General features: G+C 66.3%; 82 protein-coding genes (2 of these 82 running past the window's edge). 31 read left to right on the top strand and 51 right to left on the bottom strand.

The window, feature by feature from the left end; translation table 11 throughout:
- The 14 genes from NV348_RS16150 to mobF form a co-directional block, all read left to right on the top strand.
- On the top strand, positions 1 to 211 hold the final stretch of the coding sequence (locus NV348_RS16150; RefSeq protein ID WP_280184641.1) for a bifunctional DNA primase/polymerase. 647 nt of this gene lie to the left of the window's left edge; the window shows 211 of its 858 coding nt (coding positions 648-858); its start codon lies off the left edge, out of view; the stop codon is at positions 209 to 211.
- Positions 212 to 241: 30 nt separating this feature from the next.
- Positions 242 to 1,021 (top strand): hypothetical protein, encoded by a 780-nt coding sequence (locus NV348_RS16145; RefSeq protein WP_280184639.1) that lies wholly within the window; start codon positions 242 to 244, stop codon positions 1,019 to 1,021.
- Positions 1,018 to 1,452, top strand: a complete 435-nt coding sequence (locus tag NV348_RS16140) for a hypothetical protein (RefSeq protein WP_280184637.1) — start codon at positions 1,018 to 1,020, stop codon at positions 1,450 to 1,452. Before NV348_RS16145 ends, NV348_RS16140 begins: the two co-directional genes overlap by 4 nt.
- 113 nt (positions 1,453 to 1,565) lie before the next feature.
- Entirely contained in the window at positions 1,566 to 1,904 is a 339-nt protein-coding gene (locus NV348_RS16135) for a hypothetical protein (protein ID WP_280184636.1), read from the top strand.
- Between the two features lie 425 nt (positions 1,905 to 2,329).
- Complete coding sequence (locus NV348_RS16130) at positions 2,330 to 3,568, top strand: IS110 family RNA-guided transposase (protein WP_280188929.1); 1,239 nt, start codon at positions 2,330 to 2,332, stop codon at positions 3,566 to 3,568.
- Positions 3,569 to 3,599: 31 nt separating this feature from the next.
- Complete coding sequence (locus tag NV348_RS16125) at positions 3,600 to 4,490, top strand: DNA-processing protein DprA (protein WP_280187279.1); 891 nt, start codon at positions 3,600 to 3,602, stop codon at positions 4,488 to 4,490.
- A 94-nt stretch (positions 4,491 to 4,584) separates the two neighbouring features.
- The gene (locus NV348_RS16120; protein WP_280187281.1) at positions 4,585 to 5,112 is read left to right on the top strand and encodes a single-stranded DNA-binding protein; all 528 of its coding nucleotides are present in this window, start codon (positions 4,585 to 4,587) and stop codon (positions 5,110 to 5,112) included.
- Positions 5,113 to 5,628: 516 nt separating this feature from the next.
- The gene (locus NV348_RS16115) at positions 5,629 to 6,153 is read left to right on the top strand and encodes a hypothetical protein (RefSeq protein WP_447147628.1); all 525 of its coding nucleotides are present in this window, start codon (positions 5,629 to 5,631) and stop codon (positions 6,151 to 6,153) included.
- A gap of 19 nt (positions 6,154 to 6,172) precedes the next feature.
- Complete coding sequence (locus tag NV348_RS16110) at positions 6,173 to 6,583, top strand: hypothetical protein (RefSeq protein ID WP_280185552.1); 411 nt, start codon at positions 6,173 to 6,175, stop codon at positions 6,581 to 6,583.
- Between the two features lie 75 nt (positions 6,584 to 6,658).
- Entirely contained in the window at positions 6,659 to 7,045 is a 387-nt protein-coding gene (locus NV348_RS16105) for a hypothetical protein (RefSeq protein WP_280185553.1), read from the top strand.
- Positions 7,046 to 7,413: 368 nt separating this feature from the next.
- Positions 7,414 to 8,979: a hypothetical protein gene (locus NV348_RS16100; protein ID WP_280186845.1), complete on the top strand. Its 1,566-nt coding sequence runs from the start codon at positions 7,414 to 7,416 to the stop codon at positions 8,977 to 8,979.
- A 104-nt stretch (positions 8,980 to 9,083) separates the two neighbouring features.
- Entirely contained in the window at positions 9,084 to 9,500 is a 417-nt protein-coding gene (locus NV348_RS16095) for a hypothetical protein (RefSeq protein WP_280369202.1), read from the top strand.
- A 103-nt stretch (positions 9,501 to 9,603) separates the two neighbouring features.
- The gene (locus NV348_RS16090) at positions 9,604 to 10,014 is read left to right on the top strand and encodes a DUF4326 domain-containing protein (protein ID WP_280369198.1); all 411 of its coding nucleotides are present in this window, start codon (positions 9,604 to 9,606) and stop codon (positions 10,012 to 10,014) included.
- 311 nt (positions 10,015 to 10,325) lie between these two features.
- A complete protein-coding gene (gene mobF, locus NV348_RS16085; RefSeq protein WP_280248064.1) occupies positions 10,326 to 16,397 on the top strand; it encodes a MobF family relaxase in 6,072 nt (2,023 codons plus the stop codon).
- A gap of 144 nt (positions 16,398 to 16,541) precedes the next feature.
- On the opposite strand, the gene NV348_RS16080 is transcribed toward mobF, so the two are convergent.
- From NV348_RS16080 to NV348_RS16070, 3 genes are read right to left on the bottom strand one after another with little or no spacing between them, the layout of a single operon-like run.
- Positions 16,542 to 16,931: a hypothetical protein gene (locus NV348_RS16080; protein WP_280184783.1), complete on the bottom strand. Its 390-nt coding sequence runs from the start codon at positions 16,929 to 16,931 to the stop codon at positions 16,542 to 16,544.
- 57 nt (positions 16,932 to 16,988) lie between these two features.
- Positions 16,989 to 17,813 carry an SAM-dependent methyltransferase gene (locus tag NV348_RS16075; protein ID WP_280248065.1) on the bottom strand — a complete coding sequence of 275 codons (825 nt, stop codon included), beginning with the start codon at positions 17,811 to 17,813 and terminating at the stop codon, positions 16,989 to 16,991.
- A 37-nt stretch (positions 17,814 to 17,850) separates the two neighbouring features.
- Positions 17,851 to 18,744: a Scr1 family TA system antitoxin-like transcriptional regulator gene (locus NV348_RS16070; protein ID WP_280248066.1), complete on the bottom strand. Its 894-nt coding sequence runs from the start codon at positions 18,742 to 18,744 to the stop codon at positions 17,851 to 17,853.
- A gap of 230 nt (positions 18,745 to 18,974) precedes the next feature.
- On the opposite strand from NV348_RS16070, the gene NV348_RS16065 reads away from it, so the two are divergent.
- From NV348_RS16065 to NV348_RS16025, 9 genes are all read left to right on the top strand, one after another.
- Positions 18,975 to 20,456: an NsdA family TPR-like regulatory protein gene (locus NV348_RS16065; protein WP_280248067.1), complete on the top strand. Its 1,482-nt coding sequence runs from the start codon at positions 18,975 to 18,977 to the stop codon at positions 20,454 to 20,456.
- Between the two features lie 9 nt (positions 20,457 to 20,465).
- A complete protein-coding gene (locus NV348_RS16060) occupies positions 20,466 to 21,368 on the top strand; it encodes a phosphotransferase enzyme family protein (RefSeq protein WP_280248068.1) in 903 nt (300 codons plus the stop codon).
- A 547-nt stretch (positions 21,369 to 21,915) separates the two neighbouring features.
- Complete coding sequence (locus NV348_RS16055; RefSeq protein WP_447147627.1) at positions 21,916 to 22,728, top strand: hypothetical protein; 813 nt, start codon at positions 21,916 to 21,918, stop codon at positions 22,726 to 22,728.
- Positions 22,725 to 23,273, top strand: coding sequence for a hypothetical protein (locus NV348_RS16050; RefSeq protein ID WP_280184789.1), 549 nt, complete (start codon positions 22,725 to 22,727; stop codon positions 23,271 to 23,273). The genes NV348_RS16055 and NV348_RS16050 overlap by 4 nt, the downstream gene beginning before the upstream one ends.
- Entirely contained in the window at positions 23,270 to 23,863 is a 594-nt protein-coding gene (locus NV348_RS16045) for a hypothetical protein (RefSeq protein WP_280184790.1), read from the top strand. The genes NV348_RS16050 and NV348_RS16045 overlap by 4 nt, the downstream gene beginning before the upstream one ends.
- A gap of 279 nt (positions 23,864 to 24,142) precedes the next feature.
- Positions 24,143 to 24,337, top strand: coding sequence for a cold-shock protein (locus NV348_RS16040; RefSeq protein WP_280184792.1), 195 nt, complete (start codon positions 24,143 to 24,145; stop codon positions 24,335 to 24,337).
- Positions 24,334 to 24,945 carry a TetR/AcrR family transcriptional regulator gene (locus NV348_RS16035; RefSeq protein WP_280184793.1) on the top strand — a complete coding sequence of 204 codons (612 nt, stop codon included), beginning with the start codon at positions 24,334 to 24,336 and terminating at the stop codon, positions 24,943 to 24,945. The genes NV348_RS16040 and NV348_RS16035 overlap by 4 nt, the downstream gene beginning before the upstream one ends.
- A gap of 3 nt (positions 24,946 to 24,948) precedes the next feature.
- Positions 24,949 to 25,104 carry a hypothetical protein gene (locus NV348_RS16030; protein ID WP_447147626.1) on the top strand — a complete coding sequence of 52 codons (156 nt, stop codon included), beginning with the start codon at positions 24,949 to 24,951 and terminating at the stop codon, positions 25,102 to 25,104.
- A gap of 247 nt (positions 25,105 to 25,351) precedes the next feature.
- Complete coding sequence (locus NV348_RS16025; protein ID WP_447147625.1) at positions 25,352 to 25,531, top strand: hypothetical protein; 180 nt, start codon at positions 25,352 to 25,354, stop codon at positions 25,529 to 25,531.
- Between the two features lie 155 nt (positions 25,532 to 25,686).
- Here NV348_RS16025 and drmC read toward each other — a convergent pair whose 3' ends face one another.
- The 5 genes from drmC to drmD form a co-directional block, all read right to left on the bottom strand.
- Positions 25,687 to 26,403: a DISARM system phospholipase D-like protein DrmC gene (drmC, locus tag NV348_RS16020; RefSeq protein ID WP_280184796.1), complete on the bottom strand. Its 717-nt coding sequence runs from the start codon at positions 26,401 to 26,403 to the stop codon at positions 25,687 to 25,689.
- Between the two features lies 1 nt (position 26,404).
- Entirely contained in the window at positions 26,405 to 28,435 is a 2,031-nt protein-coding gene (gene drmB, locus NV348_RS16015; RefSeq protein ID WP_280184798.1) for a DrmB family protein, read from the bottom strand.
- Positions 28,432 to 32,112, bottom strand: coding sequence for a DISARM system helicase DrmA (drmA, locus tag NV348_RS16010; RefSeq protein ID WP_447147624.1), 3,681 nt, complete (start codon positions 32,110 to 32,112; stop codon positions 28,432 to 28,434). Before drmA ends, drmB begins: the two co-directional genes overlap by 4 nt.
- Positions 32,109 to 36,005, bottom strand: coding sequence for a DNA methyltransferase (locus NV348_RS16005; RefSeq protein ID WP_447151057.1), 3,897 nt, complete (start codon positions 36,003 to 36,005; stop codon positions 32,109 to 32,111). Before NV348_RS16005 ends, drmA begins: the two co-directional genes overlap by 4 nt.
- Before the next feature lie 125 nt (positions 36,006 to 36,130).
- Positions 36,131 to 39,304: a DISARM system SNF2-like helicase DrmD gene (gene drmD / locus NV348_RS16000; protein WP_280184801.1), complete on the bottom strand. Its 3,174-nt coding sequence runs from the start codon at positions 39,302 to 39,304 to the stop codon at positions 36,131 to 36,133.
- Between the two features lie 150 nt (positions 39,305 to 39,454).
- Here drmD and NV348_RS15995 point away from each other — a divergent pair, with 150 nt between their 5' ends.
- Together NV348_RS15995 and NV348_RS15990 are read left to right on the top strand one after the other, a co-directional pair.
- Positions 39,455 to 40,537, top strand: coding sequence for an XRE family transcriptional regulator (locus tag NV348_RS15995; RefSeq protein WP_280184802.1), 1,083 nt, complete (start codon positions 39,455 to 39,457; stop codon positions 40,535 to 40,537).
- Positions 40,534 to 41,073, top strand: a complete 540-nt coding sequence (locus NV348_RS15990) for a PIN domain-containing protein (protein ID WP_280184803.1) — start codon at positions 40,534 to 40,536, stop codon at positions 41,071 to 41,073. Before NV348_RS15995 ends, NV348_RS15990 begins: the two co-directional genes overlap by 4 nt.
- Positions 41,074 to 41,391: 318 nt before the next feature.
- Here the strand turns inward: NV348_RS15990 and NV348_RS15985 are convergent, their stop codons facing one another.
- From NV348_RS15985 to NV348_RS15970, 4 genes are read right to left on the bottom strand one after another with little or no spacing between them, the layout of a single operon-like run.
- Positions 41,392 to 41,805, bottom strand: a complete 414-nt coding sequence (locus tag NV348_RS15985) for a hypothetical protein (protein ID WP_280184804.1) — start codon at positions 41,803 to 41,805, stop codon at positions 41,392 to 41,394.
- 36 nt (positions 41,806 to 41,841) lie between these two features.
- Complete coding sequence (locus tag NV348_RS15980) at positions 41,842 to 42,009, bottom strand: hypothetical protein (protein ID WP_280184805.1); 168 nt, start codon at positions 42,007 to 42,009, stop codon at positions 41,842 to 41,844.
- Positions 41,999 to 42,322, bottom strand: coding sequence for a hypothetical protein (locus NV348_RS15975; RefSeq protein ID WP_280184806.1), 324 nt, complete (start codon positions 42,320 to 42,322; stop codon positions 41,999 to 42,001). The genes NV348_RS15980 and NV348_RS15975 overlap by 11 nt, the downstream gene beginning before the upstream one ends.
- Before the next feature lie 54 nt (positions 42,323 to 42,376).
- Positions 42,377 to 43,087, bottom strand: coding sequence for a GIY-YIG nuclease family protein (locus NV348_RS15970; protein WP_280184807.1), 711 nt, complete (start codon positions 43,085 to 43,087; stop codon positions 42,377 to 42,379).
- An 893-nt stretch (positions 43,088 to 43,980) separates the two neighbouring features.
- Between NV348_RS15970 and NV348_RS15965 the strand changes: the two genes are divergently transcribed.
- Entirely contained in the window at positions 43,981 to 44,220 is a 240-nt protein-coding gene (locus tag NV348_RS15965) for a hypothetical protein (RefSeq protein ID WP_280184809.1), read from the top strand.
- Positions 44,221 to 44,548: 328 nt separating this feature from the next.
- On the top strand, positions 44,549 to 46,330 hold the full coding sequence (locus tag NV348_RS15960; protein ID WP_447147623.1) for a hypothetical protein: 1,782 nt from the start codon (positions 44,549 to 44,551) through the stop codon (positions 46,328 to 46,330).
- 295 nt (positions 46,331 to 46,625) lie between these two features.
- On the opposite strand, the gene NV348_RS15955 is transcribed toward NV348_RS15960, so the two are convergent.
- The 29 genes from NV348_RS15955 to NV348_RS15815 form a co-directional block, all read right to left on the bottom strand.
- Positions 46,626 to 48,191 (bottom strand): flavin-containing monooxygenase, encoded by a 1,566-nt coding sequence (locus tag NV348_RS15955; protein ID WP_280184811.1) that lies wholly within the window; start codon positions 48,189 to 48,191, stop codon positions 46,626 to 46,628.
- A 492-nt stretch (positions 48,192 to 48,683) separates the two neighbouring features.
- A complete protein-coding gene (locus NV348_RS15950) occupies positions 48,684 to 49,349 on the bottom strand; it encodes a GNAT family N-acetyltransferase (protein ID WP_280184812.1) in 666 nt (221 codons plus the stop codon).
- Positions 49,350 to 49,381: 32 nt separating this feature from the next.
- Positions 49,382 to 50,239: an MBL fold metallo-hydrolase gene (locus tag NV348_RS15945; protein WP_280184813.1), complete on the bottom strand. Its 858-nt coding sequence runs from the start codon at positions 50,237 to 50,239 to the stop codon at positions 49,382 to 49,384.
- Positions 50,240 to 50,405: 166 nt separating this feature from the next.
- On the bottom strand, positions 50,406 to 51,329 hold the full coding sequence (locus NV348_RS15940) for a hypothetical protein (RefSeq protein ID WP_447147622.1): 924 nt from the start codon (positions 51,327 to 51,329) through the stop codon (positions 50,406 to 50,408).
- Positions 51,326 to 52,231: a hypothetical protein gene (locus NV348_RS15935; RefSeq protein WP_280248072.1), complete on the bottom strand. Its 906-nt coding sequence runs from the start codon at positions 52,229 to 52,231 to the stop codon at positions 51,326 to 51,328. Before NV348_RS15935 ends, NV348_RS15940 begins: the two co-directional genes overlap by 4 nt.
- Positions 52,228 to 53,133 carry a DUF4913 domain-containing protein gene (locus NV348_RS15930; RefSeq protein ID WP_280248073.1) on the bottom strand — a complete coding sequence of 302 codons (906 nt, stop codon included), beginning with the start codon at positions 53,131 to 53,133 and terminating at the stop codon, positions 52,228 to 52,230. The genes NV348_RS15935 and NV348_RS15930 overlap by 4 nt, the downstream gene beginning before the upstream one ends.
- Positions 53,130 to 55,001 (bottom strand): type IV secretory system conjugative DNA transfer family protein, encoded by a 1,872-nt coding sequence (locus NV348_RS15925; protein ID WP_447147621.1) that lies wholly within the window; start codon positions 54,999 to 55,001, stop codon positions 53,130 to 53,132. Before NV348_RS15925 ends, NV348_RS15930 begins: the two co-directional genes overlap by 4 nt.
- 49 nt (positions 55,002 to 55,050) lie before the next feature.
- On the bottom strand, positions 55,051 to 56,049 hold the full coding sequence (locus NV348_RS15920; protein WP_280248076.1) for a hypothetical protein: 999 nt from the start codon (positions 56,047 to 56,049) through the stop codon (positions 55,051 to 55,053).
- A gap of 182 nt (positions 56,050 to 56,231) precedes the next feature.
- Positions 56,232 to 57,212, bottom strand: coding sequence for a hypothetical protein (locus tag NV348_RS15915; RefSeq protein ID WP_280248077.1), 981 nt, complete (start codon positions 57,210 to 57,212; stop codon positions 56,232 to 56,234).
- On the bottom strand, positions 57,209 to 58,138 hold the full coding sequence (locus tag NV348_RS15910; RefSeq protein WP_280185892.1) for a hypothetical protein: 930 nt from the start codon (positions 58,136 to 58,138) through the stop codon (positions 57,209 to 57,211). Before NV348_RS15910 ends, NV348_RS15915 begins: the two co-directional genes overlap by 4 nt.
- 64 nt (positions 58,139 to 58,202) lie before the next feature.
- On the bottom strand, positions 58,203 to 59,084 hold the full coding sequence (locus NV348_RS15905; RefSeq protein WP_280185891.1) for a hypothetical protein: 882 nt from the start codon (positions 59,082 to 59,084) through the stop codon (positions 58,203 to 58,205).
- 19 nt (positions 59,085 to 59,103) lie between these two features.
- Positions 59,104 to 60,171 (bottom strand): hypothetical protein, encoded by a 1,068-nt coding sequence (locus NV348_RS15900; RefSeq protein ID WP_447147620.1) that lies wholly within the window; start codon positions 60,169 to 60,171, stop codon positions 59,104 to 59,106.
- A complete protein-coding gene (locus NV348_RS15895; protein WP_280189190.1) occupies positions 60,168 to 60,710 on the bottom strand; it encodes a hypothetical protein in 543 nt (180 codons plus the stop codon). The genes NV348_RS15900 and NV348_RS15895 overlap by 4 nt, the downstream gene beginning before the upstream one ends.
- Positions 60,707 to 61,390, bottom strand: a complete 684-nt coding sequence (locus tag NV348_RS15890) for a hypothetical protein (RefSeq protein WP_280245797.1) — start codon at positions 61,388 to 61,390, stop codon at positions 60,707 to 60,709. Before NV348_RS15890 ends, NV348_RS15895 begins: the two co-directional genes overlap by 4 nt.
- 166 nt (positions 61,391 to 61,556) lie before the next feature.
- Positions 61,557 to 62,669 carry a C40 family peptidase gene (locus NV348_RS15885; RefSeq protein ID WP_447147619.1) on the bottom strand — a complete coding sequence of 371 codons (1,113 nt, stop codon included), beginning with the start codon at positions 62,667 to 62,669 and terminating at the stop codon, positions 61,557 to 61,559.
- A gap of 6 nt (positions 62,670 to 62,675) precedes the next feature.
- Positions 62,676 to 64,379, bottom strand: a complete 1,704-nt coding sequence (locus NV348_RS15880; RefSeq protein ID WP_280246583.1) for a putative type IV secretion/conjugal transfer ATPase — start codon at positions 64,377 to 64,379, stop codon at positions 62,676 to 62,678.
- Entirely contained in the window at positions 64,376 to 65,848 is a 1,473-nt protein-coding gene (locus tag NV348_RS15875; RefSeq protein WP_280186303.1) for an SCO6880 family protein, read from the bottom strand. The genes NV348_RS15880 and NV348_RS15875 overlap by 4 nt, the downstream gene beginning before the upstream one ends.
- Positions 65,845 to 67,293: a DUF2207 domain-containing protein gene (locus NV348_RS15870; RefSeq protein ID WP_280186302.1), complete on the bottom strand. Its 1,449-nt coding sequence runs from the start codon at positions 67,291 to 67,293 to the stop codon at positions 65,845 to 65,847. The genes NV348_RS15875 and NV348_RS15870 overlap by 4 nt, the downstream gene beginning before the upstream one ends.
- Positions 67,290 to 68,072: a DUF8175 domain-containg protein gene (locus NV348_RS15865; protein ID WP_280246582.1), complete on the bottom strand. Its 783-nt coding sequence runs from the start codon at positions 68,070 to 68,072 to the stop codon at positions 67,290 to 67,292. Before NV348_RS15865 ends, NV348_RS15870 begins: the two co-directional genes overlap by 4 nt.
- A 16-nt stretch (positions 68,073 to 68,088) precedes the next feature.
- On the bottom strand, positions 68,089 to 68,757 hold the full coding sequence (locus NV348_RS15860; RefSeq protein ID WP_280246581.1) for a DUF8175 domain-containg protein: 669 nt from the start codon (positions 68,755 to 68,757) through the stop codon (positions 68,089 to 68,091).
- A gap of 5 nt (positions 68,758 to 68,762) precedes the next feature.
- Entirely contained in the window at positions 68,763 to 69,059 is a 297-nt protein-coding gene (locus NV348_RS15855) for a hypothetical protein (protein ID WP_280186299.1), read from the bottom strand.
- A complete protein-coding gene (locus NV348_RS15850; protein WP_280186298.1) occupies positions 69,059 to 69,358 on the bottom strand; it encodes a hypothetical protein in 300 nt (99 codons plus the stop codon). Before NV348_RS15850 ends, NV348_RS15855 begins: the two co-directional genes overlap by 1 nt.
- Positions 69,355 to 70,014: a hypothetical protein gene (locus NV348_RS15845; protein ID WP_280246580.1), complete on the bottom strand. Its 660-nt coding sequence runs from the start codon at positions 70,012 to 70,014 to the stop codon at positions 69,355 to 69,357. The genes NV348_RS15850 and NV348_RS15845 overlap by 4 nt, the downstream gene beginning before the upstream one ends.
- 2 nt (positions 70,015 to 70,016) lie before the next feature.
- Complete coding sequence (locus NV348_RS15840; protein ID WP_280246579.1) at positions 70,017 to 70,730, bottom strand: DUF8176 domain-containing protein; 714 nt, start codon at positions 70,728 to 70,730, stop codon at positions 70,017 to 70,019.
- Positions 70,731 to 70,866: 136 nt separating this feature from the next.
- Positions 70,867 to 72,366 carry a cutinase family protein gene (locus tag NV348_RS15835; protein ID WP_447147618.1) on the bottom strand — a complete coding sequence of 500 codons (1,500 nt, stop codon included), beginning with the start codon at positions 72,364 to 72,366 and terminating at the stop codon, positions 70,867 to 70,869.
- 68 nt (positions 72,367 to 72,434) lie between these two features.
- Positions 72,435 to 73,577, bottom strand: coding sequence for a lipase family protein (locus tag NV348_RS15830; RefSeq protein WP_447147617.1), 1,143 nt, complete (start codon positions 73,575 to 73,577; stop codon positions 72,435 to 72,437).
- Between the two features lie 2 nt (positions 73,578 to 73,579).
- The gene (locus NV348_RS15825) at positions 73,580 to 74,806 is read right to left on the bottom strand and encodes a cutinase family protein (protein ID WP_280246576.1); all 1,227 of its coding nucleotides are present in this window, start codon (positions 74,804 to 74,806) and stop codon (positions 73,580 to 73,582) included.
- Positions 74,803 to 75,615 carry a hypothetical protein gene (locus NV348_RS15820; protein WP_280246575.1) on the bottom strand — a complete coding sequence of 271 codons (813 nt, stop codon included), beginning with the start codon at positions 75,613 to 75,615 and terminating at the stop codon, positions 74,803 to 74,805. The genes NV348_RS15825 and NV348_RS15820 overlap by 4 nt, the downstream gene beginning before the upstream one ends.
- 274 nt (positions 75,616 to 75,889) lie before the next feature.
- Positions 75,890 to 76,129: a hypothetical protein gene (locus NV348_RS15815; RefSeq protein ID WP_043738540.1), complete on the bottom strand. Its 240-nt coding sequence runs from the start codon at positions 76,127 to 76,129 to the stop codon at positions 75,890 to 75,892.
- 286 nt (positions 76,130 to 76,415) lie between these two features.
- Here NV348_RS15815 and NV348_RS15810 point away from each other — a divergent pair, with 286 nt between their 5' ends.
- Both NV348_RS15810 and NV348_RS15805 read left to right on the top strand, forming a co-directional pair.
- Positions 76,416 to 77,234 carry a helix-turn-helix transcriptional regulator gene (locus NV348_RS15810; RefSeq protein WP_280189654.1) on the top strand — a complete coding sequence of 273 codons (819 nt, stop codon included), beginning with the start codon at positions 76,416 to 76,418 and terminating at the stop codon, positions 77,232 to 77,234.
- Between the two features lie 780 nt (positions 77,235 to 78,014).
- Positions 78,015 to 79,085, top strand: coding sequence for a phosphotransferase (locus NV348_RS15805; RefSeq protein WP_280189653.1), 1,071 nt, complete (start codon positions 78,015 to 78,017; stop codon positions 79,083 to 79,085).
- A 548-nt stretch (positions 79,086 to 79,633) separates the two neighbouring features.
- Here the strand turns inward: NV348_RS15805 and NV348_RS15800 are convergent.
- From NV348_RS15800 to NV348_RS15790, 3 genes are all read right to left on the bottom strand, one after another.
- On the bottom strand, positions 79,634 to 85,894 hold the full coding sequence (locus NV348_RS15800) for a non-ribosomal peptide synthetase (RefSeq protein ID WP_280189652.1): 6,261 nt from the start codon (positions 85,892 to 85,894) through the stop codon (positions 79,634 to 79,636).
- Positions 85,891 to 86,865 carry a TauD/TfdA family dioxygenase gene (locus tag NV348_RS15795; protein WP_447147616.1) on the bottom strand — a complete coding sequence of 325 codons (975 nt, stop codon included), beginning with the start codon at positions 86,863 to 86,865 and terminating at the stop codon, positions 85,891 to 85,893. Before NV348_RS15795 ends, NV348_RS15800 begins: the two co-directional genes overlap by 4 nt.
- 120 nt (positions 86,866 to 86,985) lie before the next feature.
- Positions 86,986 to 87,828: a TrmH family RNA methyltransferase gene (locus NV348_RS15790; RefSeq protein ID WP_280189650.1), complete on the bottom strand. Its 843-nt coding sequence runs from the start codon at positions 87,826 to 87,828 to the stop codon at positions 86,986 to 86,988.
- Here NV348_RS15790 and NV348_RS36500 point away from each other — a divergent pair.
- Together NV348_RS36500 and NV348_RS15785 are read left to right on the top strand one after the other, a co-directional pair.
- Positions 87,757 to 88,173, top strand: coding sequence for a DUF8805 domain-containing protein (locus NV348_RS36500; protein WP_495885071.1), 417 nt, complete (start codon positions 87,757 to 87,759; stop codon positions 88,171 to 88,173). The genes NV348_RS15790 and NV348_RS36500 overlap by 72 nt on opposite strands.
- Positions 88,116 to 88,934 carry an alpha/beta hydrolase family protein gene (locus tag NV348_RS15785; protein WP_495885070.1) on the top strand — a complete coding sequence of 273 codons (819 nt, stop codon included), beginning with the start codon at positions 88,116 to 88,118 and terminating at the stop codon, positions 88,932 to 88,934. The genes NV348_RS36500 and NV348_RS15785 overlap by 58 nt, the downstream gene beginning before the upstream one ends.
- 12 nt (positions 88,935 to 88,946) lie before the next feature.
- On the opposite strand, the gene NV348_RS15780 is transcribed toward NV348_RS15785, so the two are convergent.
- The 7 genes from NV348_RS15780 to NV348_RS15750 all read right to left on the bottom strand — a co-directional run.
- Complete coding sequence (locus NV348_RS15780; RefSeq protein ID WP_447147614.1) at positions 88,947 to 96,860, bottom strand: non-ribosomal peptide synthetase; 7,914 nt, start codon at positions 96,858 to 96,860, stop codon at positions 88,947 to 88,949.
- A complete protein-coding gene (locus NV348_RS15775; RefSeq protein WP_447151056.1) occupies positions 96,857 to 99,031 on the bottom strand; it encodes a non-ribosomal peptide synthetase in 2,175 nt (724 codons plus the stop codon). Before NV348_RS15775 ends, NV348_RS15780 begins: the two co-directional genes overlap by 4 nt.
- 17 nt (positions 99,032 to 99,048) lie before the next feature.
- Positions 99,049 to 100,284, bottom strand: a complete 1,236-nt coding sequence (locus NV348_RS15770; protein WP_447147613.1) for a condensation domain-containing protein — start codon at positions 100,282 to 100,284, stop codon at positions 99,049 to 99,051.
- Positions 100,285 to 100,286: 2 nt separating this feature from the next.
- The gene (locus NV348_RS15765; RefSeq protein WP_280244266.1) at positions 100,287 to 107,984 is read right to left on the bottom strand and encodes a hybrid non-ribosomal peptide synthetase/type I polyketide synthase; all 7,698 of its coding nucleotides are present in this window, start codon (positions 107,982 to 107,984) and stop codon (positions 100,287 to 100,289) included.
- A 47-nt stretch (positions 107,985 to 108,031) separates the two neighbouring features.
- Positions 108,032 to 113,350: a non-ribosomal peptide synthetase gene (locus NV348_RS15760; protein ID WP_280185004.1), complete on the bottom strand. Its 5,319-nt coding sequence runs from the start codon at positions 113,348 to 113,350 to the stop codon at positions 108,032 to 108,034.
- Between the two features lie 173 nt (positions 113,351 to 113,523).
- Positions 113,524 to 114,687 (bottom strand): threonine synthase, encoded by a 1,164-nt coding sequence (locus NV348_RS15755; protein WP_447147612.1) that lies wholly within the window; start codon positions 114,685 to 114,687, stop codon positions 113,524 to 113,526.
- A gap of 3 nt (positions 114,688 to 114,690) precedes the next feature.
- On the bottom strand, positions 114,691 to 115,343 hold the 3' portion of the coding sequence (locus NV348_RS15750; protein ID WP_280185029.1) for a hypothetical protein. 412 nt of this gene lie beyond the right edge of the window; 653 of the gene's 1,065 nt are visible here — the last part of the coding sequence; its start codon lies off the right edge, out of view — the gene reads right to left on this strand; the stop codon is at positions 114,691 to 114,693.

The raw sequence follows: 115,343 nt of genomic DNA, 5'->3' as shown, positions 1-115,343 counted from the left end.
TCTGCGCAACCACACCCTGTTCCGGTCCGCGCTCGTGCTCGGGCGGCTGGTGGCCGCCGACGAGATCAGCGACCACCAAGCCCACGCCGTGCTCGCCGACGCCGCCGCCGTGCACGTCGGGATCGAGGGCTTCACCCGCGGCGAGGCCGACCGCACCATCGCCAACGGCTTGCGCTACTCCCGCTCGCGCCCCCGCTACCTGCGCCGATAACCCCCGACCGCGACTGGAAGGACAGACATCATGCCGGAACCGAACGTGGAAGTCCTGGTGGTGCGCGACCCGTCGGCCGAGACCTGGGTGTCGGTGTTCATCGACGGCGTCGCCACGGACTGCCGGTCGGTGGTGATCGACGCCGGTCACGGCTGGGACTGGGACGACTGGCGCGACTTCCGCGACGCCACCCTCGCCGAGACCAGCAGCCCTGCCTGCCGCGCCGAGTTGATCGACGCCTTCGACGACCCGCCCGGCGGGGAATACGTCCTCGGCCGCGACCACACGCACTGGCTCGACGGCCTCGACCCCGAAGACCGCCTCCCCGCCCGCTACCGGCTCACCGGCCCCCGCGCGGTCACGCTCACCCTGCCCACCGGCACCGGCACCGGCACCGGCATCGACGCGATCGCGCTGAGGTATCTGCGTGAGCATCTGCCCGAGGGGCAGCGCCTGATCCGCTACGACCGCACCCCAGCGGCCAGCACGGTCGCGTCGTGGGTGGAGACCAGCTGGGACGCGGTGCTGACGGCGGTGATCGCCGACACCAGCACCGGCGAGGTCACCGCCCACCAACTGCTCTACCGCCTCGCCCGCACCAGCACCGGAGACGGGGACCGAATGCGGGTCGAACTCTCCCACCGCCACGAGATCGAGGGCAGCGACTACTACCGCGGCCTGGACCCGCGACTGCTCACCGGACTCACCCCCGCCACCCGCAGCCGCGCACGGGTCTGGCGCTGCCTGGTCCAACAGTCCGCCCGACCACCGGCCACCGACCCCACCCGGAAGGACACCCCGCCCCGATGACCGTTGTCTCGCTGTGGTTCCCCCGCACCGACGTGCTCGACCTCGCCGAACACGCCATGGCCGCGACCGAGCACTCCCTGCCGCCCTTCGACGAATCCGCCGTGGCCTCGCCGTCGCTGATCTGGGTCAAGGACGACGGCATCTACCTGGTCAGCAACGGCCTTCCCCGCCAGGCACCGACCGACACCGATCCCCCGGACAACAAGATGCACGTCGTCTACGCCCACGGCCACGGCGACGGCACCCACTGGCATCAGGGCCCGCCCCTGGGTGACGACTTCGTCGAATACCTGCCGCTGAACAAACCGTTCGCCGAGCCCGGACCCTTCCTGATCGACATGCTGCGCGACCCCGCCACCGCCGCCTGGTTCGTCATCACCGTCGACCCGGACATCTTCTCCGTCGATTTCACCGACATCGCCCCCTTCTGAGACCGGCACGTCGGGATACGACAAGAGCGGGCGGCACCGGCCCGTGCCGCCCGCTCGTAGCGGTTCGCCTGCTTCGCCACCGCCTTTCGACCATCGGAGCCTGGAGTACCCGCATGCCCGATCCGACCTCGAATCCATCGACCTCCGACCTCGTCCCACACTCGCCCGCACCCGACCCTGCCGACGTCGAGTCCCGTGCGGGGCTCCGTCTCCAGTTCTGTCACGGCGACGACGACCTCACCGCGCACCCAGCCGCCGACGGGGACGTCAGCGAGGTGCGGCTCTGGGACGGCGAGGTCTGTCTGATCGCAGTCACCCGTGACCACGTCGGGTGGGGCTACAGCGCAGGCGATGTCGGGCACCGGATCCCCGATGAGCACCTGCACGCCCGCTTCGCCGACTGGCACCAGGCCGTGCACACCCTCACCGGCTTCGCCGTCACACCCGAATGAGACGCGGCCACACCTGAATCCGGTGCGCCGGCCCCCTGGGTTCCTGCCCATTCCAATTCCGCCACTGTCGAGGAGTACTGCCATGCACACGATCGCCCCGGTCTCGTATACGCGGTTGCGGGCGTGGGCGATCCTGGCCCGCGCCGCTCTCACCCCGACCGCCTACCCGGACGTGGTCACTCCTGTACCTCTTGTCTTGCGGACGCGAAGAGAGCGTCTGTGGTAGGGATGGGACGGGAGCCGGGGTGACGGCCCGATGTGGTCGCCCTTGGAGGGCTTGCATGACACTGCCGCCCCCGGCTCCTCGGAATCGGCCGACCGACAACAGAGGGATGCGTCCGGCAGCGCCGGTGAGTGACCACTCGGCAGCCGGTTCCACGCCCGTCGCGTCCCTGCTCGGGATCGGGTGGTGAAAGGCGTTCGTGTTGTCTTTGGTCGAAGCGTTGTTCTTCGTCGGGATCGATTGGGCGGCAAAGGTTCACGCGGTGTGCGTGCTGGACTCGACGGGCCGGAAGGTAGCGGCGTTCACCGTCGAGCACACAGCCGCCGGGTTCGCCGCGCTGGCCGCGAAGCTGGACAGGCTCGCCGATGATCCATCCGGGGTGCCGATCGCGATCGAACGCCCGGACGGCCGGCTGGTCGACGCCTTGCTGGAAGCGGGGCATCCTGTGGTGCCGGTCAAACCGAACGCGATCAAAACCTGGCGCGACGGTGAGGTGATCTCGGGCGCGAAGTCCGATGCCGGTGACGCCGAAGTGATCGCCGAATACCTGCGGCTGCGTGCCAGGAAACTGCGTCCCGCAACGCCTTACAGCGACGAGACCAAGGCATTGCGCACCGTCTCGCGCACCCGTTCGGACCTGGTCGAAGCCCGGGTGGCCGCCGGCAACCAGCTGGCGGCGCTGCTGGACGCGCACTGGCCCGGCGCGAAGGAGATCTTCGCTGACCTCACCAGCCCGATCAGCCTGGCGTTCCTCACCCGCTACCCGACCCCGGCCGCTGCCGCGCACCTGGGTGTGAAACGGATGGCCGCTTTCTGCGTCAAACACGGCTACTGCGGCCGCCGCAGCCCACAGGCCCTGCTCGACAGGCTCCGGGCAGCTCCGGCCGGGGTCACCGGTCCCGCGCTTACCGAGGCGTTGCGTGACGCGGTCATCGCCCACGTCACCGTCCTGACCGCGCTCGGCACCGCGATCAAGGATCTCGATCGGTCGGTCGCCGCGCACCTGGCCGAACACCCCGACGGTGAGGTGTTCGCGTCGTTCCCCCGCGCCGGGACCGTCAACGCCGCCCAGATCCTCGCCGAATGGGGCGACGCCCGCGCCGCATTCACCAGCCCGGAAGCCGTCGCCGCGCTCGCCGGGCTGGTGCCGGTCACCAAAGCCTCGGGCAAACACCGGGCGGTGCATTTCCGGTGGGCCTGCAACAAACGCCTGCGGGTGGCGATCACCACCTTCGCCGACAACTCCCGCCACCAAAACCCGTGGGCGGCAGAGGTCTACCGGCGAGCCCGCGCCTCCGGCAAGGACCACCCCCACGCCGTGCGCGTCCTGGCTCGCGCCTGGGTGCGCGTCATCTGGCGCTGCTGGCAGACCAACACACCCTACGACCCGGCACGCCACAACGGCGCGCAACCACACCTGCACACCGCCACAGCGGCCTGATTCCAAACCTTGGGTTGACACAGAGGGTGTCATGGCCACCCGGGCGGTCGCGCCCGGTATCGAGGACGCCGCCGACCAGATCGGCGCGCTCTCGGCCGGACCCGGTTTCAGGGGCTCGCTGGCCGAACTGGCCGACCGTGATCTCGACCGCGCCGAGCGGGCCGGGGCGTGGCTGCTCACCCGCGACGATCCCGCCTGGACCGGACTGGGATTCGACGACCTCGACGCCCGCGACAGCCAGTTCGTCGAGGCACCGGTAGCGGTCTGGGTGCGCGGCACCATCGAGGCGGTGTCGGTGCTGACCCGTGTCGGTGTCGTCGGGTCGCGGGCGGTCTCCCCGCGCGGTGTCGCCGTCACCGGCGAGATCGCGGGCGCGCTGGCCGCACGCGGTGTGCGCATGGTCAGCGGCGGCGCCTATGGCGTCGATGTGCTCGCCCACCGGGCGGCCCTCGAGCACGGGGTGCCGACCACGCTGGTGTCCGCAGCCGGGATCGACCGCGTCTATCCCGCCGCGCACCTCGAGGTGTTCGACGCGGTCGCCGAGACCGGCGCGATCGTGTCGGAATACCCACCCCGTGAGGGGATCGACCGGTCGCGGTTGCTCGCCCGTAATCGATTGGTCGCGGCGATGTCGCGGCAGCTGGTGATTCCCGAGGCCGGGGTGCGTTCGGGGACCCTGTCGACCGCGCGGTGGGCGCGGCGGCTGCACCGCGGCGTGCTGGCCGTGCCCGCCGCCCCCGGCGCAGCCGCGCGGGGCTGTGACCTGCTGATCGGCGAGGGCCACGCCCACCCCGTGCGCTCGGTCACCGACGTGCTCACTGCGCTCGCCGAAACCGCCGACCCCGAACCCCGACACCCGCACAGCGGCATACCGCGCCTCGGTTCCGGCCGCGACCAGATCGGGGACGCGTCCGTGCGCTGATCGCGCGCGGGCCGGTCGCGGTGGGTTCCCGGCGCTCATCTGCGCGCGAATTCATCTGTCCCTGTTGATTATCGACACTTCGAGGAGAATCGCTATGGCCGGAGACACCGTCATCACCGTGATAGGGAATCTGACTGCTGATCCAGAACTCAAGTTCACCCCCGGGGGTGCTGCGGTCGCGAATTTCACCGTCGCCTCCACTCCGCGGTATTTCGACCGCAACGCCAACCAGTGGAAGGACGCCGAGGCGCTGTTCCTGCGGTGCAACATCTGGCGCGAGGCCGCGGAGAACGTCGCGGAGTCGCTGACCCGCGGAGCCCGCGTGATCGTCAGTGGACGATTGAAGCAGCGCTCCTACCAGACCCGCGAGGGCGAGAAACGCACCGTCGTGGAACTCGAGGTCGACGAGATCGGTCCCTCGCTGCGCTACGCCACCGCCAAAGTGAACAAGCGAAAGCCCAACCACGCCAACACGAACGATAGCAGTGATCGCTCCCGCGAGCTCGTCGGGGCGGCCACCGGCGCACGCAGCGGCGACGACGATCCCTGGGCCACCACCGGCAGCGGATTCGGCGGAGGGTTCGGTAGCGGATTCGGTGGCAGCGAGGAGCCCGGGTTCTAGAAACCCGCACCCGCGTGAGGCCAACTTCCGTGCCCCGATGGCGAACGCCGTGAGCGGGTTGGCGTGAGTGGTGGATGCACCCGCCACCCTGGCCGGGTGCATCCACCGTCGCATCGATGTCGGTGCGCCCGCTGGTGCTGGCGGGGTGATCGGGGGCCGTTCGCGCCTCCTGTGTGCCCCCCGCCCGCGCCCGCTGGTCCGCTGCCGAAAGGTCGGTCACCACATGAGATATCCCGAGAACCCGAACTACGTGCGCGACCCGGGTGACTGGGAGCCGACTCGCTGGTACACCGTGCTCGGCTCCAACGGGCAGTTGTGGTGCGAGTCCAGCGATTCGCGACGAGGCCGTCGCGGCCATGCGCCCCAGGGATCGGCTCCTGCGCACCTGGCAGCGGATCTGCCACGAGTCGCAGATGCGCGAAGAACACCCCTGAACCGACCACCCCTCTCGACAGGGTGGATCCACCCGAATTCGCGTGCGTCCACCGCTGTCCACACCCACCAGGAGATCCCCCGATGAGCGAGTCAGCCCCTACCGAAACGACCCCGGTCACCGCGTCGGCATCAACGGCGTCGGCGTTGATCGCCCTCGCCGAGCACGCGCCCACGCGGGCGCGCGCCGCGATGGCGGCGGCGCTGGCCGAGCTGGCGCCCGAGGACTGGGCGTGGCTGGGGCTGATCCACCGCGGTCACGCCCAGTCCCCGACCGCGGCCCTGTCCCGGGTCCTCGCCTTGGCCGCGGCCCGACACGGCACCGCCGACACCCGGGCTCTCGGTCACCGGGCGCGCCCGGTGACCGGTGTCGAGGTGGTCGAAGTCCCGGCCGAGGTCGAGATCGGGGAGTGGGCGCGTCGTCCAGTCCGCGAGGACTGCTACGACCTGCGCCTGCACGCCGAGCCGAGCCCGGCCACCGAGGCGATGCGCACCACCAAGGAGGCGATCGCGGCCCGCGCCCGCCGCCGACCGGCCCGCCACCCCGAGGCCGGGACCGTCACCGCGCCGGTCCCCGGGTCCGGTGTACACGCCCGGTTGGTGGCCTGACCGGGCAGGAGGGGTTGCCGTGAGCGTCGACCCGCGTGAGGCGGCCACGATCCAGATCCGGTTCCTGCGCCACCTCCTCGATCGCCTCGATGTCCTCGCCGACCAGGCCAGTCCGTGGGAAGGGATCCGTCGCCTGCGCGGGGTCATCGCCGCACGCCTGGCCGTCGTCACCGACACCGAACCGGCCGACACCGAAGCGGACGACGCAGACGGCGCGCGTGGTCGGCGCGCGTTGCTCGCGGTCGAGTTGCACCGGCTACGCCGCACCGCGACCGCGGCCACGATCACGACCCGCGGCGGGCATCACCACCGTGTCCACGTCTTGGGGGTCGGTCACCGCCACGCCGTCGTCCGCACTCACACCGACCTCGGCCTCGCCGCGGTGCTGGTGCCGCTGCGGTTCATCGACTCGGTGACCGCACGGCACTGACCTTCCCCGGCCACGACCGACACCCGGGCCCTCGAGCCGTGAGCGCATCCCGGTGGCGACAGACAGGAGGCGCACATGCCCATCGACACTCCGAATTCTCCCGCGCCCGAACACATCGCGACACCGCTGCTGGCTGCCCACGGCCCCGAGGTCGAGTTCCTGACCGGGATCGGCGGTGATCCCCGCGTCGTGGACACCGGCGGGATCCCGATGTTCGCGTTCGTGGCCATCGAGGCCGAGGCCGGGCCGATCATCGACCCGTCCGGCACCCTCTACGTCCTGATCACCAGCATCGACGCCGGACTCGCCGACCATCGCGGCGACATCACTAGTTGGACCGTCGTCATCTACGACGCCACCGACTCCCACGACGAGCCAATCAGCGGCGCCGAGAACGCCTCCAGTTTCACCGCCGCCTGGCGACAGGCGTGGGCGGGCGTCGACCGCCCCGACCACTCCTGACGCCCCGCGCTGGTCGCGTGAGCGAGCAGAGTGGCGGTTGGTGAGGGCTGGGCGGCTGGCCGTCTGCCCCGCCTGTCTGAGTGCTACCAGGGCGTGAGCCCGCCACGGCTGCGGGCCCGCGCCCGGCCGTCACCGAATTCGCCCGGCGCGCCGCCTGTCTGGACTCCGGCGGGCTCCTAATCATGCGCAGCGAATTCGACGCCGTCCTTTCGGCGCGTTCCCTCCGCCGCGTCGGACTCCCACCCTGGTCGATCGCACTCAGGCGGGTCAGACGACCAGCCGCCCAGCCCCGTGCCGGGGTTACGTACGCGTCGTGCGTGCGTCCGGCACGGGGCCGAGCTGTTTCTACGACAGAACAGGACCCAGTGATGACCGCAACGTTGAACGCACCCGTTACCGACACTGTCACCGAGACCGTCACACCGTTCACCGCGGCGCTCGGTGAAATCGAATACCTGCTCGACACCGATCCCGACGCCGCGCGCGAACGGTTCACCGACGTACTGGGGCTGGCTTCCCCGGCCGAGCGCGAACTGCTCGAGCACGCCGCAGCGCGCATGGAACGCTCCCCCTGGAAGACCGCGGCCCGCCAGCTCGGATGGATGGCCAAGAGCCGACCCGAGCTGCGCACCATGATCATCGACCACACCGCCGACGGCGACCCCGGCCTGTACCGGCCCGAACTCCCCGCCCAGTCCGAGGTGGGAATCGAGGCCGCCGAATGGGTACGCCGCTCCATCCGCGACCGCCGCTCCCGCGACCGCTACACCGCCACCCCGAGTGCGGCGACCGACGCCGCCCGCTACCAGCCCGAGAAGATCGCCGCGCGCCGTGCCCGCATCCCCGCCCCAATCACCGGGCTGGTGAGCCTGCGCCACCGCGCGCGCGACCTCGCGATCGCCGAACGCCGCCAGCGGGAATACGCGGGCTATGCCGCACGCCGGTTGTACGCCATCGACACCGCCGTCGACACCGACCGCACCCCGCCGGTGCCCGAGCCCCGGAAGAGGGCCGGGCAGGTGTGGGCGCATGTGCAGGCCGAACTCTGGGACCGCTCCTACTTCCTGCACGTCGCCCAGTGCTACACCGAAGCCGACCGGCACCTGCTCGCCCCCGAGCTGCCCGAACGCCACATCGCGCCCGCCCTGCGTCACTCCGGAATCGAGGACGCGACGCGGGATTTCCTGCGCGAGCACGACACCGAACCCGAACCCTGGTCCCGCATCCGGCGGGCGCGGGCACGGCGCACCCGCCCGCAGTTCCCGCCGCGGATCACGACCGCCGACCAGTCCCGCTTCGCCGTCCGTCGTACCGGGCTGGCGGTGCCCAGCGACCGTGACGAGTATCTGCCCTACAGCGAACTCGACGTGCGTGAGTCCACCTGGCAGGGCTCGGGCCTGGACTACGACCTCGCGGCGATGACCCCGTATCTGGGGTGGCCGTGCGTGGGCTGCTGGATCGACCGGCCCGCCGCCGACCGCCGCCCCTTCCACACCCGGCACGGGATCGTGGTCAGCGACGACGGGCTCTGCGATGTCTGCCGCGCCGACGGCCACCCCGCCATCCCCGCGCTGTCGGCCGGGTTCGGGATGCGGACCTTCGTCGAATCCCGCTGCGCCCACATCGCCGACGCCCACCCCGAACAGGTACGGACCTTGCTGGACCGGGTACGCGCCGCCGCGGCGAACACCGGGCCGACCTGGAGGCTGATCACCCGCTGGATGGCGATGAACCTCGAACAGCCCGAACGCACCCGCACCGCCGCGCGTCGGCCGCGCCGAGGCGGGTCCGCGCTCGGGGCCGGGCAGCGGATCGGGCGCTGCGACGCCTGCGCCCGATCCGGTGTCGTGCACGCCGACAACTACTGCACCGACTGCCGCATCGCCCTCGGGCTCGTGCCCGCCGCCACCCGCCGCACGTCCGCGGTGGCCTGACCCACCCCGTTCGATTCTCGCTCGCCCTTGTTCGCCGGTCCGCCGCGGTGTCGACCCCTGCGGCGGGCCGGTCCACCATCCCCGATCCGACAGGAGCCTTACCCGTGCATCGACTTCCGCCCCTCGCCCGGCGCGCCCTCACGGCGCTGCGCGATGCCGTGTCCGTACCCGCACCCCACCCGGGCGAGGTCCGGGTGCGGGTCTACCTCAACACCGACCCGACCGCCCTCCTGACCGGATACGAGCCCGACGCGCCCGTCACGCTGGCCTACGCCTACCTGCTGCGTGCCGACCCGGCCGCCGACACCGACGCGGTTCTGCTCGAACGTGTCTTCGCCGCGTTCAACGACCACCCCGAACACGACGACGACCAGATCCACACCGACACCTGGTACGCGAAAGGCAAACACGGCGTCACGGGACTGCGGTCGCTCTCGGTCGGCGACCTCGTCGGACTCGACGACCGTCACTACGCCTGCGCGTCGAACGGGTGGTCGCCCGTTCCCGCCCCGCCCGTCTGATCCACCTCGCCATCCGCGCGGCTCGGTTCGATCACCCGAACCGAGCCGCGCGGGCTGGAGCGGTCCGAGCCGGGCAGATCACCCGAACCCGAGGAAGGCCACCATGGCGCACTACATCGATCCCGCACAGCTGGGCATCACCGAACTCCAACAGCTCCTCGCCGCCAGCACACCGGTCGTCGTGTCGATGCGCACCGAGACCGGTCACGCGCACCTGATCGACTGGGCTCGACGCCACGACCTGTTCGTCCGCATCGACCGGGCCAGCGACTGGGGAAACCCCTACATCATCGGCAGCCACGGCAACCGCGACAACGTCATCACCGCCCACGCCCACCACATCGCCACACGCCTCGACCTCCTCGCGCGCCTGCGACGCGGCGAACTCGCCGGACGGGTCCTGGGCTGCTGGTGCGCGCCACTGCACTGCCACGGCGACACCCTCACCGCCCTCACCCTGGACCCCGACCTGCACCCGCTCGACGCCCTGCACCTGTGGCGGCCACCCGACTGAACACCCGGACCCGACCACCGACCACCCTCTGCGGCTACCACGCCACACCCCCTCTCTCCCCCATCCACCCGCGCACCACCTTCACTTTCCCGCTGCTCCCCATATCCGCACACCACCGCCAACCGCACCCACCTCCACTCACATCCCCACTTCTCCCCTTCCATTTGTTAAGCACACCTCTTGCATCCAGGACCCTCCCCCAGCCTATTTTGGTAACGATCCGGTCTCGTACTGGGCTTTTTCGTAAACAGCCGAAATCTGCATAACCTGGATCGCTCGACTTTCGTCGGGCGGGGGCGCTCGATGGATTTATGACCGCGACGATCCATAAAGTCGTCGCAGGCAATGGCTACCAGTATTACCTGCGAAATATAGCCGCGAACGATATCAACTCCCGCGGCCGATCCCCGTTGTCCGATTATTACTCCGCCCACGGCGAGTCTCCTGGCGTGTGGAGCGGTACCGGTTTGGCCTCGCTCGGGATCGATATCGGCGCGGAAGTGACCGAGTCTCAGATGAAGTCCCTGTTCGGACTGGGTCGCCATCCCGACGCGGAATCGATCGAGGAGACGGTCTTCCACCACGCTTCGGCGGCCGGTTCGACACCGAAACAAGCCAGCGATGCGGCCGATAAGGCGTCGCGGTTGGGTAGTCCTTTTCGCGTTTACGCACCGAATTCCGATTTTCGTAAACGGTGCGCGAAGGCGTATGTCGAACACAATATCGCGCACGGAAGACCGGCCGACGCTCCACTTTCGGAAGCGGATCGCAGGCGAATCCGCACACATGTCGCGTTCGATATGTTCAGCGACGAGTACCAACGGCCACCACTGAACGCGCGTGAGTTGTCGGGATGGATCGCGAAAAACTCACGCCCACCTGCCACAGCAGTCGCGGGTTTCGACATCACTTTTTCTCCGGTGAAGTCGGTGTCGGCGTTGTGGGCAGTCGCACCGCTATCGGTGTCGGCGAAGATCGAGGCCGCCCACCGCGCCGCGGTGGCGGATGCGTTGCGGTGGTTGGAGCGCCACGGCATCTACACCCGACTCGGTCGCAACGGCGTCCGCCAGGTCGACGTCGAGGGCATCGTCGCCGCGTGCTTTTTCCACAGGGATTCGCGTGCCGGTGACCCTGATCTGCACACACACGTGTTGATAGCCAACCGGGTCCGCACCGCCGACGGTCGCTGGCGGACCTTGGACGGTGCCGCGCTGTACCGGGTGGTGGTCACGGTCAGCGAGATCTACAACACCCGCCTCGAGCACCACTGCGAGCGGCTGGTGGGTGTGGAGTTCGCCGAGCGGGCCGGGACCGACCCGGGCAAGCGCCCGATCCGCGAGATCGTCGGCATCCCGCTGCGGTTGCTCGAGGCGTGGTCGCGGCGCGAAACCGCGATCCGTTCCCGCGTCGGGGAGCTGGCGGCGGTGTTCCAACGCGAGCACGGTCGCGAGCCGACCCCGATCGAGATCCGTGATCTGGCCCAGCAGGCGACCCTGGAAACCCGGCCCGCGAAACACCTGTTGCGGTCCTTCGCCCAGCAGCGGCGCAGTTGGCGCGAAGAGGCCGTCGCGCTGCTCGGCGGCCGAGACGCGGTCGCCGCGATAGTGTCGGCGGCACTGAATCCGGTGCGCTCGCCGCGGATCACCGCCACCAGGGAGTGGATCGCGCGCACCGCGGACCGGGTCCTCGAGACCGTCGCCGAGCAGCGCTCCGCCTGGCGCGCGGCGAACGTACGCGCTGAAATCGAACGCCAGATCCGCGGCAAGATCCCCGGCAGCCAGTGGGAACACGTCAGCGAGGCCGTACTGGATGCGGCCCTGGATCCGGCGCGTTCGATTCCGATGGGCGACCCGGATATCGCCGACGAGCCCGAACTGGCCACCATCCCGGACGTGTTGCGCCGCCGCGACAACTCCAGCAGCTACACCCCCGCCGGCGCCCAGATCTACACCTCCACCCGGATTCTGGCCGCCGAGGACGCCCTCATCGCGTTGTCGGTGCAGCCCGGTGCCCGCGTCGTGGACCCCGCGGTGGTGGCCGCGGCGATCCGTGGATACGACGCCGCCAACCCGGATCGGGTGCTCAACGCCGGGCAGCGCAGCGTGATCGAAGGCTTCGCCGGCTCCGGTATGCGCGTGCACACCGCCAACGCGCCCGCCGGAACCGGCAAGACCACCGGCATGGCCGTGCTCACCACCGCCTGGAATACCAGCGGCGGAACGGTGCTCGGGCTCGCGCCCACCGCCAACGCCGCCGCGGTCCTGGGCGAATCGATCGGCGCGCGCTGCGAAACCGTCGACAAACTCCTCGCCGTGATCGACCTGCACACACCGCACCCGAACAGCCCCGCCAACGAACGGGAACATCCCCCGCCGCTGCCGCAATGGGTCCTCGACATCGGCACCGACACGCTCGTGATCGTCGACGAGCACGTCAAGATCGGCACCCTCAAACGCCTGAAACTGCTGCGCTTCCTCGCCGATCGCGGCGCGACGATCCGCTGTCTGGGCGATGACCACCAGCTTCCCGCGATAGAGGCCGGTGGCGTCGACGCCGACATGGCGACAGCGGCACCCGAGCACACGCTCACCCTCACCCACGTCGTGCGGTTCGCCTCCAACGCCGAGGCGTCGGCGAGTTTGATGCTGCGCCAAGGCGACCCGGCAGCGCTGGGCTGGTATCTGGACAACGGCCGAATCCACGGCGGGCACACCGGCGCGACCCACGACGACGCCTACACCGCATGGGCCGCCGACCACGCCGCCGGGCGTAGCGCGATCATGTTGGCCGCCAACCACGACACCGTGACCGCGCTCAACGAGCGTGCCCGGGCCGACAGACTTCTGCGCAAGGGTGGTCTCGACGGCCCCGAAGTGGTGCTCGCCGACAGCACCGCCGCCTCGGTCGGTGACACGATCCGCACCCGTCAGAACGCGCCGAAGCTGCGTATCGGTGTGCGGGATTGGGTGCGCAACGGCTACGCCTGGACGGTCACCGCTGTGCATTCCGACGGCAGTGTCACCGCCCGACACCACAGCAAAACCGGGGCGATTGTGCGGTTGCCGGCCGACTACGTCGCACACAATGTGCGTCTCGGGTATGCGGCGACGATCGATTCCGCGCAAGGAATCACCACCACCGCGTGTCATGTCGCGCTCACCGGCGGCGAGACCCGACAGCAGTTCTACGTCGCGATGACCCGCGGCGTGCACGCCAACCACGCCTACATCCCTTCCGCGCTCAGCGGTGACGAAGGCTCGTTCTACAGCGAGGACGCGGTCTTCCCACGCACCGCGGTCGAGAATCTCGTGCGGATCCTGGGTCGTGACGGGGCTCAGAAGTCCGCGCACACCCACCTGCGTGACGCGCTCGACCCGCACCGGCGTATCGGTCGCGCGCTCGATATCTACCTCGATGCCCTCGGTCTCGCCGCCGAACACGCCCTCGGCGAACCCGCACTCGCACGCCTCGATGCCGCCGCCGAACTGCTGCACCCGGGGCTCACCGACGCCCCCGCCTACCCGACACTGCGCCAGCATTTAGCGACCCTCGCCCGCACCTGTGCCGACCCGGTCACCGCCTTGCGCGAGGCGATCGAGGAACGTGAACTCGACACCGCCGCCGATCCCGCCGCAGTCCTGGACTGGCGCCTGGACCCGAGCGGTGCGCACTCGACCGGGACCGGGCCGCTGCCGTGGACACCCGCGTTACCGCCGGAACTCGACACCAGCGCCACCCAGGTCCACGCTCGCGCACGTGTCCTGGGCGAACTCGCCGCACAGATCCGGGCCGCGACCGCGCCATGGACACCGTTGACCGCGCCTGTCTGGGCGCGACCCCTGCTCGGCGCCGACCCGAGCTTGTTGGCCGAACTCGCCATCTGGCGGGCGAGTTTGCACGTCGAGGACACCGATATCCGCCCGACCGGTCCGCGCCGCTACCCGGTGCGTGAACGCGACCACCAAGACGTCCTCGACGCCCGCGTCGTCGCCGCGCTCGGCGATCCGGCACGCCCGGTCAACCGGTGGGCCGAGACCGTGCGCGAGATCGAAGCCCGCATTGTCGAGGACCCGTATTGGCCCGTGATCGCCGAACGCATCGATCTCGCCACCCGCGCCGGCATCGACATCACCGAGCGACTTCACACCGCCGCTGATCTGAGGCCGTTGCCCGATGAGATGCCCGCCGCCGCGCTGTGGGCGCGTCTGGAACTCGACGCCTCCGCACTCGACGCCCGCGACCACAACCTGCGCCCGAACTGGATCACCGACCTAGCCGACGTTCTCGGCGCCGACACCGCCGACCGGGTCGTCGACGACCCCGCTTGGCCGCGCGTCGTGGCCGCGGTCGACCGCGCCACCGCCACGCAATGGAGGCCGCGCCAGCTCCTGGCCACCGCCTACGAACTGCTGCTCGCCGCCACCCCCGACAACGAGGGCACCGGCCTGCGCCCCGACCAGATCGCCGCCGCTCTCGCCTGGCGCATCGACGCACTCCTGCACCACACACCCACCACCAAACCCACCGAAAGCACCCCACCCATGAGCGAAAACACCACCACCCCACCAACCCCCGCATCGACGGCCCGCGAGCATCCACCCGATCATCTCGAACCCGACAGTCACCACGCAAACCGCGCCCCGGTTCCGGCACCGGTGCCGTCTACTCCGGCGAACATCACCGCCTCCGGTTTCGATCCGGAGCTCGCGGCCATCGCGCAGCTGTATCGCGAAGGCCGAATCCGCGCGGCCGTGCACCGATTCCGGCAATTCGCCGACCACCTCGATGACGAGCAGCGTTGGGTGATCGGCGCGGTCACCGACACTCTCTACCGCTACGCCTACCCCGTCGCCACCGCCCGCCTGCGCCAAGCCGGGCAACAGTTTCCGCAACATCGGGCGCTCATCGACGCCTGCACCCCGGCCATCGACCCCGGCGTCCACGACGACCGACCCGACCGCGAGCCACCCTCACCGGTATTCGACCGCGCTCGCCGTCATCGAGCAGCCCGCGACCACGACACCCGAGTCGACCGTGACCTCGTCCGCGACCCGCTGCCCGACCCGCAGGTCCGTGCCCGCCGCCATGAGCAGGACTACCACGACGCCCGCGCCGGAATGGACGATCAGCCCTGGGCGCGCCCGGACGCGCACGAGGTCCGCGGTCTCACCGACGACCCCGCGCTACCCGACTCACACCTACCTCCCCTACCGCGGCGCGCGGCGCCGACGCCTCGCGAGGCCGACCTCGCCGTCCGTAGCTACCGCCGTGACGAAGCCAAAGATCCCACCCCGGCCGCGTATTCGCTCGACTACGACAAAGCCGCCACCCCACGTGCCCGCGGCCTGGAATGCGTCACGTGCAGCATCGAACGCCGCCTGCGCGACGCGACACCGATACCGCCGCGCCACTCCGACGACGGGGTCTGCGGAGAATGCCGCGACAACGGCGAAACCGGTATCCCCGACCACGACCCGAGCCGACACATGATCGCGCGCGCCGACCACCTCGCGGCCACCAAACCCCTTCCCGCCGTGCACGCCATCCTGCGCCGGGACTGGAAAGCCGTCACCGATCTCGACCGCCGCGCCCAGATCGAAGCCTGGATCCGCGCCCACCCCGCGCCGATCGGCGACGTCGAGCACCAGCAGCCGGTCGCCGATCCACTCTTCGCGCTCACCGACGCTCAACTCGCCGACCGGTTGAGCGAACTTCACCAGCAGCTCGCACTCACCGACACCTACGCCGCTGCCTACGCTCCAGCATCCCCCGAACAATCCGAGGGCGTCGATATCGATGAACTGCTTCTGCGTCACCGCGACGCGCAAACCGCTATCCGCGCAGCACTCCATGCCGAGCACCGTCTACACGATGCGACCCGCGCGCTGCACGCCACCCGTTCCGAACTCGCGACCCACCGCCAACGCCTCGACACCACACCTACCTACAAACGCCACGTCCGTCACGTCCTGCGTACCCGCATCGATGAACTCGTCCGCCAGCAAGGCGACCACGAACGCGCCCGCACCCGCGCCCGCAGCGACGCTCGAGAAGCCCACCGCGACGCAGTCAACCACGCCGGAACGCCCGACAAATGGGACGACGTCTTGAACACGAGCCCCGACGACATCACCACCCGCAACAGCCACACTCGCCGCGGGGAAGCCGCCGTCGACGCGACCGCCGACCGGTTCGCCGCCGATACCCGCAGCGAGATCGACCGCGTCCACGCCGAGCAACAACGCCGAGCCGATCTCACACCGGCACAGGCACGTCGCGAACAGGCGATACGCCTCGCCGACGAGCTCCACACCCCCCTCGACCACACCGAGCTGGACCAGCCCGATGTCAGCGGCTCGCCGGAGCCCGACGTCGGATTGTGAGATCGGCTTTCGGACGGGTTGTTCTGCCCGCTGTTGCTTCGGACAGCTTGCCTCCGGACATCCGGCAGCCCTGTCGTGGTTCGGCGACGGTGAGGAGCGGCACCGCCGGGCAGTCGAACAAGATCGGAGGGCTACAAGGGGTTGCTACGTAGTAGACCGGCGTTCGAACTCGCGATTTCGCACCGCTGTGGCGAAGGCGCGGTATTCGTGGTGGTCGAAGTACAGTCTGGCCGTTCCGGCGCTTCCCGCATGCCCGTCAGTGGCGCTGAAAACGTAGCCGTTGCCGCTTGTTCGGGTGATCGTGAGCGCGTGACGCACCGGCTGGCCTGTCCTGATGGCTTGTTGGATCGCCTCGAATTGGTCGTGGTCCAAGGTCAGGCACTGGTCGAGGGGGACTTCGTGGTCGCCGTTGTGGGCGAGTTTGTCGTCCCAGAGGATGGTGCGGGTGGCGTCTCGGTAGATCATGACGCATGCCTGTTGGGGTGAGCTGGCGGCAGCCTTGCGGAATTGACTTACGGTCGGTGTCGGCAGCATGGGCCTTTCCTTTCGAGCGCGCGGGACCGTGTTTTCCGGTTTCCGCACCGGTCCACGCTACGGGAGGGTGGCGGTAGCGGCGAAGTTGCAGCGGCGTGCGTCGTCTTCGGTGTCGGTGGGGGTGTCGGGGTGCCAGTCGGTGGCGTAGGTGATTCCGGGTTCGGTGAGTGTCCATCCGTCGAAGAAGCTCGCGAACTGTTGTCGGGTTCTGAGGGTGACGGGGGTACTCGCATCGGCGAATACCGACGCACCGGCAGCGACCTGGGTCCTGATTTCGGGTCCTGCGTCTTCGAGGGAGACATGGGTCATCGCGAGGTGGCTACCGGGCGGCATCGCGTCGCGGAGTTCGGCGAGGAGTGCGGCGGGGTCGTCTTCGTCGGTGATCCAGGGCAGCACGGATATCAGGAGCAGCCCGATGGGCTGGGTGAAGTCGAGCAGTCTGCGGGTGCCGGGGTGTTCGAGGATGCGTGCCGGGTGGCGCAGGTCGGCGTCGATCATGGCGGTGGTGTCGAGGAGCTGGTGTCGGGTGAGAAGTTCGCGGGCGCGGTTGATGGCTTCTTCGTCGTTGTCGACGTAGACGACGTGGGGGTCGGGGATGAGTTCGCGGGCGACTTCGTGGGTGTTGCCACCGGCGGGTAGTCCTGATCCGATGTCGAGGAATTGCCGGATGCCGTTGCCGACCATGTGCCGGACCGCGCGGGCGAGGAAGGCGCGGTTGTGTCGGGCCCACTTGGGGTAGAAGGGGATCGCGGTATAGAGCTGTTCGATGAAGGGCAGGTCGGCTTCGTAGATGACCTCGCCGGTGATCATGTGCAGGTAGATGCGTGCCGAGCTCGGCTTGGCGGTGTCGAGGTGGCGAGGTTCGAAGTCGGGTGCGGACATCGACAGGTTCCTGTTCGATTGTGGTCGCGGGGGTCGGCTATCGCGTGACGGTGGGTCGGTTGCGCAGTCCGCGCAGCAGGTGGTGCATGAATTGCCGTGAATCGGCGGGGCTCAGCGCGGTCATGGTGAGGCGGGTGAAGATCTTGTCGCGGATCGCGACGGCGGGTTTGTCGTCGATGTAGCGGATCTCGCCTTGCGCTTCGACCACGGCCATCTCCAGATCACCGGCGGCGCCGGGCGAGGGGACACGGACCAGGATGTAGCGGTCTTCCATACCGGCGCCGGGGGCTTGGTGGGTGAAGGGCATGACCTGGAGCTGGATGTTGGGTCGCCCGGATAGTTCGATGAGGTGGCTGATCTGGTCGACCATCACCTGGTCGTTGCCGTAGGTGCGGCGAAGGCAGGATTCGGACAGGATCGCGTGGAACTCCGGTGCCTTGCGGGTGAACAGGATCTGCTGGCGCGCGGTTCGTGCTTCGACGTAGTCGTCGACGGTAATGGCGTCGGGGTCGTGGTCGTCGGGCTGGAACGGTTGGTGCAGCGCGCGGATGTAGTCGGGATGCTGGAGCAGACCGGGGATGATCTCGGCGGCCGTTTCGCGCAGGCGATCTGCCACGGCTTCGAGATCGACCAGCAGTCGCAGGTCCTCGATGTAGGCACGCCGATATCCCGAGGTCCAGTACCCGCGGCGATGGTTGTCCTCGCGCAGGTCGAGCAGGATCTGGAGATAGTTCTCATCGCCGATCCCCAATTCGGTGACCAGCTTCTTCAGCGCTTCGGCGGTGAGATTGCCGGTTCCCGCGATCGCGGCGGCGATGCGCGACTGGCCGACACCGACGATCCGGCCGGCGTCGGCCTGCGTGACACGCGACCGCCGCAGCAGGTCATCGATTTCCCGTCCGAGCAGCACTTTCCTCGCGGTCCTCGCCATGCACTCCCACCGTATCCCACAGCTCGATCGGACTCTTTCCACCCGTAATACTGATTATCAGGTTAGATTATCAGTCAAGATAATCTGTCCGAGGCACGAGAGCACTCCGTTAGTCGATGTTCGGTTGGGCGTCGACGCGCGAGGGAGATGTGGGACGCCGAACCGGCGCGCGCGGCGTCAGGGTTCAGCAGGTGGTGTCCGAAGGTAAGGGGTAGCCGGTGGAGCCGTCGATGTTGCGCGATCCCACCGCCGAGTTCGCGGCCGGCGCTGAGGCGAGCGACCGATCCTGGGGCGAACGCCTGCGGTCGTTTCGGCTCGATCACCTCCAGATCAGCCGCAAGGACTTCGCCGAGCTCATCAACGCGCGCGCCCGCGGCGAGCGTGTCAACGTCGCGTGTTCCGAGCGTCATGTCGCACGGTGGGAAGACTGCGACGTCCGGACCCCGAGCGCACCGTATCGACGTCTACTGGTGGCAATCGGCGCACCTGTCCCTGACCACGACCAGAGATCTGCACGCGCGCGACCCGCCACCGATGCCGTGCCCGTGCAGGCACCGATGTCATCGTCTGTCGGGTCAGGCGTATCCGAGCTGCGACGCGCGCCGGAAGCAACGTTGTTGGAGGCCGTCGCCGCCGCGGTCGTCGGATCCTCTTCCGCGCTGGTCCCGTGGCTTCCGCGACTCGACGAGGCAGAGGCGACCGATCAGGTCGGCCGCGGGCGGGCCATGGATGCCGATGGTGTGCGGTCGGCCACGGCACGTTTGCGGTCGCTCGATCAACAACGCGGCGGCTTCGCGATCACCGGCTCTGCTACGGCGTTGTTGGGTTCCATACCGGATCTGCGGAAGCTATGTCGCGACGAGACTGCCGATCAGGCGATTCTGGTTGCCTCGGCCGATCTGGTTGCCTCGGCCGACCTGGCCCGATTGATCGGCTGGGCGTTTCACGATGCCGGAGATCAGTATCGCGCGCGCCAATTCGCCACCCTGGCTCTGGTCTTCGCGCGTCGGGCGGGCGCGGACAGTCTGACTGCGTCGATCCTGTACGTGCTGGGCCGCATCAGTGTGATCGAACGCGATCCGCGCACCGCACTGCGCATGTTCCAGCTCGGGCAACTTCCCGCGCGAGACGCCGCCGACAGCGGCGAATCGGCTCGCCTGTACGCCAACGAGGCGTGGGCACACGCCATGCTGGGCGATCAGAACCGCATGAACTTCGCCTTGGCATACGCCGAAGACGAGATCAACCGCGTCGGCGACATCGTCGCGCCATGGACTCGCGTGTTCTTCACACCGGGCGAATTCACCGGCATCCAGGCCGTGATCTACAACGAATACGCCACCACCGCGCCCCGCGCCGTCGCCGACCGCTATTGCCTCGCCGCCCTCGACAGTGCCCGCGCCTCCCTGCAAGCCTCCGCGCCCGGGCGGCCCGCCCGCAGCATCCTGTTCGACAACATCACCGCCGCCACCGCCTGCTTCCGACTCGGTGAGATCGACACCGGCCTGTCCTTCGCCACCGCCGCCGTCGAGATGGCCGAACGGATCACCAGCGCCAGGGTCGCGGACCGGCTGGAGAACATGGTCCGCTGCGCCACCACCGCGACACCACGCAGCGACGTCCGGGACTTGTCCCACGCGGTCAAAGCGAGCCTGCTGGCGATCCCCCGCGCGTCACATCACCCGACCACGGGCCGTGCCACGAGCGCATAGGCTGGGGGTGTGGCGACCGATATCGCGGCCGAGCGTGCCGCCGAGTTGCATCGCATCGTCGAGCTGGCCTGCGCCCGAATCGGTTTGAACTCCCACGGGGCAGAACTGATCAAATACACCGTCAACGCCGTTTACCGGCTCCCACGCGAACGCGTTGTCCTTCGCGTCGCTTCCGACCGGGTCGGAGTTTCGCGGGGACAGCGCGTGGTCACCATGGCCCGCTGGTTGCAGGCCCGAAACGCCCCGATCGCGGCCCTGCTCGACGGTGAACAACCGCTGAAGGTCGAAGGCGATTACACGGTGACGTTCTGGCACGAACTCGGCCGGCGAACAGACTGGGCCGCTGCCGATCTGGCATCGCCGCTGCATCGACTGCACGCCCTCGACCTCGACCACACCGTCCTGCCGACCTGGGACCCGTTCACCACCGCACGCGATCGGCTCGCACACGCCGGCACCGCTGTCCTCGCCCCCGCCGACGCCCGGTGGCTGCGCGAGCAATGGGACCGAGCCGAACAAGAATTCCGGCGCGTCCAGGACCAGCTGCCAACCGGCATCATCCATGGCGATCCCCACACCGGCAACCTACTGCACCGAGACGATGACACCGTCGTGCTCTGCGACCTTGACGAGGCCGGGATCGGTCCCCTCGCATACGATCTCGTTCCCCAAGCGGTCGGAGCAACACGGTTCCACCGCCACGACTTCTACCGCGAGTTCGTCCACGCATACGGCAGCGACGTCCGCGACGATCCGGCGTGGCCGATCCTGTCTCGTATCCGCGAGCTGATCATGGTCACCAGCGTCCTGCCCGATCTCCAGCACCGCCCCAGCGTCGCCGCCCAACACGCCCACCGCCTGGCCACACTCAAGACAGACCGGCACGACATCCCTTGGGACCTCTACACCTAGATCCCCGCGTGGCGGCAAACCGGCCTTCGACCGACAGGACCGGAGGGCAGTCGCATCGACGATCCTCGACAGCTTGTGCCTGGAGTCATCGGACCGGCTGTCCGAATCTGTCATGTGAATGTCGGCGAACTTGCCCGATTCTGCCCTGCGCGATGTCATGGTGGCAGTCCTCTGGCGACGATTAACTCTGTCTATGACAGCAGATGACGTACTCCGCGCCCCGCCACGTCGGCGCCGGACCGGATCGACACGATAAGTCGCCACGCGCCGCCTGGACGGCAGCCACATCAGCGCTGCGGAACCCGACGTTCCCCAGAACTGCTTTCCCTGATCACTCGTTGTCAGGAACCGCCCACGTCATCGTCGGCGACACGCAGGCTCATCTCGTGCCTGCCCGAAGACCCTTCGGGTCGCCACTGGTCATCGGTCACTACCGCCCTTCACCTCTTCGAGGAGAACCAGCCAAAAGGGGTCACAGGAAATGTGGATTGGATACGCCCGTTCGGACCTGCTGTCCAGACACGGCGCCGATGCTTTCGATCGATCCGTGCACGACTTCGCCGCGCGCAACGGGTTCGGGGACGGCCGCGTGTTCTTCGAACCGCTCGCACCGGAGACCCTGATCGGTGACCTGCTCACCGAGATCGACCGTACCGTGCCGGTGTTGAACCGCCTCGAGTCGCTGGCACGGTCGCGACGGGTGGACCTCGGACGGCTCCTGGCACCGGGTCACCGCCGAGCCGATCTGCTCTGGTCGATCCTGTCGCGAATTCCGGAAGCGACCGACGTCTGGTTCCTGGTGCCCTCCCGACAACACCTGTCCGATCTCTACCCGTCAGGACGGACGGCACTGTCCCACCTCACCGCCCTGCCCACGCTCACCCTGCACTATCTCGACGGAACCGCGCACCGACCGGCTCCGGTATCGCGTCCGGTCCCCGAGCACGACGCGGACCACGAACAGGTCGTGGTCGAGTCTCGGATCGGCGCGATCCCGGCCGCGGCGCAACTGGACGCCGCCGAAGCGCTGACCCGTAACGGGTGGCCCGAGGTGATCGAACGCGTCGACGCGGTCTATGTCGCCCTCATCGGCGACCGCCACCACCCGGCCACCCGGACGCTGTGGCTCGAACCCACCCCGATCCCCGACACGGTGATCCGCACGTTGGTCGACACCCTGACCGGGGCGCTGGCCATCGAACTCGACGAACCGTATCCGCGAAGCGATGAGCCCTCCCACGACTTGGTCGTCTTGTGCGAGCGTGTGCAGCGCTTCCCCAGCGGCGCACACACCATCACTCGCTGCACCCTTCCGGCCCGCGTGAGCACGACCGGCGAGTCGGCGGTGAGTCAGCGATGAGCACCACAACACCTATCACCGGCCCGCTGTCGATGACGGAACACTATGCCGGACAGGGTGATCGCGGCGGGGCGGTCGACAACCTGCTGGAGGCTCGTGAACTTCACCTCGCGGTGGCCGGACGCCGTGTCGAGGGCTGTTCGTCGCTGATCGGGTGGGCGCGGGAGCTGGCCGACATTCACGCGAGCTTGCTGAGCGCGGCGGTGTCCCCGGATCGGCGTCCGGCCGGGTTCGACGAGATCGCGACCCGCGACCACATGACCGCGGTCATGGCGGCGATCGACGAGTGGGCGATATTCCGCCTGCCCCGACCTGTCAACGCCGCCCACCACACCCATCCTCTGGGCGAAGTGATCAGCCACTACGCCAATGTCTTCGCCCAGTCCCAGTGGATCCTGCGCCACACCACCAACACCGAACACCACCACGAAGCCGCCCTGCGGATGGCCCAAACCCACCAGGGCTACGCCGATCTGGTCACCGCGATCCGTACCCGACGCGTCCAACTACCGCTGGGCTGGCGAGCAATCCAGGGGCTCCGATGAACCGCACACGACCCGGCACCGGGCACCAATCAGACCCACGGACGCCACGGGCCGCCGGCAAAGGCTCGTCCTGGTTCGGAGCGATCCCGTCCGCGCACGTGCTGTTCCGCGCCTGGAACACACCAGGATTCGCCGCCGCCGACTACCCGTTCCCCACTCTGGTCGGTATCGCGGTGCAGATGCTCGATGCCCATCACCACTACCGGGCCGCCTTCGGCCAGCTACTGCGGCTGCCGCCCGGCCACGACGACAGCGTCGACATCGACGTTCTTACCGACGCCCTGCATACCGCCCACCGACGACTCGGCCGATTGATCGACCGGATCGATGACCATCTCGCCCATACCCTCGCCCCGCCGGTACACCGGGCGGCGACCTGTCATCGCAACGGTCTCGGCGCCGAGGTATCTCAACTGTGCCGATGCTGGATCACCGCGATCGACCCCTCTGTCCCGGTCGAGACCGGTCCGAGAGCACACCAGTCCCTGGTCGGTCAGGCCGTGGTCTACGACCTCTTCGCCGCCGACGTCGCCGCAGGACGGGTCCATCTACCCACCCGTGTCCCACAACCGGCCGATGCACGGCACTGACCACGCCCCACACCACAACCACCCTGCCGAAACGCCACACGCGATCCCACGGCGAGGTCGTCCGCCACGCCGCGCAGATCCACGCCCAATCCCGGTCCGTACTACGCCAGGCCAGCAGCGCCGAACACCGGCAGGAAGCGGCACTGTGCATGGCACAAGTCCAGGAAGGCCACGCCGACCCGGTCACCGCGACCCACGAACGCCGCGCGCAGCTGGCACTGGGCTGGCGCGGAATCGATGCCGACCGTCCATCGAATCACCAAGAGAGGTAGGAAAAACGTGAAGTTCGGGACCGTGAAATGGTTCAACCACGAGAAGGGTTTCGGGTTCATCACACCCGACTCCGGCCCGGACCTGTTCGTCCGTCAAGCCGATGTCCACGGCCACGACGCGCTGCACCGGGATCAACGCGTCACCTTCGATGCCATCGACAGCCCGAAAGGCCCTGCCGCGCAGAACGTGCGGTCCCTGTGACCGCCCCGGCAACGGCGCGTCGCGGGCAACGGACTCGGCGCCGACTGCTGCTGACCGCACGACGACTGTTCCTCGCCCACGGCTACGGGCCTGTCCACATCACCGACATCGCCGACGCCACCGGGTGTACCACCGGTGCGCTGGGCAAGCACTACCCCTACAAACATCTGATCGGTCACGAGGTCGCCGAGAGGCTGACCGCCTTGGCCGTACACCGCATCCGCGATGCTCACCCGAGAGACCGCAGCCACCTGGTCACGACGCTGACGAAGTGGGCGCGCACCGTGACCAGCCACCCCGAATGGATCTGGTTCGAACTCGACCTCGCCACCACCGGCCCGGAACACCGCGCACAGCACCACGACCGCAGACACCGAATCCACGCGGCACTGACCGAACTGCTCACCACGACCATCGAACCCTGCCCTGGCATCGATCTCCCGACCACTGCCGCATCACTGCTCGCCGCCCTGGTCGGGCTCGCCATCGGCCCGCCCGACGACGCCACCTCCGACCACCAGCGGATCCGAACGCACATCGAACTCGTACTGCCTGCCCCCAACGACCGCACATTCCCCGGCGTGACCACCCCCATCCAGGAGAGCTGACCCATGCCCGATCCCAGCCTACCCCCCCCCGACTGCGGCGACCCCGCCCCCGTCCGCACCACCACCGGTCACGAGATCGCGCTCACGACTCCCGCCGACGAGGACCCCGATGTCATCACCGTTGTGCGGGACGCACTCGCGGCGGTGCGCGATGACTGAGCCCGCCGCAACGACGAGCGATCCTCGACCCCACCCGAGCGGCCCGGCGCGAGCCCGAACCGAGAAAGAGCACAGGTGAATCCTCCCGGCGTGTCCGGTGACTCTTCCCCCGCCGCAACGTCGTCACCAAACTGGCACACTCCTACGGACTCGACCCCTGGCAGCAACGCCACCTCCACGAACTGTGGGAACCCTCCGCCCCCTGACATCCGCCGGCGAGCTGCGCCACCGCCTCACCAGTCTGGATGTGCGAGCCCACCTCGACCACCTCGATACCCACGAGATCCTCGCCGTCTACATCGATCCCCTCGCCACCGTGCTGCACGGTAACCGGACATTCCAACGCACGGTGCCCGGCCTCGCCGACGCCGACAACAACCTCGCCCTGTGGATGTTCACCCCGCCCCAGCGTGGGCATGCAGCCTGAAACGCGCGGTTCAGCCGTTCGAAGTCAACGTAGTCTGCGGGACTTCATGGTGGGACAGCGATTTGCGCCCATTCGAACCGATGGTCCAAAGGGAATGTGGATTCGGACGCTCCCACCCTGAACGCTGAACCCGCCAATTCGTCTGTGGGCGGTTGTCACTGGACGACAACCTGCTCGTACAACAGGTCCTCGACGGCTCGCATCTGGAGTTCCACGGTTTCGGTGAGGATTGGATTATCCACGACCAGACCGAATTCGACATTGTCGCGTTCGGCGCTATACGACATGTTGGCGCTGGTGACGATGAGGAATCGGTGGTCGACGGTGATGAACTTGGCGTGGTTTCGCACCCATTTGTGGTCGTGTCGCTTGGTTCGGTAAACCAGTCCGGGCATGAGGTGGCGGGCGATCTCGGAGGTCGTTGGGGAGTCTGCCCGTGACGGGGTGTCGGCCGCTCGGGTGTCGACGTAGACCTTGACGTGCACGGCGGAGCGATGTGCGGCGCGCCGCAATGCATCCCACAGGCCCGAGGTTCGTTGGAAGTTGTAGGTGGAGCAGATCACCGATGATCGTGCGTCGTCGATGTTCTCGACGATCGAGGTCGTCAACCGGCCCTGTTCGGCCAGCGGACCGGGGAGTGTCCACAGTGGGCTCAGGGTACGCACTGTGGAGCGGGCCCCTTCGATGCCGCGCAGCACTTCGACGCGCGCGGGGTCGCTGATGCGTCGCAGCAGGAGTGCGGCGTCGTTGCGACGCTCAGGTGTGATCGAGACGAGGGCTTGGCGAATTGTTTCCCCGGCGGCAAGGCGGTCCGCAATATCACGGGCTTCGGTTCGGCTGAGGTAGCGACCGAGTTCGCCCGCAGCGGGCATCTCATTCGGGTAGGGCGAAGAACCCAAGGCTGTTCCCAGGGAGATCGATCAGGAATCTGCGGTCCAGGAACCGGTTGGCACGTTCACAGGAGGTTTCCGAGGCCATGATGCAGCAGTGGCAGGCGGCGCCGTGCAGGAAGTCCTCGGGTTCGCGAGGGGCGCGTTTCGCGCACATCGGGTCGGAGGGGCAGCGGGTAGCGCGGCGCAGTGCGTTGTTGACGATCTTTTCCAGTAGTGCCGGATGACTTTGCTGCACGAGTCCGCCGAGTGTGCCGTCGCTGTCGGAGGCGGTGGTGCAGATCAGCAGGCCTGCCGCGGCCGGTCTGCCGTCGGCGGCGCGCCAGGCGTAGAGGCGTTCGCTGAGACTGGCCGCGTTATAGCCGCAGCGCATGGCGAGTTCGCGGATGAGGATGTGGGCCAGGCCGTGGACGAGCCAGTAGCGGGGTGGTTGGAACCGCTTTTGATGCCCACCCTTTGTGTCGGCGGTGTCGGAGGTGCGGTTGGCGAAGTTGCGTTCGTGTGCTTCGGTGTGCGCCTTCCAGATACTGCTGGTGTAGACCTTGTGTTCCCAGTCCGCGACCGCCTGCTCATCGAGTTGCAGGAAGATACCCTCGCCGAGGTCTTCGGTGGCGACGGTCCATTTCGGCTTGTCTGTGCGTGTCAGCTTCACCAGTCGGTCGTCGATGTCGCCGATGCGGTCGATCTCGTCCACGCGGGTGAATCCGATGAGGGCGTTGACTTTTCGGAGGGATTCGACGGCCAGGACTCTGCTGATCTGCGGTGGTAGGGCGTTGCCGCGATCGCGCCGCGATAGGGTGAGCCCGCTGACCTCGTCGCGCCGGCCGTCGGCGTACCGGTCCTGGCACAGGTAGTGCCATTCGGGGACCAGTAGCTCGATGGGATCCCAATCGCGTGATTGCGGCTCAGGTGCCGCGGGTTGCGCGGGCTGGGCTGCGAGTTCGACGAGGGCGGTGAATTGGTCGTCTGGCAGCGTTGCGAGTGTGTACATCTCTTTGCCCAGCAGGGCTCCGCGCAGTGTGTCTGGCTTGTCGCGGAATTGGTGCAGCAGCGGGCCTAGCGCCGCACGCACCTGCTGGGCGAGATCTTCGTGGTCTTCCGGCGTCGCGGCGGGCATGACGATGGTGGACTGGGTGACCGGGAACCAGAGGTTTGAGGCACCGATGAGCATGACGCGTGTGTCGCTGCCGCAGGGGAAGAATGCGTCGAGGTGGGGGTGACGGCCCCGGCAGCGGGGAAGTTTCGCGCGTCCTGCGTTGCCCTGCGCCTCGTTCATGCCGCGCTTGGCGCCGCAGGCGGTGCACTCGATGGTGGCCGACGCCGTCTGGCCCGCGGTGCGGCTGGACATCTTGAGGCGTGGGGTGCTCTCGATGGTCTCTTCACAATTGTGGCCGCGGTGCACCCACAGGTAGTAGGGGAACTCGTCGAGATGGCCGTTGGCGCAGACGAGCAGGTAGCGGGCGGCGATGGCAGTGCGGTTGCGGGCCTTGGCTTTCCCACGGCGGCCTCGGCAGGCGCCGTGGGTGAATTCGGCGAAGTCGGGGCGATAGGGGTGGGTGTTCTTGTACTCGAAATAGCTCAGCGGCCCCAACAGATCGCACCCGGTGCACCGGAGCCACTGCGGGAAGACACGAGCTGGCACCCCGAGGTCGGTGCCTTCGGCCGACATGACTTGCCGTTTCGCCTGCCATGGGTGACGCCGCAGCTCGATATGATGCGACCTCATCAGTCGGGCCACGGCCGCCCGGAGTTTGGGTGCGTGGATGACCGGTGCGTTGTCGCGGCGGTCGTAGATGCGATCCCAGTCGTTGTAACCGCACGGCATGATGTTGAAGTTCGGTAGATCCACGATCGACCCCGGCCCCCATGTGTAGAGCAGTGAGGACGGGCGTGCGGAGCCCACCTTGGCGCGATTGTATTTGGCGCCGCGCTGGCGCTCGGCATCTTGGTCGCCGAGTGGGTTCACGGTGACCGATGGGTCATGGATCATCGCCGTGGAATCGACGGTGGTCATTGTGCGTCCTCCGTTGCGGCGTCAGGCATCTCCCACTTCGGTGCGTTGGCCGGAACGGGATAGATGAGGTTCTGGGGTATGGGGCTGACCAGTAGGTTGATCTCGGGCTGGACCTCGCGCATGGAGTTGGCGACGACGAACGGTGGAGCCTCCCGCAGATGGGCGAAGTCCTTGCCGTTCTCCGGGCTGATCACCAGGGGCGCCTTGTTCGGTTTGCCGCCGGTTTTCTCATAGACCAGACTCTGCATGCGGCTGGTCACGTCGGCCTGTCGTTTGATCCACAGGTCACGGCGTGCGCGCAGATGCTGTCGCGCCGACTCAAGGGCGTTCTCGTTTCCCTGGACGGCTCGCTCCATCCGGACTACCAGCGCCTCGATCAGCTCATCGATGAACTTCAGCTCGGCGTCGATGCGGGCGGCCCCGGTTTCTTCGGACAATCCGCCCCGCTTGTCGGCCTGCAGGACGCGGGCGGCGCTCACCAGGACCCCGTCCATGCCGCGAGCCAGAGACGTCGGCGAGTAGGGGGTCACCGACAACGCCTCGACCTTGGCGTAGAAGGTGTCGTGGTAGTGGCGGAACTGTTCGAAGTGGGCCAGATCGCGGGGCCGTGCCCAGTTGCTCAGGGTTACAACCAGGCCGGGTTTGGTGGGTTCGCGTCCTACTCGGGAGGATGCCTGAATGTATTCGGCGGTGTTCTTGGGTTGGCCGATCACCATCATCAATCCCAGTCGTGTGACATCAACCCCGACCTGCAGCATCGAGGTCGCGAGCACGGCATCGAACGGTGCGCGTGGACGTTTGCCGCCCTTCGCGCCGGTCGCGTCGATGGTGGGGTCGAACGGGATGGCCATTTCGTCGAGGACGCGGGTGACATCTGCGCCCGCCATTCGGGAGGTGAGTTCGGTGAGGTGGAGCTCGCCGATGGTGCCATACCGTCTGGGCAGACTCCGGGACCACGGGTGGCCGAGCCCGAGCGCGTTCTGCACGTCGTCGGCGAGATACCGCGCCATACCTGCCAATTCGCGAGTCGCGCTGAAATAGGACACCAGCGTCATGTACGGATCGGCACAAGCACCGGCCCGGTCGAGGAGGAGCTGACCTGCGGCCAATAAAACTTCCGACACCCGGATCTCGGCGGTCGCCAAACGCACACCGGTGGTGGAGATGCCGACATAACGGCGACCGGGATACTCGTCCGACAGCGGAACTTCCTTGGAGAAGAACGTGCGCGCCGCGTCGAGCACCTGCGGAGGAAAGATGGTCACGTCCCGGCCATAGAGCCGCTTGACCTGTTCAGCGGCGTTACGGGCGGTCGCGGTGGAGGCGACCACGAGCGGCTGCACCGCGCGGCCATCCGGGACCTGCCAGGAGCAGGCCACATCGATGACCGCTTCGAACAACCCGACGGTTGTGCCCAACGCGCCGGTGATCAGATGCAGCTCATCCTGGATGATCAGATCCGGTGGCCGCAAGCGTGGTGTTGGGCGGCGACCCTGACCGGTGCCGGGGTGAGTGTTGCCATCCTTGAGTCCGCAGCCGTCATAGTCGGGATGAACATAGCCGTGCAGACCGCAGCGCTGGGACACATAGCCGAATAGGGCTGCGGCTTCCCCTTCGCGCGCAAGTCGTGCGAACTTGTCGACCGTCGCGATGACGAAAGCCGGTGCCAGCCGATAAATTTCCTCGTCGACCGTCAACACCGGCAGGCCTTCGTCGACCGAACCCGCCTGGGCGAACGGGCAATCGCCGAGGTCGTCGCCGCAGAACACCCGGATGCGCCGCGTAGCGTCGTGCCCCTCGACGTCACGGCCGCCGTCGATCGGCGTGCCACACCACGGGCAGCGTTGGATCTGCAACACCGTCAACCGGTGTCCTCGGCCCTCCCGGACACGTTTGAGCTCGTTGACGGCGTCGGTATACCGCTTGGGGCTGACATCGGTGCCGACCCACAGCCCGATCCGGAATGGTTCGTCCCCCCATGTCTCGGTATCGGCGATGCGAGCCAACTCCGCAGCGCACACCAGGGTCGTGGCACGCTGGAACTGTTGTGAGGTGAGCAGCCGCAGCGTGTAGCGCATGAGGACCGCCACCCCGGCGCCGCCGTCGAGCGGGCCGTTTGGGGTCTCGAGAAGCCCTTGCCTGCGACGGATCGCGAACGTGTAGGCGGCCAGGCCGAGATACGCCTCGGTCTTACCACCGCCGGTCGGGAAGAACAACAGCTGCGCCTTGGCCAGCCGACTCGATCTACCCTCGGCCGCTGGATCGGTCAGCATCGGCAGTTGCATGAGGATGAACGCCAACTGGAAGGTGCGCCACTTGTGTGCACTTTCGCCTTTTGCCAGCACCGCCTCACGTGCATCGGCGATGGACTCCCGCGGATCTCGGGCCCGCCGGGCGGCGACCTGCGACTGGATGCGCTGCTCGGCCATGACGGCGTTCATGAACCGGAAACATCGCAACGCCTCCTCGTCGGTGAGTAGATGTTCCAAGCCCGCTGCCAACTGCCTTTGCACCTGCCAGGCTTCTTCGATCGCGGCGTATGCCTCCTCATGCAGATGCGCCGGAAGCGTCTTGGTGACACGCTGGTGTTCGGTGTCGAGCCAGTGCGCGTATCCGGCGACGATCGGTTCGAGTCCGGCTCGCAGTCCTGCGGGCTCCGCCGTGGCCAGGCGCGTCATGTCCAGCAGAGCGGCGTCGATTTCCTCAGCTGTGGTTTGCGGTGTCTGCACGGTCGGTAGCCAGGTGGTTCGTACCGCGGTGGCGCGACGTGCTCCCTCCGCGACATCCCACTCGACCGAACACGTTCTGCCGACCGCGAATTCGAGCCGGTCGCGGTACTGCAAGTCCAGTCGCCGCACCTCATCGTCCGGCTCGTCGTAGTGCTCGTCCTGCTCCAGGTCGCTGGCGGGCAGGAAAACCGCGCGATCATCGGCCGCAGCTTCCAGCTTCGTCTGGTACAGCCACGCGTCGGTGGGGATTCGGAAGGAGATCTCCAGGTCGTTGCACAACGCGACCTCGATGATTCGACGGCCGCGCCGCAGGTCGTCGTGGTGGTCTACTCGCAGAATGACCGCGTCGCGCAGCGAATACTCGGCAGTCTTACGCGGCACCAGATCGGCGATGTGGATAGTCGTGGAAATCGCGATCGGGGAGCGTTGATAGCGGCGAGACCGACGAACCGTGCCGTCCTCGGCCACCTCCCGTGGTAGCGCCTCGTAGCGGCCCCATGTAGCGGTCACTGTGAACGATTCCAGGTCGAGCGGAATCTGAAATCGCATCCCCATGGACGCCGGAATCATCAGCCCTTTGCGCTGGGGAGCATCCTCGGCCTCGATCGAATCCTCGTCCGCGTCCATCGAGCTGTCATCGACCGCGGTCACCGGCACGCCACTGCTTGCTCGGGCGTCGCGGGCGTCGCCGACGTCGGTCAACAGTTCGCCGGTGTCGGCGTCCACCGGATCGTCATCCCAGCCGCCGGTGATCCTCGCCGGCGCGATACGCCCGATCAAATAAGCCGCGTCCGGCGCACCCTCGAGAATCTCATGGTCGCCGTTGGCCAGCCCCAACAGCTCCCGCGAGAGCACGTCGACGATATTTTCCCGCGCTGTCAGCGAGGTGCCGTCGGGCTCGAACTTCAGCTTGTACGGCGGCGGAGGAGTATTCGTCGGCGCGCTCATTCGTCGTCCTCCATGTCCTCGTCGCCCGATATATCCGGTGCATCACCCTGCAGGGCCGCCCGCCGCTGATTCTCCTCCAGCAACCGATCCAAAATCTCGACACGCGCCGTGGGCGACACGGTCCACCGTCGCATCTGACGGTACGTGTGGAAGCCATGATCCAAAGCGATATTGCCCCAGTCGTAGGCCGCCATCACCGCTTCATCCAGCTCAACATGGATCTCCCGCAGCCGAGCGACGTCAAGATCCGAGTCGGGGGTTTCGGGGTCGTTGACAAGGTTGTACAGCTTGGTCAGACCGAGGTCTCGGCGCAGCATGATCTCGCGGCGCTCCCTGTCGAGGGTCCGGCCGATCTCCGCCAGACGAGCCGTCGGGGTGGGGCGGGGGAAGGTCTCGAACACGTCGGAGGGGGAGTAGTTGATGTCGGTCCGCATCGTGGAGCTGTATTTCACTACCCAGATCAAGTGGACACTCGACGACAGCACCGCCAGGTCGTCGAATCGGTCCGTAGCGAACACGGCGAGTTTGTGGCTCGGAACTTGTCGAGCCGATACACGCATGGGCATAACAGTCTTGCTCACAAGCGTGATCGCAATCACCTCGTCCAAATCAGTCACGGCTGCGCGCATTCCTTTCGCCAACTCCGCGAACTGCCACCACCGTTGACGGCGGACAGCGCGCTTGTTAGTCGCCCGCTGGGGCTTGACTTTCTGCTCTACTCGGGCATACGGCAGCGGGTACCGCCGTGCGCAGGTCTCGCACCGGTCGTTGAAGTCGATGACCCATCGCGATGCAGAGGTGTCGGGCCGCGAGTTGAGGTCCTCGCCGCCGAGGTAGGGAAACAGCACCTCAACGTTCTTGGAATCTGCTTCGATCCACTCGGCGGCTTCGTCGAAATCGAGAACGAACCCCATCCCGAGCACGATGCACCCTTGGAAAGCTATGCCGCGGTTCTCTTTCAACCGACTGGGCACGCCGTCGACCCGCCCGGCAGGTTCGAGAAGGGTGGAGATGCGCTGGCATGCGGTGCCGTCGGCGTCGCGGGGGACGGTATCCGCCACGCGGTCCTTGGTACCCCAGACGGCCGCGAATTCCAGATTGGCGCTGGCCGACGGCCACGCGCGGCTCTGAATGGCACGGGTGATGGTGATCCCATCCGCTACCAAAGTGTCCAGGCCGACCTCGCGGGTATCGCCCTGGGCGACAGAGTTTGTGGCGATAAGACCGAGATTGCCTTTGCGGCCGAGCAGCGATTCGGCACGCAGCAGGAAGTAGGCGACGAGGTCGGCGCTGCCGCGGCGGCCTCCGGCGAGGGCGTGAACGAACCAGTCGCGGACGTTGGTGCCCATCGCGCCGGTGAGCTTCTGGCCACCCAGGAACGGCGGGTTGCCGACGATGGCGTCGAACCATCCGTGCTCGGCGACATCGGGGACCGCGAGGATCCAGTGCAGGGGCTTCCACCGTGTGTAGTCGGTGGCCACGGTGGGAGTCAGTCCGACTGTCAGAATGCGGTCGAGCCGGGTGCCGTCACCGGGGCTGCCGTCGGGAGGGAAGGCTTGGCCCACAGCGATACCCAGTTCGAGGTATGCCTCGGTAAGTGCTCGGCCAGGCTTGCCACCAACTGCGAGTCCGGCGGCGACGACGCCGTCAGCGATGGTCGCCAGTTCGGCGGTGAGCCGCTGGGTCCGCTCGAGCTGGCGTCGTTTCGCCGTCGCCGACCGCTGTGGGTCGCTCTCGTCGATCTCGCTGGCCAGGTTCTCGCGCAGGGTGGCAACCTTGTGCAGGGTTGCTTCGATATCGCTTTCGCTGAAGTTCAGCTGCTCGTCGTCGGGGAAGATGCGCTGGTGTTGGAGCTGTTCGATTCGGGTCAGCCCCAGCAGCGAATTCCCGTGGAAGATCTTGTCGTCGACGAACGAGAACGGCAGTTTCGGGTCGAGCGAGACCAACCACAGCGATAGCTTGCACATCTCGACAGCCAGCTCGTTGATGTCGGCCCCATACAAGCATTTGGCGACGATGTGCCGGATGGCCTTGGTGTGCAGCGTGTTCGGGTTGCCCAGGTCGGTGCCTTCCCGGTGCCACGCCTCCACGAGGCGGTCGGCGAGGTAGCGGGCCGCGGCGACAAGGAAGGCGCCGGAGCCGCAGGCGATGTCGGCGATCTTGAGGTCGAGGATCTCGTCGGAGCTGATCGGCGTCCACTGCGCTTGGTCGACGGTCTGGTGCGGTCCGGGAGAGTAGACGAGGGGTTCAAGGGCGTGGCGAACGACCTCCTCGGCCAAGGACTTCGGTGTGTAGTGCGCGCCTGCGGAAGCACGGGACGCTGTCTCGACGACCAGCACACCGCCGGGATGCACGACGAACGGCCGACCACGCAGGTCACGTCGGATGATGCCGATGAACGGCCGCAGTCGCTCCTGCAACGCGGGGGCGGTGGTCACCGATCTCAGGGCGTGATCGACGTCGGCGACCTCGGCGTCCAGGGCGTTGGCCAGCTTGGATGGTGTCGGGCACGCTGCGGCGGGTTGATGGGCCTTTACCCACGTGATGATCGCCGTCGCGAGTGTCGGTGAGGTCGGGTTGGCCGTCGCGAGGGTCTCGATGGTGGCCAGTGGAATCTCGGGTTCAGCGCCGTCCTTACCGAGCAGACCGACGGTGACTTCGTCGACGCCGGTGCTCGAGTAGCCGAGAAGTCCTTCGTAGATGTAGCCGATTTGTTCGACGTCGATCTCGCGGAACGAAATGCGGCTGGGGATGCCTTTCACCACGGCGACTTGAACGGCTTGCAGTACGGCCAACATGACTCGATCGCTGACCGTAATCAGCAGACCACGTTCGTCGCGGGCGGCCAGGAACAGGTAACGATCGCCGTCGAACAATGAGCCACCGTATGGCGGGATGCGCATATCCTCGAACGATGCCCCGTGATACAGGGCATGTGATGTGGCGAGCAGACGGTGCCAGGTGAGGTAGGTGGTATCGAGTGCTTCCACGTTTTCATTGCGGGATCGGTCCTTGAGGATGTCGAATTGTTCGCTCATCCCGTAGCTTTCGGCGAAAAGTTCACTGGTGGGCAACAGCCCGCGCTCCTCGGCGAACAGCAGGAACACCAGGCGCATCATCACGGTGACGGCGGCGTCGTAGACCATTGCCCGGTTGGTGGGCAGCGCGTCGGGACGGTTGTCGAGCGAGGCGGCGAGCGCGGACTCGGACATGGCCTGTACCAGCAGTTCGACCGCATGGCGGACCTGGGTGCCCAGGGCCTCGGTGATCTCCTCGGCCGATTTCACCGACTCTTCGAACAGCTTCGGGAGCCTGGTGTCGGGTTGCCCTGCGATGAGGCGTCTGCGGTCCAGGACGGCGAAGAAGGCGTTGCGGGTGGACGGTTCCTCGATCCAGGTGTGGGCGTCGACGATGCCGGAGGCGACCGAGGCGTTGGGGCGCGCGCACACCAAACCCCACCAGCGGCCGTCGGTGACGACGCCGATACTGATCCCGGACTCCTGCAGCAGTCGGGTGAGGCGGTCGATCGGCGTAGCCGCCCAGCCATCGTCGGGTGTAGCACGCAGAGAGTCGATCGGGTCCACCACCAGTACTAGCGCCCCCAGCACGCCGCGGTGCGCGAGCACGCCGTGGGCAGACACCGTGACGGAGCGGTCGGGGGAACGCGCAGGGAGGATCTCGACGAAGTCGGGTCCGGACAGATCGGTGATGTAGGTGGCGTTCCACCCGATCACCTCGCGCAAGACTGTGTCGACCCAGGTGTCGCGCTCAGTGCGGTACAACTCGAGAGCGGCGTGGTCGTCACGATGGGTGTCCCAGTGTTCCCAGGCTTTCTGGAATGCCGGCGTGGCCTCGGCGAGGACGGCCTTGCAGTCGAGTGACACCGGGGGCATCCCCTGTTGCCACACCCGCGACAAGGTGGGAACCGACAGGAAGGGGCCTTCGGTGTCGACGAGTTCCAGCCATGCGCGATGAAGTTCGGCGGCCGAGGGTGCAGCGGTGCGGCGGATTCGGGTAGTCATCGCAGGGCTCCTGCAGCAGCGTCGGCGGGTGTCAGGGCGAATACGACAGCTGCGGCCGACACGTGCGGTTTGATGTCTGTGTAGCGCTCACCGATGGTGTTGATCTCGCGGCGCTCCTCATCCGCGAGCCCGGCCAAGCGCTCGCGCATCGTCGCCACATCGTTGAGGCGTTGCCGATGCTGGGCGCGTACGACCTCGGGCATGTCGAGGGTCCATGATTCTTCTTCGGCATTGATGTCGTGCTGCAAGCGGTCGATCGACTCGGTGAGGGTGCGACGAAATCCGGCGAAGATTCGTTGTGCGCGAGTGATGTCGTCGTCGCGGCGCGTGACAAGCGCGTCGGCGACACGTTTTTCGTGTCGCTCGGCCCGTTCGTGCATTCGATCGCGCAGGCGGGTCCGCATGGCCGAGCCCTCCGCGTTCCAGAGCCTGGCCAGCTCCGCCCGCACGGATTCGTCTGCGAGCGAAAGAGTTTCGGCGTCGAAGGTGTTGTCGAGTAGTTCCTCGACTCGTTCGTCGGCCATCGCGCTGCCGCGAAGACGAATACCGGCGAGGAACACCTGCTCATGCAGTCGCAGCCCGCCCCGCCCCACGAGCACCAGGCGGGAAACCACCACGACACATGACTGGGGAATGTCGGGCACGACCATCGCCGTCACCCGGTGCATCGGGGATTCGACGCTGAACAATGCACCGCGCAGGATCCGAGCTGAGCGTTGCAGCACGGCATGTCCGAGATGGATGTGTACGAGGTCCTTGCGGCCCTTGGCTGCATCCTCGTCGAACGTGATGGGCCGCAGTTCCCCAGGTGTAAGCGGTGCTTCGATACCTCGCAGCGCAGGCTGCCAGTCGGGGCTCAACGGCGGCAACAAGTACACCGCCGCGCTGGTGTCTTGGTCACTGTATTCGATCAGCGGTGGCTGTTTGGTGTAGTCCAGCGCTGCGTCGACGACCCGCCGGGCATTGGCTGGAGTGAGGTGCATCCTGGCTTTGAGTTCGGGGTAGCGTTCGGTCAACTCCGTGAGTCGGGTGCTGAGTTTGCGTTCGCCGGCCAGTGCCTTGGTGATGGCCTCTTCACCACTGTTGCGACTGACCCGCGAGCGTCGAACAGTGCTGGGGCTGTAGCGCTGCTGGATTTCCTCGGACACCAGTTGGTTGACCTTGCCGAGGTCCCGGCGCGCGTTGCCGACCTTCTCCGCGATCCGCCGCATGAAATCCAGCTCCGAGTCGTAGGTCTTGGATGCGGAGTCCGGGGCGAACTGGTAGATGGTGGGGGTTTCATGTTGGCCGTAGCGGTCGATGCGGCCGATGCGCTGTTCCAGGCGGGAGGGATTGAACGGGATGTCGTAGTTGACCAGCCGGTGGCAGTAGTCCTGCAGATCGATGCCTTCACCAGCGGAGTCCGTGGCCAGTAGAACCCGAATCGGGTTGGTACGGGGGTCGGAGGTGAACTTAACCCGGATGATCTCGCGTTCGTCGGCCGGAGTGCTGCCTTGGATGACGGCGAGTCGTGTCTTGTCGTAACCGCGTTGCTCGAACACCGCACGCATCCAGTTCAGGGTCGCAGCGTATTCAGTGAAGACGACAATACGTTCGTTTGCCCAGGTATTCCCGTCCGGTCGGCAGACGGAGTCCACGAACGTGATCAGCGCGGTCAGTTTCGAATCGGGCCGATGCTCGAAGCTCTCGCCCCAGGCGACGAGGTCGGCGATCTGAGCGGGTGTGGCCGCCACGAGCGGGTCCGACGCCTTGCTCTTGCGCAGTGCGGCGAACTCCGGCTGATCCTGCTCGCCCTCCTCCTCGTCGTCCTGCTCGAGACTCATGACCTGCTGGAAGTACTCGTGGTCGTCCTCGGCGATCTCGGGCAGCCTCCCGGCGGGCTCGGACTTGTCATAGAGCGCCAATGTTTGTGCGAACGACCACGGGCTGGACAGAAATCGCTTTTTCAGCAGCATCGCGACGATGTCGCCGGAACGTCCCTTACGGCCATTGCGGCGAGCGCTTTCGGTCAGAATCCGTTCCAGCAGCTCGAATTTGTCTTGCTCGACGTCGCCCGGGGTGAACGGCAGCGGCTCCAGCTTGCGTGCTTTGAAGCCGAGCTCGGTGATGTCGGTCTTTAGCCGGCGCACGATGATCTCGCGCAACGCGGCTTCGTCGAGAGTCGCACCACGGACGAACCGGCGGCTGTCGATCATCTCCAGCAATGCGGTGAACGACTCGGAATAACCGTTGTGCGGAGTCGCCGACAGGAACAACCGGTGTTCGCACCGCTGGGCTAATGCGCGAGTGGCGACGGTTCGCTGGCTGTCCACAGCGTATCCACGTCGCCCCCCGAAACCGGTGGGACTGGCTGGCGCGACGTGGTGCGCCTCATCGACAACCAGAACATCGAAGGCGTAGCGCCGCGAGGTGGAAGTGTCGCGAACGTCGGCATACAGCTCCCGCAGCAGGCGCTGGGCTCGCAGCGACGACAGCCACGCCATGCTCACGATCACGCGGGGGTGGAGCCGGAAAGGGTTCGCATTCAGGCCGTGGCTCCGGCGTGCCGAGGCCATGAGATCTCGGTTGACGATCACGAAGTCAAGACCGAACTTGTCGCGCATCTCATCGCGCCACTTCAGTTGCAGGCTCGGTGGACACACCACGACAACCGTGCGTGCCCGGTGCCGCAGCAGCAACTCCTGGATGACCAGTCCCGCCTCGATCGTCTTTCCCAAGCCGACATCGTCGGCCAGCAGCAGATTGGTCCGGGCCGACTGCAAGGCGCGGCTGAGTGGTTCCAGCTGGTAGGCCTCGATTGCGGCGCCACTACGAAACGGTGCCTGATAGGTTCTCGCATCCGCCGATGTCACTGCGCCCCACCGGACTGCGTCGACGAACGCGGCCAGGATATTCGGGTCGTCGAAATCCGACGGGGTCAGCGTCTCCGGCAACCCATGGTCGGGCTCGATGCCGTGACCGATCTCGAGTTCCCATACGACCGCCAGCTCCTCACCGAGGCGATCCTCCTCCAGCGACTGGAGTCGCACCACATGAGTCAGGCCCGCCACACCCTCATCGGCGGGGCTGCGAGGCAAGCCCTGGGTCTCTACGTTGGTGACTGCCCAGGTCGAGCCGCGTACCTTCACCACCCGGCCGGGTGACGGAACCTCCGGCATCACCATCGTCATGAGCCCGCGCCCTCCCGCTGTTCGTGTGAACACTCCCGGTTATCCGGCAAAGGACATACTCTCGCATGGTTGCGATTTTCGCAATCGGCGGGCATGTTGGATGCGTTGCCGGATGTTGCGATTTTCGCAATGGATGGGTACGTTCGAGTCGTGCCCGACATTCCCAGCCGTGTACGTGAGCTGATCAGTACTCGCGGGTTGAACCAGCGCGACTTCGCTGCGGGCATCGGTATGGACGATTCCAAGCTGTCGAAATCGCTCGGCGGAGTGCGGCGCTTCTCGTCGCTCGATCTGGCGCGTATCGCGGAGGCCTACGATGTGACCGTCGACTGGCTGGTCACCGGGGAGGAGCCAGCGCTGGCAGTCGCCGCCCGGACTGCCGGTGGGACCGCGACCGTCGCCGTCGAGATCGCCGAGCGCTACGCCCGAATGCGGACCGACATCGCCGCCTTCGGATACCGGCAGCCCTGGAATTGGTCGACGTCGAACCTGGCGGATTCTTCCGACGGACGACTGCTGGCTCGGGCCGCTCGCGAGGCGGTTGATGCTGTCGACACAGCCGATGACCTGCCCACGAGGGTGGAGCAGGCATTCGGGATCGACGTGACAGTGGCCGATCTGGGCGCCCAGTTCGACGGGCTCGCTGTTTCCTCGCCCGAGGTGAAGCTCATCGTTCTGGCCGTCACCCATGTCCCGGCCCGCCAGCGGTTCACGCTAGCGCACGAACTGGGACACATCCTGGCCGGAGACGACCAGGTCCTCCATCTCGACGAGGACGTATTCGCCCGAACACACGCCAGGGAACCCAGTGAGATGCGAGCCAACGCGTTCGCGGCCGAATTCCTTATGCCCCAGCATCTTCTGCGGAGTAAAGTCGACGCGGGGATGACCATGGAGGGCTTCGCGGAGTTGGCAACCGTACTGTTCGTCACTCCGTCGGCGTTGGCCTACCAACTGCACAGATTGCGACTCATCGACGCCGGCACGTGCGACCAGTGGAAGACGATCACAGCTGCGAAAGCGGCCCAGATGAGCGGCCGCAGTGACGAATTCGCCCTCCGCAGCGCCGAATCCGCGACAACACGCTTCCCCGGCCTGCTGATACGCGACACATACGCGGCCTACCAGAGCGGAGCAACGACGTTGCGCCCCTACGCCGAGTTGCTGGGGGCCGATATCGACGTCCTACGGGAATCACTGGAAGCCAAAGAGGGGGACGGGTCTAGACGGTGAGCAACTACGTCTTCCCGGATAACACGGTACTGTGCAACTTCGCGTCTATTGACCGATTGGACCTGCTGCGGGCAGTGCTGGATGGCGACGGACGATGGAGCGAAGCCGTCGCCTACGAGGCCAGTCGCTCCGTCCCCTATATTCCTGGGCTCGCCGGGCTGCAAGATGCGGATTGGCTCGGTGAACCCATCGAAATCACCGATGAGGACGAGATCCGGCGGGTTGAAACGATCCGCCGCGGGGTGTTCGGCGGCCGGGAAAACAACCCTCTTCGCCATCTCGGCGAATCCCAAACCTGCTTCTTGATCAAGGAATCGGGTCGGTTCGATGGCTCATGGTGGGTCTCGGATGACCGAGAGGCCGTCCGGTACGCCCGGAGGCAGGGAATCGTGACCTGTGAGACCGCCGACCTGATGAGCATTGCAGTCACCAAAGGCAATCTCGCCGACACCGACGCGTTGCCGCTGCTGCACGCAATGGCGGCGACCGGTCGTCGCTTGAAGATCCCGGACACCCTCGCAGCGCTGCACAGATAAGACGCCTTCCTGGGCACCGCCATCCAAACAATTAGGATCGATCGACCCGAAAACTGCGTCAGTCGCCCTCTTATGAGGCGTGGCGGCACCGAAGACGAGCGTTGTGACGCACCGGCCAGCGGTTGCATCTGGCCGGAGGTAGCTGGAAGTCGCACCTGCGCCCTGCGGTTGCTGGCTGACCGTCACCGCTTGTCATCAATCCCGCCATTTAATGGCCGACGTCGACCAACGATGCTCGCACTCGCCAACGCTAGTAATCGGTATCACAGCCGTAGGGGGCGGGATTTCAGTGTATCCGCAGCTCAGAGGCTCACTGACTCAACGACACCCAACGCCGCCAACTCTTGACAACGACACCCATCGCACGCTGTTTCGATGCGAGTACATGGAGTTACCCATGCACGCGCAATCGCAGTCCATCCCTGTCGCGTCCAGACAGGACTGGGTGCAGCGCGACAGCTTCGTCATGTCCCGAGCGACCACGACATGGCCGTAGCGGTCGACTGCGGCGATGACCAGGCGGCTCAGGCAGCTGCGGGGCAGGTACCACCGGTCGTCGTCCAGGAGTGGGGAGCGGATACGCACAGACTCGTGCAGCCACCGCCGATTACCCTTCCGCGAAGGGATCTTCGCGACAACCTCACCATCGAGGGGCAGCCACATCAGCGCCACGCCCGGCGCGGTGATCACACGGCCGTCGTCGATACGTACCTCGGGCATCCGGTCCTGCATCAGATGACGGTGGCATATGGGGCCGACATGAAGCATTCAGTTCTGTTCGGCTGCCTGGCGCAGCAACTCGGGCGCGTTGGCCTCGTTCATGCCCGGCGGAGCCTCGGCGGCGGGCACGCCTTCCCAGGTCTGGTACGGATTGTTCATCAAGGCTTCGACCTGCTCGGGTTCGGCCCCGGGTAGCGGGACCCGGTCACTGCCCACCGCTGAGCTGTTCGCGCAATTGCTGCTCGGCCTGCTCGAGCAGTGCCCGGACGTGGCCGTAGGCGGCCAGGTAGTCGACGGTGGCCGGTTCGGTGCCCGTGCCAGCTCGGGTATGGGCCGCATGCTCGGCATGTTCGACGATTTCCCGTTCGGCCTCGCCTTCGAGCACGTGCACCGCGTCCTCCGCGCGGGCGGCGTCGGTCAGCAGCTTGGAGCGGCACGCCGCGACGATCCATTCCGACAGATTCCCCCCGCCGGCATCCTGGATCCGAGCCAGCAGCGCGTCATCGATGGAAATCGTTGCGGTCGCCATGCCCGACAAGGATAGGCCGACCGCCGCGCACACGGGCCCTGAACCGGACCCCGCTTACTCGGTTATTTTGAATTTCCTTGTGTGCCGGATCTCCTGGAAACTGTCGTAGTCGTCCCCGCGTCCCAGTGCCTTGAGCAATGCCTTGAACTTCTCGGCGTTCAACTTCGGCTCCAGCGACTTTTCGAACAGTTCCGGCTCCCTGGCTTGGACCAGACCGGGATTGATGCGGCGGCTCTTGACGGCCGTTTCCCAGGTCGCCACTCCGTCGATACCGGCATGGGTACCGATGGCGAGTTTGAGTTCGGTCTCCACTCGTTCCCGCTCGGCCGCAGCCTGCTCGTACTTTTGCTTGAGCCGCTGCTCCTGGTCGTGCAGCTCGATCCACTGATTCCGCAGCGCCTCGGCGGCGGGGTCGCGTGACAACAGGGTGAGTTCGGGTTCGATGTCTTCGAGTTGTTCGATCTGCCGCAGTTTGGGCAGTTCCTCGGCGAGCCAGACCCGGCAGCGTGCGAACAGTTCGGTCGCTTGGTCTTCGGTGAGGTGGTAGATCTCCGATCCGCCTTCTACGCTGCGCTGCTCGGCCCAGGTGTCCTTGACATACTTCTCAAGGGCCTTGTACTCGTCAGTCTCGATGGCGTCGAACAGCATCAGCGGCTGCGCGCAGTTGGTCTGCAACGTGGATCTGCGCTTGTCTGGCGTCGCGGTGGTCTGGCCAATCTTGAACAGGTCTTCGGTGCCGTGACGGAACCCGTAGACGTACCCCATGATCATCCCCTGCCTTGAGTGAAATGTGTTCTCGCCCTGTCGAGAACACAGACGAGCGCCATCCTCTCAGGGACTACCGACATGTTTCGCCCCCGCCGAGACCGCACCTCACCGATTTCGGCCGGAGTTGTCACTAGTCCGCGCGGAAATCTCCTGGGGGACTACGGCATCGGATCATCCCAACGAATGCCGACACCGCGTGACGAAAGTCGTTGCACGGCATCGTCGGCAGCGGTTTCTCCAGCCTCAGTAGTCTCCTTGCAGTGGGTAACACGGCCGGGCGGTGTGCGCGGTCATCGGCGGAACCTCCAGCGCCTCGGTCACAGACGTGACATCCGGACCGCTGGTGGAATCGTGCCTGTGCGGATGGTGGACGCCGGCCATGTACCAGAATCCGTACCCCACCAACGCCAGCGCGGCAACGGCAAGCAGCGCTGACCTCACAGGCGCGCGACCACGGTCGGGCTGGGTCGAGCAGCCGGCAGGGGAAACGGCGGACGTTGCCCGGCGGGGCGGGGACCACCGGCGGCCGGTAGCCGATCGGGGTGTAGCTGGGCCGCCAGGCGTTGTAGTGATCCTCATAGGAGGACCGCGTTCCGGTCGACGCCGACGGCTCGACCGCGGTACCCAGGTCGGGAGTCCACGACGTTGTTGGTGCGAAAGGATCCTCATCCGGTGCGAACGGATAGTCGTCATCCGAAGTCGAATCGGTCGACGTGGTAACAGTGGCGGGGAAGCCTTCCGAGGCCAAAGCTGCCCGGTCGGCGGCCGGGTCGTTGACGCCCAGAGCGTCGAGCATCGCCAACCCGCGCGACAGTCCACACCGATGCGCGGAACCTCCCGCGCTGGAACCACGCGAACAACTCGTGTTGCCGGTCGCCCAGCAACACGGCATGAACCGCTCCAGGCGTCGGCGATGTTGGGGCGAGACCCGCCCGCGGCCACGAGCACGGCGTATCTGGACCCGTGACCGGATTTTCTGGGCGGAGAAGGAAGCGCGCAAGGCCGCGCGGGCTCGGCTGCGCGGTGGCCACAGCGTGATCGCCCATTCGCCGGAGCTGCCCGACGACGCGGAATTCTTCGCCGCGCACGAGTCCGGAGGCGACCTCACCGGCCTCGCCCACAAACCCTGACTCCACGGAACTGCCCGCTTGAGCGGCTGAGCGCAGGCCCATGCTGGACAGTGGTGGCAGGCGCTGGAACAATCCGGCACGACGATCGCAGACCGACTGCTGCACACAGGTGCTGGCGTGCCCGCTCGACCGTCGTCGACTGGACCGCCCGGACGCGCGGATCGGATCTGCTGTGGCTACGCCAAATGATCCGCTGTGCTCGGTGACCCGATAAGCTCTGCTGGGTGGCGCACCAGTTCTCCGCCGACCCCTTCGTGACGCGATCCCGTTCGGCCGCGCGAACGAGTCCCGATCGCGGCCGATGAGCCCGGTCACCCTTCCTTCCGACGTGCTCGATCGTGATGACTTCGAGCGTAACCAGATTCCGATTCCCGCCGCGTTGGATCAGGCCACCGTCGAGCTGGTTGCGGCCAGGTCGGGTAAATGGCATGCCCGCAACGGATGTCAGTACGGGCGTGAGGGAGCCATCCAGCAGATCCCGCTGCTCGGACTCCGGTGGGCCGAGGTGTGCCGCAACTGCGCGAATGTCGCCAGATCCGTCGACCCCGTACACGCGAGCACCCTCCGAGCCGTCGCCGAAGTGAGCGCGATGCGCCGACACATCGACTCGCTCACCCGCATGCTCGCCGATCCCGACGCCACCTTCGAATGGCTCGACTACGCGAAATGGCGTGCCCGATGCCCGATGTCGACAGAATCGATAGCGGGATTGATCGACCAGATCCGGGGCGTTCGAGGCTACTCGCGCACGATCGCCGCCATCAACAGCGCGGCCCTCGACTACTCGCGCCGACACGATGAGCTGCTCGCGCAATTGGCCGAGCGGCTCGGCTCCGATGCCGAGGACGGGCTGCTCGATCGGGCGGTCGACATCGTGGACACCGACTCACCCGCACGCGCCGAAAGCGATCTGCTTGCGGCCATCACCGGTACCGCCGATTCCGGTATCAGGGTCTACGGCCGGAAGGATCGGTCCTTCGACGCGTGGGTGTCGGTCGCTGGTCTCTGGCTCGCCGCGCACCGGCAGGGCCACTCCGATCCCGCCATGATCACCGCGAATGCCACCGGGTATGTCGCCGAACACCTGTCACAGGTGAAGGACCTGACCCGGTTACCGGCCGATCCCACGGTTGCGGTCCATCCGGCTGACACACCGCAGAGCTGGGCGGATCGGGTCTTTTCCACGTTGCGGGACCGGACCGTCACCGCCTGGGTGGACCGCGCGGAAATGGCCCTGCATGGGCTGCGCGGAGTCCATCGCCGCGACCACAGCACCGAACCCGAACGCGCCCTGTTGGTAGCCGGATGGCCTTTGCACGTCGCATCCCGCGCACGACTGGCCTATCTGACCCAATACCCGCAGCTGCTGCCGCCCATGCCGATCGAGCTCCGATACGGCAGCAGATTGTCCGACGACTACGACGATCGCGACCGGACCACCGTGGCAGTGCTGCGGGTACCCGACCACGCCGCCGAACAGGCGCATGCTATTTCTTCCCACATCCGCTCGACACCGCTGATCGACGACGTCGACCCCGTCACTGCGGCTCGTCAACTGCTGCGCGAAGTCGGAGTCGCGATCCATCCGGCCGACCTGGCTCACTCGCCCCGACCGTCATCGCGTGTCGAGGCCGAACGCCGCCGCCTGGTCACCGCGCTCAACGACGCCCAGTTCCAGTACCACTCCCGCCCCTTCGCCCTGAACAGCCGTGAGCTTCCCGCACACCTCCACGGCGACGACCGTAGCTGGACCACCTGGGAGGCACGAGCGGCGTTCAACCATGCCGGCTCGATATTTATCCCAGGTGTCGATGACCTCGACCTGTTCGCGTTGGCCTTCTCCCGCACCAGCGCCCACAACACCGCCGACGTGCAGGTCCGACTCGAAATCGCCGCCGCGAAACCCCCGACAGTCCATTCGCGGTGGGGCCTGCGCCCCGAGATCGAGCATCCACCCACCGAATACACCGCGGGACTGATCGATATTCCCGCAGCCCTGTACGGGATCACCGGCGACCACAGCGCCGTGCTCCTGGAGATCAGTCCATGCCGTGAACCCGTCGCGGTACCACTGAACTGCATCGCTGTCATCCAGAGCGTTCGCCGATAGAACCACCGTCGAAGGATCAGCCCGGCGTGTTCGGTTCCTCAGTCCATCGGCCATTCGTCTTGGGCCTATCGACGCGCCGACCCGCTGTCGAGTCCTCACCGGCGTGGCGTCGAATCGGTGGTTCGCTGCCGTACGGGACGGTGTGAGCGTAACGTCGCGAGGGGTCAGCACACGCTGATCGTCGTCCGAGTGCCGCCGGATCCCCTCCCCAGCGGCACCTCGGTCGGCGTCGCTCGTGGAACGTCGGAGTTCGGGTCAGTGAGAAGACCGTGTCGATCCCGTCGACTCGGTTCGCTCACTGTGCGAGCTCACCCGCGAATGCCATCGTCGGAGGCTGGTGGGCAATCGTTGTGAAGCAGTGTGTCGGCGGGTTCCGTCGCAACTTCTTGCGGTATTGACCTACGGTCGCGGGCCAGGGATTGGTGACCGCGCCGTTGGCGTGTTTGTACCAGCTCTGCGGGCTGCGCGGCCACACGGTTGTCTGGAGGGCCCGGTCCATCCATTCCTGGTAGGCCGACATCGCCTCGGAGTCGACTTCTATTGCCATGTCACCGCTTTCGGCACGCAGCCGCAGACACGCCAGGATGTAGTCGATTTGGAGTTGTTTCATCGCCGGGTTGCTGCCCGCGGCGGTGAAGGAGTTGGGTCCGGCGATCAGGAACAGGTTCGGAAATCCCGGCACCGCCATGCCGTAAAAGGCGCTCGCCCCCTCGGCCCACTGCTCGTGCAGCAGTCGCCCGCCACGCCCGGATACCGTAACGTCGGCCAGAAATTGCGGCGCGTGGAAGCCGGTGGCGTAGATGATGGTGTCAGCGTCGTGGTGTGTCCCGTCGCTTGTGATGAGTCCGCGGGTGTCGAGTTCGCAGATCGGTGTGGTGATCAGCTCGACGTTCGGTCTGCGCAGGCTCGGGTAGAAGCCGTTGTCGAGCACGATCCGTGTGCCGCCCAGAGGGTAGTTCGGTGTCAGTTTCGCGCGCATCACCGCGTCGGATATGTGGTGTCGTAGATAGCGGCGCGCGATCGCTTCGGCAGGGCGGGCGGTCCAGCCGCGGCGCATGATCGGCGCCAGCAGGTTGTCAGCGCTGTGGTGCAGCAGCCGACGGTAGGCGTGATGTGCGCCCGGGACCGCCAGCAGCGCGGTGGTGACGGGCCCGAACGCGGGACCGGGTTTGGGCAGCACCCAGTGCGGTGTGCGCTGGAAGACTCGGACCCGGGCTGCGGTGTCGGCGAGACTGGGCAGGATCTGGGCAGCGCTGGAACCGGTGCCGATGACCGCGACGCTGCGACCGGTCAGGGGATGGTCGTGGTTCCAGCGCGCGGTGTGGAACGTGGTGCCGCCGAATTCTATGTGTCCTGGCAGGGTGGGGATGTGAGGGCGGTGCAGTTGACCGAGAGCGAAGACCACGGTTTCGGTGAGGATCGTCTGTCCGGAGTCGGTGACCAATTCCCAGAAGCCTGTGTCGTCGAGATAGGTGGCGGCCGTGATCCCGATACCCGATCGCAGGTGCGGTGTGAGTCCTTCGTCGGCGACGATGCGGTGCAGGTAGTTCAGGATCGCGCGCTGATCGGGATAGCGGATATGGCGATCTCGGTAGGGCGCGATCGGCAGCGAGTACAGGTGGGCCGGGACATCACAGTTGCATCCGGGGTAGGTGTTATCGCGCCATACTCCTCCGATGTCGCCGGATCGCTCGAAGACCGCGAACCGGGTGATGCCCGTTCGCCGCAGTGCCGCGGCCATGCCGATCCCTCCGAATCCGGCGCCGATGACCGCGACCTGAAGCACTGCCGGGTTCGCGGCGGAACGATGCCGGTGCGTATTCGCCTGCGCCAGGTCGTGCGCTGTCGGTTCGGATGTCATGAGCGATCGCCGATCGTCAGATGGCACAGCGACTCGTAGTGCGCTCTCGGGGCGATGACGGCCGGTAGATCGGTACGCGGGTGTAGGTGGATGTCGAGGAGGTGGTGTCTGGCCAGCCGTGGCAGAGGGTTTCCGGCCACGCGCCGCCAGCGTGCGATTTCGTGCGCCTCACGGCGGGTGATGGCGTGGCGTATTCGACTGCGGGTGTGGTCGAACGAGTGCTGGTGAGCATGGCATTCCTTTGGTCTGTGCCGGGGACGGGTTGTGCGGGCGTCGAACGACAAGAAGCTGAGATCGTTTGGGTTCCTCAGCTGGGGTCGGTTACCTGTCGTTGGAGGGTTCAGCTCTGCGACGCTGCGGCCTGGTCCGGGATTTCGATGACCTGGACGCCGTTGAGAAGGCGGCCGATCGGTTCCGACTGGCCGACGACGCGGTTGCGCGGGGCGGATCTCTCGTGTGCCCGGCAATCGCGCCGTCGCGCCGCGTGCGAGTTCAGCGGAGGTTGTGGGTGAAGAACCGGTCTTCGCTGGAGGTGTTGATGGTCAGGTCGATTCCGGCGAGTTTGCCGAAATCGATGGCGGCGCCGGGGGTGTGGACGGTGAGTCCACAGCCGTGATAGAAGCTCAACAACCGCGGTGTGTTGGGGAACTGTCCGTAGAGCACGTGGGCTTTCAGGGCTCGCGAGGATCGGATGGCGCTGTTCACCAGGGCTGCTCCCGCGCCGGTTCGTCGATGCTGTTCATCGACGGCCAAGACCTGGATCTCGCTGGTGCGCAGCAGCGCGAGGAGTAGGTGGTCGGGGCTGGTGGCGATGACGCGGGTGAGCAGCCATAGGGTGGGCCCGCTGAGGATGCCTCCGGCCAGTTGGCCGTCGACCACGGCGACCGAGGCACTGGTGCGGGTGGCAGCGGCGGCGGGCACGCCGTGGCTGTCGAGGGTCCGGCGCAGTGTGGCTCGGGTGGTGACGAGGTCGCTGCCGAGCAGTCCGTCCTGGTGGAACCCGAGCAGGTGCTCGACCAGGAAGTCCGGATCCCCGACGCCGCTCATCGCGGCCCAGCGTACGAACTGGTGCAGTTCGGCTTCGCTGTCGATATCGCGCACGGCGATGCGGGGATCCGGTCGGTCGGTGTTGACGGTGGTGGGTCGGTATTGGGTCATGGTGTCGTCTTTCATCGGTGTGGTGGCGGGCGCTATTCGGGCTGCCAGTGGTTGGTGTGCTCGTGGGTGACGAGGCGGCCGAACTGGATGTCGGCGAAATGCATGCCGAACCCGCGGGTGTGCGGCTCGGCGAGTTCACGCAGAAGCCGGGCGGCGGAGTCCCGCGACTGTGCGTGGTCGTCGTCAATGGCGGTGGTCAGGTGCGGGTGGGTGATCTGGACGGGGGTGGTGAGGGCGTCGCCGAACACGATCAGCCGCTCGCCGAGGCTGCTGAGTAGGTAGCTGGTGTGGCCGAGGCTGTGTCCCGGTGTGGGCAGGGCACGCACGCCGGGGAAGAACTCACTGTCGGGGACGGGACGGATCTGGGTGGCGAAGGTGGCCAGTACTTCCGGGGGTGTGCCGTCGGCGTTGGCGAGGTCGCGCATGTCCCATTCGGTGGTGCTGACCAGTACCGGGATTCCGGCGAAGACGTTGATGGTGGTGTCGGTATGGGCTTGCCACAGCCAGCCGATGTGGTCCATGTGCAGGTGGGTGAGAGCGACGAGTTCGATGTCGTTGACCGATTTCCCGGCGGCGGCGAGGCTGTCTATCAGTTGCCCGCCGCGCAGTTGTCCTACCGGGGTGGGCACGGCCAGCGGCCCGAATCCGGCGTCGATGAGCATGGCGCGGTTGCCGTATTCGATGAGCAGCGCGCCCACGCTGGCCACGAGGTAGCCGTCGGGATCGAGCAAGGCGGTGAACTGACGCCACACGTGTTCGTCGGCGTCGGGCAGCCAGCGCCGGGCATCCAGCAGCGCCACGCCGTCGGGCAGGTAGGTGACGCGAAGGTGGCCGAAGACTTGGCGGCGAAGTCCGGCCGGTCGGGTGAGTCGATCGTTGGTGACGGACACGGTGGGTTCTCCTTCTGATGTTCGAGACCTGTTGTCTCGGTGCGGGATCGGCCGACTGCGTCGTCGGCGGTTGTGGCGGTTGTCGGGGCCGGGCGGGTCGTGTCTGCCGCGCGGGCGGGTCACGTCTGCTCCTGTGCTGGTTGCGGGCGCGCCGATGTCGGACACATCACGGGTCGGGTCCGGACTCCGTCGCGACCTGGTGGTCGGCGAACTGGTCCACGACGGGGTCGTGGTCGCGTTCTCGCTCGGTGCCCTGGTCGGGGTCGGGGTCGGTGTCGGGGTCGGCTGCGGCGACCGCGGCGGCGATGTCGTCGGCGGGGTCGGTGGGCAGCGTGCTGGACAGACCGGTCCGGGCCTGTTCGAGCCAGTCCGTGGGAGCGGGAAACGCGGCGTTGGTGGTGTCGCGTTCGGGCGCCTTGGTGAGCTTTCGGCGCGCGGTGTCGCCGAAGGCGGCGCCCGTGTAGGCGTGCCACAGGGTGTCGAGGTCGTCGAGGGTGAGATCCCGGTAGATGCTCAGGCGCTGGTCGAGGCCAGCGGAGGCGGCATCGGTGACGCGTTCGCGCTGGGATGTGGGCATACCGATCGCTGCGGCGGTGACGACGGCGCGCTGCCAGACCGTGTGCATGTTGCGACGGAACTGGTGTTCGGCGACCGAGTTCGGGTCGATGCTGATCTGGTGGTGGGTCAGCAGGTGCTGGCGCACCGCGGAGACCGCGGCCATGTCGGCGAGCAGATGGATATCGGAGGCGACCCGGTTGCGGTTTCCGCGCGCAAGTATCGAGGGCGAAGGCGGGGGCAGGATCTGTGCCGGTGTCCAGGGCTGTCGGGAGAATCCGAGTCGCCGGGCGAGGTCCACCCATTCGGTGGGGACACCGTTGCCCCGGACCGTGATTTCGAGCAGGCCCCGCTCGCGGTCGGCCTGATCGATCTGTTGTTGCCGGCCCAGCCGCTCGGTGACCGACGCCCCTGCGGTGTTCTGGAGATGGTGCAGGCGGGCGCTTTCGGCGGCGAGCTCGTGGATGCGCCGCAGTCCCTGCGCGTGGTCGGCGGGGATATCGCGCACCCGCACAGGCATCGCGACCCCGCTCACCACGGACTCCCCTCCGCGCTCAGGAATACCGGTTCCGCACCGGCGTGTTCGGAAACCCACGGTTGCTCGGGGGACGGTGCGTCGCTGAACAGCACCTCGGTGCTCGGCGATTGCTGGTCGGGTTCGGGGATCGCCGCGTCCAGCGCCGCGCGAAGCTCGGTGTCGCGCGCGGGAACGAACTGCGCGTGGACTGGCCCCAATTCGTCGGCGATCGCGGTCCGCAGGGCCGCGGGGGCGGGCAGCGCGGGGCTGGTGTCGACGGCGATCCTGGCGTCGGTGGCCAGGGCGGTGGCTTGCCCGGCCCAGGCGCGGGTGTCGGTGTCGACGGCGGCGTGCCAGCGGTGCCGGATCTGTTCGGCGGGCAGTCCGTCGAGCGTGGCGGCGGCCGAGCGTGCCCAGTCGTCGAGTTCGCCCCACAACTGGGTTCCTTGCTCGGCGGTCAGTCCCAGCAGATTCGCGACACCGGCGGTGCGCATGTGCAGGGCCGTCAGGTTGGTGCGCAGGCTCGCCGACGCCCCGCCTGGGTCGTGGGCGTGCAGCTGCCGGTTCGCGGCATCGAGTGCTTCCCATTCCTGGATCCGGGCCACATCCCCGGTGAGATCGCCGAGGATCCGGTCCCAGTCTGTCGGGCCGGGAGTGGCCAGATACAGATCCGCGCGCCATCCGATCCCGCGCTCGCCGCGCGCCTGGGCCTGGTCGAGCCACTCGCTCGGTACTCCGCCAGCGGTGGCGGCGGCGATCAGGTCCGCGCGCCCGATGGCGTGGTGCTGGTAGGTGCCGAACCACTCCTGCGTCGGTGAGCCGTCGAATCCTTCGGCCTCGGTGAGCATGGCGGCGATGGCGCGACTGCGGTTCTGGACGGCCTTGAGCACCCGTGTCTGGACTCGGGTGGGCGTGATCACGACAGCTCCTCCTCGTCCTCGCCCGGGGCGAGGGCTCGGAAATCTGGCCCGAATCCCAGCCGTTCGATCGCGCGCCGGGCGCCGGGCGCGCCGAACCAGTTACGGGGGACGCGGCTGGCGGCCAGTCCGGGCAGCTCGACGTGGTCGCTGGGTGTGCAGCGGTGCAGCGGCCCGTTGGCGGCGTCGAGGACCAGGCGCATGGTCGGATCGATCTGACGGGTGAACAGCGACGACATCGCCGTCTTGTCGGTGGAGATGACCGCGGCCTCGAACGCCGCGTGCAGCAGCGCGAACCGGACCGAGACGCTGTGGTGTTCCCACCAGCGGGTGCACCAGGTGTAGGTGCCCTCGCGGTGCTGGGCGGCGATGCGTACCGAGGTCACCGGTAGCAGCCACTGCTGCACCCAGAGCCCGTAGTTGGTGAACCGCGGTGGCGGCTTCTTCTTCTCGGAGTCGGTGCCCTTCGTCGAGCCGGTACCGGTCTCGGTGGGTGCGGCTTGTTCCGCGCGGTCGGTGGGCGGGATGCGTTCGGGGGGAATGGGTTCGAATGGCAGCGAGGGTGTCTTGACGTGGTCGGTCGGGGTGCAGCGGTGCAGGGGTCCTTTGGCGGCGTCGAGTATGACCCGGAAATGGGGGTCGACGTGGCCGGTGACGAATCCGCTGGCGCCGGGGCCACGGGAGGCTTCGAACGCCGCGTGCAAGAAGGCGACACGGACCGCGACGGGGCGGTGTGCCCACCATTGCCCACACCAGGTGTAGGTGTTCTCGCGTTGGCCACCGGAGATCCGGACGCTGATCAAGGGCAGCAGCCATTTCTCGGCGAAGGCGACGAAGTGGGGATAGGAGGGTTTGCGGGCCTGCGCCGGTTTAGCGGCTGGTGCCGTCGGGTTCGTGGCGTTCATGACCGCTGCCCTTCGGCGTCCGGACCGTCGTCTGCGTCGTCGGGTTTCTCGGGTACGACGAGGGCGACGGGCTGGCTGTCGGTGGCGAATTGCTTCAGCGATCGGTGGATCAGCGGTGCGTATTCGGTGTCCTGCCACCAGGTTTTGGATACGAGGACCGGTCCGTGTCCGGGCAGCCGGACCAAGGCGCGGTCTTTGGGGAGCGCGGCGAGCTGGGAGACCTCGAGGATGGGTTCGGCGCGCCACGACAGCGTGCGGTTGGTGCCGCCTTGGCCTCGGCTGCGGGAGCGGTCGGCGACATCGTGCTGTCCAGCCATCTGCGACCAGTGCTGGAGATAGTCCACCGCGGCGATGCCACCGCCATAGACCTCGATCGACTGGGCGCGCATCGTCTTGAGCCCGTTGACGCCCCACAGGTCTTCGCCCTGCTCGAGAACTTGCAGGATGGTCATCAAGATGATCCCGCAGCCCCCCGCGTAGGTGTAGTAGGACGGGAGTTCGCTGATGCGGGCGCAGTTGGCGGCCTCATCGAGCACACCGAGCAGCGGCACCGCCAGCCGCCCGTCAGGACGCGCGCGCGCGGCGCTCAGCGCGGCCTCGATGATCTGCCCGACCAACGCCGAGGTCAGCGGTGTCGCCCCGTCCGGTCCGGCCATCGACAGCGCGTACACGGTGTCGGTGGATTCGACGAAATCGACCGGCTTGAACTCCGGCAACTCGTGCGTGCGGGGCTGGGCCGCCTTCTCGATCACGACACCCGCTTTGCCTTCACGCACCCGCAGATGAGTGCGTGAAGGCGGGGTCACCATCCGCGCGTAATCGGCATCGGCCAAGACGTTCAAGAACCTTCTGGCCATGTCGTAGAGCCCGTCCCTTTGGCGCGAGTAGAGGGCCTGGGACTCGCGGATACGCTCGGCCGGGCGGCGCTGGCCGTGGGCATCCAGGATCAGCGCCGGTGTAGGGTCCTGGTCCTTGCCCAGCCATTCCGCCACGTGCAGCAGATCCCCGCCCGCGCGGGCGGCGGCGAGTATGTAGAGGGCGAGTAGTTCTTGGGCGCCGCCATCGAAATAGCTGTCCACCTTGGCATTCGCGGCTTGAGCGGCGGTTCCCGAGGCGGCGGACACGAAGAATCCCGCCAGTTTGCGTGCCGCCGGTAGGCCGGTGACCTGGGTCAGCAGGTTCACCCAGAATCCGCAGGTCGGTGTTCCGGTGACCCCTTGCAGGTCCGAAAGCCAGATATCGCCCGCCTCTTGCCGTCCGGCGAGGGTGTGGCGGTAGAGATCGGGTTTGTTCGAGGTGGCCAGGCACGGCCCCCACGCCGCGAGGACCGCCGGGATCGCCCAGGCCATGGTCTTGCCGGTGCGGGTACCCGCCGCGATCGTCACCCCCAACTCGGCGGGCACGAACAGCTCGACCCCGCCGACGACCGTTCGGCCCAGGGGCGGGCCTTTGAGTTCTTGGACGTCCTCGGGGGCGTCGGCCAGCAACCGCCGGTTGGCCGCGGCGTTGTCGCGGGCGCGTGCGATACGGATCTGGTTCGGGCGCTGCATGGTTCGTGCGGCGCTGTCGATCTCGTGCGGTGTGCGCAGCAGCAGCCATCCGGCAGCGAGCAAGCCTGTCTCAAGGCCGTAGAGTGCGACGGCCACGAGCGTGGCCTGCCACGGCCAGCTCGCTTCGCCGATCGCGACGGCCAGCAGCGCGGCGACCGGGTTGCCGGTGACCGGCATTCCGGCCCACCACCGGCCCAGCGACAGCGCCGCCCAGGCGGTGAGCGACACCGCGACCGCCGCAACGAACAGCAGCAGGATCGTGGTCTCTTCCCCGATCCCGCTCTTGGTCCGTCGACGGGTCTCCCGTGTCGAGATCATGTGCGCGCTCCTCGATTGTGTTCCGATATCTGTTGGTGGACAGCGGTTTTCACAGGGTCACCTCGATGTCTCGGGACGGGTCGGGCTCGGTGTCGACGCCGGTGTCTGACTCCGCGCTCGGTGTGTCGACTGGGTCGGCGGAAATGGCGGCCGAGACTGCCGCGTCGATGCGGTCGGCGGCGGTCGCATCGGGTTCGGTAGTGGTGTGGGCGTAGGTGCCGTCGCGTCCGGCGAGGTAGGCGAGGTCGATCTGGTCTTGAGTGGCCCCGGCCCGTGCCGCCTCCGCGCGGGCGTCGCGGGTCTGGGCCAGCAGCTCGTCCAGGCGCTCGATGAGGTCCTGGTCGTGGCTGGGCACGCCGGCGAAGCGGGTGCTGGTGCGGGTGTGCTCGGCCGACAGGTCCTGGACCCGCCGCAGTGCCGCTTGCCGCTCCACGCTGCGTTGGTCTGCGCCGGTATCGAGGTCGCCCTGGCGTTCTTCGGCGTCGAGCAGCTCGTCGGTGGAAGCGATGAGCGCGTCGACTTCCTTCAGCGAGATATCGGGTCCACGTCCGCCGAGTGCGCGGTCCACTCGGCTCGTCGGGCGCAGCTCGATCACTTTCGCCCGGTCCTGGGGGCGTGAGCGTGCGCTGTCCTGTACCGATCCGGTGATGCCGGGTTCGATGCGTCCGGTCAGGATCGCGGTCTGGCGCAGGGTGCGCCAGGTCAGGTCGTCGACGAGCTGATCACCTGTGGCATGTGCTTGTGCGAGGCGGTCGTAGGCGGCGCGCGTGGTTTCCGGCCGGGCCTGCCAGGCGGCGGTGCTGGCGTCCAATTGCGTCCACAACGCGCGCGCTTCGGCGTCGCCGGGATCCGTCCACCGCTTGGACAGCATCTGGGCCTGGGCGGTGAGTTCGGCGATCTGATCGGGTGTTTCGCCGTACGGGGCGATTTCGCGCAGGTAGTGGTAGCGGGCGAAATCGGCGCGCAGTTGGGCTTCACGCTCATCGGCGGTGTCGTGGTAGTAGCCGGGATCGGTGGGCGATCCGGGGTGCGAGTCGGGCCAGCTCATCAGCGCCTGCCCGCGGTGTGGTCACGGTGTCGCGGTGTTCGGTGGTGTGGTGCTTGCGGGATGGACATCGGCAGCCTCCGAAACAGAGAGGAGGAAGAATCGGTGTCCCCGGTGGCGGGTTCGATGTCGCGGCCAGTACCCGTGACCGACGGCATCGACGAAACGCAGGGTCTGTCAGGTGGTCAGGGGTCGGTGCCGTAGTCGTGGCGATATCCGCCGTCACTGTCCGGATCCGGTCCGGGGTCGACGGCGAGGCCGGTGTCCTCGGCCGGCAGCTCGTCGTCCACGGCAGCGGAGATGGCGCCGAGCGCGGTGGTGGTGTCGGCGGCGACGTCGGTGTCGGCTAACGCGGCGTTGATGAATTCGGCGCGCAGTGTCGCGGCGGCGGCGGCGATCATCTGTTGCGGTGTCGGGGGCAGCGTGTGCGCGCCGACGATTGGGGTGCCTGTGGCGGGGTCGGTCGGAACGTAGGGCGGTACCGACAGTTCGGTGCTGGGTTTGGTGTAGGAGTGCCATGCTCGGGCCACACTGAGTTCGTCGCGGATTTCCAGCCGTACGGCGTGATCGCGCCGGTAGGGTTCGGCAGCGTCGCCCCACAACATGTCGGCCTCGTCCTCGGTGATCTGCGCGGCGTGTGCCAGCGCGACCACCCGTTCGTGACGTAGCTCCATGTTCTGGGCGAACTGCTTTTCCGACATCGGGTTCTTGCCGTAGCTCCAGCGGCCGGTAGCGACGCGGTCGTCACGTTCGGCCGCCAACGCGGCCATCCGCTCCAAATGCCACAGGTCCAGCCCTAGCATGCCGACGAAGAATCCTTGGGCGGCGTTGTCGCGCCAGGGCATCGAATCCAATCTCGACAGGGCATCCACACGGGGCCGGGCACTGTTCTCGCCGAGAGCGACCGCGTCGTCGATCCATTCCTGCCGCACACCCGCCGAGAGCGCGGTCTGCTCGACGCGCTCTCGTTCGGCGGACAGAGCGTCGAGGTGTTGCCGCCAAGCCGATTCGGCGTCACCGCCGGAATCCAGCGGTTCGAACCCTTCCCAGCCGGCACCGAGGATTCGGGTGTGCTCGCCGGTGAGCAGCCGGATCTGGGAGAGCAGCTGGGCTTGCCACTGCACGACCGATTCGCGGGATCCTGGCGCCGGGGGCGGAGTCGTCATGATCGCCACCCGCTCACAGCTCGACCCCGCCGGTCGGCCCGTTCTCCGGCGGGTGATCGGGTGGTTCGAGCCACCGATCCGTGCTCGCCGTCACCTCGCTGCGAGTCGTGGACAGTGCGCGGGTGATCGCGTCCCCCGGAGCCTCGGCGACACCGGTCACCGCCGCCCGCGCGCCCGAGCAGCGCCTGCGGCGTCGGCGGTCGCGCCCGGTCGGCGACCATCGACCGTGCGGCGTCGGCGGTCATGTTCTCGACGCTGCGGTGCACGTCCCAGGCGATTCCCGCCCAGGCGTGCACGCGCCAAGCCTGTTCGAGTTCGGTGTCGTCGTAGCCGTCGACGCTGAACTCGACCAGCCGCGACCAGCCGAGTTCGTCTCGTCCCCAGAGTTGATCGCGTTCGGCCTGGGTCAGTTCGGCGAGCGCCGCGACGGAGTCGACGCGTTCCCATAGCAGGTCCATGTTGATCAGGTACTGCTGGTGACCGGCGCTGTCAGTCGGGTTGCCGACCTCGCGTTCTTCGCGCGCGATGGCGATGGCAGCCATGTGTTCCAACGTCCAGATGTCCTCGGCGATCGTCGCGATCATCTGCGCGCGGACCGGGTCGTCGCCGTGGCGGGTTGTCGGTGGGTCGGTCACCGCCTCGCCCCACCGTCGGCCCGCCTTGCCGTTTTCCACCGCCGCGGTGATCGCCGTGGGCGGGATTCCGGAGGTGTCGGTGCGCACGATCAGTTCCCGCTGTTCGGCCTTGAGGTCGCGCAGGTGCGCTTGCCAGGATTGGATCGCGATGTCACGGCGTCCGAAGCCGGGGCCGTATTCGGGATATCCCCGATACAGCAACCGCGCGTGCTCGGCGCCACGCTCCTGGATCCGCGCGAGCAGCCCGGCTTTCCAGCCCGCCAAGTCCCCGAGATCATCGGTTCGACTCATCTGCCTTCTCCTTCCTATTCGGGCTTGTGGCACAACGGTTTCGGTTGCACCTCTGTAGCTGCCGTCATGGTTCGGCTCCGTCGCTCGGATCGGGATAGGACGGCAGGGCAATCTGTTCGCCCGCCGAGGTGGAGTCCGGATCGGCGAGGGCCGCGCCGGGCTCGGGTGAGGGCTCTACCGCGGTGGCGATCGCGGCGGCCGTGCGGGCGATGGCGGGGTCGGGAATGTAGCGTTCGTCGAGCAGGGCGAGGGCTTCGGTGGCCTCGGTGACCATGTCGTCGGGCGAGGTCGGCATCGCCGCGTGGGCGTCGGCGGCGGTGATCCCGGCGGCTTGCAGCACGACCACCGGGATGGTCGTTGCGGTGAAATCAGCGGTGACGATCCGGTTCCAGTCCTGTGCCAACGACTTCAAGTCGGTGTCGCGGAGTCGCTCGGCGACCGCGGTGGACCAGTGGCGCTCGCCGCGGGCCCAGACCTGGTGTCGTTCTTCGGTCGTCAACCCCAGGGCGTGGGAGATCGCGCCCAGACGCTGCCAGGTCATGCCCATGATCCGGCGGAAGCGAGCGGTCACCTCGGCGTCGACGCCGCGGTGGGTGAAGACCGCGCCGATACCGGCCATGTCCTGCAAGCCGCGAACGTCTCGGCCCAGCGCGGTGATCAGCTGTGAGCGTTCGACGCGCCCGGATCCGAGCATCTGCCGGCCCGGCTGCCACCGTTCGCCGCGTTGCCCGGAGGCGCGAGCGTAGTCGATCCACGCGTGCGGTACCCCGATTCCGAGGGCGACCTGTTCGAGTTGGTCCAGGCAGCGCTGCCCGATTCCCCACTGTTCGTCGGTGGCGGCGGGTTCGCCGGTCTCGGCCGGGCGCGGGCGGTGGCGCTCGTTGTCCAACGCCAGGTTCTGGATGCCCTTGAGCAGGTGGGCCTGGAGCGCGGTCGGGCTGTCCATCACCGACTCCTCGACCCGGTCACAGCTCCCACTCCGGTTCCGGACCGAACTGCTCGGTCGTGGGATCGATGCCCGGCGCGTCCTCGGGCAGCGGTTCCTCACCGGTGCCGCCACCGACCGCGGCGTCCACGGCGTCGGCGACCACCGATGCCATCGGCAGATCCGGCTCGAGCGCGGGATCGATCAGTTCGTCGACCGCGTGTGCGAGGCGGGTCTCGGCGGTCAGGTCCTCGGTCAGTCGCTGCCACGCATCCGGTGCCACCGACCCCGGGTACTCGGGTTCGGTGGATGCGGTGGGGTCGGTGACACCCAGGTCGTCGCCGCCGGGCTGGTCGGGCTCGATGTCGAAGAATTCGACATCGATCACGGCGTCGGCATCGGCAGCCGGGAGGGAAGGAGCGTCGATGACCTCGGTGACGTTGTGGCCGGTGTCCTCGGCGAAGCGCTGGTCGTATGCATCGGCGTCGCGCTCGTGTTCCTCGGACAGGTCCCGGTTGGCGTCGGCGGCGGCGAACGCCGCCGTCGACGCCGCAGCCTCACCGTCGGTGCCTTTGCCGGTGAGGGTGTCGGTGAAACCGGCTGCGCGCTTACGGATTCCGATCAGCAGTTTCTTGTATTCGACGTCGAGGCTGTGGAGTTCGTCGGCGCGGGCCTCGCGCCGGTCGTACGCCGTGGTCTTCTTGTCGTGGATCTGCTGGTTGTGGGTGTGCTCTTGATCGCCGGCCTTGTTGCGGCGGGCCAGGTCGCTGTCGGCGCGTTCGATGCGTCGCCGAGTTTCGGTTTGTGCGAGGGTGTGGGCTTCCTGGTTGTGCGTGGTGCGACCTTTGATTTCGGTGATGCGAGCTTCGTTGACCCGCCAGTCGGATGTCGATTTGTCGATCGCGGCGGCGACCCGCACGTTGTGCTCGCGGATCGAGCGCAGCTCGCGCTGATCGGCTTGTTCGACGCGCTGCAGGTGTTCGGTGCGGGATCGACTATCGGTGCCACGTCCGCGCATCAACGCCGCGGTGGTATGTGCGGTTTGCAGGGCTTGGACGAAGCCCTGACGCATCTGCTGGCCGCCCTCCTCGACCGGATCCCCGCTCACTGGGTCACCTGCAATCCGGACAGAAGCCACGGCATCTCGACGCTGTCGCGGGTCGCGGTGGCATACACCGCGAAGGCGGACGGATCCGACACGGGCGCGTCGATGTCGATGGTCACGACCCGTGCCACCTGGGTAGCGGTGTCGGGTGGGTGGTCATCGGCCAGTACTCGCGCGGTGGTCGCGACCCGCACACGGTCGGTGCGCCACTGCTGCCAGACGGCGGTGGTGACCGGCGCCCAGACCAGCGCGCTGGATGCGGCGCGGGCGGCGAACCGGTCCTCGAGCAACGCTCGTGCCGAGGCCAGCGCCGCGGTGGGGTCGGCCTGCTCACTGGGCCGGTAGCCGAAGATCGCGCCGAGCGCGGCGGTGAGTACCTGCTCGGCATCGCAGGGATCGACCTGATCGAACGGTGCGGTGAAACCTTTTGCGTAGCAGTTGTTCTGGGTAGTCGTAGAGCTGGCGGGAATTTGTGCGGCACATCCTGTCGCGCAGATCGCGACGGTGGCGATCCATGCCGCCGTTGTGCGTCGGCCGCTCATGACTGGTCCGGGTCGTGGTCGGGGTCGGTCAGCGACAGCAGGTCGCTGCCGCGCCATTCGACGCGGGGGGCGCTCGAGGCGCGTGCTGCTGGATTGCGGACGGGATCGGTGACGATCTCGAGCAACAGATTCGCGGCGAGGGCGGCGCGGTAGAGCCCGGCCAGATCGAGCCCGTGGCTGCGTGCGACGGTCAGGCGCAGGGCGGCGGCGTCGACATCCCACCGGCGGCACGTCTGCCCGGCGACCCGGATCGCCTGGCGTGCGGCGGATTCGGCGGCCTGCGCCGCGCTCTTGACCGTCGCGTCCGGCGGGTGGCGGTCGCGCCAGACGATCTCTCCGCCCGAGCGGATGACGGTGAAATGAGCACGGGTGCCCGCGCACCACAGCGCCAGTCGCGGACCGTGGACCGCGCGGACCGCGAAGATCGGGTCGGCGCCCTTCTGCGCGCTGTTCAGCGCGCGCACGGCCTCGTAGTCGACCCCGGCCATCGAGCGCAGAACGCGGACGAATCGCTGAAATCCGGCCGGATCGTCGAGTCCGTGCTCGAGCGCGAAGCGCTCCAGGTCCAGGGCGCGGGTGGTGCGGCGAAGCAGCGCGGTGTTGGTGGTGACCAGTAATTCGATATCGCGCATCGTCGTTCCCGCACCGGCGGCGGGGCGGTCTGTGGGGTTCTCACTCACGGTTCGACCTCCGTGTGTCGTTGTCTACGTGCTGTTTCCGGTTCTGCGGGGCGTCGGCAGATGGGGCGGTGATCGCGGCCGGGGTATGGGTTCTCGCGGCATGCTGTGGGCCGTGCACCGGTGCGCAACGGGATCGACGCAAGATCCGGTGAGAAGACGCAATCGGTCATGACAACCCGGTCGATACGCGACTTTCGTAGCGGCGCACGTCCATTCGCTCCTCGGCAAATCCGCTGAGAAGAGTGGTGGTCACCGTCTGCCCGGATTGGGGAGCGTGCAGGAGCTGGTCGCGTCCCTGATCGTCGGGCCCCAGATAGATCCCGACGTGATGGGAATCCGAGTCCCCTCGGGAGGTGAAGAAGATCAAATCGCCGGGCTGTCGTTGCGCGAACGGCACGACGACCGCGCTGGGATGGTCCTGCTGGGCCTGGGTGTAATGCGGGAGCCGGATCCGGCCGCCGGAAGCGTGGTAGATCGCATACAGGGTCAGTCCCGAGCAGTCCAGGCCACCGCCTGTCGGGCCGTTGATATCGCCGCCGCCCCACACATACGGCGTGCCGATCCAGCGGGAGGCGTGCTCGATCACCGCGCGCCCGAACGCGCTGGCCTCGGCGGGACTCAACACCGCCGCTGCCCCCGAACCACAGCCCGTTTGCGCCGCACCCGCCGGGGCGGGTGCTGCTGTGCCGGGGTCGATGTCGGCGAAACGCTGATACAGCTCGCGCGCGAGCTCGATCTGTCCGGCGTAGGCGTTGGGCACCGAGCGTTCGATGTGCTGGGCCAACTCCGCGGGCGACAGCTGTTGTGCCAGTCGCCCTGATTGTTCGGCGCGGTCGTAGAACCAATTGATCTGGTAACTCGGGAGCATCAGCTTCGCGATGCCGACCGATCCCCACACGCTGGCCCGGAGTTGATGCGGGCCGACCGAGTCGTGGTCGTGGCCCAGCCCGTCGTTGGGATAGGTCAGCGATTCCGGCACCGACGGATTCGCCAGATTCCGGAACCCAGACTCCGTGGCTTGGGCGGCGAGTTCGGCGATAATCACCGATTCGGGCATCCGGCGCTGTTTGCCGATCACGACCCCGTCGCGCGCGAGCCGCAGCTGCGCCTCGCTCAACCCCGCCACCGTCTGCCCGGTCGGCCCGCCCGCTCCGGCGGCCAGCGGTGTGGCGCAGGAGGTGCGGGGATCGGCTGCGATCACCCCGAGTAGCAACACCAGCAGCGTGATCGGTAGTAGGATGGCTGCGGCGGCGGTCGTTTTCGAGGTCGTGTTTATCATCGCCGGTCATCGCCTCGTCGCCTCGCTGTCCAGATCGAAACGTTGATTCGTGTTGTGGACCTGGCTCGCCCGTTCGGTCGGGGTGAAGGTCATGCGGAAGGCCACACCCGGCTCGGCCGCTTCACCGGTCTTGAGAAGGAAACATCCTGTGCCGGGCGGTGTTTCGCGCTGTCCGTGGTCGAGGTCGTCGTCGGTAGGTGGGCGTGGCGCGGCCCAGGAGGTGACGAGGAGTTTCTCGGTGTCGGTGATGCCGACGGCGGCGCGGATGCGGTCGATCTCTTCCGGGCCGACCGGGCCGATGATCTTCGCGCGGGCGCGTTCGAAGAACCCGAGCGCTTTGGCTTGTGCCGCAGCGGAATCGAAGGCGGCGAGGTCTTTGATGGTGTGGCTGCACATGATCAGCCCGGTGCCCAAAGTCCTGTTCAGCCGCGTCAGGGCGTCGACGCGGTCGACCATGAATTCCCCGACCCCGAGCACGCGCCAGATCTCGTCCATCACCACTTCGAAGGTGCGCGGCGGGGCGAGTCCGGCATCGGAGAGGGCGTGCGCGGCAGCGACGGCGCCGAAGCCCTCGCTCCAGCACACCATCAGCACCGCGGCCAGCAGTTTGGTGTCACCCTCGGGAATGCGCGAGACGTCCACGCACACCGCCGGGCTCGCCAGGTCCAGCTGCGTGGTGGTGGGGCCGTTGAAGATCGCCCCGAACGGCCCCTCCACCAGGGCGCGCAGGGAACGACGCAGGGTCTTGGTGGAGGCGCGGTAGCTGGCTTCGTCGTCCTCTTCGGCGAAGCGCATCATCTGTTCGCCGCCGGTGGAGATCACCTCGAGTAGGTTCTCGAGTAGCGGTGGCCGTTCGTGGGTGAAATCGTGTGCGGGGCTATAGAGTTCGCGCAGCCCGGCGGCGATGAGGACTTCTTCGTAGTCGGCGACACGCGAGCCGCGCACGAGTTCGATCAGGCCGGCGACGATATTGACCTGTCCGGCTTCCACCCGCGCGGTGACCTGGCGGCGCTGGTCGGCGTCGGTGAGCCGGTCCACGATCGCCCCCAACGCGCCGACGTCGAGGGGATTGAGGGTGCCGTGCCCGTACCCGACGTCGACGACCTGTCCACCCAGACGCTCAACGAGGTCGCGGTAGTCCGGCTTCGTGTCGCCCATGCACAGCACGGTCTCCCCCGCCGCGACCGCCCCGGTGACCATCCGCCGGATCAGCGACGATTTCCCGAATCCGTTGAGCGCCAACACAAACGCGATAGGCGCGGTGATAAAGCCTTTCAGGAACCACGACATCGGGTCGAAGTGGACCGGAGCACCGGTGATGTAATGCGAGCCGACCGGGGTGCCGACCGTGGGAGCGCTGGCGCCGACCGAGAACGGCCACAGCCCGGCGACCTGGACGGTGGTGGCCCGCCATTCCGGTGTCGTCGGCACGACGGCAGCTCGGCCGCCGCCCGGCCCGCGGTATCCGCGGTCGGTGAGCTGTGCCAGTGATCGGTCGAAGCCATCTCCGGCACCGGCGTTCTCGGTGCGGCGGGCGGCGGTGGCCCGGCGATGATCATCGCTCGATATCGCCAGCCTCGCCCACCAACCGCGCAGCCCGGGCCGGGCGGCAGCGGCTTCGGTCGCCGCCCGCGCGGTCGCGGTGAGCACCCGCACCCCCGCGACGGTCTCGCTGCGCCGCCGATCACGGTGGTTGCTGTTGCCGGTCATGCGCTGACCCGCTTGGAGATCGAGGAGTGCTCGGGCAGGATCAACCCGATCCCCAGGCTGGCGGCGAAGCTCGCGGCTTGAGAGCCGTAGCAGCGGCGCACCGACAGCCGCGACGCCGCGCTCATCGCCTTGACCGATGCCTCGATACCGGGCAGGTCCCCGTCGAGGTGATCGGTGACCGTGACCAGCGCCCCGAACCGGGTCAGGCCCGCACCGCGCGCTTGTTCTTCGCGGGCGGCTTGGGTGTTGCCAACTCGGATGCGCGCCGAGGCGGAGGCGATGCCGCGTTCGGTCTGCTCGGCGGCGATCGCGTCACGGAAGTCCGAATCCACGAGCGAGGTGGCTTCGGCGGCCGAGTGCACTCGGTACACCAGAGCCACACGTTTGCGGGGCACGTCCGCGCGAGGGCGCAGCAGTTCCTCGAGCACGGTTTCCATGACCGCGCCGCGAGGGGCGGCGTCCATCTCCCAGGTGATCGAGCGAGCGCCGTCGTGGACGTAGTGATCCCAGCGATCGACGTGGGCGATCGGGCCGACCGAATCCCAGGACTGGGTTTCCAGCAGTGACGCGCCGGCGGCTTCGACGTCACGTTGGGAGGCCAGGTCGTAGCGGGTGCGCACCAGCGCCAGGACTTCCCATGCCTGGAGCGGGGTGGCGGGCAGTCCGGCACGGGCGAGCTGAGACAGCACTCCTTGCAGGCGTTGGCCGATCTCGCGGGCCTGCTCGGCGTCGTCGCGGCGCACGCGGCCCTTGCCGATGGCGCGGTAGGTGATCGCGATCCGCGCCTCGATCCGCACCCCGACGCCGCCGAGGTCGGCAGCGGCTTCGCGCATCACCGCCTGCGCGAACTCCGGGGCCTGCTCACGCACCAGCCGGGTGACCTCGCGGGCCTGGCGCAGCCGAGTCTCGACGACGTTGTCGAGCACCGCGGTGACCGCCACGACCTCTCCGCCGCGGCTCTGGGTCGCCAGGAAATGCCCGAATCCTTCGACCCAGGCATCGATCTGGGGTTGATCCACCAGTTCCTTGCCGCGCGGGACGACCCGCAGCACCGCCGTGTAGTGGTCGCTGCGGCGGATGTGCAGCATCGCGAACCGGCGCCCGCCCGCCGTCTCGTACTCCGACAGGCTCGAATCCGCCAGCAGACCGGGCAGTTTCGCGATGCCAGGGATGCGGGCGAAGCGCCCGGCCCGGTAGAGGTGTTCACCGCGGGCGCGGGCGGTGGCGAACTGGACGCGCAGCAGCGCAAGTTCCCAGCCGGTGCGGCCGTTGATCGTGACCGCCAAAGGTGCGAACACCGCCGCGGCCACGACCACCAGGACGGCGGCGACGCTGAGTGAGCGCGAGATCAGGAACCCGGCCATAATCGTGATCACCAGCCCGAGCCCCACCATCGACACACCCCACGTCAGGCCGAAGAAGCCTGCGCTGCGAGGGCGTTCCCACCGTCCGTACATCCGCGCAGTCATCGCCGCACCTCCGCCGGGGTCAGCGAATCGGGATTCCAGCCCCCGTCGGCAGCGTCGCGGGTCTGCGCCTCGACCGCGGCGACTCCCTGCTCGCCCGCGGCTTTGATCTGCTGCGCGGCCATCACCGCCGCACCGGCCGCACCGGCACCGGCCGCGGCCCCACTACCACCAGCAGCACCCCCGGACTCCGCTCCCGCTCCGGAGGACAGGTTCGCGTTCGGCGGGGTCGACCGGGCTGTGGATCCTGCGCCGGATCCGCTCGATCCCCCGGTGCCGGCGCTCGCTTCCGAAGCGGTCCCGGAGTCGCTGCCCGAACCGCCGCCCAGTGGTCGGCCCCCTCCCCCACCACCGCCACCACCACCGCCGCCACCACCGGAGGCGTCGCCGGAGCCGGAGCCGCTGGGCGCGTTCTCGCCTTCGCTGACCTTGCGGGCGCTGCCGCGGTCTCCGGTCGAGCCCATCGCGACACCGGCCGCGCCACCGGCCAGCACCGCGGTCGCGCCGCCGCCCCCGCCGAGGGTGGACACCGCGGGGGCGACCAGGCGGACCAGGGCCGGGAGCACGATCACGCTCATCACCAGCAGGATCAACCCGAGCAGCACCTGCTGCGGATCGGTCTGCTTCTCATCCCCCATCACGGTGAAGGCGATGCTGTAGACGAGTGCCCCGACGGGTTTGTAGAGCACGAACGCCAGCGACCAGGACAACAGTTTCTTGTAGGACTGCGATCCCGGTCCGGTGCCCGACGCCGCGGCGGCCAGTGGGATCACCGCCACGACCAGGATCAACAGGGCTTGCCGGATCACCAGCATGACCAGCTGGATCAGGGTGCTGATGAGTCCGAGAAGCCCGACCACGAACAGGATCCCGGTGCCGAGCCCGGCGTTGGTTTCCTTGTCGAATTCGGTGAGCCGGTCGACCGCGCGCATCCAGTCCCCATGGCTGGAGGTGAAGATCACCCACTCCGAGAAGGCATCGCCCGCGCGGGTACCGGTGGTGACCAGCACCGCGAACGCCATCGAGGTGAAGGAGGCGCGCACCAGCATCAGGAAGCTCTCCTGTGCTTCTCCGGCCAATCCACCGCGTTTGGCCAACGCCAACCGCGCGGCGGCGAACATGATCCCGGCGGTGAGGAACACGACCTGGAGCCCGCCGCTGAAGTCGCGCACCGCGGTCAGAGCCGCGCCCGGTTGACCGCCGGGACCGGTCAGCACCGGCGACGGCAGGTCGGTCCACCAGGCCATCACGAAACGCACCCCACGGGCGAAACCCGACATCAGGAAATCGACCATGTCCTCCCAGGCCGAGCCCGCCGCCTGGGTCGCGACCTCACCGACCTGGTCGCACACCTGCTGGGGCCCGAGGGGCATATCGCAGACGCCGGGCACCGGCAGCTGCTCACGGGCACCGCCGGCCGGGGCCGCCAATACGAGGCTGTCGTTCATGAGGTGGCCTTCCAGCTACCGAATCCGGTCATCGAGTCGACGAAGGACCCTGGTCCCCAGAGGGTTTCGATCTCGGTGGGGACCGCGACGCGCCAGTCGCCGTCGAGCCACACCATCGGCCAGCGCGCGATCCGGTAGCCGAGCCCGTCGCGGGTCGCGAATTCGACGACCGCGTAGTCGGGGCTGTAGCCGGGCGCGATGCGCACGCCGTCGGGCACGGTCACGTAGCGGGCCGCGTCGGGAGTGCGCGCCCGCGAGCGCGCGAACCGGTCGATCAGCGCCTGTCCGCCGCCGTGATAGCGCAACGCGAGGACCTGCTGCCAGGTGGGTTCGGGGGCTGCGAGCGCGCGGGCGAGCGCGTCAGCGGCGGCGAGCCCGGCGCCTTGAGGGGTGTGCGCGAAACCCGAGGCGATGCCCTCGGCGATCGTGGTCGGGCCGTCGCCGGTCGAGACCGGCAGCGCCGCACCGCCCCATCCCCGTTGCCAGCGCAGGCCCGCAGGCGCGTGCATCAGGTAGTCCGGCTGTCCGGGGTCGGCCCGCCGGGTGCGATCCTGCGCGAGTGCGGTCCCGGCCTCGCTCGCGGGAATCTCGAGCCGGTTGCCGAACAGGTCCGCGGTCGGTCCCGTGGGCCGGGTCTCGGAGGAGGAAAGCGCCGGACGTGTTGTCGTACTGCCGGATTGAGAGGGGCCGTCGTCGCGGGTGATGGTCACGACGAACACGACGATCACCACCACGACGATGGCGGCGAAGACGATGATCAGCAGTCGAGGAATTCGCATGCGGGGCAGCTCGCTTTCAACGCGGCAGGAAGACGACGAGGTCGGGGGGCGGCTCGGTGGTGACGGTGACCGCCGGCGGGGCGGCGACGGCAGGGGCGGGCAGGTCCAGGCGCCAGTCCTCGTATTGCCACAGCACGGCGGCGCGGTTGCGGGTCACCGAGTTGTCCGGGTGCAGGCTGTAGATCTCGACGTCGGCGGCCTCAGGGCTGTAGCGGGTGACGATGTAGCCGAGCAGGCGCGGGGCGCCCTCGGCGACGGGGGCGGTGATCGAGATCTGCGCGCGCGCCACTGCCCAGCCGTCACGGCCCGCACCGGGGGCGAGCATGTGCGCGCCGACCTGGGGCCATTGGGTGTCGGTGGCGATCGAGGCCCGCACCGTCGCCTGCGTCGCGGCGACGGCGGCACCTGCGGGTGAGTGGTCGAACCCGGCGGCGACGGCACCGTCGATACGGTGGGGGCCTTGGTCGGTGACGGGCAGGTCGACGCCTTGGAAGGGCTGCCATCGCAGCCCGGTCGGCGGGGTGAGGGTGTCGCTCGCGGCGGCCGGGGCGCGTGTGGGTTCGGTGGCGTCGGTGCCGCAGGCGAGTAGAGCGGCGGCGGCCAGGAGGCCGATGAAAGCCAGGACGGCGGTCGCGGCCCAGCGCGGGAGTCGGTCGGGATGCGGGGGTGTCGGTGTCGTGGGCATGGTGGTCACCGCGGAATGACGGCCAGGGCCAGGGAGCTGGCGGTGCCGAGCAGGGCCGCGCCGAGCAGGGCGCCGAGCAGCCCTTCGACGCTTTCCTCGCGGTAGGTGCGGATCGCGAGCAGCCCGCCCACCCAGATCGCTCGCGCGATGCACAACAGCAGCACGCACCAGGCCAGATACCCCAGCAGCTGGGCCAGCGGTTCGAGTACCTGCCTCGGCAGGATCGTGCTGCCCGGCGGTGAGGCCGCCAGCGGATTCCAATCCTGATGCGCGAGCAGGGAGTTCGAGTTGTTGGAGGCCATCAGGAGCCTCCGGTGACGACGGCGTTCATGATGGGTCCGGCGCTGGTGGCCAGGATGCCTCCGGCCATCGCGGCGGCGATGATCTTCGGGGATTCGACGCTGCCGCCGTGCCAGCGTTCCCACCCGAATTTCCCGCCCGCGTAGATCAGGGCGGCGATCCCGGCCAGGCTCACCAGCCAGGCCAGATAGTTGACCAGGTTGATGATCTGCTTCGAGCCCGGCGGGGTCGTGGGCGTGATCTTGATTTCCTGGGCCAGCACGGTCGAGGCCACGTCGGTAGCCAATGCGACGATGGTCATGTCGTCTCCGAATCAGGATGTGCCGCAACCGATATGTGGGTCGCGGACAAGCGGGTGATGATCTGGGTTCCGGCGCGATGCACATCGGCGGGAACGGCGTGGCGCAACCCGGCGCGACGGGGCGGTGGTAGGTCGAACGGGGTGAATTCGGCCAGCTCGCCGAGTTCGATCTCGAGGAGCTGGTCGTGCCAGCCGATGTCGTAGACGTCGGTGACCAGGTCGGTGACCAGTGCCCGGTAGCGGCGCACCACCGCCGGGACCTTGCCGGGCCGTATCGGGGTCAGCACCAGACCGATCACCTCGACTCCGGTCGGTGCCAGGCCGGCGTGCCATTCCCGCAGTCGATCGGCTGCCGCGGTCAGACCGGGTGTGCACAGGCGCGCGGCCACGAGCACGCGTTGGGTGGTGTGCGGGCAGGCGGGCCAGGCCGCGCCGGTGTCCGCGGCCGGTGCCCACCAGCGCGCCAGGGTGGAGGCACCAGCGCCTCCGTGCGCGCCGAGAACCGCGAACAGCGGCGGGTGCGCGCCGGTGATCGCCAAGGGCTGTTCACGCACCGGGGCACGGTGCTGCGGGTCTGGCACGGCGATGGTGTCCGGGTTCAGCCGCGCCGGCCCGGGCGGTCGCGTGGTGTCGGCGCGGCGGTGCGCGGCAGTCATCCTCACCCTTGCTTCTGGATGTTGGAGATCACCAGATCGCCGCTGTTCGGGGTGCCGGCGCGGACGTTGATCAATTGCAGGTAGTCGATGCGGCTGCCATCGGGATGCCGCTGGACCAGGTGCACTTCGGCGGTCGTCTCGGCGACCGCGGTGATCGCCACGCAGTGCGTGCTCCCGGTGGGGATCGAGGCGATACCCGCGGCCAGGGCCTCGGGGACCAGACCGGCCTCGGGTGCGACCAGCCGCAGCGCGGCCTCGGCGTCGCGGCGCTGGTAGTAGGCGTGCTCGAAGGCCGCGATCACCCCGGCCATCGTGCGAGGGTCACCGGCGGTGTCGGAGACCACGTCACCGCTCAACCCGGTGCACGCCGCGGCGAGGACCGCGGTCGTGGTTGGCGGCGTGGCCAGGGCGGTGGGCGCCACCCCACTGGTGTCGGGTTCGTGGCTGCCCCAACGGATTACGACAGCGACGAGGACGACGACAGCGACCAGTGCCGTCCCCAGCGCGATGCCTATCCGCCCCAGTCGCGCTGTGGGCCGGGCGGTCCGGCGGTTGCGGGGTTGTGGTGGCTCCTCGGCAGGCCGATCCAGCCACCGCCACGCGTGATCGTCACCGTCGGCGGTTCCCGTATCGGGCGCAACGGCTTGCAGGGCCGCGGGTGTCGATTTCTCGAGCCACCCGGCCCCGTGTGGGGAGTCGAGCTCGGTGTCCGCCATTGTCGGTGTCACCTCCTTCGGTGGTCGGTGTCGGGGTCGGGGTGGGCCCTCCGGGCGGAAGTTCCGGGGAGGATCAGCAGACCGAAGGGGTAGCGTCCGCTGAATCCGGCTTCCGCCCGAAGGGGTCTGGGGTGGTTCACCGGCTCGACGGAGCCACGGAGCTCGTGGACACCGGTGGGAGGGAATTCGGCCGGGAGGGCGCGGTGGCCGAGGGCGTTCTCGTCGTCGAGGTCGCCGTCGTCGGTGTGGTCGGGGCGGTCGCCAGGTCGCGGGCAACGGCGGTGAACCAGGCCGACACCGCGCGCAGCGCGGATTCGCCGGTGCCGGTCGCGGGCACGCTGTCGTAGGAGCCGTGGCGGCCGGTGGTGTCGCTGTACTGGGCGGACCCGGCCAGGGTGTAGAGCTGATCGGGGGCGGTGACGGTGCTGGTGATCGCGTCGAAGGCGTCGTTGACCCACCGGCTGGCGGTCTGGGGTGGCACGAGTTGCACCACCGCGGCGGCGAGTTTCGTGCCGAGAATCCCGACCGCGGCCAGCGGGTCAGCCATGCCGACGGTCGCCAGCTCGGCCACCGTCGCCGGAGTGATCACCGTTCGGGCGACCGAGATCGCGGCGTTGAGCCCGATCGTGCCGAGTTTGAACAGCGCCGAGAGCGCGTCGGCCTGGCTCGGTGGTGTGGTGGCCGGGTCGGAGGCTTCGGCCAGGCGCTGTCCGAGGGTTTTGGCGGGGTCGTAGGACAGTTGGTCCAGGCTGGTGCCGGACAGGTCGTCGTTGACGACGCCGACCGCGGTGGTGAACACCGTCGTGGACAAGGCGGTGGCGATGGTGGAGATCGCCGCGATCGGATCCCGCAGGTCTGAGCGCGCCGCGATGTTGGCCACCGTCGTCGCCAGCGGACTGCCGGGTGCGGTGTCGCAGGTGGCGTCGCCGCCGACACACAGATCCGCCACCCGCCCGGTCAGTGTTCCGTAACCGGTCGGGGCGGTGGTCGTGGCGGTGATCCCGGCTCCGGTCAGCGCCGAGTTGAGCAGCGTGATCGTCGAGACATGGGCTCCGCCGGTGCCCGGCGCGGCCGAGGGGGTGTGCGCTTGCGGACGGCCGGGCAACACGGGTGTGCCGAGTTGGCGGGCGGGATTGGCCAGCAGCGCGACCGCTGCCACCCGGTCCGCGTCGACCGTGCTGCTGCCCGCGCCGACCCGAGTGGCGAAGCGGTCCGCCGCCGCGGCGCCGTGGGCGTATCCCGCAACCGCGAGACGGGTGTCCGGGCAGCGGGTTTCCACGGCCGCCGCGGCCTGCTCGAGCTGGTCGGTCGCTGCGGTGACCGCGTCGTCGTAGGCCAGTGAACTCCCGTCGCCGCTGTGCCCGAAGGGGATGTAGGCGCGCTGCACGGCCTGTCCCACCGCAGCTGTCAGCGGTCCGAATACCTGTCCCAACGCGCCGGTGTCGCTGCCGGAGGCGACATCACCTTCCTCGCCGCCTTGCACACCGAGCACGTACAGCACCGGGCACGGGCCGTCCACGGCCGCGCCGGGCTCGGCTGATGCCGTCACGGTGACGTTGACGGTGGTAGTGCCGATGATCAACGCGATCACGGCGCTACGGAGTAGGTGGCGGGGGCGTATGCGGTTGCTGTGCATGAGATTTCACCTCGATAGGGGGTGCCTGCCCGCCCCGTGGCGAGGGGGCCGGGGCGGGCAGACACGATTCAGGTGGCGGGTGGTTGCGAGATGGTGGCCGCAGAGGGTGGCCGGTGGCGCAGCAGGAAGCTGTTCAGCCGCGTCAGCGCTTCGCGTGCCCCGACGGCGGCGGTGCGGGCGTGGCCGGTGTTGTATTCGCGCCAGCTCAGATCCGCCCCGAGAGCCCGGTATTCGGCGAACAGGGCGCGACTCAGCGCGATCGGGACCAGCGCGTCCTCGGTGCCGTGGTAGAGGTGCACCGGCGCCCGGGGGGCGCGATAGGCGGCGGATTCTGCGGCCAGCACGTAACGCCACATCGGGTCGTTCCAGGGTTCGCGGCGTTCGCACCACGTGCCGAGTGGAATGTGCCGGTAGGTCTCGATCAGTTCATCGACGGTCAGCGTCTGGGCGTGCGCGAGGCCACGCCGTCCCTCCTCGGTGAGCAGGTGGGTGACGGGCAGATGGCTGTAGGCGCGAGCCAGTCCGACCATCCCCGCGAAGACCAGTCCGGCCCACGGTCCGGCGTCCAGGCCGGCGACCAAGGCTCGCAGGTTGCCGACGACCGCGCCGGCGGCGACGCCGCGCAGGTCGAGTTCGGGGGCGTAGTCGGGGTGGGTTTCGGCGGCCAGCACCGCGGCCCGCCCGCCGTCGCCGTACCCCCAGATCGCACACGGGCCGGATGCGCCGAAATCGGTCGAGCTGGTGATGGCCCGGCCCAGGTCGAGCACGGTGTGCGCGGCGGCGGCACCGGACAGGAACGGGTGCGCGCCCAGACCGCTCATGCCCACGCCCTGGCCGTCGGGCACCCCGACGACCCAGCCCCGCGCCAACGCCATCGCCATATCCGCGGCCACATCCGCGAGGGCCGTCTGGTCCAGGCGCTGAGATGGGGCGATGCGCCCTCCCAGTCCCTGGAACCGCGGGCAGTACAGCAGTATCGACCCGTCACCGGCGACGGCCTGCTCGGGAGCCACCACCAGCCCCGACGCCGGCAGTGGGGCGTGGAACGCGGTGCGGGTCGAGTACACCACCTGCCACGCGCGTCCCGCTCCTGCTAACACCGGGACCTCGACCTCGCGTGCTCGTAGCAGCGCACCTGCGGGCTGGGTGAAGTCGTCGGAGTCCGGTACGTAGAACTCGTCCACGGTGTCGTCGATGCCGAAGGTGGTCATGGTCACCGTCCCGCGAGGTCGTGGGCCAGGGCGACCATCCACGCCACCCCGGAAGCGAGTTGGCCGCCGGTGGCGTAGCCGTTATGGCGGGCGATGGTGTCGACGTAGCGCAGCAGCACCGCCGGATTCACCAAGTCGGCGTTGTCGGCGACCAACTGCCCCCACGCCGCCGACAGCTGTCCGGCCAGCTTCGGTAGCAGCACAAAGGGATTCGAGGCGACCGTGGCCGTGATCTCACCCCAGCGGGCCGCCGCCGCCTGTCCGTCCGGTGTCGGGGTGCGCGGGTCGGCGGCCTCGACGAGCCGATCGGCCAGCCCCTGCTGCGGCCGGTAGTCGACATCCCCGCCGTCGACGTAGAAGTCGTTGAGCAGCACCGTATTCCACGCATCGCCGAGCGCGGCCTGCAAGAGGCCGCTGAGGGTGCCCAGCGCGGCGATCGGGTGTCGCAGGTCGGCCTGGGCCGCGATCTCGGCGCCGACCCGCAGGAGCGCAGCGCGCTCGGGGGCCGAGCAGGCCAGGTCGCCGTCGGTACAGATATCGGCGACACGGCCGGTCAGCTCGCCGTAACCGACCGCGCCCGCGATCCCGCCGCCACCGGCCGCGGGGTTGGTGATCGCGACCTGCGAGACCGCGACACCGCTGGTGCCCGGCGCGGGATCGGGCACCACCTGTCCAGGCCGGCCCGGCAAAACCGGGGCGCCGGGCGCGCGATCGGGGTTGGCATACAGCGCGACACCGGCGATCCGGTCCGCACCGATCGGGCCCAGGCCCGCGCCGATGTCGGCGGCGAAATCCGAGACAGCTTGTGCGCCTTGGGAGTATCCGATTCCGGCGATCAAGGTGTCCGGGCAGGTATCCACGATCTGGACCGCGGCGGCGTCGAGCTGGCGGCGGGCGTCGGTCACCGACACCGCGTAGGGATCCGGGCCTCCGCCGGGAACGGCACCGCCGAAACCGGCACCGTAGGGGATATAGGAGCGCTGCACCAGGCCGGGGGCGGCCGACAGCACCGGAGCGATGAGCGCGCCCACCACCCCGGTGTCGGCGAGCGGGTCCGCCGTCGGGGACGACTGGCCCGTGCCCTGCACACCCAGCACGTACAGTGCCGGGCACCCGGGGCCGATCGGCACCGCCGAGGCGGGCGCCGAGGCCAGCGTCAGACCGGACGCGGTGGCGGCGATCGCCACGGCAGCGGCCAGTCGGCGGACGTTCGAGGTCGTCGTGGTCACTGGCCGACTCCGACTCCGGCACCAAAGCCCGCGCCGACGGTTCCGGCGGCGACCGCGCCGACAGCGGCGACGGGGACACCGGCCACGACCGCCCCGGCGACGGCACCGGCCGCCGCACCAAGTGCGGTACCGGCGACACCGGAAGTCACCTCGCCGATGACCGGGACCGGCACGATCGTGCCCAGGGCGGCGCCCGCGATCCCGCCGACCGTGCCCCCGATCAGGCCCCCGGCGACCGCACCGGCGACCGCTGCGGGCGCACCGACCGCGACCGCACCGACCGCGCCGCCGATCCCGGCACCGGCCAGCGTCGCACCCGACACCCGATCCGAGCGCCCGGCCGGGATGCCGATCGAGTCCAGCGCGGTCGCCAGCTGCGCCTCCACGCCCGCGGAGAAATCATTGATCGCGTCCGCGCACTGCGGATCCAGCCAGCCGGGACGCGCGGTCTCCCACTGGCCGAACCGGATCACATCGTCGGGGACCTCGACCGGCGCGACCGGCTCCACCGGCTCCGGAAGATGCAGGTCCTCGATGCGGATCGGCTCCACCGGCTCGTCCACCGACGGCGCCGGGCGCGTCGGCGCGTTGCGCACCTCCGGCGGCTGGGCGTAGTACACCGGCGGTGCCGGCGCGGACTCCGGCGGCGGCGCCGGTTCGGGGGACGGCTCCGGCGCGGGCGGCGGTGGCGGCGCGGTGGTTCCGGGCTGACCGGGGCTGGTGACGCCGGGCTGGTCGGCGATCGCGGTGAGCGGCTCGGCGGCCTGCGCAGTCCCGGCTGTCGCGAGAAGGACCGCGACCGGGACCACCGCACAGAGGGTGACGCGGGCTACGTGTGTGGTGCGCGGTGTGTGCCGGGCTCGGCGTGCGGCGCGATTACCAGGCGTATGCGTCGCGTGGTGGTCGGCCGACGTGCGATGGAGCGGTGAATTCCCGGATGAGGGCATGACGAAATAAGCCTTCCCAGTGAGGGTGAGCGATACGGGGAGTGGAATTGCCGCGCGAGAGTGCGGCCTAGGAATTGGGCGGCGTCTCCCACAGCGGGGGATCCGCTGTGGGAGACCGCTTCTCAGGTCATCTCGGTCAGATGAAGGGCAGGATCAGGCTGAGTGCCTGTGCTGCGACGTTCAGGCCGCTCGACAGCACCGACAGCCCGGCGTTGATGTAGCCCAGAATTACGAAGGGATCCACGATCGCGTTCCTCTCAGCGTCTTTCGGATTCTCGGCGGGATCGGTGTCGACCTCGCGCTTCCAACCAAACGCCCGGAACTGCTGGAAATCCAGGGTTTTCAGGTATGCAGTTTGCGGTACCGCAACTTGCATACATTTGCTATTCACTACTTGATCAGCAGATTTGCTGCGGAATGTATGCAAGCTGCAATACCTGGAATTTCCACCGAAGTCGCTCCGCCACAACGCTGTCCATCGAGACGACCATCCTCGGCGCTCGCATCCTCGGAGCTACTGGTTTGGATGATGTGATCATCTAAACGCTTGCCGGGCGGTACCCGCTCTGGTAGGAACGAAACATCACCTGGGGGCCAACCGATCACCATAACCTCTGCCCATCCTGCCGTGGAAGACTTTCGAGGAGGGGGATTCCACTCCCATGACCCGTGATCCCGAACTACGCCGATCACCCGGATCCCGACACGCACTACCACCGCGTGTCCCCACTCTCGGCAACACCGTCCGCCGAATCCGTGACGAACGCGGTTACACCCGCGACTACGCCGCGGCCATGCTCAGAATCAGTCGAAGCTACCTCACCGATATCGAACGAGGCCGCCGAAACCCCAGCCCAGAACTGCTGGAGCTGATCATCGCCGGCTACCGACTCGATTCCGCCCTCGCCCGCCACGTGCGCGAATTAGGAGTGGCAGCGCTCGACCTCGAACCCACTGCGGTTCTGGCCAGGTCGGTCACCGCCAACGACCTGCTCATCGCCCATCTCCGCGACCTGAACGCCCGAGGCGACCTCGCCGCCTACATCGACCCGATATGGAACGTGCTGGCCTGCAACGATTTGTTCCGCGAGGCGACACCAGGACTCGAGCGCACCGGGTCGGTCCCGGTGTGGATGTTCAGCGACAACACCAAACCGATCCTGACCGACCGGCCTTTCGAACTCGACTACGCGGCAGCCTCCATTCGTGCCATGACCGGCCGCTATCGCCACACCGAGCAGGTCCGAGTGGTCTTCCGACACCTGGGCCCTAACATCGAGTTCCGGAAATCGTGGAGCGATGGCGTCCGCGCCGCCTACGGGCGTGACCCCAGTGCGCTGATGCACACCATCCATCCCGTCACCGGCCAGCCGGTCGCCTACAGCCTGACCATCTCCAACCAGTCCGAGTCCGTCCTGCTGCTCATCCTCTCGCCCAAACCCTCCCCCGACTCGACCACGAACCGAGAAGCCGACGGATAGAAAACTTTCGACACGCGCTACGACACGCCGAAGATATCACTCAGAGTTCAGCCGACCACCGGGTCATGTTGATCAAGCTCAGCGTTACCGCACGCCGACATGTTGCCCGCCCGAGGCTGTCGATGCCCCTCCATCGGCAACCTCGGGGCACCGTGATGTATCTGAAACCTGCCGCCATGAAGCGGCCCGCAAGGAACTCGTCGTCTCCACAGCCGTCGAAAAATTGCTGGAATATGCGTGTCGAATCGACATCTCGACGTCGATTTCTCCCAAACCGCACTTCGAGATCCATTACTGAGCACAGGATCTGACCATGAGTGAAAACCCTCGCACCCCCGCATCCGGTCCGCACCCACCCCTCACCGCCGGAACTCACGAGCAGACTTATCCGGTCTCCGTCGGTGCTCGCGCACTCGGAAAGTCCGAACGCTGGTATATCCAACGACTCAAGAGCGGACGCTTCCCCGGCCACAAAGCTGGCCGCACCTGGTTCCTCACGGCCAGCGACATCAACGCCGCGATCGAAGCCTCCCGCAGCCCATCGTCCCGCCCCGCCAAACGCCAACCTCCACCACAGCCAACCGACCGAGCTCGGCCAAACCCGCCCCGGCCGACCAAACGAACCCGCCACCGCCGATACATCCCACCCCAGGACCGATGACCGAAGTCACTGCTGATTTGCGAGTTTCAGCGGAGTGGCCATGTTCGGGCGGGCTCAGCGCGCCAGTGACCGGCGATATGTGTACCGCCGCAGCGACTGCGAGCTCTACGATCGTGTGCATGGCAGCTGCGCCGCATCCGGATTCGCCGCCCACGTCTGTTCTCGCGCACCATATCCCATCCGGTGGGGACACGCTCCCTGTCCTGGGTGTGGCCGCCGCCGAGTTACACCGCCAGGCTCTGCGCAGCTCGAACGCGCCGGCTGGGTTCTACAACCGCAATATCCGAGTCGATGTCGCCAGCGATGCGGTGAATGTCCGTATACCGCTCGAACACGCGGACGTCATGGATGTGACCCAATGGCCCGAACCGCAGATCCTGGCCGCGATCGCCGCCCACGTCGCTGCGGCCCCACGGCTCTACAGTTCCTGTGGCCAGCCGCGATACCAGATCCAGGAATACATCCACGGCCACCAACTCGATGCGATCGCACCGCGCGGCACCGCCGTCCCCGAGCACGTCCCGGGCGACGTCGCAGCCCTGTTCGGGCAGCTCTGCACGATTCCCATCGACCAGCTGCCCTCTCCGGCAGACGAACTCGACGACGATCCGTGCCGCTTCGCGAATCGGTTGTGGGACAACATCCGCCGCCTGCACGACAGCCACCGCCCGGACTTCACCGCGCTGTTCCGGCGTCTGGGCATCCCCGAGGATCCGTTTGCGCCCCTGTCGGGTGCCGCCGAATCGCTGCGTGCGCGCCCGTTCCGGCTGATCCATTGCGATGTCCATCGCAAGAACATGATGATCCGCGAGGGCAGGACGGTGTTCCTGGACTGGGAACTGGCCCTCTACGGTGACCCGTTGGCCGATGTCGCGATCCACGTGGCGAAAATGACCTACCTCCCCCACGAACAGCAGGTGTTCCTCACCGCGTGGGCCGCCGCCGAACCCGAGGCCGCGCACCCAGGCTGGTCCGAGGACCTGGACCGCTACCTCGCCGGCGAGAGGATCAAAGCCGCTGTCATCGATTCGGTCCGCTACGCCAAGGTTATCGCTGCGGGTGGTCGCAGCCCCGCAGACGAACAGGCGCTCGTCGACGGCCTGACCCGCCGACTCACCGAGGCCGCACCGTTGTGGGACCGTCCGGCACCCGAGCGTGACCAGGTCGGGGCCGCCCTACACACGCGCTGAATGCCGTCCTCCCGACCCGTTGAATTGCGGGGTGGGCCGATCAGATTCGTCGGTGCCAGCCGCGTCGCGCAGGGGCAGCCCGCCACCGTGGAACCGCTGGGACCGCGCGGGCACGAGACCCTTCGCCGCTATGCGGCGATCGGACCGTCCCTCATGTTGCCCGTTCCCTATCACTTCCAAGGAAGCTGGATAGTGGTCGGCAAGTCGCGCAGGTCCGGCGCTCGGCGGGTGTGTGTTTCGGACGGAACCCGAACGAACACGGCAGGAAATCGGCCTCGAAGATCGGCTCGAGCACGATCTTGCACGCCGACTGAACAACCCGGTCCCGAACAGCGGGAATCGACAGCGGCCGTCGCTCTTTCACACCCGGCTTCGGAATCAACACCCGCCGTGTCAGATGCGCTTGAAGTCGTCGAAATTTGCAGTCGGGAGGAATTCATCAATGATATCTGCGGCCTCGGGGATCGTGGCAAAATATAAACCTTTAATACGCCTTTTGCGGTAGGTAGGATCGGCGTCCGGCTCGGAGAATTGTACTTGCCGCGAAACTACTCTCCGGGTTGGGGTAAGTCGTCGGTGTGTGCGGCGGCCGCAGAAGTCGATTCGGTGAGCGATACGCGAGCGGCCAGTTCCGCGAGCGTCGGTGTCGCGAACAGCGCATCCAGGTCGATATGCAGTCCCAGGCGTTCTCGTGCGGCCACCACGAACCGCATCGCGTAAACAGAGTCGAGCCCCGCTTGAAACATATCTGCAGTCACACCGATCGGTTCATCTCCGACCGTTTGATGCCATAAGCGCAGCAACGCTCGCTCGGATTCGGTGGCGGGCGGAGTACGAGCGTGGTCGGCTGCGGCAGGGAGCGGTAGCGAAGCGATATCCAGTTTTCCGTGTTCGTTCATGGGAATTTTTTCGACAAAGACGACGTGATTCGGAACAAACACGATCGGAAGTCGCTTCCCCACATGGGCGCGGATGTCTCGCGCCATATCCCGACTATGTGTGCGATGGCCATCGACGACTACGTGTGCGACAGTGCGCCGACGGCCCGGGCCGCGTGTGGTGGTGACCACCGCACGGTTGACGTCGGGATGCTCATGCAGAACAGACTCGACTTGACCCGGATGGAATCGGATGCCGTTCACCTTCAGCTCACGGTCTGTGCGTCCGATGAAAACGATCGATCCATCGTGAGATGTCTGAACCAGGTCGCCGGTCAGGTACATCCGGGCACCGGTACGCCTGGGATCGGCGACAAAGGCGCTCGCGGTGTCGGAGGGCGAGCCGAAGTAGCCGCGTGCGAGTGCCGGACCCGCGATGGCGAGCTGTCCGACGTTGCCCACCCGCACTGGTTGGAGCATGTGATCGAGAACGTGGATGGCGATCCGGTCGATCGGGGTGCCCAGTGGAACGGGGCGGTCACCGTGGCCTCGCACGCGATGGTGGGTGACATTGTCCGCGCATTCGGTTGGACCGTAACCATTGATCAGCTGGATATTCGGAAATCTGCGAACCCAGCGCGCGGCCAGAGCGGGTGAGAGCTCCTCACCCGTGCTGATCAGCTGGCGCAGTGTGGGCAGGTCGGGTTTCGAGTCGAGAGCGACATGAAGCTGACTCGGCGTGACTTGTGCGACGGTGGCTCGGGAAGAGGCCAATACGGGTAGCAGACACTCAGGAGCGTTCGAGGTCGGTATCACGACACGGGAGCCCGCCAGGAGCGGCGCGAGCATCTGCCATATCGAAATGTCGAAAGTAGGTTTGGCGAGGAACGCCACGACGTCGTCGGGCGCGAGGTCGAGTTCACGCTTTTTCGCGAGTAGATGGTTGATCATCGCGGCGTGCGTTACCGCGACGGCTTTGGGCATTCCACCCGAGCCGGATGTCGGTATGACGTAAGCGATATTCGTCGGGTGTGTCCTCGGCGCGGGGTTGTCGCCGGATTGCTGGGAGCGGCGAAGGGTGGCTATATCGGCTGAGGGTATGTCCACGGGAAGACCGAGGTCTCGAGTGCGGAGCAGAAAGTTCGGTTCGCACAGTGCTACGATCCGCGCGTTGTGAGATTGTGGCGTCTCGGTATCCAGGGGCAGGTAGGCGGCGCCCGCAGTGAGCACCCCGATCAGAGCTACGAGGATATCGGTGCTCCGTGGCGCGGCCACGGCCACCACGGCCTCCGGTCCCAGTCCGCGTCGAATGAGTGTTCTCGCTATACGGTCGGCCTCGTCGCGTACGGCCGCGTAACTGAGCGCTTCGCCGCGCGCCGAGACCGCGACAGCGTCTGGCGTCCGCTCCGCTTGCGCGCGGAACAATTCCACGAACGAGACCGACGGCTCCGGATTGTCGGTGCGATCAATGAATTCGGCTGGGTCTCGGTAGTCCGCACGACTTCGTCGTACTGGATCGTCGGGGGTGGTCGCCATCATTTCGAGTGTGGACTGATACTCGCCGGCGATCTGTTCCGCCTGCTGCCGGGTCAGGCCGGTCGTATTGAGCACGAGGTTGATCGCGGCGCTTCGCTGGTCGACACTGAAGTCGGCGAGCAATGCCAAGTCGGTTCGCTCGAAGAAGTCGTCATCGATTGATTCGAAGCCGTCGATTGCGTCGTAGATATGGAAATGCGTAAAATTGAAGGCGGTGTCGAACAGCGCGCGGCCATTTCCTTGTCGAAATGCTTGGATGGCCGGGTAGCGGCGATATCGCCAGATCTTTTGTTCTGTCGCGAATGTGGTACGGACGTATTCGTGCCAGCTCATCTTATGACGTGCGGAACAACGCATGGGCAGTGTGTTAAGGAACTGACCCACTACACGGTCGCCGTCGATGATTTCCGGCCGCCCGTTGGTCACGACGCCGGTAACGGCCTCCGAGCTACCGGCGGCGGTAGCCACCACCCATATATGCGCGGCCAAGAGGACGGATTTGAGAGGTACCGAGGCGGCTCGCGCCAGTGCGCGAAGTCGTCCCGCGAGTTCCTCGGACAGTTCTACGACCAGGACATGGTGCTCGTCACTGTCGACGCCGCCGGCCAGCGCGGCGGGGACACAGCCATCCAGGTATCCCGACCAGAAGTCCTGATGCGTTCGGTCGGCGAGAGCCCGTCGCTCGCGTCCGACGTGGTCGCGAAACAGAGCGGTGGGGCTGCGCACATCGTCGCCTACATAGCGGCGGAACAGGTCCACCAGTACCGTGGCGACACTCCATCCGTCGACGATCACCTCGTGCATGGTGACGGTGAGCTGGAACGAGTCGTCGCTGCGGTGATGAATCGCGAATCGCATCAGCGGTGGGACCCGCCAATCGAAGTTCTTCGCGCGTTCGGCGGCGACGAACTCATTTATGAGTAAAGTTTGGTTCTCAGGAGGCAGAGCGCGTATGTCCTCCACACGCAGCGACGGTGTGGCCGTCGCGTGGACCAGTTGCATCGGCTCGTCGTACGCGATCAGCTCGAAAGCGCTTCTGAGAGCGGGGTGGGCTGCGATCAATTCCGCCACCGCGGACTCTACTCGATTTATGTCGACGCGCCCGCGGAGATGCATGGTCCGAACATTGGTGAACGGGGCCCACGCTCGTCGGTACTCGCTCTGGAAGAGCATCGCGGCCTGAGTCGCGGTCAGAGGGTGATAGTCGATGACATCGGAAGGCGCCTGGATTCGGGGATGGTCGAGATTCGATGTCGTCGGATCGCCCGTGAGTGCAGTGCCCTCGCTGACGGCCGCGCTCAGTGCTCGAATGGTCTGGTGCTCGAAAAGGTCCTGGACAGCGAAATCTACGCCGAGTTCCGCCGCGCGAGCCCGTACGCGGATTCCGCGGATGGAATCGCCTCCCATTTCGAAGAAGCTGTCATCGATCCCTGCCCGGTCGATACCGAGAGCGCTCTCCCACGCGGTGGCGATGGCCTCTTGGACGGCCGTCACCGGCGGTGCGTACCGCTCGCCCGGCTTTTCATAGACCACGGGGGGCAGCGCGCGGCGGTCGAGTTTGCCGCTCGAGTTCACCGGCAATGCCGTCAAGCCGACGAAGTGCGCGGGTGTCATGAATTCTGGGAGACGCGTCCGAACATGCGTACGCAGCGCGTCGACGGTCGGTGTCGTGCCCGGCTCGGGAACATAGTAGGCGACGAGACGAGCGTCATGCTCGCCATTCTGCAGCACCGTGGCGGCGTCTCGGACCGACGTGTGTGAGCGTACCGTTTGCGTCACCTCGTCGAGCTCGATGCGGAACCCGCGAAGTTTGATCTGATCATCCCGCCTGCCGAGGAATTCGAGATGACCGTCGGCTCGCCAACGCCCGAGATCGCCGGTTAGGTAGGCTCGCTGCCCGGGCAGGCCGAACCGATTGGCGACGAACCTGCGCGCGGTCAGCCCTGCGGCCCCTACATAACCGCGAGCCACCGCTTCGCCGGAGATCATGATTTCGCCGGGGACCCCGACCGGAACCGGACGCAGATGAGCATCGACGAGGATCACCTGGTAGCCGGGAAGCGGTTTGCCGATGGTATCGAACGGCAAGCCGACTTCGATCGGGGTAGCGGTGGCGTTCACGGTGCACTCGGTGGGTCCATAGATGTTGTAGGCCGTGCTCGCATCGGCGTCGGCCAACGGCGGCCACAGCCGAGACGGCAGCAATTCGCCGGCGACAAGGATCTGAGCCGGGTGATGTCGGCCCGGTTCGAGCAGGCCCGCACGAATCATCGTGTCGAGATGAGTCGGCGTGGCGTTGAGGACATCGATTTGGTGTTCACGGACATAGCGAACGATCTGCTGGTCGTCGCGGCGAACGGCGTCGGTGAGCAGGTGGAGCGTATCGCCGCCCAGTAGGGTGACCAGCTGTTGCACAGAAGCGTCGAACGAGATCGCCGCGTTCAACGCCACCTGGCGCGGCGCGTGCGACGGAGTGGAGTTCTCGGTCGCGGCGCGCATCGCGTGCCAGAACGAGATCACGGCACGGTGCTCGACGACAACGCCTTTGGGTGTCCCGGTCGATCCGGATGTGTAGATCACGTAAGCGGCACGCCGATCCGTCACCGAATCCCTCAATTGCTTCGACGGTGTTCCATCGGGTGATAGGTCATCCACGAACAGCGGTGTGACATGGCAAGGCAACGACCGTGCCGACGCGGAGTCGACCACCGCCAAGTGAGCTCGCGCGTTGTCGAGCTGATAACGGATGCGTTCGGTCGGGAGATCCGGAGCGAGCGGGAGATAGGCGCCTCCGGCTTTCCAGATGGCGATGATCGTGGCGATCAAGTCGATCGACGGAGGCAAAAGGACCGCGACGACTGTGTCGATGTCGACGCCGCGCTTCATGAGTCGGCGCGCCAACCGCTCGCTGAGCAGGTCCAGCTCACGATAAGTCGACGTGCGGTCGCCGCACACGACCGCGGACCGCTCCGGGGTGCGAGACGCTTGATCGGAGAACAGTTGATCGAGGGTTGTCGACGCGGCCATCGATGCCCGCGACTGTGCCCCGGTCCCGAACCCGATGACTCGAGAACTCTGTGTGGTGGGTAGCACGTCGATCGCGCTGAGCGGCTGGTCGATCAACGTCGCCGCGCGAGAAGTCATCCGCAACAGCCGCTCCAGCAGCAGCGCCACGACCTCCGGAGCGATTCGAGAAGCGTCGAAATGAATCCGGGCGCTGTGTTCGCCGCCTTGGTGCAGACACGACAGGGCCAAGCCGTACCGATCGAGGGCGTCGTCGCTCACCACCAAGCTGACGCGAAGCCGATGCTCGGAGAGCGCGTTCGGGACCGACCGGTAAGCGAACGCCGAGGTGAACCGCTCTACCTTCTCCGGGCCCGAATTCCGGAGATGTGTCGCGAATTGCTGCCAGGAGAACCGGAATTGCTCGGAGTGCGCCTCGCGCATTCGCGCGGCGGTGTCGGCGATCAGAGCACCGAAGTCTTGTCGCGTCGCCAGATCGATTCGCAAGGGCACTACGCTGGTCAATGGGCCTATCGCGTCGATGAGGTCGGGGTGGTTTCGTCCCGAGCACTCCAAACCGATGACCAGCTGATCACTCTCAGCGAACTGACCGACGAGCACGCTCCAGCACGCTGCCAACACAGCGGCAGGCGTCGCGCCGCACCGGACGGCTGCTGTGGCCAGAGCTCTATTGGTGTCAGCGTCGAATGCCACCTTCCGCGTCGATCGCCGGGCGACTGTCCCGCGCGTCGGCGAGTCCCAGCCGCGCCACGCCAGGTGCGACGAACTCGACCGCCGGGCGATCGAGACCCAGTAGTCGGTTTCATTGTCGGTCCGGTCCTGTAGAGAGATCCGGTTGAGCCACTCACTCAGGTCGGCGTATTGCAGTGGGTCCTGACCGGGGTCGTCCTCGGCGTCGAGGTACATATCCCGGATTCGCTCACACAACAGCAGCATGGTATCCAGATCCGCGCATGCGGCTGGTGCCGATAGATAAAACAGGTGTCGCTCGTTGTTCGACAGCAGTCTCGCTCGAAGCGCGGACAGGCCCGCCCGCCCTGGCTGTGGGCGCGACTCGGCGAGAAGCCGATCGGCGGCCACCTCGTACGATGTGACATCGCCGGTATCGGAAACGTCAGCGGTATCGGCGGTGAAGGATTCCGCGATCGCCTGGCCCGGCAACCCGCTATCCGGGTCGTAAATGATTGTCGTGCGCAAGATCTCATAGCGAGAGCACACCTTCTCGAACGCCTCCCACCATCGAACGGTCCGCACGGACCCTTGGATGGCGAAGACGCATTCGGTAATGCGCGCGGCGTGCTCGGCCGGTTCAGCCGAATCCAGCAACTGCCGTTGCTGCGGAGACAACCTGAACGACTGTCCGTGGGTCATGCCGGCGCCGACGTAGTCGTGAAAGGGCGGGCCATCGTGACAACGATCTTTCGATCCCCGAGGAACGGTGATCTTCCGTGGGCTGTGAGCATGTTGTCCAGCAATAGAACGTCTCCGACCTGCCAGTCGAATGACGTGGACGCGTCGAGATACGCCGCCCGCACGGTCTCGAGGATGTCGTCTTCTATCGGCGAACCGTCAGCGTAGAAACTGTTGGTGGGCAGGTCCTCCGGTGCCATTTCGGCGGCGAGAGCATCTCGCAGTTCCGGTGCCAGAGTTGAGACATGGAAGAACGTTGCGTGATTGAACCACACCGTCGCCCCGGTGACCGGGTGGCGGGCGACAACCGCGCCGATCCGGCGGGTCCGTAGTCGGTTACGATCTTTCCACTCCACGATCAGGCCGTTGTCGCGGCAGAACCGCTCGACTACCTCACGATCCTCGGTGTCGAAAGTTGTCTGCCATGGCAGCCCGAAGCCGTCTCCGTAGTTGCGGACGTACATCACGCCACGCTCGATGAAGCGTGACCGGACGTCAGCCGGGATAGCGCGTAGAACCCGTCGCGTGTCGGCGATCGGTGTCTGGCCGCCCACCTCCGGCGCTCGCACACACAAGAAGGCGATTCGCATCGGCCAGGTGGCCGAATACGACATCTCGTTGTGTAAGAAGATGGTTTGATCGGCGGGGTGGTCGGTCGAGGTGAAGACGCCGGGCGCAACCGAATGCCGCGGTGAAGATCGTTCGTGCTCGGCGACCAGCGGTCCGTAGAGTCGGTCCATGATGGTTTCGAACTGCGCGGTGTCGATGTGGAACCCGCGCAACAGAATTGCGCCCGAAGAGTGCAAATAATTCTCCACGACAACACGATTCGCGTGTAGCCATGGCAGCGCGGGCATCTCGGCGCCATCGCACTCGATGACGGTCGGGAGCGACGGTTGTGGGCCAGAGGCATCGATGATCGTGACCGGCACACGGTCGACACGAGATCGGCGGGCCATTCGCGGACCCGCGGAAATAGGCCCGTCTCGATAAGGCATTGTCCCCCCGTATTCTGATCACTCGCGGCATTCCGCAGCCGCTAGCGGTAGATGTTACCGCAACGAAGCGCGTGCTCGCCCGGCGTCCTCCATGAGATCGGGCGCGTTCCTGCGCGCCTCGTAGAGTGTGATAGCCGCCGCGGCAGCAAGATTCAAGGATTCCGCTGTGCCGACCATGGGAATCCGAACCTGAAGGTCGGCCCGTTCGAGAGCGCTCCGGGGAAGTCCCTCGCCCTCGTTGCCGAGTAACACCGCAAGGGGCGTTCGGTAAGGAGCGTGCCAGTGGTCGTGCTCGGCGGCTCCCGAGGTCGCCACGACACACACGTCGTGCAGAGCCGCCCAGTCGAAGAACTCCTCTTCGGTCGCGGCCCGTGCGACCCTGATCGCGAACACCGAGCCCATGCTCGCTTTGACGGCGGCGGGAGCGAACTCGTCGGCGGTGTCGCCGATCACCACGACGCCGGCCCCGCCCACCGCGTCGACGGTCCGGATCACCGTGCCGAGATTGCCCGGGTTCGACACACTGTGGAGTGCGGCGAACACCGATGTCGCTGTCACGGAGAGTTGGTCCAGCTTGTATGACCGGGCCCCCACGATCGCCGCGATGCCCGCCGGACCGTCTCGCTCGCTGAGGCGGAGGAACAGTTCTCGGCTGAGCCGGGCGACCCTCGTACCCCGCCGTTCCTGGTCCGTGATAAGCTGCGAGACAGCGGGATTGGTTATCAACTCTGGTGCGGTGATCAGAACCTCGATCGCCCAGCCCGCTTCGACTGCCCGCCATACGGGCTGGATACCCTCGACTACGAACGCGCCCTGCTTGCGTCGATGCTTGCGGTCGGCCAGCAGTCGCATACGCTTGACTACTGGATTTCCGGCGCTGCTGATCGTCTCGGTCATGGGCTCCGTCCATCGGGGTGGGAGAGGGATGACTTGATATTACGGAACGCCCTGATGGCCTGGCGCTTGACGGAGGAGTTGTTACGTCCCGACTCTACGACCACCTTTCCGGTCATCGTTCACGAGGTGTCGTCCGGGCGGGTCGTGCTCAGCACAGATCCCGACACAATTGCACCGCTCACCCTGGGTCTGACGTGGCCGGATGGAAATGCCGTTCTTGGCCCCGACGTGGTGGTCGATGGAGACCGGGTCAGCAGATCGGTCGTGCGAGTGACAGCCGGCATGATTTGCGCGCGGGCCTGTATGCCTACATCGATACAGATGTCTACGACGGTGACCCACTGACCACGCGTGGACTGCCTTTCGATCCTGTCGTCGTCACCGCCGCCCTCGGAGGGTTCCCAGCCTGGCGCATCACACCTACCCAGCCCGGTGGCGGGTGGATAATAGCCGTACACGGACGCGGGGCGAGCCGTTGTGAGGCCTTGCGTATCGCGCCCACATTGGCCGGTGTGGGCGCTACCACATTGGTGGTGACCTATCGCAATGATCGTGGTGCGCCGGCGTCGCCGGATCACCGTGGCCATCTCGGCGATACCGAGTGGCAGGATATCGTGGCGGCCTTGGAGTACGCGCGTGCCGCGGGTGCGACTCGAATTGTCCTGTACTGCTGGTCGATGGGAGCCACCGTGGCGCTCGCCGCCCTGCGCCGCACGAGGCCCGAGGTCGCCGAATCGGTGTGCGGTCTGGTCCTGGATTCTCCGTTACTGGACTGGCGCGCGACACTGGAGGCGCACGCGGCGACTCGTGCAGTCCCTCCTGCGGTCGTGCGTGGTTGCGAGCGGTTACTGAGAATCAGGGCGCGAACTGATCTGAAGCGAATCGCGCATATCACCTATCTGAACGCACTCATGATGCCCGTATTGATGTTCGTGGACACGCGCGACGACCTCGTCCCGCCACATGTCGCGCTCGATTACGCAGCGAAGCGCTCGGACGTGGTCACGTCGGTCACCACCGCGGCTGGGCACGGTCGATCATGGAACAGCGATCCACGGCGATATGAATCGGAGGTTGCAGAGTTTCTCCTTCGAGTGATCGGCTGAGTGACGTCCTGATCACAAAGACCGGCGCCGGACCCCGCGCGGCCCGCTACCGGGCGAGGGAAATGATCGTGGCTCGGAAAATTCTCCCGCCTCGGCATCGAGCATGGTCTCGAGAGCGGATTTCGTTGTGTCGAGCGCGCTGCAAACCCGACGTAGCACGAGTTCGAGGTCCGCGAGGATGGAAGACACAAAGCTGTGATCGAACAGATCCGTATCGTACTCCGCGGACAAGATAATGCCGGAAGGTATCTTCGCCGCTCTGAGATTGAGGTCGAGCTGCGCGGTATCGCGCTGCGCCGGGAACGGGGTCACATCGACTCCGGGTAGCGATAGCGCGTGGCCCGGCATGTTCTGCAGCACGATCTTCGTCTGGAAGATAGGCGTGTGATCGGCTGATCGGCGCGGACGCAGCACGTCGACGAGCTGGTCGAACGGAAGATCCGCGTGCGCGTACGCGGCCAGTGTGGTCGAGCGTACGCGGCGTAGTAATTGCTCGAAGGTGGGGTTAGCGCCGAGGTTGATACGCAGCGGTAATTGATTCACGAAAAGGCCGACCAATTGTTCCAATTCAGGATGGCCGCGATTGGCGAAATCCGTGCCGACCACGAGGTCGTCCGAGCCGCTGCGGTGGGCGAGCACGACCGCGAAACCCGCGGTCAATGTCATGAACAGCGTGGCTCCCGCTCGCGCCCCAGCTCGCTCGATCGAGTGGCCGACCTGTGGTGCGAGCATCCTCTCGGCGACGGCGCCGTGCCCTCTCCGCCGTTCCGGGCGCGGCGCGGGTGACAGGCGCAGTAGTGACGGAGCGTCCGCGAGCGTGTCGCGCCAGTACTCGGTCAGCGTCTGTCGTGCCGGACCGGCCAACAGAGTCCGCTGCCAGGCGGCGTAGTCGGTATACCGAATCCTCGGCGCTACCGAAGTCGGTGGCGCCGGATGCGCGCGGTAGTTTTCGGCCAGTTCGGCGCACAGCGTCTCCATGGACCAGCCATCACACGCAATGTGGTGCGCGGTCAGGACAGCGACGTGGGCACGCTCCGAGCACCGAATCAACAGGACCCGGATCACGGGACCCGACGCCAGATCGAAGGGCCGTCGGATCTCCGCGGTCACCAGCGACCGCGCGATATCCTCGCGACTTTCGCTCGGATAGTTCTCGAGATCGACCTCCTCGATCGTGGGGGAAAGCTCCTCGTGCACGACAACCGCAGGCTCACCCTCGCGAAGTTCGAATGTCGCGCGCAGCGGCTCATGTCGTCGCACCACCTCGGCGAGTGCGCATCGCAGCGCGACCGGATCGAGTGGTCCGTCCAGACGAGCCGCGAGGTGAACGTTCCACGACGTGTCATCGGGGTACAGCTGGCAGGCAAGCCACATGCCCCGTTGGGCAAAAGATGGCGTGAGCGCGGAGTCCGCGGTCGCCAACCCGGCGACCAACGATTGTTCCGGACCGGCCGGTGACGGTTCGACCACAAGAGATGCCAACTCGGCCACCGTCGGAGCCTCGAATATTGATGCCACCGGAAGTTTGACGCCCAGAGCGTGCGCGATACGCGCCACCAGTCGCATCGCCAACAGCGAATCCCCGCCGAGCTGGAAGAAGTCATCGTGCGGGCCTACCGCATCGAGCCGAAGAACCTCGGCGCACAGGGAACAGAGAACTTCGATTTCGGGAGGGGTGAAATGTCGACCGATACCGGCTGAATCCAGTTGCCGCTGTGGCACGGGCAGCGCGGTACGGTCGATTTTACCGCTTGGTGTCAGCGGGAGCGCGGGCATGATCACGATATACGCGGGACAGGCTTGTCGCGGCAGATGCGCTCGCGCGAAGTCACGGAGTTCGGCTTCGACGGGATGCGCGCTTTCGACGGGCGTCACGTGGGCGATCAGTTTCGCCTCGTCCGAATCCGGAAAATGTCGGGCAGTCACGACCACATCGCGAAGCTGAGGATGTGTACGCAGAACCAATTCGACATCCGAGGGGTCTACCCGGACGCCACGAATCTTCAGTTGATGATCTATGCGTCCGTGATAGACCACATCGCCGCTGGATAGTCGACTCGCCAGATCGCCGGTCCGATACATTCTCGCACCCGGCCGTCCGGAGACGGAGTCGGCGACGAACTTCAGAGCGCTCTGACTTCGCTCGAGATAGCCGCGCGCGAGCCCGGCACCGGAGATATACAGCTCTCCAATCGCGCCCGCAGGCAGTGGTCGCAGGTCGTGACCGAGAATGTATGCCCGCACGTTCCAAATCGGCTGCCCGATCGGCACGGTTCGGAGGCCCGTCACGTAATTGGTCGCGTCCAACCAGGTCGCGTCCCAGACTTCGGTGGTGCCATACAAGTTGTAAATCCTGGCCATCGGCATTCGGCGACCGAACAACTCGGCGAGGTCGGTCGGCAACGCTTCGCCAGTGGTAACCCAGAATCGCAGCCGCGGGATCCGATCCTGCAGGTTGTCGTCCGCTTCGAGAAGTGCTCGAAGCAGACTTGGCACCAGCCAGAGCCTTGTTACCCGATGTCGGGCCAGCAGCCGGATCAACATTTGTGGGTCGCGAACCGTGCTCTCGGGCGCGATCACCGTAGGACTGCCACGCAACAAAGGGCCCAGCAACTCCCACAGTGAATCCACGAAGTTCAGGCTGGTCTTCAGGATGCTGACATCGTTCGCGTCGAATGGGTAGGTGCGCCACATCCATTGCAGGCGATTGAGGATCTGTCCGTGTTCGACCGCGACGCCTTTGGGCTTGCCGGTCGATCCGGAGGTGAACATGAGGTACGCGAGGTCTGTCGCTCCCACTTCGATGCCGAGATTCTCGGTAGACAGCGAGTAGGGAGTGTCCACCAATATTGTCCCGGTCCAGTCAGCCGACAGGACCGATCGGAAATCCGAGTGGGTGATCAGCACTCGTGCGCCTGCCTCGCGAATCATCGCCTCGAGACGGGCAGCTGGATAGGAGGAATCGAGCGGCAGGTACACACCGCAGGCTTTGAACACCGCCAGCATCGCGACCGGTACATCGAGTGAGCGTTCGAGGTGCACCGCCACCGGCGTCTCACGGTCCACGCCGAGTTGTCGAAGGTGGTGCGCGAGCGCGTTGGCGCGATCATTGAGGTCGCTGAAACACAGCGTTTCGTTCCCGTGATGGAACGCCACCACCGACGGGCGCGTTCGGGCGATGGTTTCGAAAAGTGACGGGATCCCGCCGAGGGTGTCGAGTGGGACCGAGGTGTCGTTCCACTTCGCCAGGGTCGCGGGCTCCACAGCGGTCATCGACGCCGGGGCGCCGTGCGGGTCAGCGGCAATCGCCGCGAGCACGCGACTGTACAGCTGCCCCATCGCTTTTACCTGTTCCGCGGCCAATTGAGCCGCGTCGTAGGTCACATTCAGTGACAACCGCCCGTTGATCGGGTGCACGCTGAACTCTGTCCACAGTGTGAAGTTCGTGTCGTCGAACATGGATGTGCCGACGATGTGTAGCTGATCGGTATCGGGAACTGATCGGTAGACGTGGAATTGGACGAAGTTGAACGCCGAATCGAGCTTAGGGACGTGGCCGTCGGTGGTGCGCATACGCGACACCGGATACCGCCTGTGAGGCGTGAGGGCCTGTTCGGCCTCGAATACGGCGCGGACCCTCGCTATCCACGTCGGTTGAACGGAATCCGACGCTAGGGGGACGACGTTGAGGAACAGTCCCAGAACCCCTGCCGCGCCTGCCTCCTCCGGTCGTCCGTTCACGACCACGCCGGTGGCTGTTCGCGGCTGGCCGGTGAATGCGTCTATTACGAACATGTGGGCCGCCAGTAGCACGCTCTTGAGTGGCGTTCGGGCGAGGACGGCGAGTTCGGTCAGCGACTGTCCGAGAACATCATCGATCTCCACCGTGTGAACGGCGTGGACTCGTCGCGGGTGGCTGTCTCCGCCGACCCGCGCGTGTGGCAGCGTCGCCCAACGAGGCAGCTGGGCAAGGGACATCGCATCCAATGCGCGCTGCCAATAGTCGTGTTGGTCGATCGAGTCGACCGCAGCCTTCTCGAGTTGCACGTACCGGCGGAAAGACGTGTCGACATCGGTGTCGTCGCCGGTACGGCCGGCCAGGACATCCGAGTAGGCGGTGAACAGCTCGGTGAGGAGTACCGCCACACTCCACCCGTCCAAAATGACATTGGAACAGCTGAATGTCAGTTCGAAAGAAGTGTCGTCACAACGGTGAACTTGGAAGCGGAACATCGACGGTTCGTGTAACTCGAAGCCTCGCGTGATTTCCGAGTTCTGCCAGGTCACGATGCGATCGTGTCGCTCCTTCGACGGCAACCCGCGAAGATCTGTGATTGTCAGCGGAATACGTCCCGAGCGATGTACCAGTTGCAGCGGAGTCGAATAATTCTGCAGGTCTATCGATGTGCGCAATACCGGGTGGCGCTGGACCAGTGTACTCAACGAGCTCTTCAGCGCTGAACTGTCGAACGGGCCGTTGACTCGATAGCTGAACACATCGTGATAGACCGACGATGTGCGAGCGAACTCGGCATCGAAAACCATGCCGAGTTGCATGGAGGAAAGGGGGTACGCGTCGACGACATCGGCAGGCAGTTGTCGGCGGTCGTCGAGGTCGAGCATCCCGAACACGCCACAGTCGCCCGCAGGGACCTCGGAGACAGCCGTGTCACCGCGTGTCGTCGAGCGCAGTAGACCGGCGATCGTCTGATGCTCGAACAACGTCGGCAAGTCCAGCGCGATGCCGTGCGCGCGAGCTCGTGCGATGACTTCCAGACTGCGTATGGAGTCACCTCCGATCGCGAAGAAATTGTCGTCTACGCCTATGCCGTCGATGCCCAATACAGTGGTCCAGATGGCAGCAAGCGTCCGCTCGGAATCGGTTCGCGGCGGTCGCGATCCTTCGGCGTCGACCAGATGTGGGTCGGGGTCGGGTAGTGCTCGGCGGTCCAGCTTCCCACTCGACGTCAACGGCAACTCGGCGAGCACGATGACGGCCGCGGGGATAACGTGAGCCGGAAGTCGAGATCGCAGGCGCGCCAGCACATGATCGGGATGCGGAGTCCGTTCGGGTGCCGGGCGCACGTACGCGATAAGTCGGGCGGGGCGTCCGTCTCGCCGGTCGCAGGCGACCACGGCCGCTTCGGCGATGTCGCGATGTTCTTCGAGCGCGGCCTCGATCTCTCCCGGCTCGATTCGGTACCCGCGTATCTTGAGTTGTCTGTCGGTGCGGTCGAGATACTCGATGGCGCCGTCGGTCAGATAGCGGCACCGATCACCGGTGCGGTAGAGGCGGTCTCCGGGGCGGTCCGAAAAGGGGTCGCTGACGAACCGTTGACTTGTGAGGCCTGGTTGTCGCAGGTATCCGCGGGCCAGTCCGACGCCAGCGATATACAGCTCACCGGGCACCCCCGGCGGAACGAGTCGCAATCGTTCATCGAGAATGTACACGCGAATATTGCTGATCGGACGTCCGATAGGCACAGTGGGACGTCCGACCTCCGTATCGCGATCCCAACGGTGGGCGGTCACATCGATGGACGCCTCGGTCGGGCCGTACAGATTGTGCAACGTGGTCTGGGGCAGACGGTCGCCGAGGCGGTGGGCGGCGGCGGACGTCAGTGCCTCCCCACTGGCCATGATCTGTCGCAGACTGACGCACTCCGCGGCGGAAGGTTCTTCGGCGAACGCGCGGAGCATGGCTGGAACGAAGTGCGCCGTCGTCACACTTTCCGACGCCATGATCCGTGCCAACGCGGCGGGGCTGCGATGTTCGTTCTCGGGCATGATGACGAGCCTGGCGCCGGAGATCAGCGGCCAGAACATTTCCCACACGGACACGTCGAAGGTGGTCGGTGTCTTGTGCAGCACCGTATCGGTGCAGTCCAAGCCGTATTCGCGCTGCATCCACAGTATTCGATTCACCAGTCCGGCGTGCGTGCTCATCACGGCTTTCGGCTTTCCCGTAGAGCCGGAGGTGTAGAGCACATAGGCTAGATTTCCGCCGCGCATCTCGCCTGCGAGTACCGGCGCGTCGTCGCGCGACAGCCCAGCGGCGTGCTGGATGACCGGCCCGTCGAACGCGATCCCGCCGAGATCACCGATCACCGCGACGGGCGCGGCGTCGGCGAGTATCAGCCGCAGCCGTTCGCTCGGCGAATTCGGATCGAGGGGGAGGAACGCGCCACCCGCTTTGAGAACCGCGATAGCGGCGACCAAGAAATCCAGGGAGCGTCCCGAGCATATTCCGATGATGGTGTCGGGTTTGATGTTGTGGGTGGTGAGGGTGTTGGCGAGGTGGTTGGTGGTGGTGTGGAGTTGGTGGTAGGTGAGGTGGTGGATGCCGTCGGTGGCGGCGATGATGTGGGGGGTGGTGTGGGTTTGTCGGGTGATGAGGTCGGTGATGGTGTGGGTGGGGTTGTGGGGGTGGTGTGTGGTGTTCCAGGTGTGGAGGAGTTGGTGTTGTTCGCGGGGGGTGAGCAGGGTGAGTTGGGTGATGGGTTGGTCGGGGTTGGTGGTGGCGTTGTGTAGGAGGGTGGTGTAGTGGCTGGTCAGGCGTTGGATTCGGGCGGTGTCGTAGAGGTCGGTGCGGTATTCGATGGTGGCGGTGAGGCCGTGGGGGGTTTCGGTGAGTTCGAGGGTGAGGTCGTATTTGGCGTCGCCGTTGTGCAGTGGGTGGGGTTGTAGGGTCAGGTGTTCGGTGGTGAGGGGGGTTCGGGGGGTGTTCTGGAGGATGAACATGACCTGGAACAGCGGGGTGTGGGTGGTGCTGCGTTCTGGTCGTAGTTGTTCGACGAGGTGTTCGAAGGGGGTGTTCTGGTGGTCGAAGGCGCGCAGGGTGGTGTCTCGGACGCGGTGGAGTAGTTGTCGGAAGCTGGGTTGGTCTGTGAGGTCGATGCGGAGTACGAGGGTGTTGACGAAGAAGCCGATGAGGTTTTCCAGTTCGGGGCGACTTCGGTTGGCGACCGGTGTGCCGATGCAAATGTCTGTTTGGCCGCTGTAGCGGGAAAGCAGGACGGCGAAGCCGGTCAGTAGTGTCATGAAGGGGGTTGCGGCGGTGGTGCGGCTGAGGGTGGTGATGGTGTCGTGGAGGTGGTGGTCGAGGGTGAATTCGATGGTGGCGCCGGTGGTGGTGGCGGTGCGGGTGGCGCGTGGTCGGTCTGTGGGTAGTTCCAGGAGTTCGGGTGCGTCGGCGAGTTCGGTGCGCCAGAAGTCCAGGTCGGTGGTCGCTGTGGGGCCGGTCAGGTGTCGGTGCTGCCAGACGGCGTAGTCGGCGTATTGGATCGGTAGTGGTGTGAGGGGGTTCGGGGTGTTGTGGGTGGCGGCTCGGTAGAGGGTGGTGAGTTCGTTGATCAGGATGCTCAGCGACCAGCCGTCCGAGGCGATGTGGTGCACGGTGAGTACGAGTAGGTGGTCGTAGTCGGTGAGTCGGATCAGCAGTGCGCGCAGTAGTGGTGGGGTGGACAGGTCGATGCCGGTGCGGGCTTGTTGCTGGGCCAGGCGTGTGGCGGTGGGCCAGGGGTCTGTTTCGGTGGTGTGGGACAGGTCGATGTGGTCGAACCAGGTGTCGGGGTAGTGGTGGTGGATGTGTTGGGTGGCGATGCCGTCGGTGTCGGTGTAGGTGGTGCGTAGTACTTCGTGGCGGGTGATGACGTCGGTCAGCGCGGTTCGTAGTGCTCGGGGGTCGAGGTTTCCGTGGATGCGGACCGCGTAGGGCAGTACGTAGGCCGAGGATTCGGGTGCGAAACGGTCCAGGAACCACAGTCGTTGCTGGGCGAACGACAACACCAGCGGTTCATCCTCACCCCGCACCGACACCACATCGCGTTGGGCGCGACGGAGCAACTCCAGGAGCATGCGACGTTCCGGCGTCAAAGCGTGGATGCGCTCTGCGAGTCCGTGCTCGGAGTGATCGTCGGTGCTCACAGTCCACCCCCTTCCGCTCGAAATTCCGGCATCACGTCGTTCTGCCGCAGCAACCACAGGATCTGTTCGTCATCGAGTGTCTCCACCTGCCGCAAGAGTTCGGGAAGGTCGTGGTCGCGGCCGAGTAGCCTGTCGATCGCCCGCGCGAACTCGGCGACCGTGTCGTTGTCGAACAAAGTGCTGAGGGGAATCTCGACAGCGAGGTTCCTGCTCAGCCGTGAGATCACGCGTGAGGCGAGTAAGGAATGTCCCCCGAGATCGAAGAAGCCCGCGTCGGCTCCGATGTCGGCGACTCCCAGCACTTCCGACCACACCTCGGCGACCGCGCGTTCCAGCGAGGTCTCCAGTGGCTGGAAGGAAAGATCGGCGGTGGCTGCCGAGATCGCAGGCAGCGCCTTGCGATCCACCTTCCCGTTGGAGTTCAACGGGAGTGCGGGCATGGGTGCGAACACGGACGGAACCATGTAGTCCGGCAGTTGTTCGCGGACGAATTCACGCAAACCCGGCGGATTCTCCTGCCGGGCGTCGCCGTAGACGCAATACGCCACCAGGCGCTTGTGGCCTTTGCCGTCGCTCGCGGCGACCACAACCGCGTCCTTCACCGAGGGGTGTGCCAACAACACGACCTCCACCTCGGCCGGTTCGATGCGGAATCCGCGAATCTTGACAACGTGGTCGCGTCTACTCTGGAATACCAGCGTGCCATCGGCGCGTCGATATCCCTGGTCGGCAGTGCGATACATGCGCGTGCCGCGCGCCCCGGAGAACGGATCCGGGATGAAGGTGGAGGCCGTGCGGACCGGGTCCGACAGATAGCCTCTGCCGACACCGAGTCCGCCGATGTAGAGTTCGCCGGGCACACCTACCGGTGTCGGTACCAGATGTGCGTCCAGCACGTAAGCCCGCATATTGCGGATCGGGGTTCCGATCGCCGTGATCGGCTCCGCGGTGTCCTCAGCCGACTCCACCAAGTAGTGGCACTGGTCGTCTGAGCATTCGGTGGAGCCATAGGTGTTCAGTATCGGTATCGCCGGAAATAGGTCGAACCACCGTCGACAGAGCGCCACCGGGAGCGCATCCCCTGTCGGCACGATCCATCGTAGGGCGGACAGCGCGGGCGGTGTGGAGGATACCTCGTGCACGATCTCGGTCATCATCGACGGGACCACTTGCAGAATGGTGACCTCGCGTCGGGCCACCGCGTGGATCAGCGCCGACGGGTCGGCGGCGGTGTCGTCATCGATGACTTCTGTTCTGCCCCCGAGGATCAGGGGGGCGAGGAACTGCCAGACCGAGACATCGAAGCATTGTGGTCCGTTCTGGGCGACGACATCCGCACCGGTCATACCGAGGTCATCGATCTTGCCGAGAATGTGATTGAGCATTCCGCCGTGCTCGATCATGACCCCCTTCGGCGCGCCTGTGGACCCGGAGGTGTAGAGCACATAAGCCAGATTGTGTCCGCCTATGTGAATCTGTGGTGGATCGCGCCGCACGTTGCTCGCCGACGACTCGAGTAGTTCGCGCAGACACGCGATCCGCGGCTGGTTGACGGAACTGGCTGTCGCTTCGGTGGCCGTGGCGAGGAACTCGTCGTCGACCAGCACCATCGCACACCCGCTGTGATCGACCATCGCGCGAAGGTGGTCTGCCGACTTCATGGGATCGAGGGGGAGGAACGCGCCACCGGCTTTGAGTATCGCCACTATCGCGACCAAATAATCGATCGAGCGTCGTGCGAGTAGTCCGATGATGGTGTCGGGTTTGATGTTGTGGGTGGTGAGGGTGTTGGCGAGGTGGTTGGTGGTGGTGTGGAGTTGGTGGTAGGTGAGGTGGTGGATGCCGTCGGTGGCGGCGATGATGTGGGGGGTGGTGTGGGTTTGTCGGGTGATGAGGTCGGTGATGGTGTGGGTGGGGTTGTGGGGGTGGTGTGTGGTGTTCCAGGTGTGGAGGAGTTGGTGTTGTTCGCGGGGGGTGAGCAGGGTGAGTTGGGTGATGGGTTGGTCGGGGTTGGTGGTGGCGTTGTGTAGGAGGGTGGTGTAGTGGCTGGTCAGGCGTTGGATTCGGGCGGTGTCGTAGAGGTCGGTGCGGTATTCGATGGTGGCGGTGAGGCCGTGGGGGGTTTCGGTGAGTTCGAGGGTGAGGTCGTATTTGGCGTCGCCGTTGTGCAGTGGGTGGGGTTGTAGGGTCAGGTGTTCGGTGGTGAGGGGGGTTCGGGGGTGTTCTGGAGGATGAACATGACCTGGAACAGCGGGGTGTGGGTGGTGCTGCGTTCTGGTCGTAGTTGTTCGACGAGGTGTTCGAAGGGGGTGTTCTGGTGGTCGAAGGCGCGCAGGGTGGTGTCTCGGACGCGGTGGAGTAGTTGTCGGAAGCTGGGTTGGTCTGTGAGGTCGATGCGGAGTACGAGGGTGTTGACGAAGAAGCCGATGAGGTTTTCCAGTTCGGGGCGACTTCGGTTGGCGACCGGTGTGCCGATGCAAATGTCTGTTTGGCCGCTGTAGCGGGAAAGCAGGACGGCGAAGCCGGTCAGTAGTGTCATGAAGGGGGTTGCGGCGGTGGTGCGGCTGAGGGTGGTGATGGTGTCGTGGAGGTGGTGGTCGAGGGTGAATTCGATGGTGGCGCCGGTGGTGGTGGCGGTGCGGGTGGCGCGTGGTCGGTCTGTGGGTAGTTCCAGGAGTTCGGGTGCGTCGGCGAGTTCGGTGCGCCAGAAGTCCAGGTCGGTGGTCGCTGTGGGGCCGGTCAGGTGTCGGTGCTGCCAGACGGCGTAGTCGGCGTATTGGATCGGTAGTGGTGTGAGGGGGTTCGGGGTGTTGTGGGTGGCGGCTCGGTAGAGGGTGGTGAGTTCGTTGATCAGGATGCTCAGCGACCAGCCGTCCGAGGCGATGTGGTGCACGGTGAGTACGAGTAGGTGGTCGTAGTCGGTGAGTCGGATCAGCAGTGCGCGCAGTAGTGGTGGGGTGGACAGGTCGATGCCGGTGCGGGCTTGTTGCTGGGCCAGGCGTGTGGCGGTGGGCCAGGGGTCTGTTTCGGTGGTGTGGGACAGGTCGATGTGGTCGAACCAGGTGTCGGGGTAGTGGTGGTGGATGTGTTGGGTGGCGATGCCGTCGGTGTCGGTGTAGGTGGTGCGTAGTACTTCGTGGCGGGTGATGACGTCGGTCAGCGCGGTTCGTAGTGCTCGGGGGTCGAGGTTTCCGTGGATGCGGACCGCGTAGGGCAGTACGTAGGCCGAGGATTCGGGTGCGAAACGGTCCAGGAACCACAGTCGTTGCTGGGCGAACGACAACACCAGCGGTTCATCCTCACCCCGCACCGACACCACATCCGCCCGCGTCGGCGCGGGACCACGGGCCTGTAGCGTCGCGAGCAAGATTTCCCGCTTGGCCGGGGACAGCCGACGGGCGCGCGCGATTCGATCAGGTTCCATATTCAGCGACCGCCGCTCATCGTGGTATCGGAGTCGGGAGGAGTGTTCACGTCGCCAGTCGGGCGGCTGCTCACTTCATACTCATCCAGGCTTTCCAGTTCGCGCAGGATCGAGTCCACCGTCTCGTCGTCGGCGTCTGCGATCAGCTTGTCCTCTATGACTGCAGCCATATCCGACACCGTGGGCGCCGCGAACAGCTCATGCGCGGTCACGGGGATACCGAAGCGATCCACGATCCGTTGCCGAAGCCTGATCGCGTGCAGTGAGTTTGCGCCCAGATCGAAGAAGTTGGCGCTCGATTCGAAGGGCACGTTTGGGAGCAGGCCTGACCACAGCTCGAGCAGCGTCCGCTCGGTGGCGGTCAGTGCCTGCTCGGCGCCGCGATCGGGAACCGATGGCTGATTCGTTCTCGCAAGGGACCTGCGATCGATCTTCCCACTGGAAGTGCGTGGAAGGGGCGAAGCCGTGACGATTTCGGTGGGGACGAACTGTTCCGGCAGCCGGCGGGTCAGATAGCGGCGAATCTCGAAGACATCGATAGTCGGGACGTCGGGCCGGAGTTCGATGTATCCGGTCAGCGTCCTGCTGCCGGACCAGTCGGTCTCGGTGATCACCGCACAATTGACCACCGCGGGATGGCCGTTGAGTGCCGCCTCGACCTCGCCCAATTCGACCCTCACTCCCCGAATTTTCACCTGGCGGTCGGCCCGCCCGACGAATTCGAAGACCTCGCCGGGCGCTCGACGAGCTCGGTCACCTGTGCGATACATCCGTTGTCCGGGTCGTTCCGCGAAGGGGTCCGCGACGAATCGCGAACCGGTGAGATCAGGACGGTCGGCGTATCCGCGGTTCACCGTGGCCCCGGAAACGTACAGTTCACCGATCGCCCCGACCGGGACCGGGTCGAGTCGCGGATCCAGCAGATACACGGCGCTGTTGTCGATCGGACCGCCGATCGGACTTCGGCGTCGCCGATCGATCTCTGCGAAAGAGGAATACGCGGTGGCGTCCGCGGAGACTTCGGTGCACCCGTAAAGATTGAGTAGTGTCGCTTCGGGGAAATGGTGTCGGAAGCGGTGTACCAACGTCGCGGGCAATTCCTCACCGCTGACAGTCCAATGCCTGAGCGACGGCAATGATGCTGAATGCGCGTCGAGCGCGTCGAGCATGAGACTCAAGAGAGTGGGGACTACCACCACCCGGGTAACCTCCTGTGCGGCGAGTAGCCGGACGAACGAGTCCGGTGCGGCCACGGTTTCGCGGTCCACGACAACGGTGCACACGCCCGCCAGCAGCGGACCGAAGAGTTCCCACACGGAGTCGACGAAAGCCAGAGATGTCTTCTGACACATCGTTTCTCCCGATGCGAACGAAAATTCCCGCCACATCCATCGGAGCCGGTTCACGGTCGAATGGTGTGTGCCGACGACCGCCTTGGGTACGCCGGTCGAGCCGGACGTGTACATAATGTAGGCGGCGTTCTCCGGACGAAGCCGAGCGTCCCGTATCGGTGCGGAGTCCGACGCGAACGGCCCGAGCAAGTCGCCGTCGGCGTCGAGACGAAAGACCCGGCGGTCGGTATCGGTCGTGATCGCCACCTTCCCCGCGGTCGCGGTGCTTTCGATGACATGAAGCGCACCGGACATCTCCAGCAGCATCGACAGCCGCTCATAGGGCAGTGACGGATCCAAAGGCAGGTAGGCCCCGCCGGCCTTCAGAATTCCGAGAATCGCGACATGCGCCGAGATAGAGGGTGCGAAGATGACCGCGACCACCACTTCGGGGCCCACTCCGCACCGTTGAAGTGCCGCCGCCAGCCGATCGGACCGGTGCGCCAGCTGTCGATAGGTTATGACCGAGTCGCCTGAGCGTACACAGACACGATCGGGCGTACGACGTGCCCTGTCCTCGAACAAATCGGGCAGACACCGCGCCGGCATCGTGTCCTCGTGCTCGGGTCCATTGACGCCGCTGGTGACCACGGAACGGTACAGGCGATGAAGCGGCTGGTCAGGGGCAGCGATCACGGCGCGCAACAGGTCGACGTAGAGTTCGAGCCACGCCGTCGGCGTCGCTTCGTCGAATAAGTCCGAGCTGTAGTCCATCTCCATTCGCAGTCCGGTGTGATCCGGGACGATGTTCAGCAGTAGATCGAACTGCACATTTCGGACCGGGAAAGTGATCCGATCGACCTCCAGATCGGCGAGTTGGGGAACAGCCACTTGGCGGTCCACATTGAACACGCTACTCACCAGGGGGGTTCGTGAGGGATCTAGAGGCAACTCGAGTCGTTCAAGAAGCGCCTGGAAGGGATAGTGCTGGAACTCGAGGGCCTCCAACACCGACGCGCCGATGTGAACGAGGTGCTCGGAAAAGGACAACTCTCGGTTGACACGGCTCCGGATCGGCAACATGTTGGCGCATGGGCCGATCACCATTGTGTCTTCCGCGGTGAGTCGCGCGGCTGCGGGAATTCCCACGATCACATCGTCCTGATCGCTGAGCCGGTGCAGCAGCATGGTGTATACGGCGAGCAGAAGGGAGAAGGAGGTGAGGTCGTGCGTCCTTGCGACGTTGTCGATCCGTGCGGCGAGCTCGACGTCGATAGACCGACTCGTGCGCGCACCTCGGAAACTGCGCACCACAGGCCGAGTCTTGTCACCCGGCAGGTCGAGTGTGGGGACGGGACCGTCGAAGCGCCGCAGCCAGTAGTGTTCGGCCTGAACGCGTTCGGCGCTGTCGATCGATTCGAGTCGTCGCCGGTAGTCCTCGAACTGGGAGACTCTGCCCGTGGCAAGGCTCTCGCCACGGCAGATGGCGGAGTAGCACAGTGCGATGTGCTGGAGAAGAACGCCCATCGACCAACCGTCGGCGACGATGTGGTGAGAGCTAACGACCAGTACGTGTTCCGAATCTCCGCGTCGCAACACCGCGGCGCGCAGCATAGGCCCCCGGGTCAGATCGAAGGTGGTCGCGCCCTCGTCGGCGATCGAATCCGTGAGGTCGCCGGTGGCATCGATGGTCCGCAGTGGAACCACGATATCCGACAGCACCCGCTGGACCGGGTCGATCTCGCCGAAGGTCGTGCGCAGCGAGTCATGAACTCGGACAACGTGATTGATCGCCTGTTCGAGAGCGTCCAAGCGTAAGAGACCGCGCATGTCGAGAACCGCGACTTGGTTGTAAGCGCTCGCCGAAGCCGGATCCATTTTCGCCAGTGTCCACACCTGATGCTGCCCAGGAGTGAGATCGTTCCGGGCGGGCGGCTCGTTCGACGCCGTCGCATTGATGCGACCTCCCGGCAACAGACCGCTACGACGGCCGGTCGCGAGTGCCTTGCGGACGGCTTCGAGCGCGCGCGCCAAGTCCTCGTCCGTGTGGGCGTCCGACAAGAACAGGTTGCGTCCTTCCCGGATGTACAGTCCATTCTCGATCAGCAACGGATACAACAGATGAATGTCGTCGGAGGAGACCAACCGGAACTGCGACCCGAACCGGGGGATCGTCACGGCCAGGCCGTGCTCGGTGAAACAAGCGCTCAAATCCGTGACGAAGCGTTCGGTGCGCAGGTTCAAACGCTCCTGCAATTGTGGGCCGCGAGACGCGAGTTCATTCAACACGGCATTCGCGGCGACCATTGCCAGTGGGTGCTTACAGAACGTGCCCGCGAAGAATGTGGTATCGACGGTCGGATAGGAGTCGTCGCCGTACCCCCAATAGCCGCCGTCGATCGCGTCGATGAACCGACGCGACCCGGCGACCGCGCCGATCGGCAGGCCACCTCCGAGCACTTTACCGTAAACCGTGACGTCCGTGCGCACGCCGAACAATTCCTGGGCGCCGCCGGGGGCACAGCGAAAACCTGTCACGATCTCGTCGAAGACGAGTGCCGCACCGACTTGTTCGGTGAAGCGACGAAGCTCGTGCAGAAACTCCCAGGGCGCGAAATCCGGCCGTCTGCTCTGCACCGGCTCGACCAATACCGCCGCGAGATCGTCGGCGTGCTCGGCCAGCACAGCCAACGATTCGGGCTGCCCATAGTCGACGACGACGATGTCATCGACGATGTGAGGGGGAACGCCCGGCGCCAACGGCGCTGTCAGATCACCCGCTCGACGAACGAGGGTTCCGTCGAAGACACCGTGGTAGGAACCCGCGAAGAGCGCGACCTTACTTCGTCCGGTCGCGGCACGCGCCAACCGGAGTGCGGTCATGACCGCTTCTGTGCCGGTATTGCAGAATACGACGCGTTCGTGGCCGGTCAGTTCGCACAGCGCATCCGCGACCTTACCCGCCAGATCACCGGATGTGCCGAGGTGGATACCTTTGTCGAGTTGATCGCGGACCGCTGTGGTGACGAATTCGGGTGAGTGCCCGAACAGATTGACACCCATTCCCATGATGAAATCGATGTATTCGTTGCCGTCGCAATCGTGAACTCTGCATCCGGACGAGCGGTCGATCACGATGGGATATGTGATCTCTTTGCTCTCCATACGAAATTCGGGGATGAATCGATTGTCGTTGTCGGCATGAGATCGCTTGTGTTTTCCCGCGTAGTACTTGGACTTCAATGTCCGCAGGTTGTATCGCTCGACGAGCGCGCTCAGCTCCCGTCGACGCGCGGGATCGTCGACGTCGGTGTGGCGCACGGTCACTGGCCGATGCGGTACGAAATCGGAAAGCTGCTCGACCGGAGCGGTGGGAGGCGTTTCTCTCGGCGGAGGAGGCGCCGCGGGCATCGCCACAGTGGATCCGTGCTCACGAATGTAGGCGCCGAGCGCGCTCACGGTGCGGATCTCGGTGAGCAGGGCGCGAACGGTGACCTTGATACCGAATTCTCGCCGCACCCTTGTGGCCGCTTCGATCAGCGAAAGGGAGTCCAACCCCTGAGTCGCGAGCGGCGCGTCGGCGTCGATAGCGCGCAGATCCGCACCGGTGACCGATGCCACGATTCGACGTAAGTGGTCGTCGAGAGAGTCTCCGGCATCGATCGGCCCTGCCGCCGGCTGCGTGCCGACCAGAGTTGTGGACGTGTGCTGGTCCGCGAGAGCCGCGACGTCCGAGAATGGGGTGTTCGCGAGCGGACGCAGCCAGTGACGTTCGCCTGCGAAGGGGTAGCCGGGTACCGAGACTCGGATTCGGCGCTGATCCCGATCGAACGCTTGCCAATCGATCTCCACGCCCGCGGTGTAGAACTCCGCCAACGCTGACAACATCGAATCCCAAGCCGCTTCACCGGATCGCAGCGAGGTTATCCAGGTGCGCGCGCCACTTCCGGTGGCGGTGTCCTTCGGCAATCCTGTGGGATGAGCGATCTCCAGGAAGGTGGTGAAGCCTGCCTGTTGCAACTTTGTCAGTGCGGGATGGAAGAGCACAGGTTCACGTAATTGTCGGATCCAATGCGTCGCGTCCGTGCGCTCCGGGGCTCGGATTTCCTCACCGGTGACCGTCGACACGAAGCGAATCGCGGGAGAAGCGAACGCACTTCCGTGCAGGATCGCCTCGAATTCGGGGAGCGCAGGCTCGACAAGGTGAGAATGGAAACCGTACCGAGTCGAAAGCGGTCGCACTTCGATATCGTCGGCCTCCAATACTCGCAGAACAGCTTCGACAGCGTCCGGTTCTCCTGCGAGAACGGTCTGGGCGGGTCCGTTGTCCGCGGCTACGGATACTCGATCCGCGCTGCCGGCCAGATAACGCTCCACCCGAGCGCGGGGGGCGAACACGGCCGCCATCGCGCCTTCGGCCAGCTCGGCGACGAGTTCGGCGCGTGCGCAGACCAGCATGAGTGCGTCGTCGAGTGTCAGCACACCGGCCAGACACGCCGCGACGTACTCTCCGAGGCTGTATCCGACCACAGCGGAGGGTGTGACTCCCCACGACTGCCACAGCCGAGCCAGCGCGTACTGGACGGCGAACTGCACCGGCTGCGCGATTCGGGTATCGGACAACTCGGCGGCGCGGGTCGGGTTCAGATATTCGTGGAGGGGGCGGCGCCACCGTCCGCCGAGAATTTTCTCGCAATCCTGAATAGCGGTGGTGAATGTCGGTGCGGAACGGTAGAGCTGGTGACCCAGTTGCTCGAATTCGCCGACCTGCCCGCCGAAAACGAACGCTATAGGTCCGATGGGCCGCGACCGGTCGTCCAAGGTGTCGGTGGCGGTGTGGCGGCGTAACTCCCCACACAGCTCTTCACCGTTTCGCGCGTGCACGGCCAGGCGGTTGTCGTAATGGGCGCGACCCGCGTTCGCGGTGAAACAGTAGTCGGCGAGGTCGGCATCGGACACCGTCGCGAGCCGTTCGAGGTGCTCGGAGGCCAGTTCACGCAGCCGCGATTGGTCGCGCGCCGAAATGGCCAGAATATGGCGTGCTCGATCACGGCCACGTCGCGCACTGTCGGGTGCCGGCGCTTGCTCGAGGATGGCGTGCGCGTTCGTTCCTCCGATACCGAACGAACTGACACCGGCACGACGGGGGCTGGATTTCTCAGGCCAACGCCGCAGCTTGTCGTTGACGAAGAACGGGCTCGACGCGAAGTCGATCCGAGGATTGGGCCGCTGGAAGTTCAGGCTGGGTGGAATCATCCCGTGATGCAACGACAGAGCCGTTTTGATCAACCCGGCGATGCCGGCCGCCGTGTTGAGGTGACCTATGTTGGTTTTCACCGACCCCACCGAGCAGTATTGGATCCTCGGTGTGTCGCGTCGGTACGCCTGCGTCAGCGCCTCGATCTCGACAGGGTCACCCAAGACTGTGGCGGTTCCGTGCGTCTCCACGTAATCGATGGAGTCGGCTGAGACGTCGGCGAATTCGAGGGCATCGGCCACTACCGCGGCCTGAGCCGAGACGCTGGGCGCGGTGTAGCTCATCTTCGCGCGGCCGTCGTTGTTGACCGCTGTTCCCTTGATGACGGCGTAGATCCGATCACCGTCGTCCACGGCGGTCGCCAGAGGTTTCAGTACGACCGCTCCCATACCGTTGCTGAACACGGTGCCGCCCGCATCCGCGTCGAACGCGCGGCAACGCCCGTCGGCCGAGAAGATCGCGTCGTCGTTATAGATGTAGCCGGTCTTCTGGTTGGCTTGAACGGATACTCCGCCTGCTATAGCGACCTCTGATTGCCCGGTCAGCAGACTTTGGCAAGCGAGATGGACCGCGACCAAGGATGTCGAGCACGCGGTCTGGACGGTCATGCTCTCACCCGAGAGGTCCAGCAGATAGGAAATCCTGGTGCTGAGATAGTCTTTTTCTGTTCCGAGCAGGCCTTGGTAGCTGCGAAGTGGAGAGTCGTTCCCGTTCGCCACGAGCGACAGCATGTATGTATTGCTCGCGGATCCGGCATACACCGCGACATTGCCCGGGTGACGGGTCAGGTCGTGTCCGCTGTCCTCCATGGCCTCCCACACGCACTGGAGGAATAGCCGGTGTTGCGGATCCATACCCTCGGCCTCGGCGCGCGAGATTCCGAAGAACTCGGCGTCGAAGAGGTCGTGGTTCTCGACGATACCGGCGGCGGGCACGAAATTTGGATCGTGACTGTCGACAGGCAGAAAAAGGGATTGCTCGAGTTCTTCGGGTGAGAAGAAAGTAATCGATTCGCGTCCCTCGACGAGATTATCCCAGAAGCCACTGAGATTCGCCGCTCCCGGGCAACGGATGGCCATGCCGACAATGGCGATATCGGAAGGTGACGTCATGTTCTACCTTTCTTTCGGCGAAGGGCACAACGGATCGACTCGGCTCTTCAGCGTGCGCGTTGGGTTCGAGCGTTTTCGAGCATCGAGCGACGCCTCGACCCGACCGATCGACCCTTCTCGACATGGCCCGCCCCATCGGAACCGGTAGAGGTCAGATGTATCGCCAGGGCGCGAACGGTCGGATACTGAAACAACTTGGCGATCGCTAGATCGATACCTAGTTCGGCGGCGAGCAGATGATGAACGACCGAGAGTGAGGTCGATGTTCCACCCAAGTCGAAGAAACTGTCGTCGACGCCGATGGTTTCGATCTCAAGCACACGCTGCCATATCTCTACGATGCTGTGTTCGATGGGAGAGGAAGCAGCGCGGAATTCAGAATCGAGCCGGGACCGTTCTCGCGGCGGTGACGGGAGTGCTCGGCGATCGACTTTACCGTTCGCGTTGAGCGGTAATTCGGATATCGGTACGAACACTGATGGGATGAGATACTGCGGTAGCCGATCCAGCAGGAACCCACGAAGGTCGCTGCCGGTCGGTGCGTTGTCCATATCGACGACGGTGTGGGCTACCAGCACGGTTTCGTCGCCGGCGACCGAGGCGGACACGACGGCGGCGTGTACCCAGGGGTGCTGTTCGATCGCGGCTTCGACCTCACCGGGCTCGACACGGAACCCACGGATCTTGACCTGGCCGTCGATTCGGCCGCAATGCTCGAGTGTGCCGTTCTCGCGCAGACGGCCGAGATCTCCTGTGCGGTAGATCCGTTCGCCCGGCGTGTGCGGGTGCGGTAGGAACCTGGTCGAGGTCAGGCCCGGGCGATTGAAATAGCCGAACGAGATCCCGGAGCCGGCTAGGTACATCTCACCCACTACACCTACGGGTACCGGCTGGAGGGATTCGTCGAGCAGATGGACCTCGACCCCCGGCAGCGGTGCGCCGACGGCTACCGATGAACGGGTCCGCTCGGCGGCCGTCGGAATCGCGAACGTCGTCACGATCCCCGATGCCTCGGTGTGACCGAGCATGTTGACGAATCCAACTCGGTGCCCAAGCGTGTCGTACCACCACCGCGGGACGTCCGCGGACAGCGGTTCGCTGGCGGAAAGCAGCAACCGAAGGCGGTTGTCCAGCAGTTCATCACGCGCGGCGGGGTCCATTCGGTCCAAGATCGTGACGCATTGCCGCCAAAATGTGGGATTCGCGGACATCACCGTGACGCCCAGACGCGAGATCAGGTCGAACAGTGACCGCACGTCACCAGCGTCCCGAGGCTGGACGATGACGACGGACCCGCCAGAACTCAACGGAGCGAGTATTTGCCGCAAGGAGGCGGCGAATGCCATCGACTGAACCAAGATATGGCGGGTCGACTCGGTGATGTTCAATCGATCCGACAACGCCGCGATCTGGCCCGCCAGTCCGCCATGCGAAAGCATCACCGCTTTCGGCCGTCCGGTGGAACCGGAGGTGTAGATGACACAGGCCAGGTCAGCGGCGTTCACGTCAACAGTAAGGTTTTCCGATGGTTCCGTCGTTTGGCCGGGAGCGTCCACACAGATAACCTCGACGGCGACATCGTGTAGTTCCGCCAGGTGATTTGTCGCGGTGACCAGCAAAGCGGCCGCTGAGTCGCGCATCATGTAGGCGAGTCGATCGCGTGGATAGCTCGGATCGAGCGGCACATATGCCGCACCGGCCTTCAGGATCGCCAGGATCACGATCACCTGTCGAGGTCCGGAGTCCAGCAGTACACCGACCAGCGATCCTCGACCGACGCCATGTGACCGCAAACGACGAGCTAGTCGATTGGCCGCGGCGTTCACTTCGCCGTAGGTCAACACATTATGAGCATCCAGCAACGCCTCGTTGGCGCCGACGCGCGCGGCTGTGGCTTCGAACTGTTTGTGCACCGGAGTCAGACCGGTGTCCAAGCGTGGTCCGGCTGTGAACGGCGGCGCGGAAACCATGGGCAGTGAGGACAACACCCGCTCGGAGGCGACGGAATCAAGGAGGCCATGTAGATCTTCGGTCATCCGGTCGACCGTCACCGCGTCGAAGAGATCAGTGTTGTAGACGATTTCGCCAACCAATTCGGCACCGGTCTCGGCGATATGCAGGGAAAGGTCGAATTGCGCAGCTCGCCGCTGGATCGCATAGGACTCGACCTCCAACATCCCGATCCGTCCGCGCAGACCAGGGGCATTAGCCGCCGACCCCGCCAGCGCGTTGGCAGCGCCGGATGACTGGGACTGATAGAAGGTGAACGCGACCTGGTAGATGGGGGAATGGTCGGATTCACGATGCTCAGTCGAGCGTTCCACCATCAACGGGAACGGAAAATCTTGGTGCGCCAACGCTTCGAGGACTCCGCGATGGGTGCGCGCCAACAGTTCGGAGCACGTCCCACCGGTTGAGAGATCGACGCGCACAGGTACCGTATTGACCAGATGGCCCACGACATCGAGAAGTTCCGGTCGCCCCCGCGCAGCCAACGGAACTCCGATGATGATGTCGGATTGTCGACTGTAGCGTGCCAGGAGCACCTGAAAACTCGTCAACAAGACGGTGAACAAGGTGACTCGTCCCTGGCTTGCCACCCCACGTAAGCGTCGGGTCCGACCATCATCGAGGGTGAACCCGCGTGACGCCCCGGAATAGGTGCGAAGGGCCGGGCGCCGCCGATCCAGAGGAAGCTGCAAAATGGGCAATGGGCCGGTCAGCGCCCGCCGCCAATATTCCCACATTCGTTGTCCATCAGGGCCCGCCAGCAGCTCACGCTGCCACCTCGCGTAATCATCGAAGACCCACGTGGGGTCGGGCAGTGTAGGCGCGCCTCGGACTCCCGGCCGATAGAGCATGCCGAGTTCGGTCAACACGATCTCGATCGAGCGGAAGTCGACCGCGATGTGGTGTCCACTGATCAGCACGATGCCGTCAGTCGCTCCCCGCGTATAGACACGCACGCGGAGAGTCGGGCCGCGCTCCAGGTCGAATGGTTCGTGCGCGGATCCGCTGACCGCGTTTCGCAGGACGGCCTCATCCCAGCCTCCAGCATCGACGATAACGAACCACCCATCATCGAGATCGGTGATCTGTTGGCGTGGCGCGCCTGCACACCGCTGGTAGGACGTCCGAAGTATCGCGTGCCGCTTGAGTAGCGTTTCGAACGCGGCTCGCAACGCCGCTGTGTCCAGCTCGCCCGTGACGCGCAACGCGCACGAGACGTTGTAGGCCGCCCCGTCAGGATGCAATCGATGCAGGAACCACATGGCCCGTTGCCCTGCGGCGAGGCCGTGGGCATCGGCAGAGGCGTTGGGGGCTGATGGCAGGGCTGAGCGCCCGGCGATGGTCTTCGCTGCCGCAGATTCCAGCCATGCGGCGAGGTCGAGCAGGCTGGCCCCGCCGAGCAAGTCCTCCAAAGGCGGCGCCGCGCCGAATTCGGTTTCCACCCGGTGCCGCAGTTGAATCGCGCCGAGCGAATCCAGTCCCATCTCGACCAGGGGTTTGCCCTCGTCCACGTGGCCGCTTCCGACTCGGAGAGCGGCACTCAGCAAGTGGCGAAGGTACCGTACGGACTCGGGGAGTTCGCTCAAGGGCGGGTATCGAGTTTCCGGACCGCTGGTCTCGGAAGAACCTGCCGTCGTGTGGCTGATCGCGTCGCGCCATACCACCGCCAAATTATCGTCGAGGTACCGTCGCCGACATACGTCGCGACGTACCTTGCCGCTGGTCGTCCTCGGCAACGTTCCACTGCGCAGCAGCACGACGTCATAGATCTGAAGCTGGCAATCGCGTGCCACCGCCGAACGGACAGCGCCCGCGATCCCGGCCGTATCCAGCGTCTCCGGTGTCGGCTGGTTGACCTCGACGGCGATGACCACTCGCTCCTGGTCGTCCACGTCGATAGAGAAAGCGGCAGCGCAATTCGAGCGCAATGACGGATGCGCGTGTTCGATTGAGAACTCGAGATCCTGGGGGTGGAAGTTTCGGCCACGCACGATGATGAGGTCGGAGATTCGGCCGGTGACGTACAGTTGACCCTTGTATAGAAAGCCCAGGTCGCCCGTGCGTAGGAACGGGCCCGAGCCATCGGCGAGGGACGCGCCGAAGACCCGTGAGGACTGTTCCCGTCGGTTCCAATAACCGCCCGCGACACTATCGCCCGAAAGCCAGATCTCACCGATGAAGTCGGCATCACTCGGGCGCCCGGTCTCCGGATCGACGATGAGCAAGGTCGTGTCGTCCGGCGACCGGCCACAGCCGACCAACCGACGCGCCGGCCCGGCGTCGTCGTCCACTACCGGCTTCACCAGCCCGTTGTCCAGCTCGTCCTTGTCGAAGGTCGTAACTACCGCGGATTCGGTGGGGCTGCCTCCCGCGGCCAGCAGGGTCGCCTCGGCCAGTCCGTAACAAGGATAGAAGCTGCTGGAGTCGAATCCGGCCTGCGCGAAATGAGCACCGAACCTACTCAAGGTGTCCGCGCGAATCGGTTCGGCGCCGGTGAACGCGAGCCGCCAACTTCTCAGATCCAGCCTGTCCCGCTGTCCGGGACTCACCTGGTCGACGCAGAGATCGAAGGCGAAGTTGGGTCCACCGCTCACGGTCGCGCGCATTTCGGAAATCGTCCGCAGCCACGAAGACGGGGAGGTCACGAAGCTAATCGGAGACATCAGTGTCATCGGGAAACCCGAGTACAGCGGCTGGAAGACGCCCCCCACCAGACCCATGTCGTGGTATAGCGGAAGCCACAGAACTCCGCGGTCCTCGGCACCCAGTCCGAACAGGGTGCCGATCTGCGCGGAGTTGTGCATCAGATTGCCATGGGACACCATCACACCTTTGGGAACGCCGGTAGAGCCCGAGGTGTACTGCAGCAGGGCCGTCGCGCGAGGGTCGGTCGAATGAGGGACCACGTCGAGATCCACATCGTCCAGCCGCGAATCCGTTGTGATCACCGCGGCTGCCCTTTCGGACCCCAATGCGGGCGGCAGCGCGGTTGTCGTGGTGGTGAGAACAGCCACCGGCTGAGCATCGGAGACGATCGCCGTGATACGGTCCATTCGATCCGATCGCCGACCGGGATAGGTAGGCACCGCGATGACACCGGAGCACAGACAGGCGAACAACGCGGTGACGAAGTCCAGTCCCGGTGGATACAACAGCAGCACGCGGTCGCCGACATCGCCGTGGCGCCGCAGCAGTGGACCGATCCTGGACGCGCGCTCCCAGAGCTGTTGGTAGGTCAGGCTTTCTCGGTGATCACCATCGGCGAAAACGTGCGATACACGATCGGGTTGATATGTGGCTCGCCACCGCAAGAGATCGACGAACGTCGAACGTGCAGAGCCGGGAGTATCGTGCACAGTGCCTCCGGTCGATTCACGCGTGTTCTGAGGAGTGCACAAGTGCGATCTCACCCCCAAGACCGTTCGGAGCGATGCGATCGCACGGCCCCGAGAGTCGATGCAAAGGATAACATCGAGAGCTGCGATAGCGAATGATCTGATCGCGCAGAGTAATTCGCTTGCAGGTTGGATTAGTCCGCCTGCTCTAATGCTCGAACGACCTCGTCCAGGTCCCGCACCCGAGTCGGGCTCGGATCGCCCCCCTCTGGGGCCCGCAACCCTCTGGCCGTGACCAGCACGACTACTGTCTCGTCGTGTCCTACGAGCGCGGCCTGACGGGCGCGTAACAGTCCGGCATGGGCCGCGGCCCCGGCCGGCTCGGCGCCGATGCCGGCACGGCCGGCCAAACGATTCATGGAGTGGGTGATGGCGACATCGTCGACGGCGACCAGCGTACCGCCACTGTCGCGGATACAGTCGAGGACCTCCGCGCCCATCGCGGGTCGCGTGACGGCGATACCGTCGGCCGAGGTGGCCGAGGGATCGAGCGACTCCGGCGCTACTTCTTCTCCATACCAGGCGAGGACCAACGGCGGGCAATGGGAGGACTGGACACCGATGAGCCTCGGTACGTTGTCGATAGCGCCGCAGGCGACCAATTCGACGAAACCCTTGTGCATCGCGACGAGTGTCGGCCCATCTCCGACGGGCACCGTGACAACGTCGGGGGCACGTCTACCGAGCTGCTCCCAAATTTCGAGCGCCACCGTCTTTTTGGCTTCCAAAGTCCACGTGTTGGTGCCGGTGTTCCGATCGACCCAACCGAAACGGGCGCATGCCGCGCGTGAGAGGTCTACGGCATCGGAGTAGTCACCGGGCACGGTGAACACCACCGCACCGGCCTGCATCATCAGCCTGATTTTGTCGGACTCGCAGGTGTCGGACACGAAGATGATCGCGCGAATCCCGGCGGCGGCAGCGCCGAAAGCGGTTGATACGGCGGCATTTCCTGTCGACGCCGTGGAGATGGTGTCGACACCTCGCCGCAGCGCATCCTCGATTACCAGCGCGGTCGCCCGGTCTTTGCTGGACGCGGTGAAGGTTCGAGTCTCGTCCTTCAGCCACAATTGTGAGAATCCATCGGACTCCCGCAAACGCCCCGGTGCCACCAGCGGAGTGCCGCCGACCGGTAGAGGAAACCGAACCGGCCGATCATCGATCGGCAATAGGTCGCAATATCGCCACATGGCGAACGGCTCCGTCGATCCGGACCTCGGCAACAGCGAAGGATCGTATTCATAGCGCACCCAGTGCGGCCGAAACACATTCAACGACGTGTGACGATGTTCATTCATAGGTCAAACCGCCAGGACCGTCCCGATCTCTCGTTCATCGGCCACCGAGGCGACCGCCGAAGCCAAGGCGACATCGAGGATACCCATACCGAAAGGGTTGCTGAGGACGATCTGCTGGTCATCGATGCGGCCCGCGCGAGATCCCGCGAGGATATCGGCGAGCGTCGCGTCGACTTGCCGAGCGGTCGGCGCGGTGTCCGCGGTCGATTCACCGCCTGGTCCTCGCAGATCGCCGTCACGGAACATCTTGCCGAGCAGTCGATGAGTATCGGTGCTGATCAATGACCAATCATCGATCACCACGAGATCGGCACGCCGTACGACATCGGGCATCACGTCGTCGAGGGAGACGTGCGCGACAACCGCGCCCGCGGCAAGCCATTCGTAGGGTAGGTATCCGACAGTGGTCGTGGTCGTGGTGACGACAACCAACGCACCGCGAATCGCTTCCTCCATATTTGTCGTGGCCGTCGCGACGACTCCGCCTCGAACCGCCGCGGAAACGAGATCCCGCGCGCGTTGTGGAACGAGGTCGTACAGCGTGAATTGAGCGTGAGGGCAGGTGTGCGCGAGGAGCCGAAGGTGCGCCTCGGCAATGGCCCCGCAGCCCACGATCGTGATCGACTCGGCATCGGGGAGCGCCAGTGTCTGCACGG

The sequence above is a fragment of the Nocardia fodinahabitans genome, from assembly GCF_052983615.1.
This window is presented reverse-complemented; position numbering and strand designations above follow the sequence as displayed.

Coding starts and splice junctions, on each gene's coding strand:
- NV348_RS16145 (WP_280184639.1), top strand. CDS start 242: ATGCCGGAACCGAACGTGGAAGTCCTGGTGGTGCGCGACCCGTCGGCC.
- NV348_RS16140 (WP_280184637.1), top strand. CDS start 1,018: ATGACCGTTGTCTCGCTGTGGTTCCCCCGCACCGACGTGCTCGACCTC.
- NV348_RS16135 (WP_280184636.1), top strand. CDS start 1,566: ATGCCCGATCCGACCTCGAATCCATCGACCTCCGACCTCGTCCCACAC.
- NV348_RS16125 (WP_280187279.1), top strand. CDS start 3,600: ATGGCCACCCGGGCGGTCGCGCCCGGTATCGAGGACGCCGCCGACCAG.
- NV348_RS16120 (WP_280187281.1), top strand. CDS start 4,585: ATGGCCGGAGACACCGTCATCACCGTGATAGGGAATCTGACTGCTGAT.
- NV348_RS16115 (WP_447147628.1), top strand. CDS start 5,629: ATGAGCGAGTCAGCCCCTACCGAAACGACCCCGGTCACCGCGTCGGCA.
- NV348_RS16105 (WP_280185553.1), top strand. CDS start 6,659: ATGCCCATCGACACTCCGAATTCTCCCGCGCCCGAACACATCGCGACA.
- NV348_RS16100 (WP_280186845.1), top strand. CDS start 7,414: ATGACCGCAACGTTGAACGCACCCGTTACCGACACTGTCACCGAGACC.
- NV348_RS16090 (WP_280369198.1), top strand. CDS start 9,604: ATGGCGCACTACATCGATCCCGCACAGCTGGGCATCACCGAACTCCAA.
- mobF (WP_280248064.1), top strand. CDS start 10,326: ATGACCGCGACGATCCATAAAGTCGTCGCAGGCAATGGCTACCAGTAT.
- NV348_RS16080 (WP_280184783.1), bottom strand. CDS start 16,931: ATGCTGCCGACACCGACCGTAAGTCAATTCCGCAAGGCTGCCGCCAGC.
- NV348_RS16075 (WP_280248065.1), bottom strand. CDS start 17,813: ATGTCCGCACCCGACTTCGAACCTCGCCACCTCGACACCGCCAAGCCG.
- NV348_RS16070 (WP_280248066.1), bottom strand. CDS start 18,744: ATGGCGAGGACCGCGAGGAAAGTGCTGCTCGGACGGGAAATCGATGAC.
- NV348_RS16065 (WP_280248067.1), top strand. CDS start 18,975: ATGTTGCGCGATCCCACCGCCGAGTTCGCGGCCGGCGCTGAGGCGAGC.
- NV348_RS16050 (WP_280184789.1), top strand. CDS start 22,725: ATGAGCACCACAACACCTATCACCGGCCCGCTGTCGATGACGGAACAC.
- NV348_RS16045 (WP_280184790.1), top strand. CDS start 23,270: ATGAACCGCACACGACCCGGCACCGGGCACCAATCAGACCCACGGACG.
- NV348_RS16030 (WP_447147626.1), top strand. CDS start 24,949: ATGCCCGATCCCAGCCTACCCCCCCCCGACTGCGGCGACCCCGCCCCC.
- drmC (WP_280184796.1), bottom strand. CDS start 26,403: ATGCCCGCTGCGGGCGAACTCGGTCGCTACCTCAGCCGAACCGAAGCC.
- drmB (WP_280184798.1), bottom strand. CDS start 28,435: ATGACCACCGTCGATTCCACGGCGATGATCCATGACCCATCGGTCACC.
- drmA (WP_447147624.1), bottom strand. CDS start 32,112: ATGAGCGCGCCGACGAATACTCCTCCGCCGCCGTACAAGCTGAAGTTC.
- NV348_RS16005 (WP_447151057.1), bottom strand. CDS start 36,005: ATGCCCCCGGTGTCACTCGACTGCAAGGCCGTCCTCGCCGAGGCCACG.
- drmD (WP_280184801.1), bottom strand. CDS start 39,304: ATGACGATGGTGATGCCGGAGGTTCCGTCACCCGGCCGGGTGGTGAAG.
- NV348_RS15985 (WP_280184804.1), bottom strand. CDS start 41,805: ATGCAGGACCGGATGCCCGAGGTACGTATCGACGACGGCCGTGTGATC.
- NV348_RS15975 (WP_280184806.1), bottom strand. CDS start 42,322: ATGGCGACCGCAACGATTTCCATCGATGACGCGCTGCTGGCTCGGATC.
- NV348_RS15970 (WP_280184807.1), bottom strand. CDS start 43,087: ATGGGGTACGTCTACGGGTTCCGTCACGGCACCGAAGACCTGTTCAAG.
- NV348_RS15965 (WP_280184809.1), top strand. CDS start 43,981: ATGAACCGCTCCAGGCGTCGGCGATGTTGGGGCGAGACCCGCCCGCGG.
- NV348_RS15955 (WP_280184811.1), bottom strand. CDS start 48,191: ATGACATCCGAACCGACAGCGCACGACCTGGCGCAGGCGAATACGCAC.
- NV348_RS15950 (WP_280184812.1), bottom strand. CDS start 49,349: ATGACCCAATACCGACCCACCACCGTCAACACCGACCGACCGGATCCC.
- NV348_RS15930 (WP_280248073.1), bottom strand. CDS start 53,133: ATGAACGCCACGAACCCGACGGCACCAGCCGCTAAACCGGCGCAGGCC.
- NV348_RS15925 (WP_447147621.1), bottom strand. CDS start 55,001: ATGATCTCGACACGGGAGACCCGTCGACGGACCAAGAGCGGGATCGGG.
- NV348_RS15920 (WP_280248076.1), bottom strand. CDS start 56,049: ATGAGCTGGCCCGACTCGCACCCCGGATCGCCCACCGATCCCGGCTAC.
- NV348_RS15915 (WP_280248077.1), bottom strand. CDS start 57,212: ATGACGACTCCGCCCCCGGCGCCAGGATCCCGCGAATCGGTCGTGCAG.
- NV348_RS15910 (WP_280185892.1), bottom strand. CDS start 58,138: ATGAGTCGAACCGATGATCTCGGGGACTTGGCGGGCTGGAAAGCCGGG.
- NV348_RS15905 (WP_280185891.1), bottom strand. CDS start 59,084: ATGGACAGCCCGACCGCGCTCCAGGCCCACCTGCTCAAGGGCATCCAG.
- NV348_RS15895 (WP_280189190.1), bottom strand. CDS start 60,710: ATGAGCGGCCGACGCACAACGGCGGCATGGATCGCCACCGTCGCGATC.
- NV348_RS15885 (WP_447147619.1), bottom strand. CDS start 62,669: ATGATAAACACGACCTCGAAAACGACCGCCGCCGCAGCCATCCTACTA.
- NV348_RS15880 (WP_280246583.1), bottom strand. CDS start 64,379: ATGACCGGCAACAGCAACCACCGTGATCGGCGGCGCAGCGAGACCGTC.
- NV348_RS15875 (WP_280186303.1), bottom strand. CDS start 65,848: ATGACTGCGCGGATGTACGGACGGTGGGAACGCCCTCGCAGCGCAGGC.
- NV348_RS15870 (WP_280186302.1), bottom strand. CDS start 67,293: ATGAACGACAGCCTCGTATTGGCGGCCCCGGCCGGCGGTGCCCGTGAG.
- NV348_RS15865 (WP_280246582.1), bottom strand. CDS start 68,072: ATGCGAATTCCTCGACTGCTGATCATCGTCTTCGCCGCCATCGTCGTG.
- NV348_RS15860 (WP_280246581.1), bottom strand. CDS start 68,757: ATGCCCACGACACCGACACCCCCGCATCCCGACCGACTCCCGCGCTGG.
- NV348_RS15855 (WP_280186299.1), bottom strand. CDS start 69,059: ATGGCCTCCAACAACTCGAACTCCCTGCTCGCGCATCAGGATTGGAAT.
- NV348_RS15850 (WP_280186298.1), bottom strand. CDS start 69,358: ATGACCATCGTCGCATTGGCTACCGACGTGGCCTCGACCGTGCTGGCC.
- NV348_RS15845 (WP_280246580.1), bottom strand. CDS start 70,014: ATGACTGCCGCGCACCGCCGCGCCGACACCACGCGACCGCCCGGGCCG.
- NV348_RS15840 (WP_280246579.1), bottom strand. CDS start 70,730: ATGGCGGACACCGAGCTCGACTCCCCACACGGGGCCGGGTGGCTCGAG.
- NV348_RS15835 (WP_447147618.1), bottom strand. CDS start 72,366: ATGCACAGCAACCGCATACGCCCCCGCCACCTACTCCGTAGCGCCGTG.
- NV348_RS15830 (WP_447147617.1), bottom strand. CDS start 73,577: ATGACCACCTTCGGCATCGACGACACCGTGGACGAGTTCTACGTACCG.
- NV348_RS15815 (WP_043738540.1), bottom strand. CDS start 76,129: ATGCAAGTTGCGGTACCGCAAACTGCATACCTGAAAACCCTGGATTTC.
- NV348_RS15810 (WP_280189654.1), top strand. CDS start 76,416: ATGACCCGTGATCCCGAACTACGCCGATCACCCGGATCCCGACACGCA.
- NV348_RS15805 (WP_280189653.1), top strand. CDS start 78,015: ATGGCAGCTGCGCCGCATCCGGATTCGCCGCCCACGTCTGTTCTCGCG.
- NV348_RS15800 (WP_280189652.1), bottom strand. CDS start 85,894: ATGACCCACGGACAGTCGTTCAGGTTGTCTCCGCAGCAACGGCAGTTG.
- NV348_RS36500 (WP_495885071.1), top strand. CDS start 87,757: ATGCTTGCGGTCGGCCAGCAGTCGCATACGCTTGACTACTGGATTTCC.
- NV348_RS15790 (WP_280189650.1), bottom strand. CDS start 87,828: ATGACCGAGACGATCAGCAGCGCCGGAAATCCAGTAGTCAAGCGTATG.
- NV348_RS15770 (WP_447147613.1), bottom strand. CDS start 100,284: ATGGAACCTGATCGAATCGCGCGCGCCCGTCGGCTGTCCCCGGCCAAG.
- NV348_RS15765 (WP_280244266.1), bottom strand. CDS start 107,984: ATGACGTCACCTTCCGATATCGCCATTGTCGGCATGGCCATCCGTTGC.
- NV348_RS15755 (WP_447147612.1), bottom strand. CDS start 114,687: ATGAATGAACATCGTCACACGTCGTTGAATGTGTTTCGGCCGCACTGG.